This is a genomic window from Bartonella sp. HY038, assembly GCF_014117425.1.
Classification (GTDB): Bacteria; Pseudomonadota; Alphaproteobacteria; order Rhizobiales; family Rhizobiaceae; genus HY038.
Genome location: NZ_CP059725.1, coordinates 3,050,001 through 3,165,343 on the forward strand (window position 1 = coordinate 3,050,001; position 115,343 = coordinate 3,165,343).

The 115,343-nt window shown below is 40.2% G+C and carries 102 protein-coding genes and 1 other RNA gene (2 of these 103 cut by a window edge); 47 read left to right on the forward strand and 56 right to left on the reverse strand.

Features of this window, described 5'->3' with window-relative positions:
• On the forward strand, positions 1 to 213 hold the end of the coding sequence (locus H3299_RS13120) for a disulfide bond formation protein B (protein WP_182418079.1). The gene continues 315 nt to the left of window position 1, outside the view; 213 of the gene's 528 nt are visible here — the last part of the coding sequence; the start codon falls outside the window, past its left edge; it ends in the stop codon at positions 211 to 213.
• Between the two features lie 87 nt (positions 214 to 300).
• On the opposite strand, the gene H3299_RS13125 is transcribed toward H3299_RS13120, so the two are convergent.
• From H3299_RS13125 to H3299_RS13150, 6 genes are all read right to left on the reverse strand, one after another.
• Positions 301 to 1,479 carry a metallophosphoesterase gene (locus tag H3299_RS13125; protein ID WP_182418080.1) on the reverse strand — a complete coding sequence of 393 codons (1,179 nt, stop codon included), beginning with the start codon at positions 1,477 to 1,479 and terminating at the stop codon, positions 301 to 303.
• A 213-nt stretch (positions 1,480 to 1,692) separates the two neighbouring features.
• Complete coding sequence (locus H3299_RS13130; RefSeq protein ID WP_182418081.1) at positions 1,693 to 3,675, reverse strand: bifunctional sugar phosphate isomerase/epimerase/4-hydroxyphenylpyruvate dioxygenase family protein; 1,983 nt, start codon at positions 3,673 to 3,675, stop codon at positions 1,693 to 1,695.
• A gap of 109 nt (positions 3,676 to 3,784) precedes the next feature.
• Complete coding sequence (pcaF, locus tag H3299_RS13135) at positions 3,785 to 4,990, reverse strand: 3-oxoadipyl-CoA thiolase (protein WP_182418082.1); 1,206 nt, start codon at positions 4,988 to 4,990, stop codon at positions 3,785 to 3,787.
• Between the two features lies 1 nt (position 4,991).
• Positions 4,992 to 5,687 (reverse strand): CoA transferase subunit B, encoded by a 696-nt coding sequence (locus tag H3299_RS13140; protein WP_182418083.1) that lies wholly within the window; start codon positions 5,685 to 5,687, stop codon positions 4,992 to 4,994.
• Entirely contained in the window at positions 5,684 to 6,391 is a 708-nt protein-coding gene (locus H3299_RS13145) for a 3-oxoacid CoA-transferase subunit A (RefSeq protein WP_182418084.1), read from the reverse strand. The genes H3299_RS13140 and H3299_RS13145 overlap by 4 nt, the downstream gene beginning before the upstream one ends.
• A gap of 121 nt (positions 6,392 to 6,512) precedes the next feature.
• Positions 6,513 to 7,913, reverse strand: a complete 1,401-nt coding sequence (locus tag H3299_RS13150) for an MFS transporter (protein ID WP_182418085.1) — start codon at positions 7,911 to 7,913, stop codon at positions 6,513 to 6,515.
• Between the two features lie 851 nt (positions 7,914 to 8,764).
• Here H3299_RS13150 and H3299_RS13155 point away from each other — a divergent pair.
• Positions 8,765 to 9,238 carry a MaoC family dehydratase gene (locus tag H3299_RS13155; protein WP_182418086.1) on the forward strand — a complete coding sequence of 158 codons (474 nt, stop codon included), beginning with the start codon at positions 8,765 to 8,767 and terminating at the stop codon, positions 9,236 to 9,238.
• A gap of 96 nt (positions 9,239 to 9,334) precedes the next feature.
• Here H3299_RS13155 and H3299_RS13160 read toward each other — a convergent pair whose 3' ends face one another.
• Positions 9,335 to 10,030, reverse strand: coding sequence for a helix-turn-helix transcriptional regulator (locus H3299_RS13160; RefSeq protein WP_210276110.1), 696 nt, complete (start codon positions 10,028 to 10,030; stop codon positions 9,335 to 9,337).
• Positions 10,031 to 10,185: 155 nt separating this feature from the next.
• Between H3299_RS13160 and H3299_RS13165 the strand changes: the two genes are divergently transcribed.
• Positions 10,186 to 10,854, forward strand: coding sequence for a glutathione S-transferase (locus H3299_RS13165; protein ID WP_182418087.1), 669 nt, complete (start codon positions 10,186 to 10,188; stop codon positions 10,852 to 10,854).
• 283 nt (positions 10,855 to 11,137) lie between these two features.
• Here the strand turns inward: H3299_RS13165 and H3299_RS13170 are convergent, their stop codons facing one another.
• The 4 genes from H3299_RS13170 to typA all read right to left on the reverse strand — a co-directional run bounded on the left by H3299_RS13170 (position 11,138) and on the right by typA (position 14,865).
• Entirely contained in the window at positions 11,138 to 11,395 is a 258-nt protein-coding gene (locus H3299_RS13170; protein WP_182418088.1) for a hypothetical protein, read from the reverse strand.
• A gap of 220 nt (positions 11,396 to 11,615) precedes the next feature.
• Positions 11,616 to 12,041, reverse strand: a complete 426-nt coding sequence (locus tag H3299_RS13175) for a hypothetical protein (RefSeq protein WP_182418089.1) — start codon at positions 12,039 to 12,041, stop codon at positions 11,616 to 11,618.
• 211 nt (positions 12,042 to 12,252) lie between these two features.
• Positions 12,253 to 12,789, reverse strand: coding sequence for an inorganic diphosphatase (gene ppa, locus H3299_RS13180; RefSeq protein ID WP_182418090.1), 537 nt, complete (start codon positions 12,787 to 12,789; stop codon positions 12,253 to 12,255).
• A gap of 261 nt (positions 12,790 to 13,050) precedes the next feature.
• Positions 13,051 to 14,865: a translational GTPase TypA gene (gene typA, locus H3299_RS13185; RefSeq protein WP_182418091.1), complete on the reverse strand. Its 1,815-nt coding sequence runs from the start codon at positions 14,863 to 14,865 to the stop codon at positions 13,051 to 13,053.
• A 401-nt stretch (positions 14,866 to 15,266) separates the two neighbouring features.
• On the opposite strand from typA, the gene selD reads away from it, so the two are divergent.
• On the forward strand, positions 15,267 to 16,313 hold the full coding sequence (gene selD / locus H3299_RS13190; RefSeq protein WP_182418092.1) for a selenide, water dikinase SelD: 1,047 nt from the start codon (positions 15,267 to 15,269) through the stop codon (positions 16,311 to 16,313).
• Between the two features lie 67 nt (positions 16,314 to 16,380).
• Here the strand turns inward: selD and H3299_RS13195 are convergent, their stop codons facing one another.
• Positions 16,381 to 17,202 carry a TIGR00282 family metallophosphoesterase gene (locus tag H3299_RS13195; protein WP_182418093.1) on the reverse strand — a complete coding sequence of 274 codons (822 nt, stop codon included), beginning with the start codon at positions 17,200 to 17,202 and terminating at the stop codon, positions 16,381 to 16,383.
• A 319-nt stretch (positions 17,203 to 17,521) separates the two neighbouring features.
• On the opposite strand from H3299_RS13195, the gene H3299_RS13200 reads away from it, so the two are divergent.
• Complete coding sequence (locus H3299_RS13200) at positions 17,522 to 19,342, forward strand: tetratricopeptide repeat protein (protein ID WP_182418094.1); 1,821 nt, start codon at positions 17,522 to 17,524, stop codon at positions 19,340 to 19,342.
• A 29-nt stretch (positions 19,343 to 19,371) separates the two neighbouring features.
• On the forward strand, positions 19,372 to 20,463 hold the full coding sequence (locus tag H3299_RS13205; protein WP_182418095.1) for a tetratricopeptide repeat protein: 1,092 nt from the start codon (positions 19,372 to 19,374) through the stop codon (positions 20,461 to 20,463).
• Positions 20,464 to 20,468: 5 nt separating this feature from the next.
• Here the strand turns inward: H3299_RS13205 and H3299_RS13210 are convergent, their stop codons facing one another.
• Both H3299_RS13210 and H3299_RS13215 read right to left on the reverse strand, forming a co-directional pair.
• Positions 20,469 to 21,413, reverse strand: a complete 945-nt coding sequence (locus H3299_RS13210; protein ID WP_182418096.1) for a hypothetical protein — start codon at positions 21,411 to 21,413, stop codon at positions 20,469 to 20,471.
• Positions 21,414 to 21,540: 127 nt separating this feature from the next.
• Positions 21,541 to 22,278 (reverse strand): YggS family pyridoxal phosphate-dependent enzyme, encoded by a 738-nt coding sequence (locus tag H3299_RS13215; RefSeq protein WP_182418097.1) that lies wholly within the window; start codon positions 22,276 to 22,278, stop codon positions 21,541 to 21,543.
• 123 nt (positions 22,279 to 22,401) lie between these two features.
• Between H3299_RS13215 and leuS the strand changes: the two genes are divergently transcribed.
• Both leuS and lptE read left to right on the forward strand, forming a co-directional pair.
• Positions 22,402 to 25,011: a leucine--tRNA ligase gene (leuS, locus tag H3299_RS13220; protein WP_182418098.1), complete on the forward strand. Its 2,610-nt coding sequence runs from the start codon at positions 22,402 to 22,404 to the stop codon at positions 25,009 to 25,011.
• Positions 24,998 to 25,570: an LPS assembly lipoprotein LptE gene (lptE, locus tag H3299_RS13225; RefSeq protein ID WP_182418099.1), complete on the forward strand. Its 573-nt coding sequence runs from the start codon at positions 24,998 to 25,000 to the stop codon at positions 25,568 to 25,570. Before leuS ends, lptE begins: the two co-directional genes overlap by 14 nt.
• A 92-nt stretch (positions 25,571 to 25,662) precedes the next feature.
• Here the strand turns inward: lptE and H3299_RS13230 are convergent, their stop codons facing one another.
• Positions 25,663 to 26,391, reverse strand: coding sequence for a DUF3750 domain-containing protein (locus tag H3299_RS13230; protein ID WP_182418100.1), 729 nt, complete (start codon positions 26,389 to 26,391; stop codon positions 25,663 to 25,665).
• A gap of 287 nt (positions 26,392 to 26,678) precedes the next feature.
• On the opposite strand from H3299_RS13230, the gene H3299_RS13235 reads away from it, so the two are divergent.
• The 9 genes from H3299_RS13235 to cobT all read left to right on the forward strand — a co-directional run bounded on the left by H3299_RS13235 (position 26,679) and on the right by cobT (position 36,043).
• Entirely contained in the window at positions 26,679 to 27,410 is a 732-nt protein-coding gene (locus H3299_RS13235; RefSeq protein WP_182418101.1) for a tetratricopeptide repeat protein, read from the forward strand.
• A gap of 95 nt (positions 27,411 to 27,505) precedes the next feature.
• A non-coding RNA gene (gene ssrS / locus H3299_RS13240) (6S RNA) lies at positions 27,506 to 27,662 on the forward strand.
• Positions 27,663 to 27,774: 112 nt separating this feature from the next.
• Positions 27,775 to 28,347, forward strand: coding sequence for a 5-formyltetrahydrofolate cyclo-ligase (locus H3299_RS13245; RefSeq protein ID WP_182418102.1), 573 nt, complete (start codon positions 27,775 to 27,777; stop codon positions 28,345 to 28,347).
• 66 nt (positions 28,348 to 28,413) lie between these two features.
• Positions 28,414 to 28,869 (forward strand): hypothetical protein, encoded by a 456-nt coding sequence (locus H3299_RS13250; protein WP_182418103.1) that lies wholly within the window; start codon positions 28,414 to 28,416, stop codon positions 28,867 to 28,869.
• 801 nt (positions 28,870 to 29,670) lie between these two features.
• Positions 29,671 to 30,045, forward strand: coding sequence for a hypothetical protein (locus H3299_RS13255; RefSeq protein WP_182418104.1), 375 nt, complete (start codon positions 29,671 to 29,673; stop codon positions 30,043 to 30,045).
• Between the two features lie 387 nt (positions 30,046 to 30,432).
• A complete protein-coding gene (locus H3299_RS13260) occupies positions 30,433 to 32,265 on the forward strand; it encodes an SLC13 family permease (protein ID WP_182418105.1) in 1,833 nt (610 codons plus the stop codon).
• 39 nt (positions 32,266 to 32,304) lie between these two features.
• Entirely contained in the window at positions 32,305 to 32,787 is a 483-nt protein-coding gene (locus tag H3299_RS13265; protein WP_182418106.1) for a DUF2247 family protein, read from the forward strand.
• 289 nt (positions 32,788 to 33,076) lie between these two features.
• Positions 33,077 to 34,066: a cobaltochelatase subunit CobS gene (gene cobS / locus H3299_RS13270; RefSeq protein ID WP_182418107.1), complete on the forward strand. Its 990-nt coding sequence runs from the start codon at positions 33,077 to 33,079 to the stop codon at positions 34,064 to 34,066.
• Positions 34,067 to 34,159: 93 nt separating this feature from the next.
• Positions 34,160 to 36,043: a cobaltochelatase subunit CobT gene (gene cobT / locus H3299_RS13275; RefSeq protein WP_182418108.1), complete on the forward strand. Its 1,884-nt coding sequence runs from the start codon at positions 34,160 to 34,162 to the stop codon at positions 36,041 to 36,043.
• Between the two features lie 136 nt (positions 36,044 to 36,179).
• Here cobT and H3299_RS13280 read toward each other — a convergent pair whose 3' ends face one another.
• Positions 36,180 to 36,788: a hypothetical protein gene (locus tag H3299_RS13280; protein ID WP_182418109.1), complete on the reverse strand. Its 609-nt coding sequence runs from the start codon at positions 36,786 to 36,788 to the stop codon at positions 36,180 to 36,182.
• 184 nt (positions 36,789 to 36,972) lie between these two features.
• On the opposite strand from H3299_RS13280, the gene H3299_RS13285 reads away from it, so the two are divergent.
• The gene (locus H3299_RS13285) at positions 36,973 to 37,896 is read left to right on the forward strand and encodes a hypothetical protein (RefSeq protein WP_182418110.1); all 924 of its coding nucleotides are present in this window, start codon (positions 36,973 to 36,975) and stop codon (positions 37,894 to 37,896) included.
• Positions 37,897 to 37,937: 41 nt separating this feature from the next.
• Positions 37,938 to 38,870 (forward strand): hypothetical protein, encoded by a 933-nt coding sequence (locus H3299_RS13290; protein WP_182418111.1) that lies wholly within the window; start codon positions 37,938 to 37,940, stop codon positions 38,868 to 38,870.
• An 89-nt stretch (positions 38,871 to 38,959) separates the two neighbouring features.
• On the opposite strand, the gene H3299_RS13295 is transcribed toward H3299_RS13290, so the two are convergent.
• The 11 genes from H3299_RS13295 to hemE form a co-directional block, all read right to left on the reverse strand.
• Positions 38,960 to 39,841: a ParB/RepB/Spo0J family partition protein gene (locus H3299_RS13295; RefSeq protein ID WP_182418112.1), complete on the reverse strand. Its 882-nt coding sequence runs from the start codon at positions 39,839 to 39,841 to the stop codon at positions 38,960 to 38,962.
• 111 nt (positions 39,842 to 39,952) lie between these two features.
• Positions 39,953 to 40,756, reverse strand: coding sequence for a ParA family protein (locus tag H3299_RS13300; RefSeq protein WP_182418113.1), 804 nt, complete (start codon positions 40,754 to 40,756; stop codon positions 39,953 to 39,955).
• 1 nt (position 40,757) lies between these two features.
• On the reverse strand, positions 40,758 to 41,402 hold the full coding sequence (gene rsmG, locus H3299_RS13305) for a 16S rRNA (guanine(527)-N(7))-methyltransferase RsmG (RefSeq protein ID WP_371739581.1): 645 nt from the start codon (positions 41,400 to 41,402) through the stop codon (positions 40,758 to 40,760).
• Positions 41,402 to 43,273, reverse strand: a complete 1,872-nt coding sequence (gene mnmG / locus H3299_RS13310) for a tRNA uridine-5-carboxymethylaminomethyl(34) synthesis enzyme MnmG (RefSeq protein ID WP_182418114.1) — start codon at positions 43,271 to 43,273, stop codon at positions 41,402 to 41,404. Before mnmG ends, rsmG begins: the two co-directional genes overlap by 1 nt.
• Positions 43,274 to 43,831: 558 nt before the next feature.
• A complete protein-coding gene (gene mnmE / locus H3299_RS13315) occupies positions 43,832 to 45,139 on the reverse strand; it encodes a tRNA uridine-5-carboxymethylaminomethyl(34) synthesis GTPase MnmE (protein WP_182418115.1) in 1,308 nt (435 codons plus the stop codon).
• 231 nt (positions 45,140 to 45,370) lie between these two features.
• Entirely contained in the window at positions 45,371 to 46,636 is a 1,266-nt protein-coding gene (gene rho, locus H3299_RS13320) for a transcription termination factor Rho (RefSeq protein ID WP_182418116.1), read from the reverse strand.
• A 237-nt stretch (positions 46,637 to 46,873) separates the two neighbouring features.
• The gene (locus H3299_RS13325) at positions 46,874 to 47,227 is read right to left on the reverse strand and encodes a helix-turn-helix transcriptional regulator (RefSeq protein ID WP_182418117.1); all 354 of its coding nucleotides are present in this window, start codon (positions 47,225 to 47,227) and stop codon (positions 46,874 to 46,876) included.
• A gap of 271 nt (positions 47,228 to 47,498) precedes the next feature.
• Positions 47,499 to 48,920, reverse strand: coding sequence for an MFS transporter (locus H3299_RS13330; RefSeq protein ID WP_182418118.1), 1,422 nt, complete (start codon positions 48,918 to 48,920; stop codon positions 47,499 to 47,501).
• A 128-nt stretch (positions 48,921 to 49,048) separates the two neighbouring features.
• A complete protein-coding gene (polA, locus tag H3299_RS13335; protein WP_182418119.1) occupies positions 49,049 to 52,018 on the reverse strand; it encodes a DNA polymerase I in 2,970 nt (989 codons plus the stop codon).
• A gap of 463 nt (positions 52,019 to 52,481) precedes the next feature.
• A complete protein-coding gene (gene hemJ / locus H3299_RS13340; protein ID WP_182418120.1) occupies positions 52,482 to 53,027 on the reverse strand; it encodes a protoporphyrinogen oxidase HemJ in 546 nt (181 codons plus the stop codon).
• Between the two features lie 225 nt (positions 53,028 to 53,252).
• Positions 53,253 to 54,278: a uroporphyrinogen decarboxylase gene (gene hemE, locus H3299_RS13345; RefSeq protein ID WP_182418121.1), complete on the reverse strand. Its 1,026-nt coding sequence runs from the start codon at positions 54,276 to 54,278 to the stop codon at positions 53,253 to 53,255.
• Positions 54,279 to 54,688: 410 nt separating this feature from the next.
• Between hemE and H3299_RS13350 the strand changes: the two genes are divergently transcribed.
• Entirely contained in the window at positions 54,689 to 55,504 is an 816-nt protein-coding gene (locus H3299_RS13350; protein WP_182418122.1) for a pyruvate, water dikinase regulatory protein, read from the forward strand.
• 267 nt (positions 55,505 to 55,771) lie between these two features.
• Positions 55,772 to 56,164 (forward strand): hypothetical protein, encoded by a 393-nt coding sequence (locus H3299_RS13355; protein WP_182418123.1) that lies wholly within the window; start codon positions 55,772 to 55,774, stop codon positions 56,162 to 56,164.
• Between the two features lie 403 nt (positions 56,165 to 56,567).
• On the opposite strand, the gene H3299_RS13360 is transcribed toward H3299_RS13355, so the two are convergent.
• Together H3299_RS13360 and H3299_RS13365 are read right to left on the reverse strand one after the other, a co-directional pair.
• Positions 56,568 to 57,707, reverse strand: coding sequence for a GTP-binding protein (locus tag H3299_RS13360; RefSeq protein ID WP_182418124.1), 1,140 nt, complete (start codon positions 57,705 to 57,707; stop codon positions 56,568 to 56,570).
• Positions 57,708 to 57,816: 109 nt separating this feature from the next.
• Positions 57,817 to 58,341, reverse strand: a complete 525-nt coding sequence (locus H3299_RS13365) for an Imm15 family immunity protein (RefSeq protein WP_182418125.1) — start codon at positions 58,339 to 58,341, stop codon at positions 57,817 to 57,819.
• Positions 58,342 to 58,566: 225 nt separating this feature from the next.
• On the opposite strand from H3299_RS13365, the gene H3299_RS13370 reads away from it, so the two are divergent.
• From H3299_RS13370 to H3299_RS13400, 7 genes are all read left to right on the forward strand, one after another.
• Positions 58,567 to 60,198, forward strand: a complete 1,632-nt coding sequence (locus tag H3299_RS13370) for a TIGR04028 family ABC transporter substrate-binding protein (RefSeq protein ID WP_182418126.1) — start codon at positions 58,567 to 58,569, stop codon at positions 60,196 to 60,198.
• Positions 60,199 to 60,297: 99 nt separating this feature from the next.
• A complete protein-coding gene (locus H3299_RS13375; protein WP_182418127.1) occupies positions 60,298 to 61,242 on the forward strand; it encodes an ABC transporter permease in 945 nt (314 codons plus the stop codon).
• Positions 61,239 to 62,066, forward strand: a complete 828-nt coding sequence (locus H3299_RS13380) for an ABC transporter permease (protein WP_182418128.1) — start codon at positions 61,239 to 61,241, stop codon at positions 62,064 to 62,066. The genes H3299_RS13375 and H3299_RS13380 overlap by 4 nt, the downstream gene beginning before the upstream one ends.
• Positions 62,066 to 63,688 (forward strand): ABC transporter ATP-binding protein, encoded by a 1,623-nt coding sequence (locus tag H3299_RS13385; RefSeq protein WP_182419777.1) that lies wholly within the window; start codon positions 62,066 to 62,068, stop codon positions 63,686 to 63,688. The genes H3299_RS13380 and H3299_RS13385 overlap by 1 nt, the downstream gene beginning before the upstream one ends.
• Before the next feature lie 32 nt (positions 63,689 to 63,720).
• Positions 63,721 to 64,743 carry a putative FMN-dependent luciferase-like monooxygenase gene (locus H3299_RS13390; RefSeq protein WP_182418129.1) on the forward strand — a complete coding sequence of 341 codons (1,023 nt, stop codon included), beginning with the start codon at positions 63,721 to 63,723 and terminating at the stop codon, positions 64,741 to 64,743.
• Between the two features lie 70 nt (positions 64,744 to 64,813).
• Complete coding sequence (locus H3299_RS13395; protein ID WP_182418130.1) at positions 64,814 to 65,407, forward strand: CMD domain protein; 594 nt, start codon at positions 64,814 to 64,816, stop codon at positions 65,405 to 65,407.
• Between the two features lie 12 nt (positions 65,408 to 65,419).
• A complete protein-coding gene (locus H3299_RS13400) occupies positions 65,420 to 66,031 on the forward strand; it encodes an alkylhydroperoxidase domain protein (RefSeq protein WP_182419778.1) in 612 nt (203 codons plus the stop codon).
• A 145-nt stretch (positions 66,032 to 66,176) separates the two neighbouring features.
• Here the strand turns inward: H3299_RS13400 and H3299_RS13405 are convergent, their stop codons facing one another.
• The 3 genes from H3299_RS13405 to H3299_RS13415 all read right to left on the reverse strand — a co-directional run bounded on the left by H3299_RS13405 (position 66,177) and on the right by H3299_RS13415 (position 68,645).
• Entirely contained in the window at positions 66,177 to 66,404 is a 228-nt protein-coding gene (locus tag H3299_RS13405) for a DUF4170 domain-containing protein (protein WP_182418131.1), read from the reverse strand.
• 101 nt (positions 66,405 to 66,505) lie between these two features.
• Positions 66,506 to 67,321 (reverse strand): 3'(2'),5'-bisphosphate nucleotidase CysQ, encoded by an 816-nt coding sequence (locus tag H3299_RS13410; protein ID WP_246708083.1) that lies wholly within the window; start codon positions 67,319 to 67,321, stop codon positions 66,506 to 66,508.
• A complete protein-coding gene (locus H3299_RS13415; RefSeq protein ID WP_182418132.1) occupies positions 67,308 to 68,645 on the reverse strand; it encodes a TldD/PmbA family protein in 1,338 nt (445 codons plus the stop codon). Before H3299_RS13415 ends, H3299_RS13410 begins: the two co-directional genes overlap by 14 nt.
• A 292-nt stretch (positions 68,646 to 68,937) precedes the next feature.
• On the opposite strand from H3299_RS13415, the gene H3299_RS13420 reads away from it, so the two are divergent.
• Positions 68,938 to 69,711 carry a hypothetical protein gene (locus H3299_RS13420; protein WP_182418133.1) on the forward strand — a complete coding sequence of 258 codons (774 nt, stop codon included), beginning with the start codon at positions 68,938 to 68,940 and terminating at the stop codon, positions 69,709 to 69,711.
• A 109-nt stretch (positions 69,712 to 69,820) separates the two neighbouring features.
• On the opposite strand, the gene H3299_RS13425 is transcribed toward H3299_RS13420, so the two are convergent.
• Complete coding sequence (locus H3299_RS13425) at positions 69,821 to 72,073, reverse strand: heavy metal translocating P-type ATPase (RefSeq protein WP_182418134.1); 2,253 nt, start codon at positions 72,071 to 72,073, stop codon at positions 69,821 to 69,823.
• 111 nt (positions 72,074 to 72,184) lie between these two features.
• On the opposite strand from H3299_RS13425, the gene H3299_RS13430 reads away from it, so the two are divergent.
• From H3299_RS13430 to H3299_RS13440, 3 genes are all read left to right on the forward strand, one after another.
• Positions 72,185 to 72,613: a helix-turn-helix domain-containing protein gene (locus H3299_RS13430; RefSeq protein WP_182418135.1), complete on the forward strand. Its 429-nt coding sequence runs from the start codon at positions 72,185 to 72,187 to the stop codon at positions 72,611 to 72,613.
• A 196-nt stretch (positions 72,614 to 72,809) separates the two neighbouring features.
• The gene (gene xth, locus H3299_RS13435; RefSeq protein ID WP_182418136.1) at positions 72,810 to 73,613 is read left to right on the forward strand and encodes an exodeoxyribonuclease III; all 804 of its coding nucleotides are present in this window, start codon (positions 72,810 to 72,812) and stop codon (positions 73,611 to 73,613) included.
• Positions 73,614 to 73,883: 270 nt separating this feature from the next.
• The gene (locus tag H3299_RS13440) at positions 73,884 to 74,477 is read left to right on the forward strand and encodes a DUF6101 family protein (RefSeq protein WP_182418137.1); all 594 of its coding nucleotides are present in this window, start codon (positions 73,884 to 73,886) and stop codon (positions 74,475 to 74,477) included.
• Positions 74,478 to 74,479: 2 nt separating this feature from the next.
• Here the strand turns inward: H3299_RS13440 and H3299_RS13445 are convergent, their stop codons facing one another.
• On the reverse strand, positions 74,480 to 75,403 hold the full coding sequence (locus tag H3299_RS13445; RefSeq protein ID WP_182418138.1) for a LysR family transcriptional regulator: 924 nt from the start codon (positions 75,401 to 75,403) through the stop codon (positions 74,480 to 74,482).
• 199 nt (positions 75,404 to 75,602) lie between these two features.
• Here H3299_RS13445 and H3299_RS13450 point away from each other — a divergent pair, with 199 nt between their 5' ends.
• Complete coding sequence (locus H3299_RS13450) at positions 75,603 to 76,310, forward strand: pirin family protein (RefSeq protein ID WP_182418139.1); 708 nt, start codon at positions 75,603 to 75,605, stop codon at positions 76,308 to 76,310.
• Positions 76,311 to 76,460: 150 nt separating this feature from the next.
• Here H3299_RS13450 and H3299_RS13455 read toward each other — a convergent pair whose 3' ends face one another.
• The 6 genes from H3299_RS13455 to H3299_RS13480 all read right to left on the reverse strand — a co-directional run bounded on the left by H3299_RS13455 (position 76,461) and on the right by H3299_RS13480 (position 83,423).
• Complete coding sequence (locus H3299_RS13455) at positions 76,461 to 77,369, reverse strand: hypothetical protein (protein ID WP_182418140.1); 909 nt, start codon at positions 77,367 to 77,369, stop codon at positions 76,461 to 76,463.
• 152 nt (positions 77,370 to 77,521) lie between these two features.
• Positions 77,522 to 78,616, reverse strand: coding sequence for an alpha-hydroxy acid oxidase (locus H3299_RS13460; protein ID WP_182418141.1), 1,095 nt, complete (start codon positions 78,614 to 78,616; stop codon positions 77,522 to 77,524).
• Between the two features lie 20 nt (positions 78,617 to 78,636).
• Positions 78,637 to 79,488 carry a tetratricopeptide repeat protein gene (locus tag H3299_RS13465; RefSeq protein ID WP_182418142.1) on the reverse strand — a complete coding sequence of 284 codons (852 nt, stop codon included), beginning with the start codon at positions 79,486 to 79,488 and terminating at the stop codon, positions 78,637 to 78,639.
• A 72-nt stretch (positions 79,489 to 79,560) separates the two neighbouring features.
• The gene (locus H3299_RS13470; protein ID WP_182418143.1) at positions 79,561 to 80,241 is read right to left on the reverse strand and encodes a Fe2+-dependent dioxygenase; all 681 of its coding nucleotides are present in this window, start codon (positions 80,239 to 80,241) and stop codon (positions 79,561 to 79,563) included.
• Positions 80,242 to 80,510: 269 nt separating this feature from the next.
• Positions 80,511 to 82,829: a TonB-dependent siderophore receptor gene (locus H3299_RS13475; protein WP_182418144.1), complete on the reverse strand. Its 2,319-nt coding sequence runs from the start codon at positions 82,827 to 82,829 to the stop codon at positions 80,511 to 80,513.
• A 369-nt stretch (positions 82,830 to 83,198) separates the two neighbouring features.
• The gene (locus H3299_RS13480; protein WP_182418145.1) at positions 83,199 to 83,423 is read right to left on the reverse strand and encodes a hypothetical protein; all 225 of its coding nucleotides are present in this window, start codon (positions 83,421 to 83,423) and stop codon (positions 83,199 to 83,201) included.
• A gap of 417 nt (positions 83,424 to 83,840) precedes the next feature.
• Between H3299_RS13480 and H3299_RS13485 the strand changes: the two genes are divergently transcribed.
• On the forward strand, positions 83,841 to 84,041 hold the full coding sequence (locus H3299_RS13485; RefSeq protein ID WP_182418146.1) for a SlyX family protein: 201 nt from the start codon (positions 83,841 to 83,843) through the stop codon (positions 84,039 to 84,041).
• Positions 84,042 to 84,049: 8 nt separating this feature from the next.
• Here the strand turns inward: H3299_RS13485 and H3299_RS13490 are convergent, their stop codons facing one another.
• Entirely contained in the window at positions 84,050 to 85,378 is a 1,329-nt protein-coding gene (locus tag H3299_RS13490; protein WP_182418147.1) for an NAD(P)H-dependent oxidoreductase, read from the reverse strand.
• 197 nt (positions 85,379 to 85,575) lie between these two features.
• On the opposite strand from H3299_RS13490, the gene H3299_RS13495 reads away from it, so the two are divergent.
• The gene (locus H3299_RS13495) at positions 85,576 to 86,994 is read left to right on the forward strand and encodes a hypothetical protein (RefSeq protein ID WP_182418148.1); all 1,419 of its coding nucleotides are present in this window, start codon (positions 85,576 to 85,578) and stop codon (positions 86,992 to 86,994) included.
• Positions 86,995 to 87,053: 59 nt separating this feature from the next.
• Here H3299_RS13495 and H3299_RS13500 read toward each other — a convergent pair whose 3' ends face one another.
• Positions 87,054 to 87,425, reverse strand: a complete 372-nt coding sequence (locus tag H3299_RS13500; RefSeq protein WP_182418149.1) for a TIGR02300 family protein — start codon at positions 87,423 to 87,425, stop codon at positions 87,054 to 87,056.
• Positions 87,426 to 87,809: 384 nt separating this feature from the next.
• On the opposite strand from H3299_RS13500, the gene aroA reads away from it, so the two are divergent.
• The 3 genes from aroA (at position 87,810) to rpsA (ending at position 91,678) form a co-directional block, all read left to right on the forward strand.
• Entirely contained in the window at positions 87,810 to 89,153 is a 1,344-nt protein-coding gene (gene aroA, locus H3299_RS13505; RefSeq protein WP_182418150.1) for a 3-phosphoshikimate 1-carboxyvinyltransferase, read from the forward strand.
• Complete coding sequence (cmk, locus tag H3299_RS13510; protein WP_182418151.1) at positions 89,144 to 89,797, forward strand: (d)CMP kinase; 654 nt, start codon at positions 89,144 to 89,146, stop codon at positions 89,795 to 89,797. Before aroA ends, cmk begins: the two co-directional genes overlap by 10 nt.
• 180 nt (positions 89,798 to 89,977) lie before the next feature.
• On the forward strand, positions 89,978 to 91,678 hold the full coding sequence (gene rpsA, locus H3299_RS13515) for a 30S ribosomal protein S1 (protein WP_182418152.1): 1,701 nt from the start codon (positions 89,978 to 89,980) through the stop codon (positions 91,676 to 91,678).
• Positions 91,679 to 91,851: 173 nt separating this feature from the next.
• Here the strand turns inward: rpsA and H3299_RS13520 are convergent, their stop codons facing one another.
• Positions 91,852 to 92,274: a hypothetical protein gene (locus H3299_RS13520; protein ID WP_182418153.1), complete on the reverse strand. Its 423-nt coding sequence runs from the start codon at positions 92,272 to 92,274 to the stop codon at positions 91,852 to 91,854.
• 820 nt (positions 92,275 to 93,094) lie between these two features.
• Between H3299_RS13520 and H3299_RS13525 the strand changes: the two genes are divergently transcribed.
• Entirely contained in the window at positions 93,095 to 93,451 is a 357-nt protein-coding gene (locus tag H3299_RS13525; protein ID WP_182418154.1) for a YbaN family protein, read from the forward strand.
• A 132-nt stretch (positions 93,452 to 93,583) separates the two neighbouring features.
• On the opposite strand, the gene H3299_RS13530 is transcribed toward H3299_RS13525, so the two are convergent.
• Entirely contained in the window at positions 93,584 to 93,781 is a 198-nt protein-coding gene (locus H3299_RS13530) for a CsbD family protein (protein ID WP_182418155.1), read from the reverse strand.
• An 83-nt stretch (positions 93,782 to 93,864) separates the two neighbouring features.
• On the reverse strand, positions 93,865 to 94,257 hold the full coding sequence (locus H3299_RS13535; RefSeq protein ID WP_182418156.1) for a PRC-barrel domain-containing protein: 393 nt from the start codon (positions 94,255 to 94,257) through the stop codon (positions 93,865 to 93,867).
• 306 nt (positions 94,258 to 94,563) lie between these two features.
• Here H3299_RS13535 and H3299_RS13540 point away from each other — a divergent pair, with 306 nt between their 5' ends.
• Positions 94,564 to 95,289, forward strand: coding sequence for a dihydrofolate reductase family protein (locus tag H3299_RS13540; protein WP_182418157.1), 726 nt, complete (start codon positions 94,564 to 94,566; stop codon positions 95,287 to 95,289).
• A 144-nt stretch (positions 95,290 to 95,433) separates the two neighbouring features.
• Here the strand turns inward: H3299_RS13540 and H3299_RS13545 are convergent, their stop codons facing one another.
• The gene (locus tag H3299_RS13545; protein WP_182418158.1) at positions 95,434 to 96,180 is read right to left on the reverse strand and encodes an SDR family NAD(P)-dependent oxidoreductase; all 747 of its coding nucleotides are present in this window, start codon (positions 96,178 to 96,180) and stop codon (positions 95,434 to 95,436) included.
• Positions 96,181 to 96,373: 193 nt separating this feature from the next.
• Here H3299_RS13545 and bluB point away from each other — a divergent pair, with 193 nt between their 5' ends.
• The 3 genes from bluB (at position 96,374) to H3299_RS13560 (ending at position 99,848) form a co-directional block, all read left to right on the forward strand.
• On the forward strand, positions 96,374 to 97,012 hold the full coding sequence (bluB, locus tag H3299_RS13550; protein WP_182418159.1) for a 5,6-dimethylbenzimidazole synthase: 639 nt from the start codon (positions 96,374 to 96,376) through the stop codon (positions 97,010 to 97,012).
• A gap of 80 nt (positions 97,013 to 97,092) precedes the next feature.
• A complete protein-coding gene (locus H3299_RS13555; protein ID WP_182418160.1) occupies positions 97,093 to 98,121 on the forward strand; it encodes a serine hydrolase in 1,029 nt (342 codons plus the stop codon).
• 221 nt (positions 98,122 to 98,342) lie between these two features.
• On the forward strand, positions 98,343 to 99,848 hold the full coding sequence (locus H3299_RS13560) for a DUF4435 domain-containing protein (RefSeq protein WP_371739592.1): 1,506 nt from the start codon (positions 98,343 to 98,345) through the stop codon (positions 99,846 to 99,848).
• A 193-nt stretch (positions 99,849 to 100,041) separates the two neighbouring features.
• Here H3299_RS13560 and thpR read toward each other — a convergent pair whose 3' ends face one another.
• From thpR to H3299_RS13575, 3 genes are all read right to left on the reverse strand, one after another.
• Complete coding sequence (gene thpR, locus H3299_RS13565) at positions 100,042 to 100,611, reverse strand: RNA 2',3'-cyclic phosphodiesterase (protein ID WP_182418162.1); 570 nt, start codon at positions 100,609 to 100,611, stop codon at positions 100,042 to 100,044.
• 381 nt (positions 100,612 to 100,992) lie between these two features.
• Entirely contained in the window at positions 100,993 to 101,607 is a 615-nt protein-coding gene (locus H3299_RS13570) for a hypothetical protein (RefSeq protein ID WP_182418163.1), read from the reverse strand.
• 98 nt (positions 101,608 to 101,705) lie between these two features.
• A complete protein-coding gene (locus tag H3299_RS13575; protein ID WP_182418164.1) occupies positions 101,706 to 102,170 on the reverse strand; it encodes an Lrp/AsnC family transcriptional regulator in 465 nt (154 codons plus the stop codon).
• 201 nt (positions 102,171 to 102,371) lie between these two features.
• Here H3299_RS13575 and alr point away from each other — a divergent pair, with 201 nt between their 5' ends.
• The gene (alr, locus tag H3299_RS13580; RefSeq protein WP_182419780.1) at positions 102,372 to 103,481 is read left to right on the forward strand and encodes an alanine racemase; all 1,110 of its coding nucleotides are present in this window, start codon (positions 102,372 to 102,374) and stop codon (positions 103,479 to 103,481) included.
• Positions 103,482 to 103,603: 122 nt separating this feature from the next.
• Positions 103,604 to 104,857: a D-amino acid dehydrogenase gene (locus H3299_RS13585; protein WP_182418165.1), complete on the forward strand. Its 1,254-nt coding sequence runs from the start codon at positions 103,604 to 103,606 to the stop codon at positions 104,855 to 104,857.
• Between the two features lie 30 nt (positions 104,858 to 104,887).
• Here the strand turns inward: H3299_RS13585 and H3299_RS13590 are convergent, their stop codons facing one another.
• The 3 genes from H3299_RS13590 to H3299_RS13600 all read right to left on the reverse strand — a co-directional run bounded on the left by H3299_RS13590 (position 104,888) and on the right by H3299_RS13600 (position 108,918).
• A complete protein-coding gene (locus H3299_RS13590) occupies positions 104,888 to 105,775 on the reverse strand; it encodes a hemin ABC transporter substrate-binding protein (protein WP_182418166.1) in 888 nt (295 codons plus the stop codon).
• Positions 105,772 to 106,683, reverse strand: a complete 912-nt coding sequence (locus H3299_RS13595; protein ID WP_182418167.1) for a ChuX/HutX family heme-like substrate-binding protein — start codon at positions 106,681 to 106,683, stop codon at positions 105,772 to 105,774. The genes H3299_RS13590 and H3299_RS13595 overlap by 4 nt, the downstream gene beginning before the upstream one ends.
• Before the next feature lie 63 nt (positions 106,684 to 106,746).
• Positions 106,747 to 108,918, reverse strand: a complete 2,172-nt coding sequence (locus H3299_RS13600) for a TonB-dependent hemoglobin/transferrin/lactoferrin family receptor (protein WP_182418168.1) — start codon at positions 108,916 to 108,918, stop codon at positions 106,747 to 106,749.
• An 860-nt stretch (positions 108,919 to 109,778) separates the two neighbouring features.
• On the opposite strand from H3299_RS13600, the gene H3299_RS13605 reads away from it, so the two are divergent.
• Positions 109,779 to 110,084 carry a hypothetical protein gene (locus H3299_RS13605; protein ID WP_182418169.1) on the forward strand — a complete coding sequence of 102 codons (306 nt, stop codon included), beginning with the start codon at positions 109,779 to 109,781 and terminating at the stop codon, positions 110,082 to 110,084.
• Positions 110,085 to 110,155: 71 nt separating this feature from the next.
• Here the strand turns inward: H3299_RS13605 and H3299_RS13610 are convergent, their stop codons facing one another.
• From H3299_RS13610 to H3299_RS13625, 4 genes are all read right to left on the reverse strand, one after another.
• Positions 110,156 to 110,956 carry an ABC transporter permease gene (locus tag H3299_RS13610; RefSeq protein WP_182418170.1) on the reverse strand — a complete coding sequence of 267 codons (801 nt, stop codon included), beginning with the start codon at positions 110,954 to 110,956 and terminating at the stop codon, positions 110,156 to 110,158.
• 2 nt (positions 110,957 to 110,958) lie between these two features.
• Complete coding sequence (locus H3299_RS13615) at positions 110,959 to 111,861, reverse strand: ABC transporter permease (protein ID WP_182418171.1); 903 nt, start codon at positions 111,859 to 111,861, stop codon at positions 110,959 to 110,961.
• 17 nt (positions 111,862 to 111,878) lie between these two features.
• Positions 111,879 to 112,964 (reverse strand): ABC transporter ATP-binding protein, encoded by a 1,086-nt coding sequence (locus H3299_RS13620; protein WP_182418172.1) that lies wholly within the window; start codon positions 112,962 to 112,964, stop codon positions 111,879 to 111,881.
• A gap of 111 nt (positions 112,965 to 113,075) precedes the next feature.
• On the reverse strand, positions 113,076 to 114,179 hold the full coding sequence (locus H3299_RS13625) for a polyamine ABC transporter substrate-binding protein (RefSeq protein ID WP_182418173.1): 1,104 nt from the start codon (positions 114,177 to 114,179) through the stop codon (positions 113,076 to 113,078).
• Between the two features lie 442 nt (positions 114,180 to 114,621).
• On the opposite strand from H3299_RS13625, the gene H3299_RS13630 reads away from it, so the two are divergent.
• Positions 114,622 to 115,343: the 5' portion of a hypothetical protein gene (locus H3299_RS13630; RefSeq protein ID WP_182418174.1), read on the forward strand. It continues 409 nt past the right edge of the window; the window shows 722 of its 1,131 coding nt (coding positions 1–722); it begins with the start codon at positions 114,622 to 114,624; the stop codon falls past the right edge of the window.

Sequence of the window (115,343 nt, forward strand, 5' to 3'; positions counted from 1 at the left end):
TTTTGGCAAGGACCAAGCGATTGCTCAAGCTCACAACTTTCTATTGGCAGCGATGCATCAACATTATTAAGTCGCTTAAATGCAACACGCCCTGTGTCCTGCTCTGACGCAGCCTTTCAAATTTTTGGTATCTCTATGGCAGGCATGAATGCAATCGCGTCACTCTTTTTTGCTTTTCTTGCATTTTTAGGTGCTTTTGCGCGGAAAAAATAAGTTTTTTAAATATGCATTAAAATTAAAAAGGCTATTTCTATAATTGAAATAGCCTTTTATAGGTTGTTATAAAGATTAGTGCGCTTTTTAAAATTCGCGTTTCAATTTTATTGGATCAGCAAGTTGCGGTGGAAAATCAATCTCGAAATCTGAAAAGCTTGGATCTTGACCAAATGTATGTTCACCATCGCGACCAGCATATTTATTCAAAAGAGTTGAATAAGTATAAAAATGGATTTTTTGCCTTTTAGTATCAAATTCAATAAAGCGCATCCAACCCGCACCGCCATTAGCGGTTTCAGGCTTACCATCAAGGCCTACGGTATTGCCTTGATAGTCCTGTACTAATTGATAAACAGGAAAACCAGCTTCATTTTTATCAACGCGCATATTCTGACCATTGGAAACACCTGCTACTGGTGGTGTATAATGGTGACCCGATAGCACCATAAAAATGCGGGAATTCTTACGAATGAACTGATCCCAAATTTCATCCGGCGGTAAGTGGTCTGTTCCTTCAAAATAATTCTTATAATTATTAGAACGATCTGTTTTACCTTTGAAATTCGGTTCTATCCATTCATGAGTAGTGACAATAATCGGCATATCGGGATTAGTATCAACCACCCTTTGTGCCCAATCCAAAACGCGGGCGCTTGGCTCTTGCTCCAAGCCTATATGCAGCATTTTCTTGCCAGCAGCTTCAAAAATCTGAAAGCTATTAAGACCGCCGCCATAAGCACCACCATACCAGTCCTTACCAACAAAGTGGCGCGATTGCGGGCCAAAATAAAGATTAAAGACGGAACCCAGTTTTAGTGGACGGTTTTTACCTGGACTATTAAAACCATCATACCAAGAGTAATTATCATAATCATGATTACCTGGGACAATTGAAAAGGGGATGCCACTTTCTGAAAGAACGGATATGCCAATATTCGCATAATCCCATTCGCTTCTGGTATCCCAATAGGTATATTGGCCAACAATGCCGGTGCGGAATTGCCCATCACCATGTTGAACGACATCACCAATATGGCTAACAAAAACAATATTCTTTTCCTGCTTTTGGTCAGCAATATATTGCATTTGTTGAATAAATGTATTGACACCGCGTGGCTGTGCCATGGTTATATCATTATAATTTTGCGTATCAGAAATAACTCCGATAGTAAATTTTTCAGCCGATGAAGAATTAATCCCTGCTAATGCCGCAAGCCCTAAAGCTAAAATACCAATTGTTTTGAATTGCTTTAATATTTTCATCAAACACCCCGTTTGTACAATTAAATGGAATAGTCTTCACAATAAAACATTAAAGTAGTAAAAATACATTGGATTTGAATATAAGAGCTATATTATGAAAACTATATTTGGAGCAAGTTTAATTGACTAGGATTACAAATCTATGACACAAGGTATTTGAAATTCTCAGATGATAATTTAGCGCAAAGGATCAACTTACTTTTTAAAAATGATTTAATCCTTTGGCGAAGCGGTAATTTTTGGCATCCCACGCGGAGTAATCTGCTTTTTCTGGGCAGAAATTCTAAAAATTGCATTAGCTGCGCCATAGCCATCATAAGGCTTTTTACTGTTTTCACCTTTAGCTTGGCGTTGCACAACTTCAAAAAAGAAACCCTCGCCATAAGTTTCACTATAAAGCTGAAAATAATCGCCGTTTTCATCGCTATCAAACAATATATGATTTTCACGCAATTTTTGGCAAAAAGCCTCATCAAGACCAAATCGTGCTTCAACATCATCAAAATAATTAGGCGATATTTTCAATGTCTTGAAACCATTGTGGCGTAAAGTTTTTGCCGTTTTAAAAATATCATCGGTTAAAAAAGCAATATGCTGAATACCTGCGCCAAATTTATCGGCAATAAAATGCCCCGCTAAAGTATGGCGGTTTTCTGCACCATTAAGGGTAATACGCAAACTCCCTGCCTCATTGGCTATGACTTGGCTGCGAATAATACCTGATGGATCAATAATATCGACGGCGGGCGTTTTTTGCACATCAAAGATGGATGTATAGAACAATACCCAACTCAGCATCTCATCAAAATCAACCGTTTGCGCAATATGGTCGATATGCAAGAGCCCAGCATCAATTAAATTTGCATCAATTATCTCTGCATCTTTTGAACTTGTTCTGGCCGTAGCAACCTTATTATCACTCACCACAGGTTCAAAATCATTGATTGCGAAGTCTTTCAGTCCGGATTTATCATCAATGAAATAGATAATGCCACCGCCAACACCGCGAATAGCTGGAATTTTGGTCTGCCCGTCAGGTACGGCTTGTTCAAATGGCACACTATCCAATGCAACAGCGCGTTTGAACGCCGCCTCTGCGTCATCAACATTTAAGGCAACAGCATAGGCCATAGTGCCATGCATCACAAAAGATAAATTAGAAAATCCATTTTCATCGCGATTAACGATGAGGCGGATATCGCCTTGGGTGAATAAATCAACATTTTTGGTTTTGTGTTGGCCGCTCTTTTTAAAGCCTAATTGGGCAAGCAATGAAAAAAGCGCACTAGCTTGTTTGTTGTCGGTTGAAAACTCAATAAAATCAATACCATTTACCTTAATAGGCGCCGGCATTTTTTTTAAATGTAACGTTTTAGAATGGGTTTGCCGCCGTACGCTATCGGCAAGATTAAGCAATGAACGATGACCATCATGAGCAATCAAAAATGGTGAACCGCCACGAAAGCGATCATTAAATATTTCTAGTGAAAAATAACCATCATAGCCAATGTCAGTTATAGCAGCGGTAAAATCTTTAACCGCTAGATCACCTTCACCCGGCATATTTCTATAATGCCGGCTCCAATAAAGCAGATCCATATCCAAAAGTGGTGCGTCCGCCAATTGCACAAGAAATAGCTTATCTTTATCGATTGATTTTATCGTTTGACTATCAATACCGCGTGACAAACTATGAAAACTATCAAGAATAAGTCCAATATTAGGGTGATCTGCTTGCTGCACTACTTTCCACGCATCGCGGTGGTCATAAATATGCTTGCCCCAAGCCAAGGCTTCAAAACCAATCTTTATGCCTCTTTGTTTGGCTCGTTCACCAAGCTCACGAAAATCATCGGCGGCGCGTTCAATCCCACCAAGACAAACAGCCGAAAGATTGGAGCACACCAATAGCATATCAGCACCCAATTTCTGCATAATATCAAATTTTTTTTCAGCGCGATCAAAGGCACGTTGACGATAAGGATCAGGCATGCCTTCAAAGTCACGAAAAGGCTGGAAGAGCGTAATGGCCAAGCCATGATCGCGCACCATATTGCCTACATCTTCGGGCTTACCATCAAAGGTTAGAAAGTCATTTTCAAATATTTCAACCCCGTCAAAACCTGCTTTGGCAATAGCGGCCAATTTTTCCGGCAGGGTTCCAGAAATGGATACAGTGGCTATGGAAGTCTTCATCACATCACTCCTAAAAACCTGCAAAAGGTGGGATTGCTAAGCTGTTTTAGTTTTGGCAAACAACTTAGCCTAGAATATTATTTTTAAACATTATTTATTGCAAACAAATTTACACTTTTTCAAGCGCGATAGCGATGCCTTGGCCAACCCCGATACACATGGTGGCAAGAGCAAGCTTTTTATTGTTAAGCGCACATTCTAGTGCAGCCGTGCCAGTAATGCGCGCGCCCGACATGCCAAGCGGATGACCAAGGGCGATAGCACCACCATTGGGATTAATGTAATCAGCCTTTTCATCAAGACCCAGTTCACGCAACACCGCAATGCCTTGGCTGGCAAAAGCCTCATTAAGCTCAATAACATCAAAATCTTGCGGCGCGATATTTAAGCGTGCACATAATTTTTGTGTCGCAGGAGCTGGGCCAATGCCCATAATGCGCGGTGGCACGCCAGCCATAGCACCGCCTAAAATGCGCACTAATGGTTTAAGATTATATTTTTTAATCGCAGCTTCTGATGCAATAATTAGTGCTGCCGCACCGTCATTAACGCCCGACGCATTGCCTGCCGTGACTGTAGCGCCTGCCATTTTATTAATGGTTTTTAATTTGGCCAATGCTTCCAATGATGTTGCACGCGGATGTTCATCTTTGCTTACCAAGATCGGTTCTTTTTTACCCTGCGGTACACTTACTGCGATGATTTCCTTGGCAAGGCGACCATTATTTTGAGCAATTGCTGCTTTTTCTTGGCTGCGCATGGCAAAGTGATCCTGATCTTCGCGGGAGATATGATAGTCAATCGCCACATGATCGCCGGTTTCCGGCATTGAATCCACACCATATTGCGCTTTCATCACTGGATTGACAAAACGCCAACCAATAGTTGTATCATGGATTTCCGCCTTACGGGAAAAAGCTGATTCAGCCTTTGGCAAAACAAAAGGCGCGCGTGACATGCTTTCAACGCCGCCCGCAATGATAAGATCAGCTTCACCCGACTTAATCGCGCGGAAAGCCGCAATAATCGCATCCATACCGGAACCACAAAGGCGGTTCATTGTTGTGCCACTGACATTAACTGGCATTCCAGCTAATAAAAGCGACTGACGGGCAATATTGCGGTTATCCTCGCCTGCTTGATTGGCGCCACCGAAAATAACATCATCAACTTCGTCAAAGGCGATTGAGGTTTGTCTTTCCATCAAAGCTTTTAGCACCAGCGCACCAAGATCATCGGGGCGCATAGGGGCAAGAGCACCACCAAAACGGCCAATAGGAGTACGAATATAATCACAAATAAAAGCGTCGCCCATTTTATTCCCCAACCTCTGGTACAATTAATTCTTTAACATCACCATCAAGATGCAACTTAGCACCGGTCATCGCTTGTAAATCATCAACCGACATATTGGCTAGTTTTTCACGCAAAACAAAATGACCATCAACCACATCAACAACCGCGTGGCTGGTATAGATACGGGTAATACATTGCACACCGGTAAGCGGAAAGGTGCAAGCTTCAACCAATTTGGGCTCACCCTTTTTAGTAACATGCTCGGTAATAACAAAAACCTGCTTTGCACCATGAACAAGATCCATAGCACCACCAACTGCCGGCACGCCCTTGCTGCCAACGCGCCAATTAGCAAGATCGCCATTTTGTGCCACCTGATAGGCACCAAGAATAGCAACATCAAGATGGCCGCCACGCACCATGGCAAAGCTATCGGCATGGTGGAAGAAAGAAGCACCCGGCTTTAGCGTCACGGCCTTTTTGCCAGCATTAATCAGATCCCAGTCTTCACTACCCTTTGGTGGCGCTTCACCAAAGTTTAAAACACCATTTTCGGTGTGGAAGATTGCTTGCCGACCGGCTGGCTGATACCGCGCCACCATTTCAGGAAAGCCAATACCAAGATTAACATAAGCACCATCCATAATATCTTGAGCGGCACGCCATGCAATTTGCGCATTGGATAATTTAATTTCATCAAAAACATTAAGGCTCATTGATATACCACTCCTGCTCTGATCAATTCTTCTTCCTGTTGAGGATTGGGCACTTCCACAACAGCATTGACAAATATTCCCGGTGTTATCACATCTTCAGGATCAATTTCGCCAGCAGTTACAATTTGGGATACTTGAACAATGGTATTTTGCGCCGCCATACACATAAGCGGATTAAAATTGCGGGCGGCCTTATTATAGGTAAGATTGCCCTGCTCATCACCAAATTTTGCTTTAATCAGTGCAAAATCAGCTTTTAGCCAACGTTCTTGTACATAAAACCGACCGTCAAACTCAGCAATTGGCTTGCCTTCACTTAATTCCGTGCCATAGGCTGTAGGTGTATAAAAAGCAGGAATACCTGCGCCCCCTGCTCTGATACGTTCAGCTAATGTGCCTTGTGGTACAAGTTCAAGTTCAATATTGCCCGCAAGATAAGCATCGGTAAAGGCACGCGGATCAGACGAGCGCGGAAAAGAACAAATCATTTTTTTGACCATGCCAGCATCAATCATTGCGGCAATTCCAATGCGCCCATTGCCGGCATTATTATTGATAACGGTGAGGTCTTTTGCGCCCTTATCAATCAACGCATGAATAAGTTCAATTGGTGCACCTGAACCGCCAAATCCGCCAATCATTACGGTTGCGCCATCATGGATATTTTTGACAGCATCGGCTAGACTGCCAATTGTTTTATTCATGCCATTTCTCCCATATTTAAAAAAGTTATTTTTTAATCATATGCTGATTCAAACTGAATATTGAGCTTTGTAAGCAAGCATTTCACTTGGTTAATCGAAATGCTTGCTTGATTTTAAGCGATCAGGCTGGTTTAACGATACGTAAAACAGAGCTAGTGCGGGCTTTTTCATATTCTTCCCCATCAACTGGCTGCGCATCAGGATTACCAAGATCTTCACCACGAAGGCGATAGGTTTCACGTGAAACGAAAACCGCAAAGCCAGATAGGCATGTTATACCAAAGCTAAATAGACCAATTGTTAAAGCAATATTTGCAGATCCGGGCGAAGCCACCCAAACAAAAACCGATGCCATGAAAGACGCAGCAGGCACACCAATATTATTGGCAATAGCAACCGCTGAAACACGTACTTCAGGTGGGAAAAGTTCAGGATAATAGCAAGGATAAACCGCATTAAAACCTTGATAGATAAAGCCCCAACCAACCATTGCATAAATGATTGCGGTAAAAAGGTCGCCTTGGCTGATCGCATTCAAGAAAAAATAAGACATAGCGCCAGAGCCAACAATACCAATAATTGCAACGGGGCGGCGGCCGAATTTATCCGATGCCATGCCCATGAAAGGCGTTGCAATAACAGCAACAATATTGGCTAAAAGTGTAACCCAAAGATATGCGTCCTTGGTTATATTAATACCATAAGCAGCTTGCGTTGCATAAGTTGCGCCAAAAACAGCAATGGTAACCGGCACAATATTATTTAACGACATGAAAGTGACTTTAAGCATATCGCGCCAATGATATTTTAATGCCTGCATGACTGGCGCTTTTGGCTTTTTGCCCTGCTTAACTTCATTGGTAAATGTTTTTGTTTCATTAACATGGCGGCGGATCATAATGCCGGCAATGATGACGATGATGGATAGCAAAAATGGCACGCGCCATCCCCACGACATAAACGCTTCATCAGGTAAAAAGTAAGCAAAAGGAATAAAAATACCTGCAGCAAGGAGCTGGCCAAAGCTAATACCTTGCTGGGCAAAGCTACCGTAAAAACCGCGCCGTCCAAGTGGGGCTTGCTCAAGGATCAGCGAACCCGCACCCGACATTTCGCCTGCAACAGCAAACCCTTGCAAGAGACGCAACAACACCAAAAGAATAGGAGCAAGAATACCGACTTGTTCATAGGTTGGCAGCAAACCAACGCCAATTGTCGATATGCCCATTAGAAACATACATAGAATGAGCACGCTTTTACGGCCATGACGATCACCCCAATGACCAAGCGCAATAGCACCAATTGGCCGAGCGACATAACCAACACCATAAGTCGCCAAAGAGGCAATGATACCTATTGTTTGATTGCCAGCGGGAAAGAACAATGTCGGAAATACAAATGATGCCGCCATAGCGTAAATAAAGAAGTCATAATATTCAAGGGTTGACCCAATCCAACCACTCGCCGCAGCCTTGCGCGATTCCTTTGTTTGAGGTGTGGAATTATTTACTGATGTGCCCATTTTGTCTCCTCCTGATGACTATAGAGAATTTTCAAAAAAGATGCCGCACTCTTTCTCCAACAATAAGACCCAAGCGCTTACCAATTTTATGTTTTGAAAAAATCGATAATTTGCTCCTATTGCATTATCTAAAGAGCTCCCCGATGCAAGCTTTTTTAAAAATACATTTTGCGATTTCCAACCAATGGGCAGCACCAACTAAAGTATTGAACTTTAACCTATCTGCAAAGCTGTTTTGAAATCACCGCCATTTATTTTCTTAAAATGAAATGGAATACTCCTCGTCTCCCATTTTTCATTTCTATAACTAATTTAATATTAGAAGTCAAAAAAAATATTGTAATCATAACGACATGGTTATGTTAATCAAATATATAGTTATATTTTTTCTAAACAATATGAGAAACTCTAGTGATAAATTCTCGCATAAATTAATCTATGCCTTTATGCATTTTTAAAAAAAAAGCATTTTTTACAGCTTCTTAACTAACCAAAATCAGCACATAATGCCGAAATCAACAGATAATGATAAAATAATCTCGGTAAATCATATTATTGCTAATATAAAAAGCCAAAATAGTTTTTTTTTTGTCATAAAGCTGCTATGCGATTGCACACAGATCTAGACTTAGCACATGGGCCGCACATATTTATGTAAATGGGTTTTAACGCTGATATTGATAATCTGCACCTTAGAACACCCTCAGCCTATATCCAGGCAGTGGCGTGCGCTAGTTTGTTTATTTATCGCATTTTTACGTCAACAGACGTATATTTTTGCAAAAATGCTCTAAATAAGGTGAAGCAAACCAGAGCGCAGTTGAATAAAGGGTAATTGAATGGAGGCCATTATGGCAAAAAAAGTAACAGTTGCGGATATTCCGCAATCAATTGGCCAAGAAGTAGGCCTATCCGATTGGCGTGTTGTTAGCCAGGATATGATCAACCAATTTGCTGATGCAACTGATGACCATCAATTTATCCACACTGATCCTGAAAAAGCCAAAGAAACACCTTTTGGCGGTACAATTGCGCACGGATTTTTGACACTTTCGCTGTTATCTACCCTAGCCTATGAAGCATTGCCGGAACTCGAAGGCCAAACTTTTGGCATCAATTATGGATTCGACAAGGTACGCTTCATGGCACCAGTCAAAACGGGCAGCAAAGTTAGGGCACGTTTTGTCGTTTCCGATGCAGAAATTCGCCCCTCGGGACGAATTGTTTTCCATTATAATGTAACACTTGAAATTGAAAATAGTAAAAAGCCAGCATTGACAGCCGACTGGATTACCATTGCTATGGTGCCACCAAAAGAAGATTAATTATTGCGATTGTTACATTACAATCGGCACTATTTAACCGCATAAAGCATTTGGGGGATAATTGCTTACCCCCCCAACACTCACAAAAATTTTAGATTATTTTGAAACAACTTCCAATGGACCATGATCATCACAATGATCGCCATGAGGATGGTGTAAACGGCCATCAACCAAATAATCAACATGATCGCCATGCGGTACAGCTTCATGACCGCAATTTGGGCCATGAACATGGGCATGATCATGGCCAAGATGATCAGCAATTGGATGGCAACCATCTGGATTTTCTTGACTTACTTCAATCACATGCTCATCAACATGGCCATTATGGGGATGATGTAAATGACCATCATGCAAAAAATCAATGTGATCGCCGTGCTTTACCGCAGTATGACCGCAATTTTCGCCATGTTCATGATCGTGATTGGCATGCTGGGGATGATTACAAGTACTCATGATAAATTCCTCTTTATTTGCTGTATTATCAGTTAATTGATTATCAATCCGATGTTCACAAGCATGTTCCAACGCATTGCTGACCAATGCAAGAATATGATGATCTGCAATGGAATAAATAACCCTTTGGCCATCTTTGCGTCTTTCCACCAAACGTGCATTTAAAAGCACTTTCAAACGAGCCGATACGGTGCCAATTTTATCACCTTCTATTTGTGATAATTCTCCGACACTACGCTCGTCTTGCGCAAGTAGCATAATGGTCTTGAGCCGCAACGGATCAGCAAGAGCCTTAAACATTTGGGATGCAAGTTCTATCTGATGTTTCGTTACCATATAAATTCCAATATTCTAATGATTGTTAGAATATTGGATAAAATATATTTTGTCAAGACCAATTTAAGCGATTGAAATCAGATCATGTATGGATGACATCTTTTAAACATATAGGCATACTATCAATGCTACCGGAGACTCTATAAGAGGGCAATATGTTAACATTACATTATCTGGAACGGTCTCGCTCTTTTCGCATTATTTGGGCGCTTGAAGAACTACAGAAAAGCTATGAAATCAAGTATTACAAAAGATCCCTTACATTTTCGGCTCCGGCTGAATTGAAAAAGATTCACCCTTTAGGCAAAGCGCCAATTCTACAAGATAATGATAATGTCATTGCTGAGTCTGCGGTCATTTTGGAATATCTTCAAAATAAATATGATCAACAGCATCAGTTCAAACCACAAAAAGATATAGATGTTTTTCAATATTTATATTGGATGCATTATGCTGAAGGTTCATTAATGCCTTTATTAATGTTTCAATTTGTTATGAATAAGGTCAGCGAAAAGGTTCCATTTATAATTCGCCCAATTGTTAATATCATCACAACAGGTATTAAAGCCAATTTTAGCCAACCACGATTAAATGACCACATCACATTTGTTGAGGATCATTTGTCCAAACATGATTACTTTGCCGGCAATTTTAGTTTTGCAGATATCCAAATGAGTTTTGCGTTAGAAGCGCTATCTTCTATAATTCCAGACCAATGTCCACATATTCAAGCATTTTTAAAAAGAACCCAAGAACGCTCAGCCTATAAACAAGCAAAAAGCTATTTAGAAACCTTAAATACCAACGAGCGGCTTGACTTTTAGAGCGCGCCTCGATCTGATTGAATCAGATCGGCGCTCTAATCCATTGTTTGCACCGCGTTTTTTACCCGAAAACCGCTTCACACTTTTCGGAAAACGCTCTAATGGTTGAAAATAGGGTTTGATTTTTGGTCCAGACAGTATGTGAATAAACCTAAAAATCAATTCAAGATGAATCGATGGCCGCATGGGTTCTGCTGAAATCGCCTTTTATGGTGTCTTTACGATTTGCAGCAAAGATAAAGCAACCCTAATCCCAAAATTGAAAATCAACTTGACCGCCGCCTTATAAAGCACAAAGAATAAACCAATCATCTTCAAGATCATCCCAACCCTGCTGTTTGGCGTAAGCGGCAGCTTTAACACAAATTGTGCCATCCATATCACTTACTGCATCAGCATAAGTTTCAAACATCTGGTGCTGCGGTCCTTCGCCAAAGGTCATTTCATCCCTTGCGGCAATGGCAAGATCAAGAGAGCGCCTAAAATCAATATCTTGCCATACGTTCTTATCAAAATAATAAGGCAAATACAGGCAAGGCAAAATCAAACCCTACAATTTTGACAATGGCTTTATAACGATAAAAACTGGCAGCTTTAACACGCGGTCAAAATATCGATCACTTTTAAAATAAAAGACATCAAGCTCAGACAAATTATAACTACCATAAAACAATAAAACTGTTAAAAATAGATAATTAGGACAGCCTATCTAACTCAAGCCTAAGAAGCGATGTTACTTGAAATTATTGTTCTATTTTGGCTTACTTGATTTTTTGGCGAATAACTGTTGTTCCCCATGGCACCTCCAACCATTCCTTCGCTGCTGGTGTGCAACTATAAAATTGCGGAACATTATCTTTTATTTCTACATGGCAACGATCTTCGCCCAAGTCTTCGTCATACCTCCCCAACAAATAAATTTTGTTGCCATTTGTGTACCAATTTTCCCAGCCCATATCTCTACCCATTCCAACCCCCATATAAAACTCGTAAATACCCATATGGATATCATCTTGGTGAAAGCAAATGTCCTTTTCGTATAAAGTTATCGCATTCGTAAAATATTTATACTTCCAGCACTGACCAACAAGTCTATTCTTAACCTCATTATCAGCATTTTTAGCAGAGTAACAAAATCCCGAGTAAATAAAAAACGGCAAAAAAACCAAAATCCGTAAAAAATGCATTTTACCCCCAACACCAAATACTAGGCCAAGTGATTTTAAGCAAAAAAAATTACTCCATATTTTAGCGGCATAGGTACTATATTAATTAACATAGCAGAATACATTTAGTTGAGCTCGCCTATATCCCTTATCTTTAGAATGCCCACAAAGGCAATAAAAAAAGCAGAGCGCTTGTGGCACTCCGCTTTATAAACAAATTGGTGACTAAAAATTATTTACCTGCAGCTTTTGCGCGTTCAATGGCTTGCACAACCAATTCACGAGCAAAATCTTCATCACGCCAACCTTCAATTTTAACCCATTTATTAGGTTCTAGATCTTTATAATGGGCAAAGAAATGTTCAATCTGCTTTAAAAAGATTTCAGGCAAATCGGAATAATCATGAACATCAACATAGCGTTGGGTCATTTTAGGAGTTGGAACAGCAATAATTTTTTCATCCTTGCCGCCATCATCTTCCATAATTAATGCGCCAATTGGGCGTACATTGATGACACAACCGGGAACTAAGGGCCGAGTATTACACACAAGCACATCAATTGGATCGCCATCTTCTGATAAGGTATGCGGTACAAAACCATAATTGCCAGGATAGGTCATTGGCGTATAAAGGAAACGGTCAACAAAAAGTGCTCCTGACTCTTTGTCCATTTCGTATTTTATTGGTTGGCCACCAACTGGCACCTCAATGATAACATTCACATCTTCAGGAGGATTTTTACCAATAGAGATAGCATCAATCTTCATCTCATTGCCCTTTCATTGTACCATGGATAACCGTAACGGCTCAATATTTGTTGGTATGACATTTTTTAATAGCTGTGTTTTGAACCAAGAAAAGTCCTTTTGCAAGGATATATTTTTTTAAAACGGGTTAAAACAGTGATCTTTTATGCACAAATTCGTTATTTTGTACCTTTAAGGGAGCGCTAATATCAATTTTCATTTTATGTAAAAGCAAAATAAAAAGCGGAAAATAAATCCCGCTTTTAAATCTTATTAATCAGTTTATCCGCGGCTTTTGCCAAAACGCTTGCGTTCATTTGGATCAAGATAAAGCTTGCGCAAACGAATAGATTTTGGTGTTACCTCAACCAATTCATCATCTTGAATCCATGATAAAGCGCGTTCTAGCGTCATACGGATTGGTGGTGTAAGCTTAACAGCTTCATCTTTACCAGCTGCACGAATATTGGTAAGTTTTTTGCCCTTAAGGACATTAACTTCCAAATCATTGTCGCGCGAGTGGATACCGATGATCATGCCTTGATAGACTTTTACGCCTGCATCAATAACCATAGGGCCGCGATCTTCAAGGTTGAACAGTGCATAGGCAACCGATTCACCATTATCATTGGAGATGAGAACGCCATTATTACGACCAGAAATATCACCCTTAAATGGTTGATAATCATGGAACAAACGGTTCATAATCGCCGTACCGCGTGTATCGGTTAAAAGCTCTGATTGATAGCCGATAAGCCCGCGTGTTGGTGCATAAAATACCATACGAACGCGATTACCACCCGATGGGCGCAATTCAACCATTTCGGCTTTGCGTTCAGACATTTTTTGCACAACAGTGCCTGAATATTCTTCATCAACGTCGATAACAACTTCTTCGATTGGCTCAAGAACATTGCCATTTTCGTCTTCTTGCATAACAACGCGTGGACGCGAAATGCTAAGCTCAAAACCTTCACGGCGCATGTTTTCAATCAAAACAGCAAGCTGCAATTCGCCGCGTCCTGAAACATAGAAAGAATCCTTATCGTTGGATTCTTCAATCTTTAACGCAACATTGCCTTCTGCTTCTTTAAGCAAGCGGTCACGAATAACACGGCTCGTTACCTTGTCACCTTCAGTACCAGCAAGCGGACTATCATTAACGATAAAGCTCATAGTAACAGTTGGTGGATCGATTGGCTGTGCGGTTAATGGCTCAGTTACAGCAGCATCACAGAACGTATCTGCAACCGTACCTTTTTGAAGACCTGCAATTGCGACGATATCGCCGGCAACACCTTCTTCAATTGGTTGGCGCTCAAGACCACGGAAAGCAAGGATACGTGAAATACGGCCAGTTTCAACAAGTGCACCAGTTTGTGACAAAACTTTGATGTTTTGGTTTGGCTTAATGCTGCCTGAATGGATACGACCAGTGATAATACGACCAAGGAATGGATCTGCTTCCAAAAGCGTACCGATCATACGGAATGGGCCTTCACCAGTGTTGGGTTCAGGAACATGGCGTAAAACAAGGTCAAATAATGGGCCAAGACCTTCATCTTTTGGACCTTCTGGACTTTCAGCCATCCAACCATCGCGGCCTGAACCGTAAAGAACAGGGAAATCAAGCTGTTCATCCGTTGCGTCAAGGGCTGCAAAAAGGTCAAATACTTCGTTGATCACTTCTTCTGCGCGCGCATCTGGACGGTCGATTTTATTAATAGCAACGATAGGACGTAAGCCAACTTTCAATGCTTTACCAACCACAAATTTGGTTTGTGGCATTGGGCCTTCAGCAGCATCGACAAGAACGATAGCGCCGTCAACCATGTTCAAAATACGCTCAACTTCACCACCAAAATCGGCGTGGCCTGGCGTATCAACGATGTTAATACGGGTATCTTTCCAAACAACGGAAGTTGCCTTGGCAAGAATGGTAATGCCGCGCTCCCGTTCAATGTCGTTAGAGTCCATCATACGCTCTGTTGTGCGCTGATTGTCACGGAACACACCGGACTGTTTTAAAAGCTCGTCAACCAGTGTAGTTTTGCCATGGTCAACGTGAGCGATAATCGCGATATTGCGCAATTTCATATGATAATTCTTCTTTTTGTTCGTGGGATTGGAGAAAATAACCGTTAATTCGGTTAACGTTCGAACATAAGCGCAATACAGCTTTTTTTTCTTAAAAGAAAGAGGGCGAGCGCCGCTTAAGATTCATAAACGAATTCATCCCAGAAAAGAATTATATTGGCTTGGGTGCTTCCATACATCATTTTATGCTTGTAATAAAGCAATTTTTTTCAATACTTGTTGTTAATCTATAATTTTAAGTCATTTTTCATGCGTTTATCAATATTTACATCTTTTAATAAGGTGAAATTGAGCCTATGTTTTAAACAAAAATAGCAAATATCATGTATGGTAAAATATATTGCCTTTTGCATTTATTCGCCAAAACTTTGTCAAATCTAGCTATAAATGGGAGCGGCGTGATGAGTAATCAAACAGTAAGCCTAACCAAACTTGCCCATGGTGGTGGTTGTGGTTGTAAATTGGCGCCGGCGGTTTTACAAAAAATGCTAACCAATCAACCCAAATTTGGGCCGTTTAATGATCTTGTGCTTGGCAACGAAGCAAGTGATGATGCGGCTGTCTATGCGCTTGATGACAATAATCTTATCATTGCGACAACTGATTTTTTCATGCCAATGGTTGATGATCCCATTATGTTTGGACGCATTGCTGGTGCCAATGCCATATCAGATATTTATGCCATGGGCGGGCGACCACTCATGGCGCTTGCTATCCTTGGCATGCCAATTGATAAATTATCGCCTGATATAATTGCCAAGATTTTGCAAGGCGGGCAAGAAATCGCCGCAGAAGCTGGTATTGCTGTTGCAGGTGGCCACTCTATTGATTGTCCAGAGCCAGTTTATGGGCTTGCCGTGATTGGTAGTGCAACGCCTAAAACCTTGCGTCGCAATGATACGGCTAAAGCTTGCGACACATTGCTTTTATTAAAGGGCTTAGGGGTTGGCATTTATTCGGCAGCCTTTAAAAAAGGTGCGTTGAGTGATGGCAATTATAATGAGATGGTCGCATCCATGACCAAGCTTAATATAATTGGTATGGAGCTTGCAAAAATGGATAGCGTGCATGCAATGACCGATGTGACCGGCTTTGGTATTCTTGGTCATGCTCTTGAGATGGCACGTGGCTCTAACCTTGAATTGCGTTTGCACTTTGATAGGCTACCCTTTTTAAGCGATGCGTTAAAGCTTGCAGGTGAAGGCTATATTACCGGCGCATCAAAGCGCAATTTTGATAGTTATGGCGATGCTATCCGTTTTGAAAAAGCCTTGAGCGATCATCAAAAAGCGCTGCTCACAGACCCGCAAACCTCTGGCGGTCTGTTGGTTGCTGTAGCTCCTGAAAATGCCAAGGATGTTATGGCATTGGCTTTGTCTAACGGTTATGAGCGCGCTAGTATCATTGGTGAAGTGGTAGAAGGCAAGCAACAGATCGTTGTTTTATAAATATGTTCCACTCTTCATCACATCATTGGTGATGAAGAGTAGAATTAATGGGTCTTGATCCTAGAATTTACCAAAAATCGGGCAAGGATTCTTGCAAACGTGGGCCAATGCGCACGGCAGCGATTTTTTCTGCTAAACCAGTGCGGTCAGATATTTCAACGGCTAAACCGCAAATCGTTGCAGGACCAGAGGCAGGCTCATAGCGCCCACGCGGCAATTTGGTTAAAAAGCGGTTTAACGGTTCTTCCTTATCCATACCAAGCGACGAGTCATAATCGCCGCACATACCAGCATCCGACATATAGGCAGTGCCGCCATTTAAAATTTGCATATCAGCGGTTGGCACATGAGTATGAGTACCAACAACAACGCTGGCACGCCCATCAAGAAAATGACCAAAACATTGTTTTTCGCTGGTTACTTCGGCATGGAAGTCAAAAATAATAGCATCAGCCTGTTCGCCAAGCGGGCAAGCGGAAACAATTTCTTCAGCTGATTTAAAAGGATCGTCAAGTTCTGGATGCATGAAAACGCGGCCCATAACATTGGAAACCAATACGCGTGCGCCATTTTTGGCAATGAATAGGCCTGAACCTTTGCCAGCTGTACCGCGTGGATAATTAGCTGGGCGCAAAAATCGCTCCGAGCGATTGGCGTAAACAAGGGTTTCCTTTTGGTCAAAAGCATGATTGCCGGTTGTGACCACATCGGCACCCGCTTCAAGGGTTTCGAGGTAAATTTTTTCGGTAATACCAAAACCAGAGGCGGCATTTTCGCCATTTACGACAACAAAATCGAGCTTATAATCTGAAATTAAACCAGGAAGGCGCTCATAAACAGCAGTGCGACCACACCGCCCCACCATGTCGCCCAAAAATAAAAATCGCATAGATACGCTTTCAAAGATAATTAAAGCATTTCCAGCAAAGGTTGTTTTAACTTTTGCGTTTGGACAATGCGCCAAAATAAAGAATTTAGAGCACGACATTGCTTTGACAATAAAAAAACGCGTTCTAAAATGCTTGGACATCTCTATAACTTATATTTTAGCTTTTTAAAAGTGTATCCATAAAGATGCACGACCAAAATCATTATGTAATAATGTAAATTTATTCGTGTATTTCCATCAAATATCCATATTTGAAATGACAGTCTATTATAGAAATTTGTATAAATATTTTTAATATTTATTTGATTGGGGCTATTTGATGATTAAAGGTTGGGCGTTAGATATTAATTTTGCCAAAAAGGCGCTTTTTACAACAGGCCTATTGCTTTCTTTATATAATATTGCAGTGGCACAAACGCCCCGCGATAATTGCCAAGAGCAATGTCATCAGTCCAATCAAAGGCATGAGCTTATAAAAAAACTTCGCATTGAAGCAGAGCGAGGCGATGCGAAGGCACAATTTGACCTTGCAAGCATTTATGATAATCGCACTGATCTCATTCAAAAATGCGATGAAGTGTTAAAATGGTATGGTAAGGCTGCCGAACAAAATTTAGTTATTGCTCAATATGCACTTGGCAATGTTTATAGTGATGGATGGTGCACGGATCGAAATTTTGTTGAAGCAAAAAAATGGTATCAAAAAGCTGCCAACCAAGGCCATATTGATGCACAATATCTTTTAGGAATGCAATATAAAAGCGGTAAAGGCACCAAACAAAACTATAGTGAGGCTTTAAAATGGCTGAGAAAATCAGCAGAAAGCGGCCATGCCAAGGCACAAAATGCTCTTGGGCGCATGTATGATGATGGTCGCGGCACCAAGCAAAATTATGAAGAAGCAATAAAATGGTATTTAAAAGCAGCCAAGCAAAACAACATAAATGCCCAAATTAATTTGGGATATTTATATTTAAACGGTCAAGGTGTGAGACAGGATTATAAAGAGGCAAAAAGCTGGTTTGAATTAGCAGCCAAGCAAGGCGATAAAATAGCGCAATATTATTTGGCGACCATGTACCAAGATGGCTTGGGTGTACCCAAAAATGATGTTGAAGCTTTTAAATTATATGGCCAAGCGGCGGAACAAGGTGACAAAGATGCTCAGTTGAATTTAGGCTTATTATATGAGATGGGTAAGGGTACCAAGCAAGATTATCAAAAGGCCATGCGTTGGTACTCAAACGCCGCTGAGCAAAAACAAGTAAATGCGCAACTAAACTTAGCCTCATTATATAAACGCGGTCTTGGCGATAAACAAAATTATGATCTGGCACTATATTGGTATGAGCAAGCCGCTAGACAAAGCAATATCGTGGCATATTTGAATTTGGGCATTGCATATGAAAAAGGCGAAGGTGTTAAGCAAAACTATAGGGAGGCAGCAAGATGGTATCGCAAAGCTGCAATCCAAGATAATGCCGATGCACAAAATAATCTTGGCCTTTTGTACCAAGCTGGATTGGGTGTCAAACAAGACGCTAAACAAGCAATGAATTGGTTTCGCATAGCTGCCGGTCAAGGCCATGGTTTTGCGCAAGCAAACATAGGTGATCTTTATAAAGATGGCATTGGTGTCAAAAAAAATTATGGAGAAGCAGTCCACTGGTATCACAAAGCTGCAGTGCAAAAAAATATTTTGGGGCAGTATAACCTTGCTGGTATGTATCTAGAAGGATTAGGCGTTAAAAAAAATTATAATGAAGCTTTGAACCTTTACCGCTTGGTCGCAGCCCAAGGCAGCACTGGTGCGCAAGTTATGTTAGGCATCATGTATGAAAGAGGTTTAGGGGTCAAAAAAGATTATGGGGAAGCTGTAAAATTATATTATCAAGCTGCAATCCAAGGGAATGCCTATGGACAAAATAATATCAGTAACATGTATTTTAATAGTTGGGGCGTAAAAAAAGATTATGAAATAGCCTATATGTGGGCAAGTTTAGCTGCTTCAAATGATAATACATTTTTAGATGCAAAAAATAAATTTGCCAAAAAATTATCAGCTGAGCAAATTGACAAGGTAAAAATTGCCGTCAAACGATGTAAAGACACCAATTATAAAACCTGTGCAATCAATTAATTTTAAGCAAAATATATTCGGGGATTTTGATGAAAAATTTAGCAATTAAAAGCTTTAATTATATTATCTATATGCTCGTTATAGGCGGTTTTGCGTTCTCTTTACAAAGTCCTGTTGCCGCCCAAGGATTTTCATGTAAAAATTTTCAAAAAAATCAAAATATTGACGCATTAAAGCAAGATGCAATTAACCAATATCGCTTAAGTGCCGAGCAAGGCGATGCAAAGGCACAATTTAATCTTGCAAGGCAATATGATTTTGGCAATCGATGGCAAGCTAACCTTACTGAAGCATTTAAATGGTATCAAAAATCTGCCGAGCAAGGTCATGTTAACGCGCAATTGCACCTTGCTGAATTTTATGAAAAAGGCGAGAGAATAGGATTGGAAATAGAAAAAGATGATGCGCTTGCCTTTAGCTGGTATAAAAAAGCAGCAGATCAAAATAATGCGCAAGCTCAATTGAAACTTGGGGACATGTATCGATTTGGACGCGGCACTAAATCAAACAAGCAGCAAGCTTTATATTGGTACCAAAGAGCTGCCGAACACGAAGACCCAGCGGTTGACTATGAACTCTCTAGAATTTATGAAAATGATATTAGCTATAACAATTTTATAGATTTAGATAAAGCATTATTTTTATTGAAAAAATCTGCAAACAATGGATATGCAACGGCTCAAGCTCAGCTTGGTTATGAATATCAAACGGGTAAACGTGTTGAACAAAATTATCAGCAAGCATTAAATTGGTATTTTAAAGCTGCCGGACAAAATAATTCATTTGCACAATATCATATCGGCGAAATGTATGACCTCGGCTTAGGTGTTCATAAGGATTTGGCGAAGGCCGCAATATGGTACCAAAAATCGGCTAAAAGCGGTGACGTTGGCGCATTTTATGCGCAGTCGATGTTAATTGGCATGTATGAAAAAGGACTTGGCGTAAAAAAGGATTATACCAAAGCCTATATTTGGAGCCATATTATATCCTTGGTTGAGAGTAAATATCCATCAGCAAAGGATGTTCTAGCATCCAAGCTTTCTAAAAAGCAGGTGCGGCAAGCGGAATTAGCAGCCCAAAGATGTATTTGTACAGGCTATAAGGATTGCCCATTATAGAGGCGTTACCATCGCCGCCATTCACTGGTAATATCTTCATTTTCTTCAATGAGAAAGCCCGTTTGCGCAACAACCTTATCAATAAAGATGCTTAGTTCATCACGCTCCAAAGTTTCGACCAAACCATTGCGGTCGTTAATGTCATTGACGTTTACAACAAGAATTTCGACCGCCTTATAGATTGCTTCTGCATCAGCTTTTTGGGTAGCAGCCTTGACGTTATCAATAAAAATATTAAGCTGTTCTTCTACCGCACGAATATCTTGCTCATTATACCCCTTATCCAAGCCAATCAGTTTACGCCAACGCTTGGTTGGAAATCTCTGACGATATATTTCTAATCCTGCGCTTGCTTCAGGGTTAATGATATAATTCTTCACATTTTGTTGTCGTTCGCGCGCACGTATATCGGCGCGATCTAGCAACGCAATAGTGAGACGTATCAATTTTTCTTCGCCCGTATAAGTTGCAATAACATTTAGATTTCCAACCCTATACGATATACTATATTTTTCATCGCTAACACCTGGCAGCATAACGCTTTTTAGTTGCATTCGCGGTTTGGTATTAAGTTTTTGGGCGACATTTTGCGGTGTATCGCCAAATTTTAAGCCGAAGGGAAGTGGATGCTTATATGGTCTTTGCCTGGGTATTAGACTATCACTGTCGCTAAAGCTTATATGCAAAACAATTTTCTCATCATCATTCGTGCTAAATCTGGACTTTGGCTCACCATGTGAATAATTGAATAAACGATATTCTTCCATCGAAACATTAAAACCACTATAAAAATCTTCTGTTTCCCAGCGAGTGGCATTCGCTGGCAAGGGTTGTAATGGATAAAGTTTGCGTTGCTGTTCCATATAAGTTTTAAAAACGGGATCTTCTGCGCTGCGTCCTAACATATCTTGGTGATCGCCTGATAATTGTGAAAACGAAGTTGAAACCATAATATGTCAATCCCTATTTGATCTAATCATACAAACAAAACTGGCAACCATTAAAGCATTTTTGCAAAATGTAACCAATGCTTGCAAAAATGCTCATTCATTTATCTTATGCAGTCTTTATTCTCGACTACTCCTCAATTGAGGCATCATCGTCGTTCTTCATCGGGCGGTAGCCAAATATTGCCGAGCCGACCCGCACACTTGTTGCACCAAACTTAATCGCTAGTTCAAAATCACCTGACATGCCCATGGATAATTTGTGCAAGCCTGCTTGTTTGCCGAGTTTTTCAAGCAATGCAAAATGGGGACCCGGATTTTCATCAGCTGGCGGTATGCACATTAAACCAATAATATTAAGACCATGGATATTTTGGCAGCGTTTGACAAAATCAAGCGTATCTTGTGGGGCAATGCCTGCCTTTTGCGGCTCTAAACCCGTATTAACTTGAACATAGCATGGTAAATTGCGTGCCTGCTTGTTCATTTCCGCGCTTAAGGTCGCGGCAATTTTTTCGCGGTCAACACTTTCAATTACGTCAAAAAGTGCAACCGCTTCCGCCGCCTTGTTGGATTGCAGTGGCCCAATGAGATGTAATTCTATACCCGAAAATTCATCGCGCAATTGCGGCCATTTGCTTTGTGCTTCTTGAACGCGGTTTTCACCAAATTGCCGCTGCCCTTCTTGAAGCACGGGACGAATGTCATTGGCATCAAATGTTTTTGAAACAGCAATAAGATCAATATCGCTAGCTGATCGTTTGGCTTCACTGGCGCTTGCCGAAATTTCTGCCCGCACATTATTTAGTGCCGCACAAACATCGTGGGCTTCCTGCACTGAAGTCTGATTATCTAGCTTGTCATTCATCGAGATATCCTTTATTGCCTATATATTCAAAATACTATCGCCAGTTGACGCCTTACACAATGTGTGTTGAAGCTCCATTGACAGATTTTTAAACTAGTTAATCTTCGCAAGAGAATAAAAGCAATGGCAACCGAACGTTATAATCCACGCGCTACCGAAAAAAAATGGCAATCGGCTTGGGACATTCAAGATGTTTTCAAGACTGATAATGATGATAGCCGTGAAAAATATTATGTTTTAGAAATGTTTCCCTATCCATCAGGCCGTATCCATATGGGCCATGTGCGCAATTATGCCATGGGTGATGTGGTAGCGCGCTATAAGCGGGCAAAGGGGTTTAATGTCCTGCACCCAATGGGATGGGATGCTTTTGGTATGCCGGCTGAAAATGCGGCAATGAAAAATAAGGTTCATCCTAAAGAATGGACTTATGAAAATATTGCCACCATGCGTTCGCAATTAAAATCCATGGGCCTATCATTGGATTGGTCGCGTGAATTTGCCACTTGTGATGTTGAATATTATCATCGCCAACAAATGATCTTCCAAGATATGGTGGAAAAAGGGCTTGTTACCCGTAAAAGCGCCAAGGTTAATTGGGATCCAGTTGATATGACAGTGCTTGCTAATGAGCAAGTGGTTGATGGTAAGGGCTGGCGTTCGGGTGCCTTGGTTGAGCAGCGCGAATTGACCCAATGGTTCTTCAAAATTACCGATTATAGCGAAGACCTATTGCAAGGTTTAGATCAGCTTGAGGAATGGCCTGATAAAGTTCGCCTTATGCAAAAGAACTGGATTGGTAAATCACAAGGCTTGGCGTTGCGTTGGCAAATTGCCCAAAATGCGCCAGCTGGCTTTGATACAATTGAAGTTTATACAACTCGCCCCGATACGATTTTTGGTGCGTCCTTCATTGCCATTGCTGCTGACCACCCTTTAGCCAAGCAAATTGCCGAAAACAACTTGACATTGCAAAGCTTCATTGAAGAATGTAAGCGCATTGGCACATCAGTTGCCGCGATTGAAACGGCTGAAAAGCAAGGCTTTGATACTGGCGTTACCGTTGCCCATCCTTTTGATGAAAATTGGCAATTGCCGGTTTATGTCGCCAATTTCGTATTGATGGAATATGGTACTGGTGCGGTTTTTGGCTGTCCTGCCCATGATCAGCGCGATCTTGATTTTGCTAATAAATATGAATTGCCAGTGCGCCCTGTGGTGCTGCCAGAGGGACAAGATCCATCTAGCTTTATTGTGACCGAGACAGCACACACCGAAGATGGCGTGATGATCAATTCAAGCTTTCTTGACGGTTTAACGCCAACACAAGCTTTTGATGAGGTGGCAAACCGTTTAGAGAGCACAATGCTTAATGGTAAACCACAGGCCGAACGCCGCGTACAATATAGGTTGCGTGATTGGGGTATTTCCCGACAACGCTATTGGGGCTGCCCAATTCCAATGATCCATTGTGTGGAATGTGGGGTGGTGCCAGTACCGCGCAAGGATTTGCCCGTGCGTTTGCCTGACGATGTTACCTTTGAAAAGCCAGGTAATCCGCTTGATCATCACCCAACTTGGAAAAATGTTGATTGTCCAAATTGTGGTAAACCCGCACGGCGCGAAACCGATACCATGGATACATTTGTTGATTCATCATGGTATTATATCCGCTTTACTGATCCAAATGCTGATGAACCAACAGAGCGAGCTATGGCTGATAGTTGGTTGCCAGTTGATCAATATATTGGCGGTATTGAACATGCTATTTTGCATCTTTTATATTCGCGCTTCTTTACCCGTGCGATGAAAAAAGTTGGCTATGTAGGGGTTGAAGAGCCGTTTAAAGGTCTATTCACCCAAGGCATGGTGACGCATGAATCTTACCGTGATGAAACGGGCTATGTCTTCCCATCTGATATTAAGATTGAAGAAAAAGATGGTAAGCGTGCAGCTTTCCGTTTATCCGATGGTGCGCCGGTTGAAATTGGGCCAATCGAAAAAATGTCGAAGTCAAAATTTAACATTGTCGATCCTGATGATATTTTAGCATCCTATGGTGCTGATACGGCACGCTGGTTCATGCTTTCTGATTCGCCGCCAGAGCGCGATGTTATCTGGTCTGAATCTGGTGTTGAAGGTGCATTCCGTTTTGTGCAGCGCGTTTGGCGCATGGTGGCACTTGCTGAAGAACATTTGCAAGGTGTTGAAGGCAAAGCTGCGCAGGACGGCGTTGCCCTTGATATTTCCAAGGCTGCCCACCGCACCTTGAAAGCGGTTGCTGATGATATTGAAAAGCTTGCCTTTAATCGTGCCGTTGCCCGTCTTTATGAGTTGCTAAATATTTTGTCGCCGGTTGCGCAAAATATTGAAACGGCTGATAATGATACCAAGGCTGCACTAAAGCAGGCATTTGATTTCTTCATTGCCATGATTGCACCGATGATGCCGCATCTTGCTGAAGAGTGCCACGCCGCTTTGGGTGGTGATAAAATGGTGGCAACTTTGCTTTGGCCGCAATATGATGAAGCTTTGACCGTTGATAATGATGTTACAATGCCTGTGCAAATTAATGGTAAAAAGCGTGGTGATTTGACAATTAGCCGTGATGCGGACAAGAATGCCGTTGAAGCTGCTGTGTTGCAATTGCCTTTTGTTCAAAAAGCTCTTGATGGCAAGGCACCTAAAAAGTTGGTTGTTGTACCGCAAAGGATTATTAATGTTGTTATCTAAACCAATTATAGCATTAAAAAGCATTACTCTGGCGGCGCTTATGGTGTCTGCTATCACAATAAGTGGTTGCACAGTGCAACCGCTTTATCAGGGCAGCAATAGCGATGGCAGCCCTATGCTTAATGCAAGTTCACCAATGCGGGCAAAACTTAAGTCTATTGAGATTAGCGAAGCCGGTGACCGCACAACTCAAATTGTGCGCAACCGTTTGATTTATCTGTTTAATGGTGGTGCTGGTGAAAGCGGGGCGCCGCAATATAAGCTAGCATTAAATGTCAGCACGACTGTGTTGGCTGCAGTGCGGGTTAATGTTGGTGACCGTACCGATCGTACTGGTCGTGCGTCAGCTGGTACTGCACGCGCAACAGGTACTTATACAATTAGTGATATGGATGGTAAGATTGTTGCCAAGCGTAGCCGTTCGGTTGATGCTTCTTTTGATCGTCCACGGCAAGAATATGCTAATCTTGCTGCCGAAAAAGATGCGATTGAACGTGCAGCCAACGAACTTGCCGAACAATTATATTTATCCGTTGCACAAGATATGTCTAAAAAATAATTTAGCCCTATCGGTTAATTAAAAAAACGCCTTTGAACTTATTCAAAGGCGTTTTTTTAAAAGCTAATTTATATTCTTGTAAAATAGTTTTACTAAAAGCCAACTCTGCCAATACCGGGGATTTTTACGCCAAGACTTTTGATATCTATGCCTAAAACAAAGCCACCAATATCCAATTCAAGCCCACTTTTTCCGCCAATCGCCAAGCCACCAAAGCCATGATAATTTATGATGAGGTCGCTATTATCCTTATCGTAAAAATACCATTTATTGTTGGGTAAAAAATTACGCCCTACAGCAAGCGGTGGCAATGCCACATTGATTTCCGGCACGTCACGCAAAATATTACCGACAAAACTATTCGAATTTGGCCCGGGCCAGATAATATATTGACCACTCCCACCATAGGAATAGCGCTTTATAGCCGCTTCAACCTTTTCAATCAACGCATCATTATTATGGGATTCATAAATAATAAATGGCGCATTAGAATACCATTTGGCATCGGCCGCATAGGCATTGTGGCGCAGTGCTTTACCCCAACCGACAACATCATAGCGGTTATACTGGCTTTCATCAGCTTTCTTAAAGACGATCCAAGTGTGAAGTGAAATTGCCCCCTTCATGCCGCCGGTTCTTGCGCCCATAATATAAAGGCTAGAGCCTTGCGCTTGCGGTTTTGGTAAGAAATTTGCGCTTGTCCAATCAGCAACGCGGTAGCTTTGTGGGCGATCTAATTGCCACCACCAAAGGGCACTTGCACCAATGGGTAATAAATAGCAAATTAACAAAAATAAGATCAACCTTTTTAGCCACTTCATTATGATTATCTCCCCTTTAAGCTTAGAGCGCATTTCGATCTAATTGGATCAGATCCGCGCCCTAATACATTGTTTACAGCGCGTTTTTTGTCCGAAAACCGCTTCACACTTTTCGGAAAACGCTCTAAAGTTTCGCGTGCTTCACATTTTGGTGAACCTAAAAAGCATTTATGGCTAAATTATAGTTTTGGCGGGGTTACTTTTAATAGCAATATGCCATTTTACTGCCTTTTAATTGATCTTAAACTAAGCCATATTAAAATAGAATTTTAATCAATGGTTAGAACGTGGAAAAGAAGTTGAAATATCGAGATCTTATATTTGCTTGCTGTGCTGTTTTATTGACTGCGCCGACTTTATCAGCGGTGATGATTTCATTTAGCCAAGCGCAAGAAGCACCGCAATTTCCACCAGAGCATGAACCACTTGAATCGCCGCTTGAGCCCGATGATGTTGTGCCTTTGCGCCCTAATATTAAACCCGATCAAACTATTGAAAACCCAAATAAATCTAAAAATCTATTGCCATTAGTTAAAAAGACTGATGAATTAAACACACTTTTTACCAGTTTGAAGCGCAGCGCTGATGTAAAAGAAGCTCAAAAAATTAGTCAACAAATACAGGGGCTTTGGTCTCAATCGGGTAGTGCAACAATAGATTTGTTGATGGGCTGGGCAGAAGATGCGGCGCGAAACCAAGATTATGCACAAGCGATGGATTTTTTGGACAATGTTGTAGCGCTTGATCCTAATTATGCTGAAGGTTGGATGCGGCGCGCATCCATTCATATCCAGATGAATGATATTTCCCTTGCCGTTCTTGAATTAAATAGGGTACTACAAATTGAACCGCGTCATTTTAATGCGCTGATGCAGCTTGGTGCTATTTTTGAAATGACCAACCGTGAACCAATGGCGATTGATATTTATAATAAAGCGCTTGATATTTATCCGCAAATGGTCAAGGTGCAAAAGCGCATGGCTGATTTATTAGAAAAATCAACCGATAGAGCCATTTAGCTATTTTCTTAGATATGGCTCAACCATTAAAGCTGCCTTTAAAATAATATAAATGCTATTGGCATTTTGTAAAACATTGGTTTATAGTGGTTAGTGGCGTTCTGCGCTTCGCGACAGGATAACAGCATCCCTAGGGCCTTAATGATCTTAAAGGGAGCCGTCCCTGATGAGGCCCGTGGGCTTCGTCATATGGCGCCCACCTACTATGTAGGTTCCTAGGATCAAAAATTCCATCGGTTGTCGTGGACGCCACTTCTTTACCGCCCTTCGTGGCACTTATCCAATAAATAATTTTGTTAAAATTGGTTTTTTCCCATCATAAAAGTGTTTATGCTGATAGTAACATTTCTTGACGGATAATAGAATGACAAAACAGCAACAACGCCATGAAGCATTAGCCAAGCGTGATCGTTTGGCGCTAGATTTACGCCGACAAGCTGCTGAACAATTAGCAAATGAAGCAAATGCGCTTTTGTCACTTATTGATGCAAGCATTGTCGCCGGCTTTTGGCCAATTGGCAGTGAAATCGACCCAAGACCCTTATTGTTGGTGCTTAAAGAGAAGGGTAAAACCATTTGCCTGCCGGCTATAATCGATAGCAAAGCCCGTAAAATGCAATTTCGCCAATTTAGTTGTAAAGATGAATTAATTCCGATGGGCTTTGGCACTATGGGCCCACCTGCAAGCGCCGCTATTCTTGATCCCGATTTGATTTTGCTACCGCTTGCGGCATTTGATGCTATCGGCAACCGCATTGGTTATGGTGGTGGTTTTTATGACCGGATCATTGCTGACATGAGATCACGGCAGAAACAACCATTTTTGGTGGGGCTTGCCTTTGATTGCCAAGAGGTGAACTTCATAGCAGCGGAAGACCATGACATTCCTTTACAAGCACTTTTAACAGAAAAAGGCTTGCGATTATTTAAACAATGATAGTAAACTATATTATATTTATACTTTATGAAAACCTTGATATCATTTTTTTCAATTGGAAATTGTATGGCAACGCTCATTATTAAACGCAACTCAAGTATTAATCTAGCGGCGAGCCGTTTTAACATCTATCTTGATGATAAAGTTGTTGGAAAAATCGGCAATGGTAAAACGGTGGAGCTAGAAGTTGCCGATGGTGATTATGCGTTAAAAATTGGCTTAAATCCTAAATCGAACTGTAGCAATAGCATTGCAATAACCTTAAAAAGTGATGAGACACGATCCTTTGAAGTGGGCTATCCTAAGGGCATTTTTGCAAAACAGATGCTTAGTTTGCTCTTCCTAATGTTGATTATCTTGCCTGGGGCCATAAGTTTTAGCATGCCTCATAAGCCAGCCGGCGCAGGAATTGTGTCGGCGCTAATCGCTATTGTTGGGGTGATTGGCTATTTCTGGATGCAAAAGAAGCAAAAGGGCATTAAACAAAAATCAGGACTACACCTTAATGAAATGGTTCCTTAATGACCTAAGGTTTAGGTAAGAATTTATCTGCTACATAATTTTTCATCGCTCGATATATAGCAGGTAGCACAAAATCAGCCGTGAGCTTCAATGGCGTATTATTTAAAAGCAGAAAATATTTTATTGATTTCTATTACTATATTTGAGCAACATTATAATTGAACATAAAAACATCAAATATTATATTAATAACTATTTTTCATAATAATAGGTGAATATTTTTTTTAGAAAGAAAAAATCAATGTATTATGCTTTAAATATTTTGTTTTTTCCTTTTATCTTTTTGATAAATATTCCTACTCTATTATTATTTCCTGATGAATTCCTGACCATAAATAAATATCAATTTTTCTATTTTTTCATTGGTAATATTGTTAGTTTTTATTTTTATTATAAAAGATATAAAATAATACAAAATCGCATAGGTGACTTTGGTGAGTTTACTGGATTAATAGATGGTTTATCATTCATTTTAAGTATTTTTTTAGTCGCAATTTTAAGTTATATTCTTCTAAATCTATTTATCAATGGTAAAACACTTGATGGCTATTATGCGTTCCTTTTTGTTTGGTCAATAATAGGCGGACTATTAGGGTTAATATTATTGTTTATGTTCTATATATGGGCTTTCATACCTGTTTTTAGAAAAAATCCGCTTTTAAGAATTATAATATCAATCATCATAGTCGTTTCATTCGGGATATATCTCTTCATAAATTAAGTTGTTTCAAGCGTCTTAATTTGCAGTCAATATAATCTGCTTTGGTTGACTTAATTATTGGAAATATCAAGGAGATAAGGATGAGGTTTGGCATTTGTGTCATTATGTCGGTGTTGGTTAACTTGGTTTTGTTGCAAAATTCGCAATCAAAAGAAAGTATCGACTATGTTATTCATTCCCATACTATCCATACGTGCCAAACCACCAAGGACGGCAGCATTCAAATAAAAAATAGCACTATAGCTATTAGGTTTTTATTGGAAAGCATAAGAAGCGAAACAGCGGTTGATTGCGCTTGTACTTCGGCACTGCTTAAAGTGTCGATAAAAAACGCAGTCAATGACGAACTCATTGCGACGCAGATTATTACAAATGAAACAAAATATAATACGATAGAAATTAAAGATCGAGGATATAAGCGCCTCCAGCTAAATATATCCTGTCATGTTAATTAAATATATATTGGATAGGGTAATTTTGCTGTTTGTTTGTGTTTAGCTATTGTGGGGTAAAATGCAATTTTTACGAATTTTAGTTTTTTACTATATCTTATAATGAGAGATTTTGCTTTTCATCTAGGGCAAGACTTTAAAATCTTATTTAAAGTAAGCGGCGAGTTGATGGATTTAAATGAAATAAACCGTTAAAACACTGATAAGACATTTAACAATTGCCGGTTGAACTATGTTTATAATCTAATTGGCAGTATAAAAATTGATCCTATCAATTTATTATTAAATATTTTGAAATATAAAATTAAGCTATATATCTAAGATGGCACAAAATTTATTTTGGCTTCATTTTAAAAGGTACTTTTGTCCAACAACATCAAGGCTGAGATTATGAGCCAAGATTTAAGCATTGTTCTTATATTATTGGCTCTTGCAGTTGTTATGTTTGCGCTTAATAAGCCACGCATGGATGCTGTTGCGCTTATTATGATTGGCGCCTTGCCATTAAGTGGCATTTTAACCGTCAACGAGGCGCTATCAGGCTTTTCAGATCCCGCCGTTATTCTTATTGCCTTGCTTTTTGTGATTGGTGAAGCATTAGCGCGCACGGGCATAGTGCAATATATTGGCGATTGGTTGCTGAAGAAATCAAACTCCAATGAAAATCAATTGCTAATATTTTTAATGGTGGCTGTGGCAGGTGTTGGCGCTTTTATGAGCTCAACTGGTGTTGTTGCCATTTTTATTCCGGTTGTTTTGCGTATTGCTAAACAAACCCATATAGCCGCTGGCCGCTTGATGATGCCGCTAAGCTATGCAGCTTTATTAAGCGGTATGCTCACCCTTGTTGCCACACCACCTAATCTTGTCGTCCAAAGCGAACTTGTTCGCCATAACCTTCCTACTTTTAGTTTCTTTTCTTTTACGCCTTTTGGCTTGCCGCTTTTAATCCTTGCCATTTTATATATGTTTGTTATCCGTAAATTTTTAGGAACAGAGCAAAAGCCAAAATCAACCTATCAACGCCCGCATATTGCTGATTGGGTTGAGGAGTATCAGCTTTATCAACGTGAAGCACGTATAAAAATTTTAAAAAACTCGCCACTTATTCGTAAAACATTGGAAGAGCTCGATTTACGCCAAGCCAATGGTGTTAATATTTTGGCAATTGAACGCACCTCCGGTCTTACCAAAAAACTAGTAACACCGCGCCCAGATACGCTTTTATTACAAGATGATATTTTGCTGCTTGATGTGGTCAATATGCCGGAAAGTGAAACGGTAGCCAGTCTTTGTGGTGCCTATAAGCTTGAACAAATGCGTCTTGCTAGTGGTTATTTTGCCGATAGTACCCAACAACTTGGCATGGCGCAAATTATGATACCAGCAAGCTCGGCTTTAATCAATGAAACTGCAGCCAGCGTTAAATTTAGAAAGCGTTTTGATCTTTCCATTGTTGGCATGAAACGCGCCAACAAAGCTGTAAGTGATAGTGTTGCCGATATGCCGTTTAAAATGGGCGATATTTTATTAGTTATCGGACCATGGCGCAATATTCGCCGCCTTGCGAATTACGGCAATGATATTGTTGTTTTGGATTTACCTGAAGAAATTGATGATGCAACCCCAGCACCTACCCGTGCGCCTTATGCGCTTATCGGTCTTGGTGTGATGATTGTTTTAATGGTTAGCGGTATTATCCCCAATGTGTTGGCAGCCTTATTGGTTTGTCTATTTTTGGGGTTAACACGGTGTATTGATTTTGATGCCGCCTATCGCTCAATTCACTGGCAAAGTCTTGTTTTAATTGCAGGCATGTTGCCTTTCTCACTCGCTTTACAAAAAACTGGCGGTATTACTTTAGCAACCGATTTTGTGCTTTCTCTTGCCGGGCAAAGCGAACCAAGGGTGTTACTAGCAAGCTTATTTATTGTTACAGCTATATTGGGGCTGTTTATATCGAATACAGCAACCGCCGTTCTTATGGCACCTGTTGCCATTAGCCTTGCTCAGCAAATGGGTGTGTCGCCCTTGCCCTTTGCTATGACGGTTGCTCTTGCTGCTTCCACCGCCTTTATAACGCCCGTATCATCACCAGTAAATGCTTTGGTGCAAGGGCCAGGTAATTTCCGCTTTATTGACTTTGTAAAATTTGGCGTGCCTTTTTCATTATTAACAATGTTGGTAACCCTTATCCTTGTGCCAATATTATTGCCATTTTAGCCAAAATTTTAGCTCTATGCAAAAAGACAAGAGTAAACCATGCATTGGACGATAAGCCGCAAAGACCTATACGATATTGATGATAGCCTTGATTTGGGTGCCCTTTATTTTGGATTACAAAACGGCTTTATTGGGGTTAAAGACCTAAGGGCTTATATTATTCAAAGCCTTAATGAAAAAAGTGAAAATATACTTTACGATCTCATAGCGCAAGATCATGATTTTAATTTTGTTGCTAGTCTCAAAAAGCTAATACCCAATTATAATGAACTACTAGCAAAAAAATGTTGGATATATATTTTTCTAAAATACTTATTGAAATATGAGACGATGTTTGATGATCCTTATCAAGAAATAGAAAGCTTTTCCGCCAATTTAGATTATCCGCAAATATTAAGTCCGCTCATCCGCTATACGCCATTGCCAGAAGGTGCGATTGGCGGCATTGAAGAAATGAAGAAATATTGGCAAAACCTTATCTGCGAGCTTGAAGATCAAAACTTTAACCTGACGCGCATATAGTGACAAAATGGGTTTAAACCAACAACACTCAAAATTGTAACAAATCCGGCATTTTCTGCGTTGTGTTTATGTCTTGCTCTGATATAACCAATTCATCGGTATAGCAGCCTATCAACAGAATATGATGGGGCTTTCGCTTTGTTTTCTTAAATTTTTTCTTGAAACAAAGCATTTTAAAAGGCAAATTATTGCAATATTTTTGCAGATGAAACTAAATATAGTTTTAAAAAACACTATATTTATCATAAAGCGGAAAAATCATTTTTCGCCCAAGGAGGCATTAAAGAGAATGAAAGAGGATAATCAATCGACCATGCACTTGCCTGACATTACTGTGTCTGCCCGTGATGTATTCGGCATTGATACAGATATGCAAGTGCCAGCATTTTCACAAGGCAATGATTATGTGCCACAGAGTGATCCTGATTATCTTTTCGATCGCCAAACAACTCTTGCCATTCTAGCCGGTTTTGCCTTTAATCGCCGTGTTATGGTTTCTGGCTATCACGGTACTGGTAAATCCACCCATATTGAGCAAGTTGCTGCCCGCCTTAATTGGCCCTGCGTGCGTATTAATCTAGATAGCCATGTCAGCCGTATTGACCTTGTTGGTAAGGATGCCATTGTTGTTAAAGATGGCAAACAAATAACCGAGTTTAAAGATGGCATCTTACCTTGGGCATACCAGCATAATGTTGCCTTGGTTTTTGATGAATATGATGCAGGTCGCCCTGATGTGATGTTTGTTATCCAACGTGTGCTTGAATCCTCTGGCCGCTTGACCTTGCTTGATCAAAGCCGCGTCATTGCCCCTCATCCAGCATTTCGACTTTTTGCAACGGCAAATACTGTTGGGCTTGGCGATACAACCGGTCTTTATCACGGTACGCAGCAAATCAATCAGGCGCAAATGGATCGTTGGTCAATCGTCACCACCTTGAATTATTTGCCCCATGATAATGAAGTGGCAATTGTTCTTGCAAAGGCGAAACATTTCAAAACCCAAGCCGATGGCCGCGATATTATCAGCCGCATGGTGCGCGTTGCTGATCTCACCCGCCAAGCCTTTATTAATGGCGATTTATCAACAGTAATGAGCCCAAGAACGGTTATTACTTGGGCAGAAAACGCTGAAATTTTCAAAGATATTGGTTTTGCTTTCCGCCTTACCTTCTTAAATAAATGTGATGAACTTGAACGCTCAATTGTTGCAGAGTTCTATCAACGTGCCTTTGGCGAAGATCTTCCAGACTCGATCGTCAATACCGTTTTTGCATAAAACAGTGACAGGCAAAGGGGCTTGTTAAATCAAGCTCCTTAAGATTTTTAGCTTTATAAGCCTTTGTTTAAGAATAGAGAAAAGCGCAGAACCATGGCAGCACAACCGGGAGATAATAGCCGCGACAATAGGACAAAACCTGTTGATAGTGAGCCATTCAAGCGTGCGATTAGCGCAACAATGCGTGCTGTTGCCGCCGACCGTGAACTTAATGTGACCTTCACCAATGATCGCCCTTCATTAAGTGGCGACACTGCGCGGCTGCCAGATTTATCCCGCCGCCCAACAATGCGTGATATTGCCGTTACACGTGGCCTTGGTGACTCTATGTCCTTGCGCAAAGCTTGGCATAATGCTTCCATTCATGCAAAATTAGCCCCTGAAGGTAATGATGCTCGCGCTATTTATGACGCGGTTGAACAAGCCCGTATTGAATCCATCGGCGCGCGAATGATGGATGGCATGGCAGATAATCTTGATGCTATGCTTGGCGAGCGTTATGCGCGGGCTAATTACAAAGATATTGAATCCCAAGATGATGCGCCGCTTGCTGAAGCGCTTTCTTTGATGGTGCGTGAAAAATTAACTGGTCGCAAAGCCCCTGTTGAAGCTGGCTCATTGGTTGATCTATGGCGCGACTGGGTGGAGGCGCGTGCCGGTAAAAACCTTGAAAATTTAACCGATAAGCTCAACGATCAAAATGCTTTTGCGCGTGCTATCCGTGATATGCTAACCGCAATGGAGCTTGGTGAAGAATTACGCGATGATCCAAATCCTGAAGAAGATGGCGATGAGGAAGATCAAAGCCAATCAGACGAGAATCAAGAAGGCGAAGCCGATAATCCTGAAAATGCCGAAAGTGGTGAAAGCGAAAATGCCGAACAAGGCTCGGAAGAGACCGAAGACGGCGAAATGGAAGCTGCTGATTATTCTGATGAACAAGCATCGGAAACTGAAGATCTTGATTCTGAAATGCAACCAGGTGAAACAAGGCGTCCACAAAATGCTTTGGCTGATCTTGAGCATTTGGGCGATTATAAGGTTTTCACGCGCGAATTTGATGAAACGGTGGAAGCCAATGAGCTTTGCGATGAGGAAGAGCTTGATAAGTTACGCGCCCATTTAGACAAGCAATTGGCCAATTTGCAAGGGGTGGTTGGCAGACTTGCCAACCGCTTGCAACGGCGCTTAATGGCCGCACAAAACCGTTCATGGGATTTTGATCTTGAAGAAGGTTATCTTGATACAGCACGCTTGACCCGCTTGGTTATTGATCCTGCCCAACCGCTTTCTTTCAAGCGTGAGCGTGATACAGAGTTTCGCGATACGGTTGTCACCCTGCTCTTGGATAATTCTGGTTCCATGCGCGGTCGTCCAATTACGGTTGCTGCAACCTGTACGGATATTCTTGCTCGCACCTTAGAGCGGTGCGGCGTTAAAGTTGAAATATTGGGCTTTACCACCAAAGCATGGCGTGGCGGCCAGTCACGCGAAGCATGGTTACAACGCGGCAAGCCAGCAAATCCGGGTCGCTTAAATGATTTGCGCCACATCATCTATAAAAGCGCTGATACACCTTGGCGCCGTGCAAGGCGCAATCTCGGCTTGATGATGCGTGAAGGCTTGCTCAAAGAAAATATTGATGGTGAAGCACTTGTTTGGGCGCATCAACGTTTATTGGCACGCAGTGAACATAGACGCATTTTAATGATGATTTCTGATGGTGCACCTGTTGACGATTCAACCCTTTCGGTTAATCCGGGTAATTTTTTAGAAAAACATTTGCGCGGTGTGATTGAAGAGATTGAAACACGCTCGCCTATCGAGCTTATCGCCATTGGTATCGGACATGATGTGACGCGTTACTATCGCCGTGCTGTTACTATTGTTGATGCAGAAGAGCTTGCTGGTGCAATTACCGAGCAATTAGCAGCATTATTTGATGAAAATGGCGATAAAAAACGTAGCAAACGCTAATAGCAATTGATCTTTATAAACCAGTACTAACCTAAGAATAATGCTAAAACATCTGAAGGTTTATATTTTATATATTTAAAATATAGATTAAGCAGATGTTTGGCATCATATCTAAAATAAAGCATTTATAAGATCACTAAATCTCACCAGCTTTATAGCGATAATAGGTCGCAAATTCCTCATCACTAATATCTATATGCATATTAAAAGCCATAGATTTTTCCTCCGCTGCATCTGAATATTCTTCAGCCCATAAAACTTCGCCCTCAACAACCCCTTCAATAAAGCAAGAAAGTGTAATAGCTGCATTTTTAAAATAAATTTGCTGATCATCAATATAAGGAAATTCACCCAGTTCTTTTATTAATCTATCTACAACATTTTTAGGATCATCTTTAAAAATATTGATGTCTTTATAATAAATATCAATAGATTTATCATTAGCGCCAATTTCGACTAACTTATTATCTTTATAGCAAGCAAAAATGCAGTTACCGTAATAATAAGTGATTAAAGTATAATCAAAGTTCTTCATTGCAACTAATATGCTCTCATAACGTTTCCTTTGATCCAAATCTTTTGCTTTTTTTATTTGTTCTTCCCAATAAGAACGATCACCCGTTCGATCAATACTGCGAAAACTACCATAGACCTCTTGTAAGGCAAAATTATCTTCCGAAGCGCTATTAAACCTTAAAGATCCCAAGCCTATCAGGGGTTGAATCGTATAATCATGTTTTGACATTCACCATCTCCCGCAAAACCAATTTTGTCTGATTCCAACAACTATATAATGTTAGGTAAAAATTATATCAAAATCATAATATTTCAAAGTTGAAGTTATATAAATATGATAATAATCTAGTATTCGTACAAATTTTATTGTTATCTAAAATATTAGCAAAAATTTTTAAATTTAAGGAAGTCTTATGCGGAAAAATTTTAATAGTTTTAATGTCTTTTTTACATCATTAATATTTATGCTTGCTATCATAATTTTCAATGATTTTTCGACATTGTTTTATTCTTATTATAGTGGTGGCACGGATGGCTTTAGGCAATTGATAGAAACAATAGCTGCGTTTGTGGTGGCAATAGCCATTATATCCGGCTCAGCTGCACTTTCTTTCAAGAAATTTAAATTAATTAAAATAACATACGTCATCATTGGCTTTATGATCCAATTCGCTTTAATTTTAGCCATTGCCAAGTTAGGACTAATCCACGTCACAACTCCGCCAGAGGCCATGACTTTTGGCACAATTGAAACCCCAATGTCATTTTTTTTGAAATGCCAGCGTAATGTACTTATAGCAACGATTGCGGTGATAATTATTTTGAAATGGCTGTTTGATAAGGATTTTAAAAAATTATTTATTATTGATAAAGAAAAAGCAGATTTTGTTTATTATGCACTATTTTTCTTTCTTTTTATTATTGTCAATGCCTGTTTCAGCTTTGCAACCCAAATGCTATCTCACATAGCTTATAATCAGATAGGATATATGCGTATTCAGGATTTATCGATTAAAGTTCTCATTGACACATTAAGTGATATGAGTGTTATATTTATCGGTTTGGCAGTTATCTTTATTTTAAATTATAAAAAGCAATTGTCATTTAAAAACTTTATGTATTTGGCTACTTTGGTTAACTTGGTCACGATAATTTGGCTTTTTGTTTCTTATTTAGGTCATAACCCAAATGCGGTAATGGATGTAGTTTATGCTCTATCAACCATCATTCACGTGGCAGCTGTTACTTTTATTTATACGTCAAGCCAACTGCTTTGCCTTTGGATCGTAATTAATATTTTGAATAAATATTATCCAAAAATAGGCCATTTGGATTAAAATTCAATGATGTAGCAGCTGCAAATCGGGGTATCTTAAAGATGAGATCAACCTTACAAAAAATTCAAATCACATTGGTTATCAGCGCAAGTCTTTTAACCATTATCGGTCTAGTGATAAAAAGTAATTTTGGACAAGAAAGACCTCATCAAATTGCTTTTGATTATGATAAGCAGTCAACACCGCGATCAGATCGTCTCTTTCGTGATTATGGTGAGCCCGTCTATCATTTGGCGCAAAAAATAGAACGTGAACAAACAATTAACCAAAGTGATCTGGCGGCGCTTCCACCCAACGGAATAAATCAACGTTATGGAGATGAAACCACATTGCTTTTTCATGCCATGGCACAACATAACGTTCAAGCAATTGACTTACTTATCGGCAATGGCGCTGATTATACCATGGCGAAAAGACCGCTATTAAATAGTGAACCGGAATTTATTAGTGCTTTGGACTCATTTGGCGGCAATGACCAAGCTGCAGATCGTATATACCGAACCAAACTTATTGAAATTTACTTAAAACATGGTGGCGATCCTAACTTTAGATTTAGACAGGCTAATGATAGACCATTGGTGATGATGGTTGCCCTTGCGCAGAATTATGATGGTGTTCACATTTTAGTGGAAGCTGGTGCGAATATCTGGGCTCGCAATGATAGAGGCATAAATCTCGTTGGGCAGTTAGGTCTATCAATAACTGGTTACGAAGAATTATCTAAGCTCATTGACGAAGGATATTTAGACAATATTCAAATGAATGATATTGTCGACGCAATGGCTTATATTTCAGCATATAAACAGCGCGGTGATGAACAAAGTAAAAATAGGCAAATATTAGCTATGAAGATATTGAAGCGCTATCCACAATATGAGGCAGACGAAAATACACAAGACATATTTGGTGGACCAATCCCTTGGGAGCAGATCAATAACCTATCTATACCAAAAAATCAGCAAACGAATAAGTGAACGCACATAGCAATTATGCTATTAAGTGGAAAGTTAAAGCCCGGCAGATAACTTATCTGCCGGGCCTAAAATTATTAAATCATTGAAAATCAAGCAATTTGTGCGCCTAATCGCTGGCAAAGATCATCGAGCTGCTCAAGCGTTTTATAAGAAATACGGATATCTCCACCTTTCTTATTATATTTAATATCCACCTTAAGCCCAAGACAGTCACCAATACGCCGCTCTAATGCCTTGGTGTCAGCATCTTTTTCAACCGGTATTTTAGCTGGCTTTTCTTCTTCTGGGCCTTTTGCTGCTAAAGCCTCCGCTTGACGCACTGATAAGCCTTCAGCAATAATCTTTTGTGCAAGGCTCAATGGATCAGATGCAGTAATAAGGCAACGTGCATGCCCAGCCGAAAGTAACCCATCATTAACCATTTGTTGTACTTCAGGTGGCAGTTTTAAAAGCCGCAAAGTATTGGCAACATGGCTGCGGCTTTTACCAATCACTTGGGCAAGATCAGCTTGAGTATAATCATGTTCGTCAATCAGTTGCTGATAACCCAGAGCTTCTTCCACTGGATTAAGGTCACTGCGCTGAACATTTTCAATAATAGCAAGCTCTAAAGCAGTGCGATCATCAACATCACGGACAATAACCGGCACACGTACAAGACCAGCACGCTGCGCTGCCCGCCAACGCCGTTCACCAGCAATCAATTCAAAATAATCGCCGCCTAATGGGCGCACAACAAGCGGCTGCACAATACCATGCTCACGAATAGATTGCGCGAGATCATCTAACTCGGCTTCAACAAATGTTCGGCGGGGATTACGGGGATTGCGCGATACCAATTCAATTGGCACCTGCTTTTCTGATGCAATCTGCGTAACCACTACTTCGGGCGAAGCCTGCGGGGCTTCAATATCGCCAATTAGCGCAGCAAGCCCACGCCCTAATCTTTTTTTTGATTTATCTTCACTCATATTAATTCCGTTTTCCGCAAGCTTATCTAAACTTAGAAAATAGTTTGCCAAATAATTACAATAATACTAAATGGCAAAAACCAATGTTCCATAAATTATAAATCACGCGATTTATGCATTTTCGTAACGCAAACGCCGTTCTCGTTGAATAACTTCTGACGCCAATTGCAAATAGGCTTGGCTACCCGCACATTTCAAATCATATAGCAGCGCCGGCTTACCAAAGCTTGGTGCTTCAGATACGCGCACATTACGAGGAATGACAGTACGATATACCTTTTCACCCATAAAAGAACGTACATCGTCCACAACTTGATTAGCAAGATTATTACGCCCATCATACATGGTAAGGACAATACCTTGTATAGTAAGATGCGGATTAAGGCTTGAACGAACCTGCTTAATTGTTTCTAACAACTGGCTTAAACCTTCCAATGCCAAAAACTCACATTGCAGTGGTACAAGAACAGAATCCGAAGCACCCATGGCATTTAAAGTTAAAAGATTGAAAGATGGCGGGCAATCAATAAGAATGTAAGAAAACTTATGTTTAACTCTTGGGTCATCACGTAAAGCCAAACGTAAACGATGAGAACGGTCCGCGCGCGCTGCTATTTCCATTTCAACCCCTAGCAAATCAAGGGTCGATGGCACGATGGAAAGGTTTGGAACATCGGTAGCAAGCGCAGCATCAACGACTGAAACACCCTCAATCACCACATCATAAGACGACAAGCGACGGTTATTACGGTCAATACCAAGTCCGGTACTCGCATTTCCTTGTGGATCAATGTCCAATACTAAGACTTTTTCGCCGATAGCAGCCAAAGCAGTAGCAAGGTTAATCGCTGTGGTTGTTTTACCAACGCCACCCTTTTGGTTAGCTATTGCAATAATACGTACCTGATCACTCATGTTACGCTTCCTTTGTTAACGGAAAAAGATTGGAGATCTTCAAAATAACCGAATCCTTATCGATTACACTTTGGAAAACCTCAACATCGAAAGACCATAAAAGCTGCGCTTCTAAGATCTCATCCTTATAATTTTTACCCTTTTGAAAAAGAGCATAAGTACTAGCTTTAGCAAGCCAGTTTTGACATAGACCAAATAATTCGGTCAGCGAAGCTAAAGCGCGCGCCGAAATAATATCTGGTGCTTGTTGAACTAAGCTACTATTTTCAATGCGATCATTATATACTTTGGCAGGCAGATCGAGATGCGCAATTGCGGTATTTAAAAATGCGCATTTTTTACTATTACTCTCGATAAGGCAGATTTCGCCTTGCCCTTGCTGTTTCATCAATATTGCAAGAATGATGCCGGGAAAGCCGCCGCCAGATCCTATATCAAACCATTGATTGGCGCCAAGCCCATATTGGTAAAGCTGAACACTATCAAGTATATGGCGCTGCCAAAGTTCACCAATTGCATTGTTTGCCACCAAATTTATTTTGGCTTGCCACTTCAAAACTAACTCTTCAAAAGCAATCAAATCATCAAATGTTTCACGTGAAACATCTGGTGATATCGCTTTCAATTGATCAAATTTATCTACCATTATGCTACATCCTTTTGGCTGCGACGCTGCCTTTGGATATGGGTAATAATTAAAGATAAAGCGGCAGGTGTAATACCATCAATACGCTGCGCTTCAGCGATTGTGCGTGGTGCACGAGCGGCGATCTTAATCTTCAGCTCATTTGATAGGCCAGATATCGAATTAAGATCAAGGTCTTCAGGAATAAATAGCTTTTCATCGCGACGCAGCGCAGCCATGTCTTGCTCTTGACGCTCCATATATACAGCATATTGAGCTTCAATCTCCATCAACTCAATTGTTTTAGCATCTACGCCATTAAGTTCTGGCCAAATATTAGTAAGGCTAGCAATGGAAATATCATTATAAGACAAAAGATCATAGGCTGTGCGCCGTTGCCCATCACGATTAATCTGTAAGCCATGTTGGGCGGCTTCATTGGGCGTAAGGTTGACGGATTTTAGTAGAGCGCGCAAGGCATCCAATTTGCCTTCGCGTTCCTCATAGGCGGCAATGCGCTCTGATCCGCAAAGACCTAGTTCAATAGCTAATGGTGTCAAACGCTCATCCGCATTATCAGCACGCAAAGACAAGCGGAATTCAGCTCGCGATGTAAACATGCGATAAGGCTCACTGACGCCGCGCGACACAAGATCATCGATCATCACACCAATATATGAATCGCTGCGCTGCATAATGATTGGTTCTTGCCCTGCTGCAAAACGCGCTGCATTTAACCCGGCAATCAAGCCTTGTGCGCCGGCCTCTTCATATCCAGTAGTACCATTGATTTGGCCTGCAAGATATAGGCCAGTCACTGCTTTTAATTGTAATGAACGATGGAGTTGACGAGGATCAACAAAATCATATTCAATTGCATAACCCGGCTGCAAAATACGAACATTTTGCAAACCATCAATCGAATGAATGAGCGCATCTTGCGCGTCTTCAGGTAGCGAGGTTGAAATACCGTTAGGATAGACTGTATTATCATCTAAACCCTCAGGCTCTAAGAATATTTGATGACCATCGCGATCGCCGAATTTTACAATTTTATCCTCAATAGATGGGCAGTAGCGCGGGCCAATCCCCTCAATAGCACCGGAATACATTGCAGAGCGATGAATATTTTCACGGATAATAGCATGGGTGCGCTCATTGGTGCGCGTAATAGCGCAATCAATTTGCGGGGTCTTAATGCTATCGGTAAGGCTAGAAAATGGTACTAAAACATCATCTGGCGACTGCTTATCCAATCGATCCCATTCAATTGTTTCACGATCCAAACGCGCCGGCGTTCCCGTTTTTAAGCGACTAAGGACAATGCCATGCCCGTTCAAGCGCTCTGCCAACTTAACAGCCGGTGCTTCACCCATACGCCCAGCAGGCCAATTTTTATCGCCAATATGGATTAGTCCACGTAAAAAGGTTCCCGTTGTTAATACCACTGATGGTGCATTGAGTTGCTGCCCATCTGCAAGCACTACACCTTTGACAACTCCGTCGACAATTAAGATGTCAACAGCTTCGCCTGCTACCACCGTAAGATTTTGTTGGTTTGCTATAAGATCTTGCACGGCCAACCGATATAGTTTTCTGTCGGCTTGGGTACGGGGACCCCGAACTGCCGGCCCCTTACGCCGATTTAATAGACGGAACTGAATTCCACCACGATCCGCAGCACGCGCCATAATGCCATCTAACGCATCGATCTCACGAACCAAATGGCCTTTACCCAAACCACCAATGGCTGGATTACATGACATAACACCGATTGTTTCAAATGAAAATGTTACTAAAGCGGTTTTCGCACCAAGCCGTGCCGAGGCTGCTGCAGCTTCAGTACCGGCATGCCCTCCACCAATAACAATAACATCATAATTCATTGACATAATATTTCACCTTGGCCAATTCATCGCGTGGCCTCGCGTCGGTCCAATTTTACACTCTGCATTGCATAAAAAGATAGGATGGCAGTTGAAGATAAACCAAATGACACATCATAGTGTTTCAGAATGCCATTTTTTATCAGATATCTGATTTAGTCTTTACCGCATAATATAGTGAATGCAAAGATACTTCTCAAGATTTGCGTTGAAATGCTGTCATTTACAGCAAAATAGCGGTGGAAATCTTTTTCCATCAATCGAATTTAGTAATTTAATTTGCTTAGAAATTTTGTTTCACGTGAAACAAATAGCGCAATGGCTTCCAACTATTTAAATGTTTCACGTGAAACATCACAAGATAAGTTTGGTTAATAGGTTATTAATATAGCGATAAACCTAACCGCAGGCGGTGGAAACTTAGCTATAATGTTGCTGCGACTAAGATCACGTCAGGAGAATAGCCATATTAGCTGATATCTAGGAGCAGTACAACGCTCACGATGATCGGCTTAGCGAAGCAACCATTCCATCACTTATGCATTATGACACGAATATCGACCTTTATTTGCCAATGCAAAATTCGGAAAAGATAACATCCAAAAGATCTTCAACATCAACATCGCCAGTAATTCGCCCAATTGCATTAGCCGCTAAACGCAAATGCTCAGCGCGTAACTCTAGGTCAATATCGTGTTTTTCTAGCGAATATTCTAGTTCTTGTATACCGCTAGCCAAAAGGCTAACTTGCCTTTTTCGTGCCGGCACTAGCTTACTTACATCGCCGGCCCGCGCACTGCAAAACGCTTCGAGTCGATCAATAAATTCTTGCCAATTCTCACCGGTTGCGGCTGAAATTTGTAGGGGCCAACGCGCAGCCTCCCCTTGCCCATAATCCAGCTTATTGCCAATATGCCAAATATTGGCCTCTGTCTTTGGCAAATCAATCGGCGTTGGATTTTGCATATCTTCGAGCATAAGAACAAGATCAGCAGTTAGGATGTGTTCTTCAGCAATTTCAATGCCAGCCTTTTCAATGTGATTATCGGTCTTACGCAGTCCAGCGGTGTCGGTAATTAAAACAGGCACTCCTGAAATCACAAGGCGTACTTCCAACGCATCTCTTGTGGTGCCAGCCTCATTAGTAACAATAGCAACTTTACGCCCAGCTAAACGATTAATCAAACTTGATTTGCCGGCATTAGGAGCACCTGCAATAACAATGCGTAAACCATCGCGCATAATATTTGCGCGTTTACCATCCTCAATATGTTGTTCTATAGACTGCTTTAATGCACTCACTCTTTGCCAAACTTCATCAGATACTGAACCTGGAACATCACTCTCATCGGCAAAATCAAGTTCAGCCTCGATCATGGCGCGGCAAAATATCAATTCCTTTCGCCAATTGCGATAAAGCTCTGCCAAGGCACCGCTTGCACCCATAAGTGCCAATTTGCGTTGGCTTTCAGTTTCCGCTTCAATAAGATCGGCTAAGCCTTCTGCTTCAGTTAGATCTAACTTGCCTTCAGCAAAAGCACGGCGGGCAAACTCCCCTGCTTCTGCTTGACGACAATTGGGGAACGCACCAAGCACATCCAACAGTTTTTGTACCACTGCACGTCCACCATGGATATGGAGTTCTGCACAATCTTCACCTGTGAAGCTTTGCGGCCCTTTAAAGAACACCACCAAACCATTATCAATAATATCACCACACCCATCTTTTAGTGTACGGTAATGCATCACACGCGGTTTTAATATGCCTTCACAAAGCGCTGATAAAATTGCGCTAGTTTCAGTGCCTGAAATCCTAATCACCGCTACACCAGAAGGTAAGGCACCACTTGATAGCGCGAAAATCGTTTCCATATCAAACCTCAATAATGACTTCTTGCACAAAACATATGTGTCAATGTTTATTCAAACTAATTATGATAGTTAAATTTATGCTCACATATTACAAGCATCTAATTTCAAAAACTAACCCTGTTTTATAGATCAAATTTCTAAATAGATTATACAAGGTAAACCATATATTCAACAAAAATGCCGACCCAAAGGTCGGCATTATAAAGTTTAGAAATGATAGGAATTTTTAAATTACGTATTCATTGAATCAAAAAATTCGTCGTTATTCTTGGTTTGCTTCAACTTATCAATCAAGAATTCGATAGCATCGGTAGTGCCCATTGATGAAAGAATACGGCGCAGAACGAAGATCTTTTGAAGGTCTTGACGGGTTACAAGCAAGTCTTCTTTACGAGTACCAGATTTAAGAATATCCATGGCGGGGAAGATACGCTTATCAGCAACCTTACGATCAAGCACAATTTCTGAGTTGCCGGTACCTTTAAATTCTTCAAAGATAACTTCATCCATACGGCTACCGGTATCAATAAGCGCCGTTGCAATAATGGTGAGGGAACCACCTTCTTCAATATTACGTGCTGCACCAAAGAAGCGCTTTGGCCGTTGTAATGCGTTCGCATCCACACCACCGGTCAAAACCTTACCTGATGAAGGAATAACCGTATTATACGCGCGGCCAAGACGCGTAATCGAATCAAGAAGAATAACCACATCGCGACCATGTTCAACCAAGCGCTTAGCCTTTTCAATGACCATTTCAGCGACTTGAACGTGACGGGTTGCTGGTTCGTCAAAAGTTGAAGATACAACTTCACCCTTAACCGAGCGCTGCATATCCGTCACTTCTTCAGGACGCTCATCAATCAATAAAACGATGAGATAGCATTCAGGATGGTTTTCGGTAATAGCATGGGCAATATTTTGTAAAAGAACGGTTTTACCAGTACGCGGAGGCGCAACGATAAGACCGCGCTGCCCCTTACCCAAGGGTGCAACAAGATCGATTACCCGTGGTGACATATCCTTTTGGGTTGGATTATCGGTTTCCATCCGTAAACGCTCATTTGGATAAAGCGGCGTTAAATTATCAAAATGGGTCTTGTGACGGATTTTGTCAGGATCTTCAAAATTAATTAGATTAATTTTAAGAAGGGCAAAATAACGCTCACCTTCTTTAGGGCCGCGAATTGGGCCTTCAACCGTATCGCCTGTTTTTAAAGAAAAACGACGAATTTGCGATGGTGAAAGATAAATATCGTCCGGGCCTGGCAAATAATTGGCATCAGCTGAACGCAAGAAACCAAAGCCATCTTGCAATACTTCAACAACACCTTCACCAATAATTTCAACATCTTGTAGAGCCAATTTTTTCAAAATTGCAAACATTAATTCTTGTTTGCGCATTGCATTGGCGTTTTCAACCTCAAGCGTTTCGGCGAGTGCAAGCAACTCCACCGGTGTTTTGCTCTTCAGTTCTTGAAGCTTCATTTCTTGCATAAAAATCTCATATAATAATAATGGAAAAACTTGTCGCCAACATGTCGCTAGAGATAGCAGATTAAATGATGATGGAAGACAAAAAGGAGGGATTGCTATTATATAAGTGGAGGAAGGTAAAAAAGCAAGAAGAATTTCCAAATCAGAAGGGAATTGCCAAGAAAAATTATTATTGTTAGTAAAAAATAACGAATGCCAGAATCTAAAACTGTAAATAAATTTGTACAATAAAGTCCTTTATCCATTTTTATGAATGCCAGTCACTTTGGAAAGTGGCTGATCTTTCTGGGATATGGCTGTTTCAATAAGAATATCTAATAAACCGGGAAATCTAGCATTAAGATCATCGCGCCTTAGCGAAAGTAAATTTTCTCTGCCTGAAGGACGTTGAAATATAACACCACTATCTCTTAGAATTCGCCAATGGTGCGTCAAGGTACTTTTCGCAATATCTAAATCAAGAACAGCACCACAAGCATGTTCTTGATCATCGGATAGAGCTGCCAATATGCGTAAACGAATGGGATTTCCTAACGCAGACAAAACATTTTCTATCATTATTTCATCACGATTAGGGTGTCTTGGTATCATCTCAATTATTCTTCCTTTGTTAGTTTAGAAGCTATAATAATAATTGGAGAAGCTGCAATTTACAAGCTTCCTCAATTTTAACAGTTATAAAAAACTAACTTTATTAAAACAATAATGAGTATAAAAGCATTTTAGTTAAAAGTTTAATCGATTTGCTCCGCTATACGCCAAAATGTAAAATTTACGGCACGTTACGGCTTTAATACTAAAAGCATGCAAAGTTTATCCATGAACAGGGATATTGCATAGTTTAATTATAAATTGTTTTATGCTATGAGATACTATTTTTTTTGGGTACAAAAATACTGATTAAAACCACAATCATAATCCCAATTGCTGTAATAAAAAATGCATTCTGAATGTTTTTTGCCAGTTGCTCTGTCTCGCTAAATTGGAGATTTGAAATATAATCAACCAATGCAATCAAAATAGCAAGACCAACAGCATTCCCTATATTAAGTGAAGTAGAAGCCATACCCGAAGCAATTCCTTGATCTTGTGGTCTGATGCCAGTTGCTGCTAAAATCCACATAGCTGTCCAAACAATACCTTGGCCTATCCCTGAAACAACCAGTCCTGGCGCAATTATCCAGTAACTTGCGCCAATGAATAAAGCAGGTAGCATTATTAATATTCCAAAAGATCCTATTAATGCACCAATCATCAACACAATTTGATGCGAACATCGGTTGCATAAACTCGCTCCCACTTGAGTTCCTAAAAAAATTGAAATAGAAGGAACAATAAAGGCGAGACCAGTTTCAAAAGCTGTATAGTCATTAATTTTTTGAAAAAAAATCGTTTCAAAATACGGCAAAGCACCGAACGTCCCCATATAAACAAAGGTTATAATAACACCACATACAAGACTTCTATGCCTAAGAAGATGTAGATTCATCAATGGATTATCGACTTTATTCTCAATAATAACAAAAATTATTATCAATAAAAAGGCACTGCACACGCTTATTATTGTAATAGCAGACGTCCAACCTAATTCAGGGCCTTCAACTAGAGCGAAAACCAGTGTGGTAATACCTAATGTTGCAGAAACAGCCCCTAAAAAATCAAATTTTTTCGCACCACCATTGTCAGCTTTTTTTGGACTAACATCATTGGGTAATAAATAAAATGAAGAAAAAATCGCGACAACAGCTAATATTACATTAACGAAAAAAACAGACGGCCAACCGAAATATTGGGTTAAAATACCACCAGCTAAAGATCCAATTGTTAAACCGCTGGCTCCTGCCCCACCCCAAATAGCTAAAGCGCGATTTCTGGCTGCACCTTCATAAAATAATCTATTTATTAAAGATAAAGTTGCAGGAAAAAGCATTGCTCCCCCGATACCTTGTAGAGCTCTTGCTATAATAATTATGATTGGATTCCATGCTAAACCACCTAAAAGCGAAGATAACGCATAAATCCATAAAGCAATTATAAACATGCGTCGTTGCCCTAAAAGATCAGCACAACGTCCACCAAGTAACAGAAAACCACCACAAAAAACCGTATATGCACTTACAACCCATTGTAAATTCTGATCAGAAAAATTTAACGCTAATCCAATTTGTGGAAGGGCAACAAAAACAATATTTATATCTAATGAAATAATGAGTTGTGCAAAAGCTAACAGACTTAAACTCCAACCTAATTTATAAGCGGTTTGGCCTGAGTGTTCATTTCCCATGACTATCTCCATTATAACTATATTACGATAATTATCGTACTATAGTTATAATGGAATAAAGGTCAATAAGATCCAAAAATTTTAACAAGTGTTTTTTTAAATATTACGCCTCTTGGGAAAAAAACGCCTTAATGCGCTTCATCCCAATTTTTAGCGGTACGAGCATCAACTTGCAATGGAACAGAAAGATTAACCGCAGGCATAGCGGCATTTTCCATTATATCTTTAACGACTTTAATCGTCTTATCGCTTTCATCAATAGGCAATTCGAAAATCAATTCGTCATGAACTTGCAATAACATTTTTGCACTTAAGTCATTATTAAACAATGCATCATCCATGCGGATCATCGCACGGCGGATAATATCAGCAGCAGCCCCTTGAATAGGCGCATTAATTGCAGCACGCTCGTTAAATGCTCTAATTTGTGCCTTAGACGATTTAATTTCTGGAAAATGGGCACGGCGGCCAAAAATATCTTCGACATAACCATGATTGCGAGCAAATTCCTTAGTATCTTCCATATAATCACGAATACCTGGAAAGCGCTCAAAATAAGTTTTAATATATTGCGAGGCTTCTTCTCGAGAGATGCCAAGCTGATTTGCCAAGCCAAAAGCGGATATGCCGTAAATAATGCCAAAATTAATTGCTTTGGCGCGTCTTCTCGTTTCTGAAGGCATACCATCAATAGGCACCCCAAACATTTCACTTGCTGTCATGGCATGGATATCCAAACCATCGGCAAAAGCTTTTTTCAATTGGGGAATATCAGCAACATGGGCAAGAACACGCAGTTCAATCTGGCTATAATCAGCAGAAAGCAAAACATTGCCCTCCCCTGCAATAAACGCGGTTCTAATTTGCCGACCTTCTTTGGTACGGACCGGAATATTTTGCAAATTGGGTTCTGATGATGATAACCGCCCTGTTGAGGTTGCTGCCATTGCGTAATTTGTATGGACACGCCCCGTTTTTTTATTAATGAAGTTGGGCAATGCGTCAGTATAGGTAGATTGCAATTTGCTTAATTGCCGCCATTCAACAATTTTGCTCGGTAATTCATGGCCCGATAAAGCCAATTCATCTAAAACTTGCACCGAAGTAGACCATTGACCGGTTTTTGTTTTAGCGCCGCCTGGTAAGCCCATTTTATCAAAAAGAATATCACCCAATTGTTTAGGCGAACCAATATTGAATTTTTCACCAGCAAGCTTATAAATTTCGTCTTCAATTCCTGCAGCCTTTTGAGAAAATTCGCCAGAAAGCCGCGATAGAATTTGCCTATCAACCAATATGCCACGTTCTTCCATCTTGGCAAGAACGGTCACAAGCGGTTGTTCTAAACGCTGATAAACACGGGCAAGAGCATTTGCATCAACTTGCGGTTTTAAAACCTGCCAAAGGCGCAATGTAATATCGCTATCTTCGGCCGCATATTGGCTTGCTTTTTCAATATCAACTTCCGCAAAGGAAATAGCAGTTTTGCCACTACCGGTAACGTCTTTGTAGCTGATTGGTTTATGCCCAAGCCAACGCTCGGACAAAGCATCCATACCGTGAGAAAAAGCACCAGAATCAACTACATAGGATAATAGCATTGTGTCATCAAAAGCGGTAATATCAATGCCATGTTGATGCATAACCAACCAGTCATATTTCATATTTTGCGCAATTTTTAAGACAGAACTATCTTCAAGCACAGGTTTTAACAAAGCCAAAGCAATATTTTGATCAAGCTGATTTTCAACCACACCACTATTTAAAAGATCTTTTTTGCCGCTAATATGGTTTAGCGGCACATAAGCAGATTTATTGGGCGCGAGCGCAATAGAAAACCCAACAAGCTCTGCCACCATTGGATCAAGAGCTGTTGTCTCGGTATCAAACGCCATAAAACCTTGTTCTATCGCCTGATCTAACCATTGTTTTAAAACAGCTTCATCGCGAATTGTCGTATAATCTTCATAGATAATTTTTGATGAAGCTGCCTCAAGACGTGTTTCTTCAGCCAACTGCGCGAAACTAAAAATGGGATCGCCATTCGCATTTATTGTTGTTTCAACTGGCGTTTTAGCTATTGGGTCACCAAAAAGATCGCCCTGCCCTGCACTTTTACCGTCTGTTTCATCAACATCCAAATCAGGCCCATGCGCTTTACTGCCCCATTCAATATCAAGCGTTGCAGGACTTATGGCGCTTGCATCACAATTGGTGGCTTCGGCAACACGGCGGGTTAGCGTGTTAATCTCCAAGGCTTTTAAAAACGCAATGAGTCTAGGACCATTTTCTGCCTCTAAAAACAAACCATCAAGGTCAATATCAAGCGGAACAGTATCGCATAATTTTACCAATTCGCGCGATAAACGCGCTTGATTAGCAAATTCAATGATATTTTCACGCCGTTTTTTTTGCGGAATTTCATCAGCTTTTGCCAATAAATTATCAAGATCACCAAATTGTTCGATCAGTTGCGCCGCAGTCTTGGGCCCAATACCGGGAATACCGGGAACATTGTCGGTTGAATCGCCCATCATGGCCTGCAAATCAACCATTTTTTCAGGGCCAACACCCCATTTTTCAATAACCGCAGCCACGTCAATATGGCGATCTTTCATGCCATCATAAAGACCGACATGGTCATTAACCAGCTGCATCAAATCCTTATCTGAAGATACGATTGTAACTCGCGCACCTACGTCGCTAGCTTGTTTTGCATAAGTTGCGATAATATCATCAGCTTCAAAGCCTTCTTTTTCAATGCAAGGCAAATTAAATGCCTGGGTTGCTTGCCTAATTAACCCAAATTGTGGAATTAGCTCTTCAGGTGGCGCTGAACGATTAGCCTTATATTCTGGATAAATTTCCTTGCGAAAAGTTGCCGATGAATAATCAAAAATAACCGCAAAATGTGTTGGTGCATCACCAACCGATGTTTCACGTGAGTCACGCACTAATTTCCATAGCATATTGCAAAAACCAGCAACTGCACCAACCGGCAAACCATCACTTTTACGCGTCAGAGGCGGCAGCGCATGAAATGCGCGAAATATATATCCCGACCCATCAACGAGAAAAAGATGGCTATTTTTATCCATTATGATATCCGAAAATAGTAATTACAACGCGCATTTTTAAAGCTTTAACCTCTTTCATAGCTTAAAAACTGCCATAAAAAAACCGATTCGCTTAAGCTAATTCAAAAATATTTTTTAACCCATTGATAATAAATATTTTTTTATTTTTTTAACAAAATTCTTAAAACTGTTCTACTCAACAATCCCAGCGAACTTACTCACTAAAATGTTACGAATTATTAATTTTAATGCCTTTGAAATGCCACTTTTGAATTATTAAATAAAACCTATCAACCAATTAAGTTGGTATCTGGATTTTTAAGATTATTTCTTTATTTCCAGATATAGTAGAAACCGATCCCCTCTCCGGAAATCTACTATTAAAGTGCACAGATAGACCGTTGTGGTTCCCCTCACCACGACGGTCTTATTTTTTTTTAAAACTATACTTTTATAATATTAATATATAAATTTCAAAACGAAATTATAAAGTATAACGTAGTACAACTACTGAAATAACGATAATAATCATTAAAATTGTTGGAACTTCATTTAAAATTCGCCATGTTTTTTCAGACCAAACATTTTTGTCTTGGCCAAAAAGACGAACACCACGCGATAAAACGCCATGAAATGCGGAAAGCAAAATAACCGCCGTAAATTTCAAATGGAACCAACCATCATGAAATGCGCCAATCGTTAAGGCAAGCCAAAGCCCTGTAATCCAAGTAACAATCATCGCTGGATTGATGATGTAGCGCAAAAGGCGCTTTTCCATGCCTTTAAAAACTTCAGATGTTTCAGAACCAATTTTTACGCGGCAATGATTGACAAATAAACGCGGCAAATAAAGCATTCCCGCCATCCAACTAATAACAGCGATAATGTGGACAGCCTTAAACCAGAGCTGAGCCATTGGGCTTTCAATTTTTAGCAAAAGAAATAAACCTATAATAACAATCAGTAATGAAACAATTGCCCTTATCCAAATAGTTGTTTTGCTCATTGAGCCTGATTTTTCATTTTGCATTTTTTTGCCTAATTTTGAAATACACATAGTTTTACTGGCTTATAAATTCTAAAAAATTGCTGAAAAAGCAAAGGAATCTAGAATAATTCTTGAGATTATAGCGAAGAAATTAGAAAATATGCAAAAATAATTCGTGACAATTCGACACAACAAAAAAAGCCAAGGAAAAATCCTCAGCTTTTTTAAAATAATATTTTAAATCAATATCTTAATATACTTACAAATTTATGATTTAAAATTGCGAACGCGAGAAATCATCTGTTCAACATGGGTAATTGGCGTATTAGGTGTAATGCCATGACCAAGATTGAAAACCAATGGACCGTTACCAAGGGTTTTTAAAATTGCATCAACACCATCATCAAGGGCTTTGCCACCACAAACAAGGCGAAGTGGATCAAGATTACCTTGCACAGCGGTTGTTTTTTGCAGTTTTTTTGCAAAAGATAAAGGTACACTCCAATCAAGCCCCAAGGCAGAAACCCCAGTTTTTTCAGCAAAATTTTCATAAAGTGCGCCGGCGCCACGCGGAAAACCAATAATTGGCACTTCTGGATAAACGGCTCTAATTTTTTCAACCATCAATAAAATTGGTTTTACGCACCATGCTTCAAAAGATTGCTCGTCTAAAATTCCCGCCCAAGAGTCAAAAATTTGCACCACATCCGCACCAGCAGCAATTTGATTAATCAAATATTGAGCAGAAACATCGGCAAGAATTGTCAATAGTTCTTGCATTTCTTGCGGGTTTTGATAGCCAAATTGCCGTGCAGGCGCCTGATCTGGCGTACCATGACCGGCAATCATATAGGTTGCAACGGTAAAAGGTGCTCCACAAAAACCAATAAGTGCAGTTTGATCGTTAAGTTTTTGTTTAACAAGCTTAATCGTTTCAAAAGAAGGCGCTAAGCGTGCCTGCGCTTCATCTTTTTCAAGAGCCTTTATGCCATTAAGATCAATTGGTTCAAGAATAGGACCACGTCCTTCTTCAAATCTTAAATTTCTACCAAGGGCATGGGGAACAACTAGAATATCTGAAAAAAGAATAGCTGCATCAAATTGAAAGCGTTCAATTGGTTGTAATGTTACTTCTGCAGCAAGTTCTGGTTGGTAGCACAAATCTAGAAATGAACCCGCTTTTTTTCGTAATTCCCTATATTCAGGAAGATAACGTCCTGCCTGACGCATCATCCATAAAGGCGGTACGCTAAATGTTTCACCTTTGAGCACGCTTACCATTTTTTTTGTCATCAGGTTTTTTCCGTTTTTTTATTTTCTTAAATAAAGAATCTTTCTTAAAAGAGGATTCTTATTATTATAGTCTGTGAGTAGTGTGGATTATCAAAAACAAGTCATTTTTCCACAGTTCGAACTTTCAATAGGGCTATATGTACAAATTAATCCATGCCTGTGTATATAGCTAAAAAAAAATGAAAAAAAGCTTATGAATCCAAAATATTGAGTATAGGCGCGTTTATGTGGAAATCTTGTGTCATTTTTTTGAAAAATGCACTATAATCCACGTAAAATTAGCTAGGTGGAAAAGCTTTCAAACAGGTGATGCTATTGTGGATGAAACTGTTGGTTATCCCCAACACGATAAGGAGTCCTCTACGGTCATCCTCGACTCTAACATTTATCAACAGCAGGGGCATTTTTCTGTGGCTAAATCAATTTCTTACTTTCACCTTCATATGATTTCAGACGCAACAGGGGAAACTTTATTGTCTGCTGGCCGCGCAGTTTCGGCCCAATATCCCAGCCACAGGGCGATAGAGCATATTTATCCGCTTATTCGTAGCGAGTCGCAGCTGCGTGGCGTGATGAGTGAAATTAATGCAGAACCTGGAATTGTGCTTTATACGGTTGTTGATGAAATGATTGCCGATGAGATTAATAAGGCCTGCCAAAAAATGGGTGTTCCTTGTGCATCCGTTTTAGATCCGGTCATTTCAACCTTTCAATCCTATTTGGGGCAGGTAAAAATGCGCCGTGCTAGCGCGCAACATGTGTTGAATGCCGATTATTTTCACCGAATTGATGCATTAAATTTCACAATGGAGCATGATGATGGTCAAATGCTTGAAAATATTGATGAAGCAGACATTATTCTTGTTGGAATTTCGCGCACGTCAAAAACACCAACTAGCATTTATCTTGCCAATCGCGGTATTAAAACTGCTAATATTCCCTTGGTTCCGCAATTTGAAGTGCCGATACAATTATTAAAAGCCAAAAATCCGTTAATTGTAGGTTTAGTGGCATCAGTTGATCGGGTGGCAACAGTGCGCAGCGCAAGAGATCTTGATGGCGGTATCAATACGCAAGCCTATATTGATCGAATTGAAATTGCTGAAGAATTAAATTATGCGCGGCGTATTTGTAATCGGCAAAATTGGCCGCTTATTGATGTCACCCGCCGTTCAATTGAAGAAACAGCTGCTGCAATTATGGCTTTAAGACCGCGCTATAAATAACTATTTGACATTTAGGTATTGTCGCAAACTTTTTTGCGCAAGGACATATCTATTTATTGTTGACGTAATATCGTTTTAATTCTTTATTTTGTCGCATTATTAAAAGAGTAGTATTGCCCAAAGCTAAAATATTATTTTAAACTTTCGTATTCTCGAAAAGTTTATGACAAGCTCTTTAAAAAAATATACCTGCTTTAGTATGAGGAATATTATTTGATTATAATCCGAAATTATCTTGGAATGCTAAGTTAATTTAAGGGAAATTATATGACTGGGAATAGAAAATTTACATACATATTAAATACAGTTTTGATATATTTACTGTCTTTTATAGCGCAAATCATTGTTACATATATATTATTTTCTTTAATCAATAGATATTTAATAAAGCTTGGTGAATTTAATATTTTTTATATTTTTATAATAATATTTATACCTATATTTTTTATAATAATTATTAATATTAAAATAATTTCAATTATTTCTTTTTTATTTTATTTTAGTGTATTTATATATTTTTTATTTTTTAAAAAAAGTATTTACGCTTCAGAAATGGGTTATGAATTATATTTTACTATCATAGATATTTCAAATGGGTTTGTTTCTGGAATTATTGCATTATATTTTTTTTGTTATTTGTTTTTAAATAAACGCGAATGATTTTTAAAACCCGTGTCGCAAATATCATTGGTAATCTATGTTGATATAAAAATTGAGACTATGCATGCGAGTTTTAAGGAGCATAAAAGTGAGCATCGTTAAATTGGCTCATAAGGCTTTGAATAAATTCAGCAATGATCACCAATGTGTTTTAAATATTATATTGCGATATTTAACAGACATCTAAGTTTTAATACGCCAGTGCAAAATTTAACAGATTGTATTGCCTTGATCCTTTGACGCATAGCTTTATGCCAGCACCAGGCAGAACTTTCCGCTTAGGGGTAAATGCCAAGTTTTAAATGCTTTTGCATAAAAGTGCTCAATACATTTAAAAAAGCCCTAGTCATCAATTGTGACTAGGATTTTTTTTATCAATGATAAAAAAGTATCAGTTAAGTTTTTAGAACTTATAACCTGGGATACTCAACGGGTTATCACTTAATGCTTGTCTATCTGCTGTATCAATTGCGGGTCGGTTTAAAAATGCATCAAAAAGCCCGCGCACATAGGTTTCATCCAAACCATCACCAATAATCACAAGACGTGTTTCTGCCTTTTCATCAGGCCAGCTATCAAGGCGTTTTGGCGGATGAAACATGCCTTGCACACCATGAATAATTAAGGGTTGGTCTGGGCGTTTAATGGTTTGGACAATGCCCTTCATACGTAAAATACGATCGCCTTGTGATGCACGCATTAAATCAACAAAGGCTTCAATTGCTGCATAATCGACCGGTTGATTATGGGTAAGACTAAAAGAGCGGATTTTGTCGCTATGCCGGTTTACATCATGATGATGACTGTGGTCATGGTGATTATGCGCGTGGTTATGTTCGTGATTATGGGCATTATGATGGTCGTGTTGGTCTTCATCGGCAAGCCAGCGTTTGACATCAGCAGTTTTATTATCAATATCATAAATACCACTGCGGAATAAGTCACCAATATGCTGTTCAATATCGCTGCTTAAATAAATCTCGGCGCGTGGATTGATGCTGGCGATTTTGCTTCGTAAAGCCTCTAATTGGTTTTTTCCTTCAACCATATCAGCCTTGGTTATAATAACCCTATCAGCAACGGCCAATTGCTTGACGGCTTCTTGATAATTTTCCAAGGTTTTAACCCCATTTACCGCGTCAAGGGTGGTAATAACACCATCAAGCTGTAACGCTTCAATAATGATCGGATGAGCAAGCAATATTTGTAATATCGGCGCAGGATCAGCAAGACCGGTTGTTTCAATGATGATGCGGGTTAAATGATTAATTTCACCCATTTGTAATTTATCAATTAATTCTGCTAGCGTATCAACAAGATCACCCCGAATAGTGCAGCATAGACAACCATCAGAAAGGGAAATTATCCCTTCATCTGCCTTTTCAACCAAAAGATGATCAATGCCCACTTCACCAAATTCATTGATAATGACAGCGCTGTCTTTAAGCATATTATCGCGCAATAAGGTGTTTAAAAGGGTGGTTTTACCAGATCCTAGAAAACCAGTAAGGATGGTTACAGGAATATTGCGCTTTAATTGCATGGGTCTATCCTTTTAAACGGCGACTATTTTGGGTGGTTGAACTTAGCAGATTTTTAAAAATCCGCAAATCTAACCCTCTTTCTATTTTTTCGATTATTGATCTAAAAAATTATGGCTTGTGATGATAAATGGGTAGGCAATAAAGGCGATTTAAATCAGGATCATCATTTTTTGATATAAAATATCGAAATGAATTGATGATATTTAACTGCGCAAATATTGGATAAAAATAATTTTGAGACGAAAGTGAGATTTTATTATCGTTTAAAGACTTAAATAACTGCTTTTTTCTAGAAACAAGGAAATGCGGAATATAAGAATATTCTTTCTCTCTAATGTAAAAAAATGTTAGGCAGCAAAAAAAGTTGTCATAGTCTTCGGGGTTAAGATTTTCTTTGGCATGGCAATTTATTTTATCAATATAAAGGCATGAAAATTTAATCAAAGCAGTTTCGACATCGATTTTATTTTCATTCCTTGCGCCGATGTTTATACGTTTTTTTAAGGCGGCTAGATGTGTATAGCGCGATATTAATGGAAATTCTTCAAAGCTTTCATAATCATCAATAAATATTGCAAGCTCATCAAGCTTTTCGCGCTTTAGTAATTTTTCAAAAGCATCACGCTGCACCATAAATTTTTTCCAATTAAAAATAGTGAAATCTCATAGTAGCTATGGAAGGTGGAATAATTTCATAAACTGCAAACCAATGAAAATTTTAAATATTAGAATTTTTTTTTAAAACATTGCAAAAATTTAAAATCAAACACTAAAAATTCTATAATTTCATCATGAATGTGCGTTTAAAAATAACGGGGCTTGTTTATCCTTGCAAGTATCAACTTTGAGAGGATTATTATGGTCAAGCCGTCTTTGAAATCCATTTTTTTAGCAGCAAGCCTTGCGACAACATTTGCCTTGGCATCATTTAGTGCCAAAGCCGAGCAGCCAAGTCAAGGCGGTGTTCTTGTTTATTTAGATAAGCAAACCCATCATAATCTTTATCCGCCCTTGGGCGGAAATTATACCAATGGGGGTATTCTTAACCAGATTACCGATCGTTTAACCTGGCAAAATCCACAAACATTAGAAATTGAACCATGGCTGGCAAAATCATGGGAAGTAAATGACGATGCCACCATTTATACGTTTCATCTGCGTGATGGGGTGACATTTTCTGATAAAACACCCGTTGATGCCGCAGCTATTGCCAAAAATTTCGATACTTACGGCCTTGGCAATAAGGACTTAAAACTATCTGTTTCGGAAGTGATTAATAATTATGATCGCAGCGAAGTGATTGATCCTTTAACGGTGCGTTTTTATTTTAAAAAACCATCGCCGGGCTTTTTACAAGGCACTTCAGTGATAGGTTCGGGCATTGTTTCACCTAAAACATTAAGTCTATCGCTTGATCAATTAGGTGATGCGACTAAAATTATTGGCTCTGGCCCATTTTTTGTCTCACGTGAAACATTAGGCAAAGAACTGGTTCTTAAAGTGCGTGAAGATTATAATTGGGCGCCAGAAAAATTTGCTCATCAAGGCCGAGCCTATCTTGATGAATTAAAATATCTTACCATTCCAGAAGATAATGTTCGTATTGGTGCGCTTATTGCCAAGCAGGCCAATTTTGTTAGACAATTGCAAGCCTATGATGAAGATCGCGTCAGTAAAGCGGGTAATATTGTTTATTCAGCAGGTACGCGCGGGGTTAACAACTCGCTTACATTTCGCCCTGATAATCCCATTGTTGCCGATATAAAGGTGCGTGAAGCCTTGCGTTTTGCTACTAATCGCGAAGAAATTGTCAAAAACCTCTATTCTAAAAATTATCCTCTTGCTACTTCATTGGTCGCCCATGATGCCTTTGGCTATTCCGATCAAAGTGCAAAGCTTAAATATGACAGCGCCCGCGCTGCCGCCCTGCTAGATGAAGCCGGTTGGAAGCTTGGTAGTGATGGCATTCGTAGCAAGGATGGTGAGCAACTTATTTTAACCGCTTCTGAAGCCTTGCAGCAACCGCAAAGTAAAGCGATGTTGCAGCTTATTGCCCAGCAATGGCGTAAGATTGGTGTTATTTTAAATATTAAGAATTACGATGGTTCATCAACATTGATCGATAATCTTAATCCAGAAAAAACTCCGGTGATCCCTCATATGGTTGGCCGCGCCGATGCCGATGTGGTTAAAAGCCTGTTTTATCCACTTAACCGCGATGCACTTTTGCAAAAAGGTGGTTTGAGCGACAAGGTTAAGAGCTTCCGCGATGACAAGCTTAATACTTATCTTGAAGATGTTGCAACACAAAGTGACCCGCAAAAGCGTAATGCCTTATTAATCGAGGCGACCGATTACATTATTGATCAAGCCTATGCTATCCCAATTTTTGAAGAACCACAGGTTTATGGTGGTGCTCCAAACGTTAAAGGTATCGCGTTTGAAGCGGTTGGTCGCCCGTATTTTTATAATACATGGATTGAAAAATAAATTAGAAATATGAAGCGGTTCAATAGCTTATTACCTTATCTATAATAAAACCGCTTCTCTTTTTACAAAATGCTGTTGCCAGTTCAAGGAAAGAATATCATGCTGCGTTATAGTCTTAATCGGCTGGGTCAGGCACTCATTGTTTTATGGGCTGCATTTACCGCATCTTTTATCCTTTTGCAGGTTATGCCGGGCGATGCAGCATTGCTTAAATTTTTAAATCCTGAATATGGGTTAAACGCACAGCAGATTGAAGAATTGCGCGGCCGTTATGGCTTTGATCAGCCAGTCTTTTTGCAATATTTAAAAAGTCTTAGTAATTTTCTTCATGGCGATCTTGGTTTTTCCATTCAAGCTGGTGTGCCAGTTACAGAGCAATTGGTCGTTAATTTGCCGCCAACATTGCAATTGGCTGGCTTTGCTTTTCTTGCGGCAATTATATTGGCATTTTTGCTCACTCTTTTATCGAGCTTCTCTCCATTTGCGTGGTTAAAGAATTTATTTCTATCATTGCCAAGCCTTTTTCTTGCGGTTCCGCTTTTTTGGATTGGCATTATCATGGTGCAGGTTTTTTCCTTTGAATTAGGCTGGATTTCGGTTATTGCCCCCGGGCCAATTGAAGGGTTGATTTTACCAATTGCAACGCTTGCCATTCCCATTTCTGCCCCGATGGCGCAAATATTAATGCGCGCTATGGATGAAATTGAAACCCGTCCCTTTATTATGGTTTTACAAGCGAAGGGGGCAAGCAAATGGCGAATTTTTTGGCAGCATGGTTTGCGCAATGCCGCTTTGCCAACCTTAACTGTTGCTGGCTTGCTGTTTGGTGAATTAATCAGCGGTGCGGTCGTAACTGAAACAGTTTTTGGCCTAAGTGGAATTGGCAAAATGACAGAACAGGCGGTGCGCTCGCAAGATGTTACTGTCTTGCAAGCAATTGTTGTTATTTCCGCACTTGCTTTTGTAACGATCAATTTATTGATTGACCTATCATTCCCGTTCATTGATCCGCGCCTTAAAAAAAGTAAAGGAAAAGCCGCATGAGTGGTCAAGATAAAGTTTTAAAGCTGTCATTTTTGCGCCAGCCCATTGGTTTATTGCTAGCCATTCTTATTCTTGTTTTGGCTTTGGCTTTTATTGTTTTTCCCTCGCTCTTTACTGGCTATAATCCAATTGTTGAAAGTGGCCCACAACTTGCACCCCCAAGCGCCGATCATTGGTTTGGTACCGATGATTTAAGCCGTGATTTATATGCACGTATTATTTATGGGGCGGTCTATTCCATTTCAGGCGCTTTGGCAGCGGTCGCTTTTGGTTTTGTTATTGGTGGTTTGCTTGGTCTTATATCAGGCTCGGTAGGTGGTAAAACAGACACTATTATTATGCGGTTTATTGATGTTTTATTAGCAATTCCATCACTGCTATTATCGCTTAGTCTCATTACTTTAATGGGCTTTGGTACGCTGCAAGTGGCGATTGCCGTTGGTGTTACATCGGTTGCTGGTTTCGCCCGCCTTAGCCGTGCCGAGGTTTCGCGTATTCGTCATGCCGAATATGTGGAAGCTGCCTTTGGTTCTGGTGGTAAATTTTTGCAGGTGATTTATCGTCATATTTTGCCCAATGCGCTTTATACGGTGGTTGGCTATGCGGCGTTGCAGTTTGGTCATGCTTTGCTGCAAATCGCAACCCTTGGCTTTCTTGGTTATAGCGTGCAATCACCGACGCCTGAATGGGGATTGATTATTGCTGAGGGTAGAAATTATGTTGCGACCGCATGGTGGCTTACCATCATTCCCGGGCTATTTATTATTGCGGTGGTTTTGGCCGCCAACCGCGTTAGCCGCGCCCTTACCCAGTGGAGGCCATGATGAGCAACTTGCTTCTTGATGTGCAAAATCTTTCCATCGCCTATCGTGATAAAAACAACTGGCGCCGCGTTACCCATGATGTATCCTTTAGTATGAAGGCAGGCGAATCCTTGGTTCTTGTTGGGGAATCAGGTTCAGGTAAAACCACAACCGCCCAAGCAATTTTAGGTCTATTGCCTAATAATGCTCGTATTGATCATGGGTCAATTACACTTAACAATGCGCAAATTAGCGATTGGTCAGCGCAGCGATTGCGTAATCTGCACGGGAAGGTGATTAGCTTAATTCCGCAAGATCCGTCTTCGTCACTTGATCCATTAATGACGATTGGTCAGCAAATTGGTGAAATATTTAAAATTCATAAAGCGGTCGCCAAAGCAGAAATCAAAGAAAGAGTAATTGATTTACTACATCAGGTTGGGCTTAGCGAACCGCAACGGCGATTTGATCAATATCCGCATGAATTATCAGGCGGCATGCGTCAGCGTGTGTTGATTGCTATTGCTATCGCATTAAAACCACAGCTTATTATTGCTGATGAGCCGACATCAGCGCTTGATGTTACGGTGCAAAGACGCATTCTTGATTTGATTGATGATATTCGCCAAGATTTTGGCTCAAGTTTGTTAATGGTAACCCATGATCTTGGTGTTGCAAGCGACCGTGCTGATCGCATTATCGTCATGCAAAATGGTGCCATTCAAGAAAGTGGTGATAGCCGCGCGATTTTATCCAATCCGCAATCAAGTTACACCAAAAAACTGGTTGCCAATGATCCGTCTTTAACCGTGCCGCCGATCCGCCAACTCGATTTGGTTGATCGTGATATATTGGTTGAGCTGCGTCATATTGATATTGATTATGGTGGACGGCAAACCTATCGCGCTATTGATGATCTCTCATTTAGTGTGCAGCGCGGTACAACCCATGCAATTGTTGGTGAATCTGGTTCGGGTAAAACCAGCACTATTCGTGCTTTATGTGGATTTTTAAAACCAACAAGCGGCGAAATTATTATTGATGGCACCGATATGACGGGCTTAAAAAGCGAAGAATTACGCCAATTTCGCCGTCGTATTCAACTTGTTTATCAAAATCCCTATGGCTCGCTTGATCCGCAATATACGATTGGCAAAATTATTGAAGAGCCTTTGCTTAATTTTCTACTTGTGAGTAAAGCAGAACGGCGAGCGCGCGTGTTGGATTTGTTGGCTGAGGTGGAGTTACCACAAGATTTTATTGATCGCCGTCCCCATGCGCTTTCTGGCGGACAGCGCCAAAGAGTAGCAATTGCCCGCGCGCTTATTTTAAGACCAGATATTTTGGTTTTAGATGAAGCCGTTTCAGCCCTTGATGTTACGGTGCAAGCACAAATATTGACCCTGCTTGAGCGGCTTCAAAAAGAAGCAAATTTGACCTATATTTTTGTAAGCCATGATCTTTCAGTTGTGCGTAAAATATCTGATACAGTTACCGTTTTGCAAAATGGACGTGTCGTTGAAAGTGGCTGTGTTGAAGATATTTTCACTCACCCTTCGCAAAATTATACCAAAGAGCTTATTGCAGCAATTCCGGGCAAGGCTAATGCTTTGCATAAATCGGTGCTTTCTGCCCAATTATAAATGACATAGATTTTGAAATTTAAAGGTTTGCTATGACAAATGTAAATGATTTTTTTAAAAACCGAAAACTTGGCTTTTTTACCCGTTTATTAGATGATGTTGACGCAAAACAACGCTATGCCTTGGCGCAACAACAAATTATTCATGCTGAAAAATTTGGCTTTCACACTGCTTGGGTGGCGCAGCACCATTTTCATCCCGATGAAGGTGGCTTGCCCTCCCCTGTTGCTTTCTTGGCGAATTTAGCCGCTAAAACTAATAAAATTCGCCTTGGCACAGGTGTTATCACCTTGCCGATGGAAAATCCGATAAGAGTTGCAGAAGATACTGCCGTTTTGGATTTATTATCTGATGGGCGCTTAGAGCTTGGCTTTGGCACTGGTGGCACGCGCGAGTCTTTTGAAGCCTTTGGCGTTGATCCGGATAATCGCGGCGAAGTATATGCAAATCACCTTAAAGTTTTACGCGCTGCCTTTAACGGTGGAGATCTTTACAAAGGCAATCATCTTTATCCAACTGCACCGCATTTATTAAATCGTTTTTGGATGGCGACATTTTCAAGCTTTGGCGGTAAACTTGCCGGTGAAGCAGGCGATGGGTTGATGTTATCACGCACCCAACCACGCCCAAAAGACAATAGTGATGCGAGCCTTGATGCCTTGCAAAACCCGATTATTGATGCCTATTTGGCTGCATTGCCAAAGGGTAAAATACCGCGCATTATGGCATCGCGCAGCCTTTTTGTATCAACGGATCGCCAACGAGCATTAAGCCTTGCTGAAGTTGGTCTACGTCGTGCGGCTGAGCGTTTTGAAAAAGCAGGGCAACCAGCTCGCGGACATAGCCTTGAAGAATTGATAGCTTCTTTTGATTTGCATGTCGGCACGCCTGACGAGGTGATTGCATCTTTGCAAAAGGATACAACTTTGTTGCGGGCAACAGATGTCGTCTTCCAAGTCCATTCGGTAGAGCCACCGCATGAAGATATTTTAAAATCGATTGAGCTTACCGCCCAAGAGGTTGCACCGGCGCTTGGCCTTTCACTTAATCATTAATTTTTGCATTAAAAATGCGAAATTGATTAGGTTTTTTATTTCAATATGTTTTCGATAAAGGGTTGATTTGATGGCTGATAGTGATGTTATTGATAAAATGGTTGGGCAAAAACTTGCGCTGCGGCAACGCCGACCAATTACGGTTACTCAAACCCAAAAAAGCTATGAAGCTTTGTTTGAAAATAAAGATAATGCTAGTTTTTCTATAGCCGATCGTTTTGCTGTAGCAGCTTTTATTGCACTTTTACACCAAGTGGATGAAGCTGCTCAGTTTTACCTTGAACAATTATTAAAAATTGATGCGAAAAAGGCAGATTTTGTTCAACAAGCGTCAAAAACCGGCTTAACTACGGGTCCTTATGGGCATTATCCTGTTGGTCCTTTAAGTCGTGAAGATGAAGATGGGTTTTTATGGCGGGCTGATGATAGTTTGCGGAGGTCTCTTGGTGATAAGTTAATTGCCGGATTTGAGCATGGTCATTTATTGGTCTTTCATCCGCGTGATAGTGCGAAAAATGATATTGATAAGCTTGTTAACGCTGGTTGGTCTAATGATGATATTGTGACGCTTTCCCAGCTTATTGCTTTTCTTAGCTATCAAATTCGCCTTGTCGTTGGTTTGAAAGTTTTAGCCAATAAACCGCAATCCGTGCAAAAGCCATAAGGGAGGCATATGATGAGCAATAACACTGCTAATAACGCATTACAAAATAATGCGCCAAATGTTTTTTCTCGCGATTTTTTTGATTGGCTACCTTGGTTGTCACCTATTCTTGAGGCTGAACTGAGCGAGCGGCAAAGAACAGCTCTTGTTGATAGTGCAAGGGCAAAATCTCAATATTTTACCCTTTTAGCGCGTGATCCAGATATTTTAGAAGCACGCACCTTAGCAGATAAGGACATTTTTTATAATACTAAGGATGGATTACCAAGGGCAGAACGTGAATTGGCCGCCACCGCAACATCACGTTTTAATGGCTGTATTTATTGTGCCTCAGTTCATGCCCGCCATGCTGCACAATATTCCAAACGTGTTGATGATGTTGATAATTTGTTAAAAAATGGTGTTAATGTAGATTTGCAACCGCGTTGGAATGCTATTACTGCAGCAGCTATTGCCCTTACCCAGACACCGCCACATTTTAATCAAAGCCATGTTGATGCTTTGCATGATGCTGGGCTTAATGATGATGAAATTGGTGATGTTATTCATGCCGCTAGTTTTTTTAATTGGGCAAATCGTTTGATGCTATCGCTTGGTGAACCGCAAATCAACAAGGCAGAGTAATTGCGCCATGATCTAAAAATTGCTGCATAATTTGTTTATGCACTAACAAACAAAATTGGGCATTTGGCAATTCATAAAAAACCAAAAATGCCCAATTAAAAATAAAGGTTTTAACCTAGAAGACTAAACCTATGCGCCTTCATCTTCAGGGATTTAACAAGCGGTGAAGATGCACAACATAATAGCGTTGCAATGCATTATCAACTGTGGCTTGTGCTTTGGCTTTCCATGCCACTTGTGCTGAAGCATAATCTGGGTAAATGCCGACAATATCAAGCTTATCAAGATCGCGGAATTCGCTACTGTCAACACTCTTTAACTCGCCACCAAAAACAAGGTGTAGAAGCTGTTTTTTTTCAGCTGTTGCGGGCATTATAGTCTCCTTGGATTTTAATAATTTTAAAGTGCAATAACATTGGGTAAAACTACTTTAAAACCGCTTTATTTCGTATATTTGAATTATAATAATGATGATTAATCTTTTAACGCTTTATGTACAATATCTAAAGCTATTTTAAAATTTTTTGCTGATGCGGCAATCAAAATACCGTGACAAAATGGCTCTTTTCCATAGATGAGTGGCTTTTGCTGCCTGTTAAGCAAAGCACCGCCTGCACATTCAACAATGATATCGGCAGCAGCAATATCCCAATCATGGGCATTGGGGCGCACCAAAACCATATCAACCTTGCCACTAGCAAAAAGGGCTAATCTATAGGCAAGTGACGACACATTGGCTTTAAAAATATAATCTTGGTGCAGTTCTGGTGTAATCTTTTTCATCCATGAACCAGCGCATGAAATAACAGGGCGGCGCAAATACTCATCATTGGCAATGGCTAAAACCATATCATTATTATACGCTTTGCCATTAATGGGTGCGATAAAATGCTCGCCAGTTACCGGGCAATGCAGGACGCCGCAAATTGGGCGCCCATTTTCAATAATCGCAATAGAAATGCACCAGTTATTTTGGCCTTCGATAAAACCACGCGTGCCATCAATGGGATCAACCACAAAGAAACGTTGATATTGCTGGGCGGGGCGTTCATCGGTTGTTTCTTCAGATATCCAACCATATTGCGGACGCGCTTTTAGCAAAGCCTCTTTCAAATAGCGATCAACCGCAAAATCAGCTTCTGTTACTGGAGAGTTACCCTCCTTATGCCAAATTTGGGGATTTTGTTTAAAAAAGCTCATAGCGATGTGACCAGCTTGACGCGCCGCATCGCTTATCAGCCTTAAATCATCGCTTATTGCTTGATGTCTTAAGCTATTACTTTCCGGCAAGAGTCATTCCTTCAATCAATAGGCTTGGAGATGCAATGCCATAACGGCGGTCAAGATCGTCTGCCGCTTGCATATGAGCAAACATATGTAAAAGGTTGGAGCCCAAAGTTACTTCACTTACTGGATAGGTAATCTCACCATTTTCAATCCAAAAGCCCGATGCACCGCGGCTATATTGGCCTGTTACCAGATCGACACCATGACCAACCAATTCGGTGACGTAAAAACCGCTTTTAAGTGACTTTATCATATCTTCGCGGCTGATATTACCGCTTTCAATGGTAAAGTTAGTGGATGCCGGCGCGACGCTATTGGATGAGCGTACGCCATGGCCATTGGTTGTTAAGCCAAGCTCCATTGCGGCAGAGGTGGATAAGAGCCAATTTTGCAAAACACCATCTTTAACGATTTCCAGCATTTGTCCTTCAACGCCTTCCCCATCAAACGGGCGGGACGAGCTGCCCCGCACTTTGAGTGGATTATCAGTGATAGTGATGCCTTGCGGCATGATGGCTTGCCCCATTTTCTCACGCAATAGGCTGGTTTTTCTAGCAACTGATGCACCATTAACTGCACTAGCAATATGGGCGGCAATACCGCGCGCCATGCGTGGATCAAAAATCACATCGACTGTGCCAGTCTTTGCCCGTTGCGCGCCAAGGCGGGCAACGGTACGCTCACCTGCTCTTTGTCCGATATGATGGCTATGATCAAGGTCTGCAAAGTGCAGTGCTGTACTATAATCATAATCGCGTTCCATTGCTGTGCCAGTGCCGGCAACAACGCTGCAAGAGCGCGAAAATCGCGAACTCATATAATGGCCGCAAAAACCATCACTTGTCACCAATACCATGCCGCCTGCGCCACATGCTGCCCCTGCACCGCCAGAATTGCTGACGCCCTTTACAGCTAATGCCGCTTCTTCCATTGCAAGCGCTTCATGGGTTAAAGCTGCACTATCTAAATCTGTTGCATCAAATAAATCAAGATCACGTGGCTTATGCTGTAAAAGTTTAGGATCAGCCAAACCTTCAAAAGGGTTTTCAGGAGATACTTTTGCCATAGCAACGGCGCGAATTGCCAAAGCTTGAGGATCGGATTGAGAATTAGCCGAAATAGTTGCAACTTTTTTGCCTAAAAAAACGCGTAATGAGAAATCATCACTCTCTGAACTATCGGTCGATTCAACTTTGCCAAGCCGCACACTAACTTGCCGTGAGCGTGAGCGGATAACCACAGCATCAGCCGCATCGGCACCAGCCTTTTTTGCTGCCTCAACCAAGGCGGATGCCTTATCGATTAAACCTTGTGCATCACCACTCATAAAAGCTCTCCATCATTTAATCTTTATTACCCTATTCTATTAGAGCAATTCGCAAATTGTGTGAAGCACCTTTTTTGGTTAATCTGGTATCGGTAAAACAACCTATTAGGTATATTTTATTGTTTTTGAGGTGTGGGTAGAGATAAATATTCTACTAAATCCGCTATTAATAGCTAAATTAACACGCTAAATTAAACTGTCTATATATTTTTTTATAAGATAGTCTAATCTTCTTATTTGAAACTAGAACTTAATATGTTTTGGATGTATCTGAAATTAAGGCGGGATATTGATGGAAGAGCGGTTTTCTGAAGAAGTGTGTTTAAAAGTAGGTAATTATGTTTATCGGCTTATTGATCCAAGAAATGGTGAAACTTTTTACGTAGGCAAAGGTAAAAATAACCGCGTTTTTGATCATGCAAGAGGTGTTGTGTTTGATAGTGCGGACAACACTGAATTGATGGATATTAAATTGGATAGGATCAAAGCTATTCAAGGAGCTGGGTTAAAAGTTCTATATGTCATCCATCGTCACGAAATACACGTTGACGCAATTTTTGAAGTGGAAGCTGCGCTAATTGATGCCTATCCAGGTTTAACCAATATTCAAGGTGGACATGGTAGCAGTGATCGTGGTCCGATGAATCATTTGGAAATTATTGACAAATATAATTTACCAGAGTTTCCTTCTTCACCAACTGACGCTTTATTATTAATTAATATTGCTAAACTGGAAGATAAATTTGATCAAGACGTAATTTATGATCTTGTTCGTTATTGTTGGCGGCTTAATGTTGAAAGAGCACGAAAAGCCAAATATGTTGTGGCTGTTTGTCGCGGTGTTGCTGTTGGTGTGTTTACAGCTGAAAAATGGATGAGTGCAACTCCAGAGAACTTTCCAGATATACCATTTGCCAAAGTTAAAGATGAAAGTCAGCGTTTTGGTTTTGAAGGTCATAAAGCACCAAAGGAAATCTGGGATATTTATGTGGGCAAACGGGGCAGACAGATAATAGAACAAAAATTAAAGCATGTTCAAAATCCAATTAGGTTTTATAATTGCTAGCAATTTATATAGGTTTGGGCATCAGATTTAATAAATTGATAAATCCGATGCCCTAAATAAATTTGGGTTAAAATAAATGGTGATGCTTAATCAACGCTTGACCTTAGCTTTAATCTTTTTTCCAAGCTAAGAGCCGCAGCGCATTTAAGGTTACTAGCAAAGTTGCACCGGTGTCAGCAAAAATGGCTAGCCATAAATCGGTAAACCAGAATAAAGTAGCAAGCAAAAATACAATTTTTAACCCCAGCGCAATGGCAACATTTTGGTGAATGTTACGCATCGTAGCTTTGGCCATTTTTATTAAGGTTACAACATCGCTAACACGGTTGCGTAAAATAGCAGCGTCTGCCGTTTCTAGTGCAACATCGGTGCCAGAGCCCATGGCAATACCAGTATCAGCCAAGGCAAGCGCTGGTGCATCATTAATGCCATCGCCCACCATTGCAGTTAAACCTTTGGTTTTTAAATCGGCAATAATTTTCGATTTCGTTTCCGGTAGCAACTCGCTATAGGCTTCCATCCCAAGCTCTTGGCTAATAGCATTTGCTGTCCGGCTATTGTCACCGGTTAGCATAAGTGGCTTTATCTTCAGCTGTTTTAAGGCGGTCATTGCCGATTTTGCGTCTTTTCTTGGTTCATCTCGCATTGCAATAATGCCAATGACTGCACTTTGTTCAACAAGTACGATTGTTGTATTGCCATTTTCCTCTAGCTTGGTAATTTCAGCTTCAACCAATGGCGTTAGGGTGGCATAATCCTTGGCAAAGCGTGGTGCGCCAAGAAACAGTGTTTTACCTTTATAATCGGCAGTTAAGCCCTTGCCTTGCAATGTGCTTACATTGCTTAAATCACATGGCTTTATATCATGCTCTGCTGCATAAGTGACAATGGCTTGTGCAAGCGGGTGGCTTGATATGCTTTCCATGGCGCTTGCTATACTAACTATATTGCCCACGTTTCCATCAAGCGCATTATTATTGATTGCAAATACTTTACTAATGATTGGCATGCCATTGGTGAGCGTACCAGTTTTATCAAAGGCAATAATGCTTGTTTTGGCAAGCGTTTCTAACACTTGCCCGCCTTTAATCAATAATCCGCGTTTGGTACCGCTTGCTAAAGCCGATGCAATCGAGGCTGGAACGGAAATAACCAAAGCGCATGGGCAACCAATCAATAAGAGAGCAAGCGCTTTATAAATCCATATTTGCCAATCACCATCAAACAATAGCGGTGGTATCAATGCTGTGAGTAAGGCGATGCCAACGATAATCGGCATATAATAGCGGGCAAAATTATCAATAAAGCGCTCGGTTGGAGCTTTCGCTTCTTGGGCATTTTCAACCAGTTCAATAATGCGGGCAATGGTATTATCGCTAGCATTTTTTAGCACTTTGATTCTTAAGGCGTCACCAAGATTAATCGAGCCGGCAAAAACACTATCGCCTTGCTCTTTGGTCTTTGGCATTGATTCACCGGTTATCGGTGCTTCATTTACGCTTGATATACCATCAAGAACCACGCCATCGGCAGCAATCCTATCACCAGTGCGGGCAATAATAATATCGTTAATTTTCAAAGCATCAACGGATGTTTCGATAAGCCCTTCTTTTGTTTCAATAAACGCAGTTTTAGGAGCAAGTTCATGCAATGCTTTGATGCCCGCGCGGGCACGCCCTGCCGCAACCCCTTCTAATAATTCGCCAATCAAAAAAAGTACAATGACAATGGCGGCTTCCTCCGCAGCATTGATAAAAATTGCGCCAATAGCGGCGATGGTAATCAACATCTCAATGGTGAAAAAACTACCTGTGCGTATGGCGGCAAAGGCGCGGCTAGCAACTGGATAAAGGGCAATTAGGCTTGCAGCCATGAAAGCTGGCGCAGCCCATTGCGGTTTAATAAAACTAATAATATAGGCAAGAATAACAAGGCTAATTGCTGAAAACACCATGCGTGCTTTAGCTGTTTGCCACCAAACAACGTCATCTGTTATATTTGGTTGCTTTTGGTCATTTAGCGGCTTTGCACTATAACCAAGGCTAGCAATTGTCTTTTCGATTTGTTGTGGGGTGGTTTTGCTTTCATCTATTTGCAAAGATAAGGTTTCGCGCATTAATGATACACGGACATTATCAACGCCTTGCATATTTTTCATTGCATTGGTGATTTTTACTGTGCAGGCAGCGCAATCCATACCTTTAATCGCCCAAACTATATCACCTTGTTGAGGTATATTTTCGTCACCTTCAATAAGCGCGATCTCTTGGTCATGGTGATGATTATGATCGTGGTGATGATTATGGTCATGCTTTTGATCGTCTACACTTTGCCCTTTTTGCGTAAATTCATTGTTTGACATGGTATAAGCTCCAATTTTTTAGCCTTTCATTGCAACTAAAGGCTGGTATTTTATTCCTGTCTTTCTTATGTAATCCCTGTAGTAACTACAGGTTCAAGAGGAAAAATGACCATGCGGCAAAATTCTATTGGCGAACTGGCAAAACGCACTGGCTGCAATATCGAAACCATTCGCTATTATGAAAAAATTGGTCTTTTAGATGAGGCAGAACGCACCAGCGGCAATCAACGCCGCTATGACGAAAAGCATTACAACCGCCTGCTTTTCATCCTTCATGCGCGTGAGCTTGGCTTTTCGATAGAAGCAATAAGGCAGTTGATTAAATTGTCAAAACATCCAGAGCAACCCTGCGGCGAAGCCGATCACATTGCTGTGACCCAATTGCAAGCGGTGCGTCAACGCATTGAACGGTTAAAATTATTGGAAAAAGAACTGGTTCGCATGACTGAAAAATGTGAAAATCACACCATTCATGATTGCCGCGTTATTGAAACCCTTGCCGCTTGTGGTGATTGTTTTGGCGATCATCACCGAAAATAAAAACGCAAATAAAAATATATAAAGCATCTTATTGTAACGAGTTGTGAAGAGCTTGAATGGACATTATGCTTGTATTTATATAGTTTTGCGCTATTTTACCGATTTTATAATATAATAGGTTCTAACCCTAAAAAAACTATCAATAAAACAGTATTTTTCTGCCCTACTGATACTTGCAAGGAACGTTCTAAACCCCATGACCTTATCTATTACCACTTGGAATATTAATTCGGTGCGGTTGCGCGAAAATATCGTGCTTGATTTTTTAAACCAAGAAAAACCCGATATTTTATGCTTGCAGGAAACAAAATGTCCTGATGATGCCTTTCCGTCTAAAAATTTTAGGGCTGCCGGCTATGAATATATGGCAATTAGTGGCCAAAAAGGTTATCATGGTGTCGCAATTCTATCACGCTTACCATTGAGTGATATGAAAACAATGCTTTTCTGTACTATTGATGATCGCCGTTATGTATCGGTGGTTTTTGAAGTAGGTAATAAGAAAATTCGGCTGCATAATTTTTATGTACCTGCTGGTGGCGACGAACCTGATCCTGAAATTAACCCCAAATTTGCTCATAAGCTTGCTTTTTTAGAAGAAATGTTGGCGATCCGCGCTGATGAAAATGATGGTATATCTTCCATTTTAGTGGGTGATTTGAATATTGCTCCCCTTGAAAACGATGTTTGGTCGCATAAGCAATTGTTAAAAATTGTTAGCCATACGCCGATCGAGGTTGAAGGGCTGAATAAAGTGCTTCATCAAGGTGCTTGGGTCGATTTAATGCGTGAAATCATTCCGCCTGAAGATAAGCTTTACACTTGGTGGAGCTATCGCGCTAAAGATTGGCAAGCTGCTAATCGAGGCCGCCGTCTTGACCACATTTGGGGTTCAAAAGATCTGGTTAGCCATTTAAAGGCTATAGATATTAAAAAAGAAGCACGCGGCTGGGAAAAACCATCTGACCATGTTCCGGTAACCGCGCGTTTTGACATTTAGTCTTTTCGTTCTTTCAACGTTAAAGGGGCCGTAACAACGGCTCTTTTTTATGTTTCAAAACTGATTTTTTAACATAGTATAAAATTAGCTTTTTGCTAACCAAACATTTATTTAAATTAAAAACATAATTGATTAACCTTAGCCATTAAGTTTCCTGATAATATTTATCTTTATAAGCTTTAATACATACCCTGTTGGGGAGGGTATTTGAGCCATTTCAATTTACAAAGTTGAAATGTGCTATTTTTTGTTGAAGTAATGAGGGTTATAATGGCAGGACGTTGGGCAGATTGCTGGAATGAACAAAGTGAGCATATGCATGAATTGCGATTGGATCCTTGCCATTTGCCACAAAAAATTGCCTTTCACGGTCAAAATACCGTATTTTGTGGCACATTGACCGAAAATACTATTATTGTGCAGCAAGATAACAGTGCAGCTAATAGCGCTTTACCACAAGATAGCAATGTCATTAAAATTATTCCGCTATCCTCCTATTACGGTGTGAGCGCCCATCGTTTAAAGGGCGGTAAAAATGATAATTTATTAGCATTGATGCTGGTGCATAAAGACCCTAGCCTTTCTATTCCTTTGTTGATTTCTGATAATTATGATGATGTGCTATTGGATTGGCGGCTATGGGCTGATCTTTATAATTTACCAATGATGGTGATTGACGAATTTGATGAATTACGCCCAGTTCGTGAATGTGCGCCGCTTGATTATTTTTTGCGTGAATATGCACCTTTGCAATCTTTGTTAACAGACAAAACAACAATTGGCAAAAAGCGCTTTCAATTGCGGTTACCTAATAGGCGGTTGAAATTACGCTTGAAACTTTCTAACCGGCTTATTCTCGTTTAATTTTATGCTTTTGCATGAACCCAAGGCTGTTTGGTTAGTGTTTGGGCAATATGGTCAATAAGGGCTTGCACCCGATGTGGTCTTTTACGCCCTGGCGGTGTCACAATATGCAGCATTAATGGCTTGATGTGCCAATCATCCAATGCTGTTTGTAAGCTACCATTTTGCAACTCATCCCAAACTAGAAATTCTGGTTGGAGTGCAACACCCAATCCAGCAAGTAAAGCAGGAGTTAAAGCTTCAGCATTATTAGCTTGCATTTGCGCCTTGGTTATTTGGGTAAATTCACCATGCTCTTTATGAACAAAACTCCAACCTTTTTTACCAAAATTATAGGCATATTTAAATGTCTTATGGTTGGCAAGATCACGCGGATGCTCGAGCTTACCATGATTGGCAAAATAACTTGGTGAACCAACAAGAAGAATGCGCACGGAACAAAGACTGCGAATAATAAGGCTTGAATCAACCATATTGGCAATCCGTAAAGAAAGGTCGATTTTATCCTCAATAAGATCAATCTGCTTATCGGAATAATCCGCGTCAATTTCAACATCTTGGTGTTGCATCAAAAAATCGGCAAGGATGGGTGCTACATATTTAACCCCAAAGGAAATTGGCAACGAAATACGTATGCGGCCACGTAAACTTGTTGCTTGCTCGCTTATTTCTTCTTCAACTGCATGACCATTTTCAAGAATAGCGATGGCACGCTCTAATGCGGCATATCCAGCCTCGGTTAAAGAAATTGCCCGTGATGTGCGTTGCACCAACATGACATTTAACCGCGTTTCTAAACGGGAAACTGCCTTGGAAACCGTTGCTTGCGAAAGGTTAAGCTCGGAGGCTGCCTTAGCAAAAGATCCCATTTCCGCAACTTTGGCAAATATTGCCCATCCTTCTAAATCGGGTAATATTGTTGCCATGCCTTTGATCCCATGCCTTTGATCCCATGCCTATCAATGCTGTTTTAAGCTCAACATACATGCATAAAGCATCTTTGAATATTTGCAAATGAGATATCAAAATTGGAAAGTTTGTTATTCCGCTTTGCTCATTCTCAACTAGGAGGCCATAGCTTATATTCTTGATTCATTAAAATAGAAATTATCAAGGAACGAGACAATGATTGAACATAGACCTTTTAAAGACCTTGGCGCCGCAAATCATGGTTGGCTTAATGCCAAGCATCATTTTTCATTTGCCAATTATCATGACCGTAATCGCATGCATTGGGGCAAATTAAGGGTATGGAATGATGATATAATTGCGGCTGGAACTGGTTTTCCAACCCATCCCCATAATGATATGGAAATTATCACCTATGTGCGTGAAGGGGCAATTTCTCACGAAGATAGCCTTGGCAATAAAGGTCGCACTGTTGCAGGCGATGTGCAAGTGATGAGTGCTGGAACGGGTATCCAACATTCAGAATATAATAGCGAACATGAAGATACAAAAATATTTCAGATCTGGATTTTCCCCGACAAGAAAGGTGAAAAACCCTCTTGGGGCACGAAGCCTTTTCCAAAGGGCGAGCGTTCAGGACAATTTGTGGTGTTAGCAAGTGGCTTTGATAGTGATAGCGATGCTTTGCCTATTCGTACCAATGGCCGCGTATTGGGAGCAACATTAAAAAAGGGCGAAAGCGTTGACTATCACTTTGCTGATAATAGCCGCTTTGGCTATCTAGTTCCAGCCAAGGGCAAAGTGGAAATTAACACGATTGCAATCAATACCGGTGATGGCGCCGCAATTAGCAATGAAGACACAATTAGGGTCACAGCCTTGGAAGATGCAGAGCTTGTTTTAGTCGATGCCGGTACTATGTAAGCCTTTAAAGCCAAAGCCATTTGGATAAAATTTTGGTGCAGTTGCTATGCTTAATAACAACTACACCAAAAAGGTACGACCATTTGCATGCTAGTTTTTTAAGATACTCGTAGTGTCCGATCTTGAAGCATTTTAAATTGAATAAAATACTTAACGACCCAATTTGCTTTTCATTTCATTTATTTCTTTGGTCAGTTTTTCCATGACAGAATTAATCCGGTTATCGTCGGCTAATGTGTTCAAATAGGGCTTATGAAAGCGCCAAGACGTTCCATCGCCAGTGACTTTTAGGCGATTCCATTTGCTTAAAAGCTCATTTGCTTCCGATTTTAACTTGGCAAAATTACTTGTACAAATATCATCACGCATCAAATTATACATCGCCCCTTTATTCGCATCAATTTTACGATATTCGTCGCTCAAAGCTTTGTGTTCATTACAAGTGGCTCGTAATTGCGGTAAGCGTGTATCGAGTGAAGTTACAAAGGCCGCATATTGATCGCGCGCTTGTTTTAATTCGGCAATTGCTTTTTGCTTAGCTTCATTTTCCGCTGCAAGTTGGCGCTGCTTTTCGATTTCGCGCTTTCTTTCTTGTTCTTGCCGTTCTTTTTCGCTCTGTTCTTCGCGCTTTTTGTTTTGTTCAACTCGGTATTGCTCTGAGGCAGCAATACTAACTCCATGAAGCTTATAGACACGTTCTGTCAATTCCTTGCTTTCAAAATCCTTCATTTTAAAACCAATGACATTGATGTCTTTATCATTCACCAAGCCTAATAGAAATCCTTGACAATCTACACGCATCATATCAGCCCATTCTTTTGGTGGTTTTTCAAAGCCATCAAAACTTGCATTGGATAAAATGGCAAGGCATTCTACTGTTGACATTGGTATCACCGGAGGCCCACCAAATCTTCCATTCATGCCCATTGGATTATGAGAAAAAAACTCGATAAGCTGCTCATCTGTGGCTTCTGGTAAAGAATTACAACCGTATAATGCAAAGGGCAACAAGGTAACAATGATAGATTTCTTAAGAAATTTACTATTTATTTTAATCATTACTTATATCCCACATAAAAACATAATTCTAATGAATTTTAAATTATTTATTACAAAAAATAAAGATTAAATATTATTTTATATTTACGTTATAGAATATATAATCTAAAATTATAAATTCATGTAAAACTATATATTTTTAGCTTTAAAAATCAATATATATTGGGGGAGCAATAAATAATATCACGGCTAATATCGCTAAGACTTGCGCAACCGCAAAGCGCCATGGCTATTTCAAGTTCGGTTTGTAATAGAGTTAGCACATGCACAACTCCCACCATGCCGGCAACGCCAAGACCATATAATATTGGCCGACCAAGTAGCACTGCATTTGCACCAAGCGCCAGCGCTTTAACAATATCGCTGCCACGGCGGATAGAACCATCAAGCAAAATCGGTACTTGTCCTGCTACTTGCTTGGCAATTAATGGCAAAACGGTAATTGTGGCCGGTACACTATCAAGCGCACGCCCCCCGTGATTGGAAACAATAATGCCACGACACCCAGCATCAATTGCCATTTGTGCGTCTTGCGGGTGTAAAATTCCTTTAACATAAACAGGTATTTGGGCATGATTGCATAGCATTTGCAAAAACTCCCAATCGGCTGCATCATCGAGCATGCCTTGAAAAACTGGACTTCCTGCGTTTATTGCAATGAATTCTTCCTCGCCATAGGGCGCAAGATTTACCGATTTTATATGTTTGGGCAATTGAAACCCCGCACGCATTTCGCAATTGCGCACCCCGCTCACTGGCGTATCAACGGTTAAAACAATAGCTTTATAACCAGCATTTTGAGCGCGATCAACAAGGTCGAGATTGTCATTGATATTTTTGCGCTTATAAAGCTGAAAAAAATATAAATTAGGCGCACTTGCCGCCACGCTTTCTAAGCTGCAACTTGCTTGTGTGCTGACACAAAATGGCGTTTTGGTTAAAGAAGCAGCTTGAGCCGTTGCAATTTCGCCATTAATATCAACTAATTGATGATGGGCCATAGGAGCAATAATAACGGGTGATGATAGTGAAAAACCACCAAATACACAATTGGTATTGGCATTTTTTAAGCTTTTTAACACACGCGGCCAAAGCGAAAGCTTATCAAAAGCATGACGATTATTGTGATAGGTAATGCCATCAGCGCCATAGCCATTAATATAGCCAAGAATATCGGCAGGCATTTTTTCACAAAAATAACGCTCATAGTCATAAAGAGAAACTGCGTCATGAGGAATGACTGTCATTTTTATTAGCTTCCTATTACTTATTTTTCAATTTGGCTATTAGCAATTAGCGCGGCAGCCTTTTGCGCAATGGCCCGTAACTGCGAATTGCTATGATGGCCAAAGAGCTTTACCAAGGTTTGACAATAATCGTCATTTTGATGATTTAACGATGTTTCAAGCCAAGAAAAAGCCTCATCAGGTTGGTTGTTGGCTAAAAGCATGCGGGCATGGTTAAAACAGCCCCAACAATCGCCGTGTTCTGCCCCCTGGCGAAAGTAATTGCTAGCAACATTGATATCTTGGGGAATGATCGCGCCTTCTTCATAAAAAAGGCCAAGCATATTAAAAGATTTTGGGTTTTTCTTTAGCGCTGCTTGGCTATAGAGTTCAAAAGCCTTTTGTTCATCTTTTTGAACGCCGTCACCACGGCGATAAAGATCAGCTAAATTAAACATCGCCCAATCATCACCAAGAGTGGCCGCTTTTGAAAAATAATGGGCAGCTTGGTTAAAATTTTGGTCAATGCCCCAACCATGTTCAAAGCAGCGCCCTAACATATTGATGGCTTCTATATTACCTTGGGCGGCAGCTTTGCCAAACCATGCAAAGGCTTCCGTTTGATTTTTTTCAACACCAAGACCTAATAGTAAAATACGGGCAAATTGAACTTGCGCTTTTGCTTTGCCTTGTTCAGCAAGACGCATGGCATGAAGAGCTGCTTCATTGGTCTTTAACTGCGCTTCCCAGTCGCTAATTTTTAGTAAGGGTTGGCGTAATAAAAAAATATGAGCATCAGGAAGAGGTGCGCTAGCTTGATTGCTCGTATTCACCCCCTGCGGCAAAAGCATTTTATTAAGCAGTTTTGCAGGCCATTGGCGAATGGGCGACATGAAATTGCACCTTTAATTTAAATTGGTGTAACTATGCCAGCCTTGATTTAAAAGCCAAGGCTGGCATTATTGTTAAAGATCTGAATTTTGGCGCAAAAGGTTGTGATAAATATTCACAAGGCGCAAAATATCGGCATGGTCATCAGGCAAAATAGCGCGTAAATTGCGAATACTCATATCTAATTCATGCAATGTATCGCGCATGAATACATCACGAATTAAGGATTGTGTCCAGAAAAATGATGCCCAGCGCGATCCCTTGGTTACTTCTTCAACGCGGTGCAAGCTAATGGTTGGATAAACGATTGCATAGCCAGCAGGCAGTTTAATATGGCTTTCATTATGGCCATCAATAATCACCAATTCGCCGCCCTCATATTCTTCAGGCTCGGTTAGGAAAATTGTTGTTGAAACATCTTGCCTTATGCGTGCGCCACTAGCGACGGATCGAAATGCGCCATCCACATGTTCGCCATAACGCATGCCAACATCATATCGATTGAACAATGGTGGAAAGACATGTTTTGGCATGGCTACTGAGTTAAAAATTGGATCACGGGCAAGAGCATTTAGAATAATATCGCCTAGTTCTTTTGACTCATTGGAGCCTTGTGGTATTTGCAGATTGAACTTAACCTTTTTAGCTTGCTCGCCTGCGCTTGCTGCACCGTCAACCCATTGCGAGGCTTCCAATTTTTCGCGGCATAGCTTCACTTCTTCAGGAGTTAAAATATTGGGTATTTGTACAATCATATTACACCTTTTTCTCTCTTGGTTATATTTCAACTATGATGCTTTTTAATATGTAGGCTCAGTAGAATTATTGTTTTTAGACAGCACAAAACCCACAAGGCCTTTACGGTCTTGCGGGGAGCATTACTATATAAGCCCAGCATAGATTTATGCCGAGACTTGATTTTAAGGTTGAATAGTCAAGCAGCCCTATTTTATCGGAGCTGCTTATTGTTCATAGTGCTCAAGTGGCCCATGGCGTTGGAAAGCCTTTGACCAAAATCACATGATTAGAACTTGGCAGCAACACTCAAAGTGAATGAACGGCCAGATGAAGGGATAGTCCGTGCAACCGATGCAATACGACCTTCAAAGAAGTTATCATAATTTATACGATTGGTAAGATTGTAGGCATTGGCGCTGATTTTCCATTTTTCATTTTCATAGGAAACAAGTGCATCCAATGTAAAGCTATGGGGAACGCGAGCCATACCATCGCTACGAATTGCCATAGCATCGCGATAGGTCATACCGCCACCAACGAGCAATTTGCCGTCAAGATTTGCGATATGAGGTGCTAGATCATAAGTTGTCCAGATACTTGCAGCATTTTTTGCAACTTTACCAACGCTATTGCCAATAGTTTCAGTTTCCTCGGCATCAAGAACACGGCTCCACAAATAGGTATAAGAACCATAAACATTCCATTGCTCGGTAATATTGCCAGTTAAACCAGCTTCAAAACCGCGAACGCGTTCTTTGTCACCTGAGAAGGTAAGTTCACCATCAGGATCTGAATGGATAGAATTATCCTTAGTTACCTGGAAAACAGCAGCGGTTAGACCAAGATTGCCATCAAAAAGATCAAGTTTGCCACCAACTTCCCAAAGCTCGCTTTTTTCAGGCTTCCAATCTGCCATGCCGCTTGAAACAGGGTTCACGTCAGAGGTAATATACTGCCCAGCTGGCAAATTCTTAGAAACCGAATAGGTTACGTAATAATTTTGGCTTTTGGTTGGTTCCCAAATAAGTGAAACTTTAGGACTGGCATAATCTGCACTAGCAGACGTAGATGTGATACCATTTGCCCCGGTCAAATCGTAATTGGTCTTTTGATGATCCCAACGAACACCGCCCAAAATCGATAGCTGTTCAGTGAACCAAACACGGTCGCTTAAGAAAACAGCGAATGATCGTGAATTAGCATCCTTGTAATTGGCAGCATTTGGAACAAGCTGATAATAGCTTGAGTCAAAATTTTCGGTCCAAAGGGTTGGCGCATGGGTTGCTTTGCTGCCAATGTAGCGATAGCCCTGACGCTCATCTTTTTGATACATCATATCAAGACCAAGCACTGCTTCATGACGAAGTGCACCTGTTTCAAATTTGGCGATTGCTGTCGTTACATTTTGGATGCCCCAGCTTGTTTGATCATAGCTTACACCGCCACCAGCACCAATAGCGAGTGTTGGATTGCCACCTGCACCAAAGAGGGCTGCTGTACAACCGGCTGTTAGCCCACCAGAAGTGCCACAATTAGCAGGTGTTGTTGAAAACCAACGTGAGAAATGTGTATAGCGTGTATCATTTTTGATTGTTAACCAATCATTGATTTCATTGCTATAATTTGAGGTAACCATATGGATGTCAGACTTGTCTTGATCGCTATGCTTACCATAAAAATTCTTGCGTGGCACACCATATTCAGTCACAGGATAGAAGTAGCCGTTAGGCGTTTTAACGAATGGCACACCATAATCAGGGGTACGGTCATTATGTTGGAAGTAATAGTTTAAATGCCATGTCTGATTTGTACCAAGACCAAAACCAACTGATGCAGCTGCGCCCCAACGATCAGATGTGTTCTGATTGCGGTCAACAATATTCTGCCAATTGCCCATTAAATTAAAACGAACAGCGGTTGTATCATTGATTTGCTTGTTATAGTCGATTGTGCTGCGATAAAGTGGGCCATTGCCAACTGTACCTTCAACTTTACCAAAAGTACCAAGGCGAGCCTTTTTAGAAACAGTATTGATCGCACCACCGGTTGTACCGACGCCAAAATTCTCGCCGTTAGGGCCTTTGAATACCTGAACTTGCTCCATGTTAAAGCTGTCACGGACATAAACACCGAAATCGCGCAAGCCGTCCTGATAAGTATCACCCAAGGTTTCAAAACCACGGATACTAAAACGGTCACCATTCATACCGCCATTGCCTTCACCAGTGGTGACGGTGATGCCGGGAACATTACGCAAAGCTTGCTCAAGGGTTGTTACATTTTGCTCTTGCATAATGCGTTCTGGAACAGTGTTAACTGTTTGCGGAACTTCGCGAACGCTTCCTGGCATACGTGAAGAACCAGTTTGTGCATTATTGGTGTTAATACTGCCAGTGTCGCTGGTGATGGTTACTGTTTCAAGAACGGTAGAACCATTATTGGCGCCAACATTAGTATTGTTACTATTTGCATTGGTTGCGTTAGTATTTTGTGCTTGCGCTACTAGCGGTAAGGACGTTAGCGTTGCTGCCAATCCTAGGCGCACAGCCATATTATTCACCAGTCGCGACTGGGCATAATCCTTTTTCTTCGGCATTATAGTCATAGTTATTTCCCCTGAGCTAATTCATTTATCTATTTGCTAGCGATTCATGAGACTATATGTCAAGATTAATTGTGGCGGGCTTGTAGCAAAATTATGACGGTTTCATTCAACTGTTGCGTAAATGAGACAATGTAAAACTGATAAGATGAAATTATCTGTTGATGACAATGATAATGCGGTCAATATGCGCTAAATATTTAAACGTTGTCTTTTAGAACATATTGATAAATTTAGAAAAAATAATTTGGAAAATTGTAATAATGATTTTGTAAAACACCAATATAGGTCCATATAAATTATAATAGTGGGGCGTTTTTTAATTTTTAAAAAAGGCATTTCACGCTCTTAGAGCGTTCGTTTAATTTGAATTTATATTATTCGTTCGCGTCCCTTTACGCAGCTATATTCGTCTTCAGTTAGGAATAAAAATGCGTCTTCATAGCAATTAAATATTCTGTCAGCTTTAGGAGACTTTAATAAATCATAAATAATATATTCATCAATATTTTTTGTTTTTGTTAATAGTAGAATATAAGGTGGCATAAGTCCGTCATCGAACCATACTTCAAACCATTCGATATTTTTAACTGGCACGAACTTTTCCGTGTTTATCATGGTAAAAACTCTCGCTTATTTAAAACTATGTAAGCTCACCACATTCTAAATTGATATCAATAAAAACACTTTTATGCTGGTAGATGCAAGACAGAGAATTGGGGTAGGTCTATTCATTGAAAGAGAAAAGCACAATAAACTGCGAAATATACACACTGGAAAGCTAAAAATTGGGGTTTACAGGATTGAGCGTTAAGCCGTTGTTTTGGTGTTCTGTTCAAGGTGCACGTAAATTTTCATGATAATTTTGTCAAAGTGTCTTCAAAAACTTCATATTTCTTGGTGCCTCCTCTTCTCCCGCCCACAAAATCTTTTTATAAGATTTCGTTGAAATTAATTGGTCCTGCCTCTAGTTTGCTTTATTGACATAAGACTACACTTATTATGGAACACGTCATGGAAAAAGAAATAATTGCCTTGCAATGCCGCATTACTGAGCAGGAAAAAATGATTGATGATTTATCAACTACATTGACCGAGCAATGGAAAATTATTGATGCCATGCAAAGAAAGCTCGATCGTTTAACCGAGCGTTTTTTAAATGTTGAAGAGCAAATACAGCCCTCTATTCCTATTACACGGCCGCCGCATTACTAGTTTTTATATTAAGTTAAAGCACCACTTTTTAAAAGATCATCTTGGCGTTTGCGTAATTTGGCAATCCACTGATCTTCGCGTATCGTTGCGTTTTTATGGGTTATCAATTCACCTTGTTTAATTGGTGCAGTGACGCTCGCGCCTTCTAATAGACCGCAAGGAATTGCATCGTTTTTCTTGGCATCATCCATGGTCATAATATAAGCGCGATAGGTATAAAGACCAATAAAATCAAGCTTGTCGCCCGGCATAAGGTCTTTTTTGGCGACAGCACAAACTTCAGCAACTGGGCGCGGTAAAGGCACCATATCGGCTTTGCCATAAAGCATGACGCGGGCGCAAGTAAGGGGCACTTCCATAGCGGTTAAATGATAGGGGCGATGAAAAGTAAAATAAGGTCCCTCGCCCACTTTTAAATCTCGCAAGCGTTCATGAATACGTGGATGGTCCATTTTAGCCACCACAAAAACCCCAGGTGAAACGCCTTGGCCAATACTATAATCAACCACACCGCTTTTTTGTAAAATACCGCCATCGCTTTTTGGAATAAGCACGTTGCTTAATTCCTTTACGCTGGCTTTGGGGCCGTGCATGCCCGCACAATCAGGCACAAGGCCAGTTGCATTGGCAATGGCTGCCATTTCCACCATGGTTTTAGAACCATCGATAAATTCAACTAGCATGCGCACATTCATATCACGACGAGAAGCTTCTTCTTCATAATCATCGGGAACAGCATCAAATTTTAATGGATTATTTTTGCCCTTACCTGCAGCGACAATTGGATGACCAAGGGCGGACACAAATTCAATGAGCTCCATACAAGATGATGGCTCATCACCAGCGCCCAAACTATAAATTAAGCCACGCTTATCGGCTTCATATTTCAAATAGGGGCCAATTGTTACATCCGCTTCAACATTCATCATCACAAGATGCTTGTTGTTTTCAAGGGTTTTAATGCCAATTTCTGCGCCCGCTTCTGGATAACCGGTAGCATCAACAACGATATCAATAAGCTCGTTATTCAGCATTAAATCAAGATCACCGGTCGCTGCGGTAAGTCCAGCTTCAATGGCAGCGCTCATGGCAGTGTTATTTTCAACTTCCTTCGCGTGGCCCTTTTCTTGCCAAGCAATTTCAGCTGCTTGTATAACCTTTGATGGTGTGCGCGTTGCAACAGCTGCTACTTCAATACCATCCATTTGCGCGACGCCTGCTAAAAGATCGGTGCCCATTTCTCCACAACCAACAAGACCAATGCGGATAGGCTTGCCCGTTTTGGCGTGTTCTTTAAGATCACGGGCAAGACCGGTTAAGGCAACATTGCTGGTCATTTTTTAACTCCATGCGCTTTATTATATTTATAGAGGCGAACTTTGGCGGCCAATAATTTTCAACTAACCCTTATTAGCACTATTATGGCAATATTAAACAAAGAAATGCATAAGTTATAGCGATTTTTATTCCCATATATCTTTGACATGACGTATAAAATGTGCAGCATCAAATATGTTAACGCGGGGGGAGTAGATTGGATCAGCTGCAAAAATCCTTTATGCCAATTTTAGCAATAGTTTTAGGCGTATTTTTGTTTCATAACTATTTAGCAATATTTGGAAGTCTTGCAGATAATAAGCATGTATTTTCTATCCCCCTTGATATAGAAATATGGCAAATTCCAGCGCCGCTTTTCTTTGTTGTTACACTTATGGGTGCTGTTGTTTTTGCGTCTATCTCTGATTACTATTACCGCAAAGCTATATTAGTTTTTAATGCATTTTTTTTGCTATTAATGTCACTAGTTATTTTTGTAATAGTGGAAGGATTGGTGCCGTTAACCATTGCATCAATCATTATCAATTTAGCGAAAATCACTATTTTTGCATTTTATTGTGCCGAGCTTGCAGTTTCTTTATCTTATCTCATTGAAACTAGTGATAAGGGATATCGCGCTTTTAGTGTAAGTTTCATCCTAACCGCCATTTATTTAAATTTTTTTCAATTTTTGTTACTCCTATTACTCATCATATCGCTTTTGGGGGTACGTCTCGTATTTAATCGCTATGCTATCAATTTGCATAAATTTCAATTAAAGCGGGTTTTATGTTTTAATCTTCTGCTTGATATTATTTATGCTTTACTATTTTTAGGCATTCCAATTTATTCACAAAAAATTATTACAATAATTTTTGAAGATGTTTCCATTTGGCTTTTCTGTGTAATTTTATCAGCTATCTTGGTTGTTCTACGCATATTCTGCTTAAAAAAGCCAGATAGGGTCAAAAAAAGCAATCTTATCTCTTTGGATAGAATTGCGCCCATAGATTTAACTAAAAAAATAAAGCGCACCTTGGCATTTATCGGTCTTGCCCAATTTTTATTTCTATTACCTTTGGTTAGTTTGATAGTTTTATTTTATATTTTCAATAAATTCCAAAGTCCTATGGCAGATCGTTCCATGAATATGACAAATGTGATTTTTCTACTTTCAGCCCTTGGCTTTGCAAGACTATCTGATAATATTGGTCGCAAACCAGTTTTGACTTATAGCTTTTGGGTGAGTTTAAGTTTTATTGCCGTAGGATTCATTCTGTTCTTAGCAATTTCGATTGATGATTATTATTTCATTGCTATTATGCTATTTTGGGCGTGGGTTATTTTAGCCGGTTCTGCGCTATATGTGGTTTCGCCGGTACTATTAGCGGAAAATTGTTCAGCTCAACAGCGTGGGTTGATATTATCACTGATGATGGCGTTTTTTATATGCAGTGAATATTTACCCAACTGGATAAGTTTTGGCGAAGTTTTAGGTGATTTTATCAACTTGGCTTATTGGGCATGGCTCTGTTTTTCAGCCGTTTTTTTATTAAGTACGATAATAGGCTTTATTTCTACTTCAAAATTGCGCGAATATGCTTTTACAAAAACGCAAAATCTTGGCAAGATATAAAAATGCCCAGCTATAAAATATAGCTGGGCATTTTAAATTAAATAGCTAATTGACCTATCTTAGATGTCGTCTTCATCATTAACGCCGCCAACAATAATGCCAGCAACATCATCATCTTCGTCATCATCGTCATCGGCCAAGAATGTGTCATCGTCATCGCCAAGATCAACATCATCATCGCCAAGATCTGGCAGATCGTCATCTTTGTCATCATCATCAAGTGAGATGAATTCTGGCTTTTCGAGAGCTGTATCAAGGCCTTCTTCTTCAGCTTCTTCTTCTTCGCCCTTAGCTTCAGCTGATGCTTCAAAATAAGAAAGGGGATAAGAAATTCCGGTATAAGGCGAAACAATAGGATCACGATTAAGATCGTAAAATTTCTTGCCTGTTTCAGGATCGATGCGTTTGGTGCCTAATTCAGGTTTTGCCATAAGCAAGCCTCTTAAAAGTTAAAGGGAACAATTTGTGTTGTATTTAGTGTATCACAAGCACAAAAAAACCCAGACTGCAATAATTTTACCAAAGCTTGTTTGTTTTTTTCAAATAAGCCCAATTGATTTTGCCTTTTGGCAAAGAGTTGGCTGTTGGTTAAGCGCAATTTTGATAATTTGTCAAAGATAAAAAATGATATTTTTATTATTCACAACAATGTTGGCAATCCTTATTGGATAAACTAACGCTTTTAATGGCAGATTGCCTATAAATGCCTATCGCTTTTTAATTGATGAACGTCTTTTTAAGCATTGCACTCAGCAGTTAAAATAGCTAACTTGCGCATTATTCTGTTTTCACTTCAATATAAAGCTTAAAACATCATGTCTTCAGATCTTAAACCCGTGCCAATGGTTTCCAATCAATGTCGTGCCCTGAAGGGTGAAGTGCATATTCCTGGCGATAAATCCATTTCGCATCGCTCTTTTATGTTTGGCGCGCTTGCTAGCGGCGAAACGCGTATTACTGGGCTTTTGGAAGGCGAAGATGTTTTAAATACTGGTAAAGCCTTTGCTGCTATGGGGGCACAAATTAGGCGTGAAGGCGATGAATGGATTATTCACGGTACTGGCAATGGCGCATTATTAGAGCCGCAACAAGCATTAGATTTTGGCAATGCCGGTACTGGCGCCCGTCTTACCATGGGCTTGGTTGGCACTTATGACATGAAAACAAGTTTTATTGGCGATGCTTCTTTAAGTCGCCGGCCAATGGGACGTGTGCTTGATCCGCTACGCCTCATGGGGGTGCAAGTGGAAGCAAGTGAAGGCGATAAAATGCCTTTAACATTGATTGGCCCTAAAACGGCTAATCCTATTACCTATACAGTGCCCATGGCATCGGCGCAGGTTAAATCAGCTGTTCTTCTTGCTGGGCTTAATACTCCGGGCATTACAACGGTGATTGAGCCGGTGATGACCCGCGACCATACGGAAAAAATGCTGCTCGGTTTTGGTGCTGATCTTGAGGTGGAAATTGGCAATAATGGCGAGCGGATTATTCGCTTAGCAGGGCAAGGCAAATTAACCGGCCAAACCATAAAAGTACCGGGCGACCCCTCTTCGGCAGCTTTTCCCATTGTCGCGGCATTAATTGTTCCGGGTTCTGATATTATTATTCGCAATGTTTTGATGAATCCAACGCGAACTGGACTTATCACCACATTGTTGGAAATGGGCGCTAATATTGAATTAATGAATGAACGGCAAACCGGTGGCGAAGATGTTGCAGATTTGCGTGTGCGCTCGTCTGATTTGCGCGGCGTTACGGTTCCAGCTGAACGCGCACCATCGATGATTGACGAATATCCAGTTTTAAGCGTTGCAGCTTCCTTTGCGCAAGGGCGCACAATTATGCCGGGCTTGGAAGAATTGCGGGTTAAGGAATCTGATCGCCTTGCGGCCGTTGCAGCTGGTCTAAAAGCCAATAATGTTGTTTGCGAAGAGGGTGAAGATTACCTAATTGTTGAGGGCGTACCAGAAGGCAAAGGTCTTGGCGGCGGCAAAGTTGCAACTCATCTTGACCACCGTATTGCCATGAGCTTTCTTGTAATGGGTTGTGCGAGCCAAAAGCCGGTAAGTGTTGATGATAGCACAATGATTGCCACAAGTTTCCCTGAATTTATCACACTTATGGGCAATCTTGGAGCGGATTTAGAATGTCAGTAAATAACAATACAGAGAAAGAAGCTTTGATCATTGCCATTGATGGACCGGCTGCTTCTGGTAAGGGAACGCTGGCGCGAATGATTGCCGAGCATTATCACTTGCCGCATTTGGATACGGGGCTTACCTATCGCGCCGTTGCCCATAAAATGCTGGAAGATAATTTACCCCTTGATGATGAAGAAACGGTGATTAAGACTGCTGAAAGCGTTGACTTTTCAAAAATGGATAGGGCTATTTTATCGAATCACTTGATCGGTGAAGCTGCATCAAAAATAGCGGTTTTTCCAAAATTACGCCGTGCTTTGGTTAATGCACAGCGTCAATTTGCAAAAAATGGTGCGGGTGCTGTACTTGATGGCCGTGATATTGGCACTGTAGTTTGTCCTGATGCAACGGTCAAATTTTTTGTAACTGCTTTGGTTGAAGTGCGAGCAAAGCGGCGTTTTGACGAGATAGTTGCGCGTGGTAGCAGCGCAGATTTGAACCAAATTGAAGCGGATCTTATTGAGCGTGATGCCCGTGATAGCAATAGAGCTGAGGGACCGCTTAAACAAGCGCAAGATGCCCACTTGCTAGATACAACAAAATTGAGTATAGAAACAGCGTTTGTAACAGCATGCCAAGTGATTGATACATCATTATAGTTATTTCTTTTAAAGAAAGATTTTAAGATGTTTTATCTGGCTCGCTCATACACAAATTTTCCATGGTAGATCCTGCGCCGGTATCCATTTTATGGATCAAAGGATTTTTGCCATATTTGTTCAACACCAACCCCCGGCGCCTTGTGCTTTGAAATATCTAAAGCACATTCAGGAGTTTTTATGTCACTATCCAATCCAAGCACCGAAGATTTTGAAGCCCTATTAGCTGAATCTTTCCAGAAACAAGACCTTGCAGAAGGTAATGTTGTTAAGGGCCGCATCATCGCCATTGAAAAAGATATGGCTATCATTGATGCAGGTCTTAAAGTTGAAGGCCGTATTCCTTTGAAGGAATTTGGTTTAAAAGCTAAAGATGGCTCATTAAAGCCAGGCGATGAAGTAGAAGTTTACGTTGAGCGTATTGAAAACGCCATGGGTGAAGCTGTTCTTTCGCGCGAAAAAGCGCGCCGTGAAGAAAGCTGGATCCGTTTGGAAGAAAAATTCAATGCTGGTCAGCGCGTTGATGGTACAATCTTCAGTCAAGTTAAGGGTGGTTTCACCGTTGATCTTGATGGTGCGGTTGCCTTCTTGCCACGCAGCCAAGTTGACATTCGCCCAATCCGCGATGTTACACCTTTGATGCACAACCCACAGCCATTTGAAATCTTGAAAATGGACCGTCGTCGCGGCAATATCGTCGTGTCACGCCGTACCGTTCTTGAAGAAAGCCGTGCAGAACAACGCTCTGAAATCGTTCAGAACCTTGAAGAAGGTCAGGTTGTTGATGGTGTTGTCAAGAATATCACCGATTACGGTGCATTCGTTGATCTAGGTGGCATTGATGGCTTGTTGCATGTGACCGACATGGCATGGCGCCGTGTTAACCATCCTTCAGAAATCCTCACCATTGGCCAAACTGTTAAGGTACAGATTATCCGTATCAACCAAGATACTCATCGTATTTCACTCGGCATGAAGCAGCTTGAAAGCGATCCTTGGGATGGCATTGGTGCAAAATATCCAGTTGGCAAAAAGATCTCTGGCGCTGTTACCAACATCACTGATTACGGTGCATTTGTTGAAATCGAACCAGGTATTGAAGGTCTTATCCACGTTTCAGAAATGAGCTGGACCAAGAAAAACGTACATCCAGGTAAAATCCTTTCAACTTCGCAGGAAGTTGAAGTGGTTGTGTTGGAAGTTGATCCTGTTAAGCGTCGTATTTCACTTGGCCTCAAGCAAACTCTTGAAAACCCATGGAACGCATTTGCTGACAAATTCCCTGTTGGTACAATCGTTGAAGGCGAAGTTAAGAACAAGACTGAATTTGGTCTTTTCATCGGCCTTGAAGGCGATGTTGATGGCATGGTTCACCTTTCTGATCTTGATTGGAACCGTCCAGGCGAACAAGTTATCGAAGAATTCTCAAAGGGTGACACTGTAAAGGCTGTTGTTCTTGATGTTGATGTTGAGAAAGAACGTATTTCTCTTGGCATTAAACAGCTTTCTGAAGATAAAGTTGGCGAAGCTGCTGCTTCTGGCGATCTTCGTAAGAATGCCGTTGTAACTTGTGAAGTTACTGGCGTTCAAGAAACTGGTCTTGATGTGAAGCTTGTTGATCATGATCTTGATGCTTTCATTCGTCGTGCAGACCTTGCTCGTGACCGTGAAGAACAACGCCCAGAACGCTTCAGCGTTGGTCAGAAAATCGATGCTCGTGTAACAGCATTTGATAAGAAGACCCGTAAGATTTCAGTATCTATCAAGGCTCTTGAAATTGCTGAAGAAAAAGAAGCTGTTGCTCAATATGGTTCAGCAGATTCTGGTGCTTCTCTTGGCGATATTCTTGGCGCAGCTCTTAAGAAGCAAGACCAAGATTAATCCTTGCCTTACATAAATATAAGAAAACCCGCTTTTTAGCGGGTTTTTTTGTGACGTTTTATTTGAAGTTTGTGTCGTAACGGCAGGTCGGTTCAAAGCGTTTTGTGAAAAGTGTGAAGCGGTTTTCGGACAAAAAACGCGGTGTAAACAATGGATTAGAGCGGCGCTCTAAGCTATGCTTGTATTTCGAGTGCTTCTGGAAATATATCGCCCAGCATAATCTCATACATTTGATCAATGTTTCTTGGTCCAATTGACCATTTATCCTCATCATCAAATTCAAATAACATTTGAAGACTACCATCATTCCTAATGACAGCTTTACACTTAAGCCATTGCTTATCACCTTCGACTTGCGTCAAGGCTCGAAATTGTCGCCAAAGATTTGAGATTTCGAGTTGGTAATCTCTAAAGCCGTAACTATAAAGAACTCTATTTTTATATAAAAAAGCTGCTCCACCGCCTTCTTCAAAAATAGCGCCTGCATAATCCCAATTATCAAAATTTCCCAGTTCTTCAGACGCGTATTCCCCTGCGCATCGAAACAAAATTTTTCCTATTTCAATTACCGTTTGTTCAGATGTCATTTCAGTCATTGTTTCCCTCGATTATAGGTAAAACTTACCATATGAATATTGTTTAAATAGATCTACATATAACAGGTGAAATTTTCTATTTAAAACTTTGATATTAAGCAATATTAAAGTCTTTTGTCCAAAACTAGTAAGATTTCATCCATTTACGGTAGAAATAGAGGTGTTTTAGTGGAATATAGGGATTTTTTGAAGGTGAGTTAATTAGATATCGAGATATTGTATCGTCTATTAGGATGATTACAGCACGATATGAAATGAAGTGCTAGCAATTAATATTAAGTATAAATGGAAAGTCTTTTGAAGAAAGTCAGATATTATTTGATGAATTAAGCAAATATGTGAGAGTTTTGTCAATGGCAACCTATCCATATGAATTTCCATTAAATGATAGGCTTCTAAATTTGGTTTATCATCTTGACCGCGATGACCTTGCATGGCGTAAATATTGGTATGAAAAATTTCATTCAGGACTAGCTTGGCCGCAATGGGGAGTTTTTTATAAAATTGATACTACCTCGACTATGTTTATTATTTTTAAAAAGTTAAGGTTCATTATAGAAATAATAATAGTCTTTTGGACCCTACCTTTAAAATCACAATTTCTAATGTAAAAATTAATTTTAAGTGAAGTTTACTTAATACTCAAAATGAAATGCATTGCTATTGTGTTTTGGTCATGTTCTAAATTTTATATGGTTGCCAATTTAAAACAATAATGCGGCGGGGTTGTTTTAGTGGTTTTATTAAGGTTTAAAGCTGTTATGTTTCGTAAACATGCTTTTAAATAGCGTTATTTAAGAAACAATATAGGAGCGCTTCTATGCGCTATGTTTATTTAACCATTGGTTTTATATTTGTTGCATTGGGGTTTATTGGCGTTTGGCTTCCTGTTATGCCAACGGTGCCATTTTTAATCGTTGCAGCTTGGTGCTTTTCACGCTCATCACCACGTTTTAGCCGCTGGCTTTACAACCAACCTGTGTTTGGCCCCATGATTCGTGATTGGGAAGAGCGTGGTGCGATCAATCCAAAAGCTAAAATTATAGCCGCAGTGAGCATGGTGGTTGGCTTTGGCATGTTTTATTTTTTAGTAAAACCAGATTTACTTTGGCTAATTATTGTCGCAGTTATTTTTATCGCAAGCGCGGCTTTCGTTTTGTCGCGGCCAAATCGTTAAAACTACTACTTTAGATTTTGGTATTTCAAGCAATTATATCTGCAAATAAAAACGAAGCAGACTAGAATAGCTGCTTCGCAATTAAAAAGAACAAATTATCAAAATACTCGATTAAATACAAAAATATTACAACTATTGATTATTGTACCAATCATCAATGTCTTTTTTAGCTTGATCTTTGGCAATGCCATAACGTTCTTGGATTATGCCTTCAAGCTGATCTCTTTTGCCATTGATTTTATCAAGATCATCATCGGTCAAGTCGCCCCACTTTTCTTTGGCCTTACCTTTAAATTGTTTCCAATTGCCTTCGATACGGTTCCAATCCATTTGGGTTTCCTTTAAATTAAAATTGACTGTGAAATAAGAAACTAAATACAAAACGCTTTGCGTGATTTGTACGTTAATAAATCTTACTTGCCCCAACGACCTTCATATTTAAATTCTGGTGCTTTTTCCAAAAGCTCTTTGGTAGTATCCATTTTTGCCCACCACTTTTTGTCGCTTTCTGAATAGGTAATTTTAACCGACAATGGTGATACGATAACATATTTTTCGCCAACGCCGAGGAAACCACCGACCGAGACGATATAACCGGTAAGAACATCATCATTAATAATAACGTCTTCTATCTTACCGATATTTTCATCCTTATGATTGGTAATATCTAAGCCTAAAATATTACTGGTGATAATACTGGTAGGATTTGCTGTGACGAAAACTTCCTGCACAATAGGTGCACTATGCACCAAAGCAACGGAACTCAATAGGGTGGTGCCTGCAGCAACTAGTGTAAATAGACGCATAATAGTACTCCATTTTATTAAATTCTTGACTACATTAGGTAAAACTAATTTAAGGGCTATTTGGTTCCAATATAAATTAAAAATTTGAAGAAAATTGCATTTTGCGTCATATTACTGTTTTAATTATTAATAATTTCAGTGAGTTGTAGACCATTTGGGTAAGCTGTTTAAAATACCGTTGGTTCATTTTTAAGCTATATTGCGGCTGTAAAATGCGATAATTAAAACTTATAATAAGGTAATTTGAAGTTATGATTTTTTTTAATGCATTTCTTAATGAAGTGCCTGTTGGGTGGGAGAATTTATATGCGTCCTAAAATTATTTGTCATATGGTGAGTTCCATTGATGGTCGGTTGCAAACCGATTATTATTCTAAGACTAAAGAGCCAATGGATGTGCCAGAATTATTGCGTATTTATCATGATGTAGGGCATAAATTTCATGCCGACGGCTTTATCATGGGACGCGCTACCACCGAGGAAATGTTGGGTGATGGCATTAAAATGGCGGTTCCTACCGATATAACCGCCAAAGCGAATGAAGATTTTTATGTGCCGCGTGATGGTTCACCATTGATGATTATTGTCGATCGCCACGGCAAAGTGCATTATCCAAGTAATAAAATTGAAGGCGCACAAGTTGTAACAATTATTGCTGAGGGCGCAGATATTAATTATCTTGCCGCTTTGCAGCAACTCAATATTTCTTATATTTTTGCGGGAAAAGATGGTAATGATGTTAATCTTGCTTTGCAAAAAATTAAACGCTATTTCAATGTGCGTAGCCTACTTCTTGAAGGGGGCGCCGTGCTTAATGGCGGCTTTTTTGGAGCAGATGCAATTGATGCTTATAGCATTATGGTTTATCCTGCTATCTACGGTAAATCGGGCGCTCCATCAATTATGGAGTATATGGGCGATGATATTGCCAAAATTAACCAAGGCTTTTACCTACAATTAAGCCATGTTGAGCAAATTGAACGTGATTTCGTTTGGCTTTGCTATGATGTTATTCGTGATGAAAAATCATAGTAGTTACGCTATTTTTTTTAAACTACCAGTTTTAGCGTAAATAGAAGCGTGTTTAGCATGGTTAAATGTTTCACATGAAACAAATAAAAAATCCCGAAGATGGTTAGCTTCGGGATTTTCAATATTTTTAAAGATATGAAATTATTATACGTGCTGGCCGCCATTAACGTGGATTTCTGACCCCGTTACATAGGAAGCTTCACTGCCGCATAAATAATAAATGGTATCAGCAACTTCCGCAGGAAGCCCCAAACGGCGCATAGGCAATTGTTCCACCAGCTTTTCAGTACCCGGTGACAAGATAGATGTATCAATTTCACCCGGCGCAATGGCATTAACCCTTATGCCATGGGGGCCAAAATCAGATGCCATTTCACGGGTAAGGCCAGCAAGGGCTGCTTTAGAAGTTGCATAGGCGGTACCAGCAAAAGGGTGCACTCGGCTACCAGCGATTGAAGTTACATTGACAATTGCACCCTTGGCGGCCTTTAATTCATTGAAAAGACCGCGTGCTAGCATAATTGGCGCATAAAAATTAACTTGGAAGACGGCACGCCAAATTTGCATATTGGTTTCAATAGAATTGAGGCGTTTACCACCCTCCCCCTTGGGAGAAATGCCAGCATTATTAACCAAAGCATGCAACACGCTGCCTTCTGCTTCTAAACGGCGGCGGATTTCTGAAATAGCACGCCCAACATCTTCAGCATCGGCAAGGTTTACCTTGATATGATCTTCTGGCCCAGCTGGCCAAGGGCAATTATCGGCAAAATCTTGCCGTGAGCAGGTGATAACCCGCCAACCGGCATGGGAAAAACGCTTGACCGTGGCATGACCAATGCCGCGACTTGCACCAGTTAAAACAAGAGTTTTTCGTGCTGAATTTTCCATATATTCCTCAATTTACGCTAAATAGCGATAATAATTCTATTGCACCAATATTTTTTGGTTGGTAGTTGATGCTAACTTCTTTAAAACAAGTTATAGCGAAAATGGTTGCGCTGCAATCGAATTATAATTGGCTGCGACAATATGAAAACTTGCTTATTTCATGCGCTAACTGAAAAAGATTTGGACAAATAACATGATGGATAAACAAGCCATTTATCGTGTAATGGCAGCGCGGCGCGATGTACGCGATGAATTTTTGCCAAAGCCGATCGATGATGCAACCTTGATGCGGATTTTATCTGCAGCCCATCTTGCGCCATCAGTGGGCTTTCAGCAACCGTGGAACTTTTTGCTTATCCGCGACCTTGCCCGCCGACAAGCTGTCCAAAATATTTTTAAATTAGCCAATGAAGAAGAAGCTGAAGTTTTTAGCGGTGAACGGCAAAGCCTTTATCGGCAATTGAAACTTGAAGGCATTGTCAAAGCGCCGCTTAATATTTGCGTTACTTGCGATACTAAGCGCGATGGGACAAGCGGCATTGGCCGATATCATAACCCGCAAATGTCGCAATTTAGCACCGTTTGCGCCGTGCAAAACCTTTGGCTTGCAGCACGCGCCGAAAATATTGGCGTTGGCTGGGTATCAATTTATCATGAAGCGAAGTTACGGCAATTATTGAAAATTCCTGAAAATATCGAAATTATCGCTTATCTTTGTCTTGGCTATGTGGAATTTTTCTATGAAGAGCCAGAATTGCAATGTAAAGGTTGGCGTGATCGCTTGCCCTTGGAGGATCTAATTTTTAATGAGCAATGGGGCGATAAAAGCTAAATATAAGCCTTAAAATAGCCCTATGCATTATTTATGCAATGCTTTAACAATAAATATGAGCGATAATTTAAGGGGGGTAGATGAAACCACTTCATCGGCGCGGCTTTATAACTGGCCTTGCAAGTTCATCATTGATTTTGAGCGGTGTTCACAGTTTTTCACAAAATACATTAACCTATAAAAAAGAAAAGCTTAGTCAAATAATCAAGGACTATTCTAAACTTCAATCTATCCGAACTATAGTAATTTATGAACAAGGTTCTAGTATTTATGAGGCGAGTTTTAATGGCGCGAGTGTCAATAAACCAACCAATATAAAATCGGCTTCAAAGTCGGTTGTCTCAGCTCTTATTGGTATGGCAATTGATAAGAATATTATTCATAACACCGACCAGAAAATTGCCGATTTTTTGGAAAACAAGTTTCCTAGGAATGCCAATCGTCAGCTTTATAATATAACTATCGGTGATTTATTATCGATGCAATCTGGACTTGCGCCGCTATCTGGCCCTAAATATGGGCAATTTGCCAAGGCTCGTGATAAGGTTGCTTTTATCCTTGCGCAACCCTTTATTGGCCGTCCGGGTGACGGCATGCTTTATTCAACTGGTTCCACCCATCTTTTATCAGCGATACTGATGAAGGCAAGCGGCACACCTACTGACGTGCTTGCAGCAAAATGGTTTTCCCCCTGCCGCGAATTTAAAATCACCAATTGGCAAAAGGACCAACAAGGCATTGCTATTGGCGGCAATGAAATGGCTATGACACCGCACTCAATGGCTGCCTTTGGTGAGATTTATCGCAATAAAGGAAGGCTTAGCGATGGAACGCAATTAATAAGCGCAGATTGGATAACGCAATCATGGGTGAAGCGCACCAACTCGATTTTTACTGGTCATGGCTATGGTTATTGTTGGTTTATTTCCGGTGCTGGTGGTGTACCGATTTATTATGCATGGGGCTATGGCGGACAAATGATTTTTGTCGTGCCTAATAAGGCACTAACGGTGGTTGTAACCTCTGATCCTAATCGCTCGGTTCTTGATAATGCCTATGCGCTGCATTTACAGGCGCTTATTACCCGTGTTGTGATTAATGCTGGTTGAGGTATAGTACTAAGTATAAATTGGCAATTTGCTTAAATTTTTCCCGTTGATACAATTTTATTGCTAAAATTGTATTTGGGCACAACAATAGGGGGAATAATATGCATAGTTTTACGATATCGGTTTTTGATTACCAAAATAATACAACTGAAAGAAATTTCATTGTTGAGGCGGGAAAACCAATTATTTTTGTTGGCGCAAATGGTAGCGGCAAAACTAGATTGGCGTTAAAAATTGAGCGTTTATTGGAGTTGACAGCTCATCGAATACCAGGCCATAGAGCGTTAAATTTAAATCCCCAAGTGAATAGAATTGGTGAGGACGCAGCTAAAAACCGTCTTTTTTGGGGTGATGAAAATCGAATGAATCTTGTCAAACTTAACCTAGGGAACCAAAGTGTAAATGTATTAAAAGATGATTTTGAACAATTGTTGCAATATCTTTTTGCAGAGCAGTTAAATATCGCTATGACGATGTTAAATCAGCATTATGAAAAAACTAAGGTAGAATTTAATATTACTAAACTTCAACGTTTAACGGAGATTTGGTCGCGTCTATTGCCTAACAGTAAGCTTTCTATTTCAGCCGAGGATATTCTAGTTCATAAAGTTGATGCAACACCATATAGCGCCTCAGAAATGAGTGATGGCGAACGGTCTTTATTTTACTTAATTGGACAGGTTCTTGCTGTTGAAAGTGGCCAACTTATTATTATTGATGAGCCTGAATTGCATATTCATCCATCGATCATGTCTAAATTATGGGATGAGTTGGAAGCACAGCGCCCAGATTGCGCCTTTTTATTCATTACCCATGATTTAACATTTGCCAAGCGGCAACATGCGCAAAAATATGTTCTTCGTGAATTTAGGGCTGAGCCACAACCAGCGTGGATGATTGAGGATGTACCGCAAAATAGTGAATTTAGTGAAGATTTAGCGACTTTAATTTTGGGCAGTAGGCACCCTATTCTTTTTGTTGAGGGTACCGATGATAGTCTCGATGTTGCTTTTTATCGGTGTTGTTATCCTGATTGGACAGTTATTCCAGCGGGGTCTTGCGGTGAAGTTATTCGTGCTGTTAAAACCTTGCAGAATAATAGCAGTTTTACTCGTATTACATGCGCAGGGATAGTGGATAATGATCACCGTAAAGACAAAGATATCGAGGCACTATTAAAAAAGAATATCCACGTTCTTCCGGTAAATGAAATTGAAAATATTATCTTGTTGCCAACTGTGAGCAAAGCAATATTGGAATCCGAATTAAAATCTGAAAATTACATTTCGCCGCAACTTGAAGAAAAATTAGCCGAAATTAAAATGGGTTTATTAAAACACATTAGTTGCGAAAGAAATATTAAGGCAGCTACCGACAGAGTTTTAAAACGGTTTTTACATAGTAAGTTAGCATCTATCGCTCGTGATAAAACAACAAAAGATCTATCAATTGCAGATAGTATTAAAGAGCAAATCAATGATTTAAACATTGATGAAATAGTGGAGAGCTTTGAATACGGGCTTATAAAAGCAATTGAGGAAGAAAATTTGCCTTTGATATTAAAAATGTATGATGATAAAAAAATGCTTGCTGTAGCTTCGCAAATTTTAATGAATACCAATCCTAAAAGTTTAGTTGCGCGGATTAAACAAAATCTGATGGAGCAACCTAATTCGGCTATTGCAAAAGCAATTAAAGAAAACTTGCCTATTATTACTCAAAAATAGAGCTTTTTGATTTGCTCAATTTTAAGCTAATAGGCAAGGGATTAAAATTGTTGTGCGCTGTAGTGTTAGTGAACATCATCGCCATTACAGGCGCTTATTACCCGCATTGTTATTAGCCAATAACAAAATAGAAAAGCACCAATCAATAAAGATTGGCGTTATTTGGTTAAAAATTGGCATCAAATTTTAGCGTTTAAAACGCAGTAGCCGTTTTTGTCGCTGGAACACTTTGGTGTAATGGCCAGCTTTCTTCAATAATATATGGGCCACCACCCACCAGTTCTCGTGATGACATTAACACAAAGCGCTTTGCTTCAAATGTGTCGGTTAAAAAGCCACCGCGCTCGGTCAAATATTTAATAAGATCATCAATTTTGCTTTGCCGCACATGGGCAAGGGTAATATGGGGAGTAAAACTGCGCTTATTGCGCTCCAACGGCAGATGACGCAATTTTCGTCCTATAGTTTCGTGCAAGGTCATCAAAGCAGGGTTCGCTTCAATCCCCGCATAAAGTGTACTTGGTTTCTTGCGGGTAAATACATCAAGTCCGCGTAAGCGAAGGTTAAAACGTGGCAATTCTACCCGATCAAGGGCGTGAACAATTTCATCGGCTATATGCGCTTCAACATCGCCAAAGAAATTTAAAGTGATATGAAGGTCGCCATTTTCAAGCCAGCGCGCACCGGGCAAACCACCACGCACAAGCGATAAAGAAGAAGCAATATTATGGGGAACTTCAAGTGCTGTAAAAAGACGTGGCATTGTCATCTCCTTATCACAAATCCAAAGAGTTGAAGACCGAGTTTTTTGATACTTGGTATGACATTTTTGGTCAACATTTGGATCGGCAATCGGGTTTTCAAATCGGATGGCTTAAAATTGCGCATCAATATGACAAAATAAAGTATGGCTGTGGATAAGATAGTCAATATAGAAGGTATCATATAGATTAAAGGCGCAGCCTTATCATATTTTACAATGAAAATGCTGTCTAACAGTTTGATGTTATATATATGTATATAAATCGCCGTCACTCATCATTTGGTGGGCGCATAAAGAAAGATAGCATAAAAAATAGCGGTAAAACATGTCATTTTTTTGTTCAATATGGGCGTATTAGCTGCAATATTGCTTTGATAAAAGCTAGTTAAATTTGCGCATTGTTAATTTTTGCTCTGCAAGGGCTGCTAAACGATAATCATTAATTAAGTCATTTAATTTATCGCGCCCCATATCAAGGCGAAAATTAAGACCTGAAACTTTAAGCATTTTACGCTTTTCATCATAATAGGACGCAGGGCGGCATTTTTCATTTAAAGCGGGCAAATATTTCTCATCAATGTCAAACTCCATAACCACAGTAATATTAAAGGCATTGGATTTTGTCGCATTAATTTGAAAATCTGTTATACCACGCCATGGCAAGGGTGTTTGAAAAACACTTGTTTCAAGCCCTTGCGGGGTAAGAACGAAAAAAGGCGTGCGGCGGCGTAATAATGCGCGGGTAAACAAGGTAAATAGCACAATAGCAAAGCCTACCAAAAAAATGACGCTTAAAACCTTGCCGATTAAAAATTCTTGTATGGCGAGCGATATAATAGCGATGCCAAACATCAAAAATGCCGCAGGAATCATAACACCACCTTCATTGATGGTAACGGTCTGGTTGGCCTTTTTGATCATATCCTGTAGCTTGCGCTTGTCGTTGGGGACCTTAAGGTCTGACAGTTTATTAGATGGTTTAAATGTATCGCTCATGAGATGTCGTTCCGCAAAGGCTTTAAAGATCTATCAGTCAGTACCCCAAATGCGCGCAAATTACTATCACCTCTATTGACGCAGCCTATAGTTTTTACTCAATATTGGGATGATTGTCTTTGTGTCAAAACCGATCTTATCGAAAAACTAGATTGAATGTGCATAACCCCAGGCAAGCGTGACAATATTTGCTTATGGATGATTTCATAGGCGGCGGCATTTTCCGCCTCTGCCCGTAACCAATAATCGGCGCTACCTGCCATAAGGTAGCATTCCTTTATTTCTGGATGGCGGCGCACTGCATTTTCAAACTTTTGCAAGAATTCTTCACTTTGGCGCTCTAGAGTAATTTGAACAATAATATTAAGGCCTTCGTCATTGCCAACTTCACCAATAATGGCGGTATAGCCGCGTATAACTCCCGTTTCTTCTAATATTTGCACGCGCCGCAAACAGGCTGACGCCGACAAGCCAACCTCTTGGGCAATACGGGCATTGGTCATGCGCCCATCTCGCCTTAATGCTCTAATTATATTACGATCAATGGCGTCGAGATGAAACATAGCAATTATCTTTTTGTTTTTCGCAGTTTCTAATAATATTGATGCATAATTCGTATAATATTTTATATTTAAACACAACATTCGAATAAAATTGGGCTATTATTAGTTTAGGGCGTGGTGCTCATGAAAATAATAGTCTGTCACGGGTCAGGCAGGATAGTTATGGGCACAGAATTAGAATTCGATCAATCAGCGGCAGATATGGATGAGTTGATGGAACTCTCTGCGGGGGGAGTTTTGACCATTGATCTCAATGCGCTGGTTCATAACTACCGAATTTTGGTCCGGCAAGCTTACCCGGCCAAAGTTTCGGCAGTTGTGAAAGCCAATGCCTATGGTATTGGTGTTGATATTATTGCCCCGCCGCTTTACCGGGCTGGGGCGCGTATGTTTTTTGTAGCGCAAGCCAATGAAGCTATTGAATTGCAAACGATTTTGCCAAGCGATGCCCAGATTGCCGTCCTTAATGACATTCAACCAGGTTTTGCCCCTATAGCTGCGGAACGCGGAATTCTTCCAGTTTTAAATTCGCTTGATTCTATTTTAGAATGGCAAGCACTTTGTAAGAAGTTAGATAAAAAATTACCGGCATTATTACAGCTTGATACTGGCATGAGTAGGCTTGGGCTTGATGAGCTAGAATTTGAAATTTTGGCGGATAATCCTGAAATATTTGAATATGCTGATATAAAATTCATAATAAGCCATTTGGCTTGCGCTGATGAACCTGAAAACCTTGCTAATTTTGATCAATTAAACCGTATGAAGGCAATGCTAGAGCGTTTGCCGAAAACTCCTGTTGCTTTGGCTAATTCTGGCGGTGTTTTTTTAGGGCCAGATTTTCGCTTTCAACTGGTGCGGCCTGGCCTTGCATTATATGGCATTGACCCAATGGGCGAAACCGGTAAATTTTTGCGCCCTGTGGTTAGTCTTGAAGCCTGCGTTATTCAACAACGCTTGGTAGGGGAAGGTGTGCGGGTTGGTTACGGCGGCACTTATGTCACCAAACGTCCAAGCCGCTTAGCAACAATTGCTGTTGGTTATGCTGATGGCTGGCATCGTTGTCTTGGCGACAAGAGTGCTGCCTATTTTAGCGGTATTCGTTTGCCAATCATTGGCCGTGTTTCAATGGATTCAATGACCATTGATATAACTGATTTGCCAGAGGGTAAGTTAAAACGTGGCGATTATGTCGAACTTATTGGTAAACATCAAACTATAGACGAAGTGGCAAAGGATGCTGGAACCATTCCATATGAAATATTGACGTCACTTGGACGGCGTTATGAGCGGCGTTATATTTCAAATTAGGAGGCATTAAAAATAACGCCAGCCAATTGCGCAAAGCGCCTTGGGTTTCGTTCTATAAATCATAAAACTTATTTTGACTGTCATAGTTATAAATGCAGCAATATATAAAAGGGGAAATGATTATGAAAGTTCTTATTTTGGGAAGTGGCGTTATTGGTGTTAGCTCAGCTTGGTATCTTAGCAAGCTTGGCCATGAGGTCACCATTATTGACCGTGAAAGCGCACCGGCAGAAGAAACAAGTTTTGCCAATGCAGGTCAAGTGTCTTTTGGCTACACAACGCCATGGGCAGCCCCCGGTTTGCCGCTTAAAGCAATGAAATGGATGTTTCGCAAAAACTCGCCATTGATTATTCATCCGCGTCCTAATCTTGATATGGTTCGCTGGTTGTTTGCTATGCTTAGTAATTGTAGCGAAGACAAGTATAAAAAAAATAAAGCTTTAATGATCCGCGTTTCTGATTATAGCGCGCAATGCCTTAAAGAATTGCGCGAAGAAACCAATATCCATTATGATGAACGTATGCGTGGGACGATACAGCTTTTTCGTGATCCTCATCAATTAGAGGCAGTGCAAAAGGATATTGATGTTTTGCGTGCTGATGGCGTCAATTTTGAAATGTTGGATGCCAAAGGTTGTATCGCCATTGAACCAGGTTTAGCAGATCTTGGCGATAAAATTGTTGGTGGCTTACGTACGCCCGATGACGAAACTGGCGATTGCAAAATTTTCACTGAAAAATTAGCGAAACTCTGCCAAGAAAAAGGCGTCGAGTTTTTATTTAATACCGATATTCACTCCCTATTGCGTGATGGTGATAGAGTGATTGGCGCCCAAACATCCAAGGGGCGTTTTACGGCTGATGCGGTTTTGGTGGCCCTTGGCTCCTTTACGCCGTTTTTGTTAAAGCCGCTTGGTCTTTATGCGCCAATTTATCCAGTAAAAGGCTATTCGATTACCGTGCCAATTATTGACGAAGCAAAGGCACCAGTATCAACGGTTATTGACGATATTTACAAGGTGGCCGTTACTCGGCTTGGGGATCGCATTCGCGTTGGCGGTATGGCAGAGGTTTCTGGCTATAATCTCACCTATAAAGAGGCGCGGCGTAATACATTGCAAGAAGCCCTGCATTTAATGTTTCCAGGTGCTGGCGATTCATCGCAAAGCGAATTATGGTCGGGTCGTCGTCCAGTTACGCCCGATAGTGTGCCAATCCTTGGTGCAACGCCATTTAAAGGACTTTATTTAAATTCCGGCCATGGCACGTTAGGTTGGACAATGTCAACAGGCAGCGGTAAATTCCTTGCCGATATTATTAGTGGCAATCGCCCCGACATTGACCCAAGTGGGCTTGATATTTCTCGTTATGCTTAAAATGTAAACTTAGATTAATTGGCTTTGACGTTATTGATATAGGTGTTTTGCTAGTTCAAGAGCTGCTTTTGCAGTTCTTGGGCCAAAATTCATCAAATAAAGAGCTTCCATGCTAAAAAAAGCTTGGTTTTTGCCGGCTGGAGTTGAGCGCAGTGCAGGCACAGATAATATTTCTTCACTTGTTACCGCCATGCCATTATAATTCATTGTTAAAATAACATCAGGAGCAAGCTCAATAATTGCTTCATCATTAATCAATTTATAGCCGTCATATTGCACAGGATTTATACCACCGGCTAAATTGATCATGCCATTTGCGCCGGTGTTTTGTCCAGCTGCCATGATCCGGCCATTGCGAACAGACATTATAAACAATACACGTTTTTTTTGTTCAATTTTATTGACGTAATTCGTTAATTCATCAAACTGACGGTTAACACTTTCTGCAAGTGCCTTGGCCTCATTCTGTCTGTTTAAGTATTGTCCGAGTTCTTGAATTTTTTGCATAACGCTTTTTTGCGAAAATTCCTCGTCAATAATGATGAGTGGAACCGATGATTTTTTTAAAAGTTCAATTGATGTCGCTGGCCCACTTCCCTTGGACATAATAATTTTTTGCGGATTGAGTGATAAGATGCTTTCTGGTGACAAGGCGCGCATAAAGCCAATATCAGCAATCGCTTTTGCTTGTTCTGGATAGGTTGAAGCGGTATCACGACCAATAATTTCATCGCCAGCGCCCAAGGCAAAAATTGTCTCAATAAGGCCTGAACCAATAACCACGAGCCTTTCATTTACTGGTTTTTCATTTATTAGGGTTTCGCTTAACTGATCAGGTTCGGCACTGTTTGCCAAATTGACCTGAAAAGTTAAAAAAGCCGATAGCAGTAAAACAATGCGCAATAAATATTTTATCATTGTTTGCTTATCCCATATTGGTTGGTAATCTCATCAAAATAGTCTTCGACCGATACGTCAGCCAAATCCAAGCTTATTTCACAAGCTTCGCGATTATCGCTGCTTTTTGCATTTAAGAATAATCTCTTATTATCTTTTTTAACACTTAATTGGCATTGGCTGATATCTAGATGAAGGTTAAAACTGCCATCCATAATGTTAAACCATGTTTTTATAATTTTAAAATTATGGATGATACCGCTAAAGCTCTGACAGCAGCTTTGATTGCATATTTTGCAATGAAATATAAGCCCTTTTTGAATTGAAAATTCTATTAAAGATTTTAAAAATTCATGAGTGACCTGTTTGTCTTCTATTGTTGGTTTTGGTTGACTATTGCTTATTTCATCGACTGACGGATTGTTTGGCAAGGTCTTATTGCTTCGTAAAGACTCAATCAAATCTTGCCATGCTTGATGATTGGAATTTGGTTGTTCAAATAATTTTAATACCGCAATCCCTAGATTATCAAATATGGCTAAACAAGAATAGCTTTGCCCATCGATGATTTTGGTTTTAAAAAACATACGATGACATTGATTTTTTGAAAGTGATAAATTTATATCGCCGAAGGTTGTGATAATCCCTTGCTGATCATCAAAGCCGTCAAAACAACCACGCAATTGGTGGACTGCATAATCATTGCGCGTGATAATCATGATCGACCCCAATTGGTTGAGCATGGAGAGAAGCAAACCAAGATTGGGGACGAATTCTTCAAATTGAGAGATAATGCTATAGGCGGTAAAAATATCTGCTTCGGTTATACCATTTTGTTTGGCAAAATCGCGCTCACGAATAAAGCCCTTTGATGTTACAACTGAAGCTTCAAAGCGTGAAATCAGCGCTTGTGCTGTTTTTTGATTCATAATTTGGTTTTGCCTAACTTTGATGAAAACAAATATTTTTAGCCTTAGTCAATTCTTGTAAAATTAAAATTCTTGTACAAAAGAAATTTTAAAGTTACGGCCTGGCTCGCTATAATAGTCTTTCTTAAAGTTTGAAAGGGCGGGCATTTCCACACTATTCCAATAGGTTTTATCAAAAATATTATAGATTCCAGCTTGTAATCTTGGACCCTTTTCACCAATTGGACGCCACCATGCTGTCACATCAAAGACAGCAAATCCGGGTACAACTGCATATTGTGAATTAGCGGCGACCTTGTCGCGTTTTGCAGCTGCAGTCATAAATAATTCTGCGCCCCAATTCTCTTGTTGATATGCAATACTGGAAACGGCTTTAAATGGTGGAATAGAATTTAGATATTCGCCGGTTTCTGTATCTTTACCTTCCATATAAGTAAGAGCAATATTTGCCTGCCAATTATGGGTGATCTGCCATTGGCCTTTTGCTTCAATGCCGGAAATTTTTACCCGTGATTTATTAATATAAGCACGTTGCCCACGAATATATTCACGCGTTGGCGCCAACTCTATATAATCAATAAAATTCTTATAGCGATTGGTGAATAAACCAAGGGAGCCATTTAGAGTTTCATTGCCGTATTTTAATCCAATATCATAGCCATTGCCTGTTTCTGCTTTTAGGGCAGAATTACCGATAACGTGATAAATTCCAGGATTGGTATAATCAAGATAGAGTTCTGTTACACTTGGCGCACGAAAACTTTGTGCCCATTGTGCATAAAACATCAAATCATTATTGGCTTGCCACTCAGCCCGAAGCTTTGGTGAGAACCGTGATGCGTTATTTTTTTCAGGATAGCCTTTAAAGGATGGATTAACTTCAAAGCTGGCCGTTTTTTGCGGATTATGCTCATACCAGTCAAAGCGTCCACCGGGGGTAAGCCGTAACCGATTATCAAAAAAGCCGATTTCATCTTCTATAGAAAAGCCAAAGCTTTTGCTTTTGGTGTCGGGTGCATCGGATTGGTTGGTGTGGAGCATCCGACATTGTAAATAAATACCAGTGTGGGGTGGTGGTGGACAACTATCACTTCCGCTAGCATATTGTTGGAATTTTGATGATGAACCATCGGCCAAAAAGCGGAAATTATGGCTTATTGTGCCGGTTTCAATCTTCTTTTCGCCCCTTAAAGTAAAGCCGTAATTTTCATCTTTGATTTCATTATTTCGCCTAAAATCTCCCTTCGGCACCACAAGGCGTTGAGCATGAGATTCAATATTGTTTTCTTGGTTTTGCCAATAGAAAACCGTTGCAAAGCGGTCAAGAAATTGTTGACCATCACCATAATAATCATAAGATAAAGAAAAACGATCACGACGATTTTTCTGTTCTTGCTCGGCAGTACCAGCCTGATAGGTGACAGTTGATTGGTTGTAAACATCAATATTACGATCTGATCTGAAGCGCTCAGCAGTAAAACCAATTTTATGATTAGGATTAATATAGTGATTAAGCTTAAATAGAAGATTATTTTGATCGTAATTTTCGGGATTTTCAAAAACGCGTGCCGTGCCATAGCCACCGCCTTCGCCATTATTGCGGCGCTGCTTACCGTCAACATATCCGCCTTGCAACATAACATATGTATTTTGCGCCTTAACTGCAAAGGCTTGGTTTATATGCCAGCTATTATCCGATGAGTCATAAGACCCCTTGGTGATGGAACCCCAGTTCTTATTATTTTTAATAAGATCTTCGGGATTGATGGTTTGCAGCATGACAATGCCGCCTAAAACACCCGAGCCATAAAGACTTGAATCAGAACCGCGACCAATATCAAGCGAGGTTAATGCACCAAAGTCAAAGGACGATGGGCCACCTTTAACACCGCGTGAAATGTCGTTTAACCACGGCATTGGAATACCATCGATAGTGGTTAAAACGCGGTTACTATCAAGGCCACGAATGTTAAAACTATTATTTTGACGGTTGTAATTAATCAACGGGTCCAAGCGAGAAATATCACGGACATTGTCCACCTGTTTGGCGCTTATCTCTTTGGCTGAAATCTTGTCAACCAATATATCCTTATTATTAGGATTATTATCAGCCTGAATTACAACCGTATCTAACTGTTCATGTTCTAAGCTTTGCGCATTCGCCGCGGTGTAATGAAGGCAAAAAACAGTTGAAGTTAACATTAAAGTTCTTAAAATCTGATTTTTACTTTTCATCTGGAATGTCCATTCTCTTGTGCATTTATACATCAATAATATTGGATATATTTTTTCTTACATAAATTTTTTTTATATTAAAATAAGCTTAAATTCTATTTTGAATTTTTTTATTATAATATATGAATGTAAGTAGATTTATATCTCGCTAACAAACATGAGTTTGTATGTCAAGTTATTAATAACGTAAATTTGATTAAAAGACCGCATCTTTGCACAAAGAAAAATTTTCTTCGTGGCGCAACATGGCTGTTAGGTGTAGTTAAAATGGATTGGTAATTTGAAACCATAAACGTAGCAATTTAAGGTTAAACGTCTATCGGGTTAGAGGCAGGCGTTTATTGACCATGAGTTTAAACTCAAGTGCCTGTTTTAGTTTTTCCACTATAATTATCCCGCATTAACTCAAATATCTTGGATTATCAATTATTCAAAAATACCGCTTGCTTTTTTCGCAAAAATGAACGATGTTCAATTAAAGGGGTAAAGATTTTTTGCTAATGGTCGTTCAAATAAGTTTTAACTTAATTTTAAAAAGCTAGCTTAAATGATTTTAAAAAATGCCTTTCTAAAAAATTGGGAAGCATCCATGAAACTCATTTTTTTGCTGCGGCGTTGCAATTGTATAAGGTACTAACATCTTAAATTGGTTAAGCTTTATAGGCAAAGTCTTATCCGGTTGAACTTCAGTTTAAATCATTAGGATTTAATCAACGCTAGAGCATTCTTGTTTTGAATGAGGTTTCGTCGCTTTTCCTTGCGACGAGATTGCATTTGTTTCGAGGGTTTTAACTAAATGCAAAAAAACTGTATTTTTTTGTAAATTTTATGAACATTGTTCAATTAAAAGGGGTAATTCAATGATCAAATTTTTTAAAATAGCAATTAGCATATTGCTTATATCATCGCTATTAGCAGCATGCACTAAAAAGCCCGAATATTATCAGGCTGCATATAGCGGTGAGAAGCATGATAGTAAGCCTAAATTAAATCCAAATAATTTAAACAATCGACAAAAACAAAAAGAAACGGAAAAAGCGCAGCCTCGAAGCGAAAGTTCGCGGCAATCGAGACCCATGAGCACCTTTGAGCTTATACTTTTAACTCCCGTTTTTTTAATCGCAGTTTTAATCGGAGAGTTGTCAAAACCCAGTCCACGTTATTGAAGGTATAAAGAGCCATCAGCCTTGAAAGCTGACGGCTTTTTATCAAATCTTTACACCATGATAGCGCATCATCATATAGTTGCGGCAGCAGCGGCGGATTTTGAATTACGCGTTAATAATCGCGCAATGATTAGGCCACTTGCCACAACCCCAAGAATAATGGTTGAAATCGCATTAATTTCTGGCGTCAGACCGAATTTAATTTGCGAATAAATATTCATTGGCAGGGTTGATGCGCCCGGCCCTGTGGTAAAGCTCGCAATAACCAAATCATCAAGTGAAAGCGTAAAAGACAATAACCAAGCCGATATTAAAGCGGTGGCAAGGTTGGGTAACGCCACTTTGACAAAAGCACTAAAAGGCGTGCAGCCAAGATCGCGGGCGGCTTCCTCTAGTGATGGGTCAAGCTCGCTCAACCGCGATTGAATAACCACAAAAGCAAAACACATGGTAAAAGTAATATGAGCGATAATGATGGTAATTGGTCCGCGATCAATACCAAGCGCCACAAACATCAAAAGCATAGATATGCCCAAAACCACTTCGGGCATAATCATTGGCGACAATAACATTGCATTAAAGACGCTACGACCACGAAATCTTTTAAAGCGGTTAAGAACAATAGCGGATAAGGTACCTAAAAATGTTGCACCTGTTGCTGAACAAGCGGCAACAATAAAGCTGATTTTTGCTCCGGTTAACAAGGAGTGATTGTTAAAAACTGCGCTATACCATTGGGTAGAAAATCCGCCCCAAACTGATACTAAGCGGTTAGCATTAAAGCTGTAAAAAACTAGAACAAAAATGGGTAGATAGATAAAAAATAATCCTAACCCAATGGATAAATAATTGAACCAAGTTGCGCGATGCATAATTATTTCCCCCCATTTGCTGATTGTCGTGAACGTAGCATTTGCATGATGCTTATCGGAATAATAAGCACACCGAGCAACACAACCGTAACCGCAGCAGTTAGCGGCCAATCGCGATTGTTAAAGAACTCGATCCAGATAGCGCGACCAATCATATTAGTATCAGCTCCGCCCAAAAGATCAGGGATTACAAATTCACCAATAGCTGGAATAAAGACAAGGGCACAGCCAGCAATAATACCAGGCATGCTTAATGGCACGGTTATACGCCAAAAGGCTTTAATGCGCGAACAACCAAGATCTTGAGCTGCCTCAATCAAGGTGCGGTCACTTACTGAAAGGGTTGAATAAAGCGGCAATACCATGAATGGTAAATAAGTATAGACTATACCAATAAACACAGCGATTTCGGTATTTAAAATCACCAAAGGTTCTTTGATAAGACCAAGATTCATTAAGAAAATATTTAATAGGCCGTCATTGCGCAATATTGCAATCCACGAATAGACGCGGATAAGCATCGAGCTCCAAAATGGGATAATAATCAAAAAAACCAAAAAGTTGCGATAGCGCCGATCAACTGATGCAATACCATAAGCAAGCGGATAGGCAATGAGCAAGGTAATTACTGTAGAAATGGCGGCAATGCGGATACTTGTCCAAGCGGCAAGAAGATATGTGTCGCTTGAGAAAATATAAAGGAAATTTTCAAGATTGAGGGTAATAGAGACAATTTCGTCTTTTACCGCGACCAAAAAATCATAAGGGGGTATGCCAATGCGGGCGGTTGAAAAACTAATCGCCACCACCATGGCAAAAGGGGCAAGAAAAAATAGAAATAGCCAAAGCCCCGGTATGCCGATGAGCAGCCTTGCTCCCCAACTTTTTTTATCAGGATTTATCATAAGCAAAGGCCTCCTACCTAATCTGCCAATAACAAGGCAGCATCTGGTTGCCAATGGACAATAACATTATCGCCAATTTCAAAATCATCTTCAATGCCTTGGTTGACACGGATGGCATCGATTATTTTGCCGGTTGAAAGACGCATGCGATAGTTACGTTTAATACCAGTATAGGTGATTGCATCGATAACAGCATTCAAACCTTCAACGCCTTGAGTACCAACTTTAGCAATTTCAATCCGCTCTGGTCTAATAGATAACCAAAACTTCTCACTTAAAGACACACGATCTGAATAAGCTGCCTTGATTGTTCCACCAACTTCCGCACTTTCAATGATCAGATTATTACCATCTTCGTCTTCTTCGGCTGAATCTGCCGTGATAATATTGGTTTCACCCAAAAATTTTGCCACATAGCGCGTGAGTGGCTTTTCATAAATTTCGCTTGGTGTACCAATTTGGATAATTTCGCCCTTTTCCAAAATAGCAATACGCGATGAAACAGTCATCGCTTCATCTTGATCATGAGTGACGATGATAAAAGTAATACCAAGTTCCTTTTGTAGTCGCATTAATTCCAATTGCGTTTGGGTGCGCAAATTCTTATCCAATGCACCCAAAGGCTCATCTAGCAACAAAACTTTTGGCCGCTTGACTAGCGCCCGTGCCAATGCCACACGCTGTTTTTGCCCACCAGATAGGCTTGATGGTTTGCGGTCCATAAATTCGGTTAGTTTTAATTTCTCACCAACTTCTTTTATTCGTAAATTAATTTCAGCTTTGGACAGCTTTTCTTGTTCCAAACCGAACGCAATATTCTTGGCAACAGTAAGATGGGGAAAAAGTGCATAAGACTGAAACATCATATTGGTTGGCCGCTTATTAGGCTCAACCTCGGTCATGTTTTTTCCAGCAATGGATATTGTGCCGGCTGTTGGCACTTCAAATCCAGCAATCATGCGCAGAAGGGTTGATTTTCCACAGCCAGATGGCCCGAGCAGGGAAAAAAATTCACCTTCGCCAATATCAAGATTGATACTATTAACGGCAGTAAAGGAACCAAAAATCTTGGTTACATTTTTAATCGAAACACATGGAGTCATGGTTAACTATCCCCATAAATCATCAGGCTAAAATAACGGAAAGACACAAATCACATATCGCACAATATGGTAAGAAAAGGGCAGCCGTTGTGAAACCACCCTTTGTATAGCTTATTTTCCTGCTCTAAAAGCAGTCCATAAACGTGTGCGTTCACGCGCATCACGTGGCGACAATAATTTATCAACAAAAAGCTTTTTGCGTAATTCTTCAGGTGGATAAAGATTGGGATTGTCACGAATATCAGAGGCAACAAACGGTGTTGCCGCCGTGTTTGGATTAGGAAAGAACACTGCATTGGTAATATCAGCGGTTACCTTTGGTTCCATGATATAATCGATGAATTTCAAAGCTTCTTCAGGATCTGGCGCATCTACAGGGATAACCATATTATCAAGAGTTATACTGGTGCCTTCTTTTGGTAAGCGATAAATCACTTCAACTCCAGCATTGGCTTCTTTAGCGCGCTGGGCACCAATATTTGCATCGCCATTCCACATTAATGCAAGGCAAAGTTCGCCTGATGCCATATCATCAAGTAATTGTCCTGTCCGCATGTGGCGAATATAGGGACGCAATTTCATTAAAAGGTCTTTTGCCTTGGCAAGATCTTCCTTGTTGGTAGAGTAAGGATCAAGTCCAAGATAGTTCAAGGCAATAGGAATAATTTCATTTGGCGAATCATTGATGCCAATACCGCAATTGGTAAATTTTTCTGCAATTTCTGGCTTGAAGAACATATCAAGACTATCAACGGGTGCATCAGGCATCCGCTCATTAATTTTCTTAACATTATAAGCAATGCCGGTCGTGGTGATCATATAAGGCACCATATATTCATTGCCTGGATCAAATGTGCTGATCATTTCTAAATAGAATGGATCAATATTGCCATAATTTTTCAGTTTCGATTTATCAAGCTTTTGCAAAGCATTGGCTGGAATAAGCCGGCTTGCCACTGGAGAGCTAGCAAAAGCAACATCATAGCCACTACCGCCAGTAATAAGTCGTGTTTCCAACATTTCATGGGTATCAAAATAGTCAAGCTTGGTATCAATACCGCTTTGTTTGATAAAATTAGAAATTGTATCATCGGCAAAATAGTTGGAGAAGTTAAAAATAAACAGCTTCTTGTTTTGCGCTTCTGCTGCACCAAGGGTCACTAAAGCGCTGGCTGCAGTAATAAGGCAGGTTTTAAAAATTTTCTTAACAGACATTATGTTCACCCTAAATCTTATGTTTGTTAAAATTATATTCTTTTGCCGCGTTTTTAAAACAACAGCATAAAAAACAGTTATAAATCTTGCACAAACAGTGCAGGAATTTGCCAGGCTTGTAAACCTTAGCTTTTCGTATTGCATGTAAACTGTGCAGATTATAACAAACAAATTTTACTGGTAGATTACCTCCCTGACCAGTATCCCATTTTTTATCACGATCCTGTTATTTTGATGAAGCAGTTTGATACTGCATTTTATGGATCATGTTTATTTTGATCAAATTACGATATATTATGATCAAATGCAAGTAAACAAAAAATTACAAAAAAGAAAAAAATTAGTAATGTTTTGTTTTTATTAGCTATAATAGTGAATTATTGCCTTTTTAAAGCTGCTATTTTTGTAAATACTAAAAAATTATCAAAGGGGGGGTATCGTTTTGAAAAAAACATGGTGGGGTATAATTTTTAGTTTGTTAGCTTTTGGTATTATTGGAGCAGTCTTGCTTTTAAGCGCCAAGGAGGCTGTCAAAGATCCTACTTGCTCCTATGAGCAAATTTTTTCAGACCTAGATGATAGCCATCTTATGCATGATGAAAGAATATTTAAAACCTATGAGGAACAGTTGCATTATTATGATGGTGTTACCATCGACGTAAAACAAAAATTAGCTAAGGTTTTTAGCTTAAATCGTGACGAATTATTTAAAATACTGTCTAAAGTAGATAGTAAAAATTCATCTTGTAAAGATACTATCATGCGTCATAGCTGGATATATTTCTTTCGCGGAGAATATCAACAACAGCTAATCCAAAAATTAATAAGTAATGATTTTTACAAATTTTATGAGGATAATTCCTATATCAGTTACATAGGATTATTAACCGATAGTTATCCAGAAATTGAAAAAATATTAGGCTCAAAGATTGATCAATTAGATGAATACGCAATCAATGAGTTACAATCAGGTTATATTGACACGATCGGCAAAAATAATTTAGCAACCTACTACCGTTATGCACTTCATATGGGATATGTTGATGATTACCGCAAATATATGAATATGCCGGAGGCAAAAGGTGATAGATGGCAAGAACAAAGCCAGCTATTTATTGATATTGGCAGTGTAGCATTGATCGTAGATCAAGATCGCGATTATCT

Excerpts from the sequence above, each read along its gene's own strand:
- H3299_RS13125 (WP_182418080.1), bottom strand. The coding sequence starts at position 1,479 with ATGAAAATATTAAAGCAATTCAAAACAATTGGTATTTTAGCTTTAGGG.
- H3299_RS13130 (WP_182418081.1), bottom strand. The coding sequence starts at position 3,675 with ATGAAGACTTCCATAGCCACTGTATCCATTTCTGGAACCCTGCCGGAA.
- pcaF (WP_182418082.1), bottom strand. The coding sequence starts at position 4,990 with ATGGGCGACGCTTTTATTTGTGATTATATTCGTACTCCTATTGGCCGT.
- H3299_RS13140 (WP_182418083.1), bottom strand. The coding sequence starts at position 5,687 with ATGAGCCTTAATGTTTTTGATGAAATTAAATTATCCAATGCGCAAATT.
- H3299_RS13145 (WP_182418084.1), bottom strand. The coding sequence starts at position 6,391 with ATGAATAAAACAATTGGCAGTCTAGCCGATGCTGTCAAAAATATCCAT.
- H3299_RS13150 (WP_182418085.1), bottom strand. The coding sequence starts at position 7,913 with ATGGGCACATCAGTAAATAATTCCACACCTCAAACAAAGGAATCGCGC.
- H3299_RS13155 (WP_182418086.1), top strand. The coding sequence starts at position 8,765 with ATGGCAAAAAAAGTAACAGTTGCGGATATTCCGCAATCAATTGGCCAA.
- H3299_RS13160 (WP_210276110.1), bottom strand. The coding sequence starts at position 10,030 with ATGGTAACGAAACATCAGATAGAACTTGCATCCCAAATGTTTAAGGCT.
- H3299_RS13165 (WP_182418087.1), top strand. The coding sequence starts at position 10,186 with ATGTTAACATTACATTATCTGGAACGGTCTCGCTCTTTTCGCATTATT.
- H3299_RS13175 (WP_182418089.1), bottom strand. The coding sequence starts at position 12,041 with ATGCATTTTTTACGGATTTTGGTTTTTTTGCCGTTTTTTATTTACTCG.
- ppa (WP_182418090.1), bottom strand. The coding sequence starts at position 12,789 with ATGAAGATTGATGCTATCTCTATTGGTAAAAATCCTCCTGAAGATGTG.
- typA (WP_182418091.1), bottom strand. The coding sequence starts at position 14,865 with ATGAAATTGCGCAATATCGCGATTATCGCTCACGTTGACCATGGCAAA.
- selD (WP_182418092.1), top strand. The coding sequence starts at position 15,267 with ATGAGTAATCAAACAGTAAGCCTAACCAAACTTGCCCATGGTGGTGGT.
- H3299_RS13195 (WP_182418093.1), bottom strand. The coding sequence starts at position 17,202 with ATGCGATTTTTATTTTTGGGCGACATGGTGGGGCGGTGTGGTCGCACT.
- H3299_RS13200 (WP_182418094.1), top strand. The coding sequence starts at position 17,522 with ATGATTAAAGGTTGGGCGTTAGATATTAATTTTGCCAAAAAGGCGCTT.
- H3299_RS13205 (WP_182418095.1), top strand. The coding sequence starts at position 19,372 with ATGAAAAATTTAGCAATTAAAAGCTTTAATTATATTATCTATATGCTC.
- H3299_RS13210 (WP_182418096.1), bottom strand. The coding sequence starts at position 21,413 with ATGGTTTCAACTTCGTTTTCACAATTATCAGGCGATCACCAAGATATG.
- H3299_RS13215 (WP_182418097.1), bottom strand. The coding sequence starts at position 22,278 with ATGAATGACAAGCTAGATAATCAGACTTCAGTGCAGGAAGCCCACGAT.
- leuS (WP_182418098.1), top strand. The coding sequence starts at position 22,402 with ATGGCAACCGAACGTTATAATCCACGCGCTACCGAAAAAAAATGGCAA.
- lptE (WP_182418099.1), top strand. The coding sequence starts at position 24,998 with ATGTTGTTATCTAAACCAATTATAGCATTAAAAAGCATTACTCTGGCG.
- H3299_RS13230 (WP_182418100.1), bottom strand. The coding sequence starts at position 26,391 with ATGAAGTGGCTAAAAAGGTTGATCTTATTTTTGTTAATTTGCTATTTA.
- H3299_RS13245 (WP_182418102.1), top strand. The coding sequence starts at position 27,775 with ATGACAAAACAGCAACAACGCCATGAAGCATTAGCCAAGCGTGATCGT.
- H3299_RS13250 (WP_182418103.1), top strand. The coding sequence starts at position 28,414 with ATGGCAACGCTCATTATTAAACGCAACTCAAGTATTAATCTAGCGGCG.
- H3299_RS13255 (WP_182418104.1), top strand. The coding sequence starts at position 29,671 with ATGAGGTTTGGCATTTGTGTCATTATGTCGGTGTTGGTTAACTTGGTT.
- H3299_RS13260 (WP_182418105.1), top strand. The coding sequence starts at position 30,433 with ATGAGCCAAGATTTAAGCATTGTTCTTATATTATTGGCTCTTGCAGTT.
- H3299_RS13265 (WP_182418106.1), top strand. The coding sequence starts at position 32,305 with ATGCATTGGACGATAAGCCGCAAAGACCTATACGATATTGATGATAGC.
- cobS (WP_182418107.1), top strand. The coding sequence starts at position 33,077 with ATGAAAGAGGATAATCAATCGACCATGCACTTGCCTGACATTACTGTG.
- cobT (WP_182418108.1), top strand. The coding sequence starts at position 34,160 with ATGGCAGCACAACCGGGAGATAATAGCCGCGACAATAGGACAAAACCT.
- H3299_RS13280 (WP_182418109.1), bottom strand. The coding sequence starts at position 36,788 with ATGTCAAAACATGATTATACGATTCAACCCCTGATAGGCTTGGGATCT.
- H3299_RS13285 (WP_182418110.1), top strand. The coding sequence starts at position 36,973 with ATGCGGAAAAATTTTAATAGTTTTAATGTCTTTTTTACATCATTAATA.
- H3299_RS13290 (WP_182418111.1), top strand. The coding sequence starts at position 37,938 with ATGAGATCAACCTTACAAAAAATTCAAATCACATTGGTTATCAGCGCA.
- H3299_RS13295 (WP_182418112.1), bottom strand. The coding sequence starts at position 39,841 with ATGAGTGAAGATAAATCAAAAAAAAGATTAGGGCGTGGGCTTGCTGCG.
- H3299_RS13300 (WP_182418113.1), bottom strand. The coding sequence starts at position 40,756 with ATGAGTGATCAGGTACGTATTATTGCAATAGCTAACCAAAAGGGTGGC.
- rsmG (WP_371739581.1), bottom strand. The coding sequence starts at position 41,402 with ATGGTAGATAAATTTGATCAATTGAAAGCGATATCACCAGATGTTTCA.
- mnmG (WP_182418114.1), bottom strand. The coding sequence starts at position 43,273 with ATGTCAATGAATTATGATGTTATTGTTATTGGTGGAGGGCATGCCGGT.
- mnmE (WP_182418115.1), bottom strand. The coding sequence starts at position 45,139 with ATGGAAACGATTTTCGCGCTATCAAGTGGTGCCTTACCTTCTGGTGTA.
- rho (WP_182418116.1), bottom strand. The coding sequence starts at position 46,636 with ATGCAAGAAATGAAGCTTCAAGAACTGAAGAGCAAAACACCGGTGGAG.
- H3299_RS13325 (WP_182418117.1), bottom strand. The coding sequence starts at position 47,227 with ATGATACCAAGACACCCTAATCGTGATGAAATAATGATAGAAAATGTT.
- H3299_RS13330 (WP_182418118.1), bottom strand. The coding sequence starts at position 48,920 with ATGGGAAATGAACACTCAGGCCAAACCGCTTATAAATTAGGTTGGAGT.
- polA (WP_182418119.1), bottom strand. The coding sequence starts at position 52,018 with ATGGATAAAAATAGCCATCTTTTTCTCGTTGATGGGTCGGGATATATA.
- hemJ (WP_182418120.1), bottom strand. The coding sequence starts at position 53,027 with ATGCAAAATGAAAAATCAGGCTCAATGAGCAAAACAACTATTTGGATA.
- hemE (WP_182418121.1), bottom strand. The coding sequence starts at position 54,278 with ATGACAAAAAAAATGGTAAGCGTGCTCAAAGGTGAAACATTTAGCGTA.
- H3299_RS13355 (WP_182418123.1), top strand. The coding sequence starts at position 55,772 with ATGACTGGGAATAGAAAATTTACATACATATTAAATACAGTTTTGATA.
- H3299_RS13360 (WP_182418124.1), bottom strand. The coding sequence starts at position 57,707 with ATGCAATTAAAGCGCAATATTCCTGTAACCATCCTTACTGGTTTTCTA.
- H3299_RS13365 (WP_182418125.1), bottom strand. The coding sequence starts at position 58,341 with ATGGTGCAGCGTGATGCTTTTGAAAAATTACTAAAGCGCGAAAAGCTT.
- H3299_RS13370 (WP_182418126.1), top strand. The coding sequence starts at position 58,567 with ATGGTCAAGCCGTCTTTGAAATCCATTTTTTTAGCAGCAAGCCTTGCG.
- H3299_RS13375 (WP_182418127.1), top strand. The coding sequence starts at position 60,298 with ATGCTGCGTTATAGTCTTAATCGGCTGGGTCAGGCACTCATTGTTTTA.
- H3299_RS13380 (WP_182418128.1), top strand. The coding sequence starts at position 61,239 with ATGAGTGGTCAAGATAAAGTTTTAAAGCTGTCATTTTTGCGCCAGCCC.
- H3299_RS13385 (WP_182419777.1), top strand. The coding sequence starts at position 62,066 with ATGAGCAACTTGCTTCTTGATGTGCAAAATCTTTCCATCGCCTATCGT.
- H3299_RS13390 (WP_182418129.1), top strand. The coding sequence starts at position 63,721 with ATGACAAATGTAAATGATTTTTTTAAAAACCGAAAACTTGGCTTTTTT.
- H3299_RS13395 (WP_182418130.1), top strand. The coding sequence starts at position 64,814 with ATGGCTGATAGTGATGTTATTGATAAAATGGTTGGGCAAAAACTTGCG.
- H3299_RS13400 (WP_182419778.1), top strand. The coding sequence starts at position 65,420 with ATGAGCAATAACACTGCTAATAACGCATTACAAAATAATGCGCCAAAT.
- H3299_RS13405 (WP_182418131.1), bottom strand. The coding sequence starts at position 66,404 with ATGCCCGCAACAGCTGAAAAAAAACAGCTTCTACACCTTGTTTTTGGT.
- H3299_RS13415 (WP_182418132.1), bottom strand. The coding sequence starts at position 68,645 with ATGAGTGGTGATGCACAAGGTTTAATCGATAAGGCATCCGCCTTGGTT.
- H3299_RS13420 (WP_182418133.1), top strand. The coding sequence starts at position 68,938 with ATGGAAGAGCGGTTTTCTGAAGAAGTGTGTTTAAAAGTAGGTAATTAT.
- H3299_RS13425 (WP_182418134.1), bottom strand. The coding sequence starts at position 72,073 with ATGTCAAACAATGAATTTACGCAAAAAGGGCAAAGTGTAGACGATCAA.
- H3299_RS13430 (WP_182418135.1), top strand. The coding sequence starts at position 72,185 with ATGCGGCAAAATTCTATTGGCGAACTGGCAAAACGCACTGGCTGCAAT.
- xth (WP_182418136.1), top strand. The coding sequence starts at position 72,810 with ATGACCTTATCTATTACCACTTGGAATATTAATTCGGTGCGGTTGCGC.
- H3299_RS13440 (WP_182418137.1), top strand. The coding sequence starts at position 73,884 with ATGGCAGGACGTTGGGCAGATTGCTGGAATGAACAAAGTGAGCATATG.
- H3299_RS13445 (WP_182418138.1), bottom strand. The coding sequence starts at position 75,403 with ATGGCAACAATATTACCCGATTTAGAAGGATGGGCAATATTTGCCAAA.
- H3299_RS13450 (WP_182418139.1), top strand. The coding sequence starts at position 75,603 with ATGATTGAACATAGACCTTTTAAAGACCTTGGCGCCGCAAATCATGGT.
- H3299_RS13455 (WP_182418140.1), bottom strand. The coding sequence starts at position 77,369 with ATGATTAAAATAAATAGTAAATTTCTTAAGAAATCTATCATTGTTACC.
- H3299_RS13460 (WP_182418141.1), bottom strand. The coding sequence starts at position 78,616 with ATGACAGTCATTCCTCATGACGCAGTTTCTCTTTATGACTATGAGCGT.
- H3299_RS13465 (WP_182418142.1), bottom strand. The coding sequence starts at position 79,488 with ATGTCGCCCATTCGCCAATGGCCTGCAAAACTGCTTAATAAAATGCTT.
- H3299_RS13470 (WP_182418143.1), bottom strand. The coding sequence starts at position 80,241 with ATGATTGTACAAATACCCAATATTTTAACTCCTGAAGAAGTGAAGCTA.
- H3299_RS13475 (WP_182418144.1), bottom strand. The coding sequence starts at position 82,829 with ATGACTATAATGCCGAAGAAAAAGGATTATGCCCAGTCGCGACTGGTG.
- H3299_RS13485 (WP_182418146.1), top strand. The coding sequence starts at position 83,841 with ATGGAAAAAGAAATAATTGCCTTGCAATGCCGCATTACTGAGCAGGAA.
- H3299_RS13490 (WP_182418147.1), bottom strand. The coding sequence starts at position 85,378 with ATGACCAGCAATGTTGCCTTAACCGGTCTTGCCCGTGATCTTAAAGAA.
- H3299_RS13500 (WP_182418149.1), bottom strand. The coding sequence starts at position 87,425 with ATGGCAAAACCTGAATTAGGCACCAAACGCATCGATCCTGAAACAGGC.
- aroA (WP_182418150.1), top strand. The coding sequence starts at position 87,810 with ATGTCTTCAGATCTTAAACCCGTGCCAATGGTTTCCAATCAATGTCGT.
- cmk (WP_182418151.1), top strand. The coding sequence starts at position 89,144 with ATGTCAGTAAATAACAATACAGAGAAAGAAGCTTTGATCATTGCCATT.
- rpsA (WP_182418152.1), top strand. The coding sequence starts at position 89,978 with ATGTCACTATCCAATCCAAGCACCGAAGATTTTGAAGCCCTATTAGCT.
- H3299_RS13520 (WP_182418153.1), bottom strand. The coding sequence starts at position 92,274 with ATGACTGAAATGACATCTGAACAAACGGTAATTGAAATAGGAAAAATT.
- H3299_RS13525 (WP_182418154.1), top strand. The coding sequence starts at position 93,095 with ATGCGCTATGTTTATTTAACCATTGGTTTTATATTTGTTGCATTGGGG.
- H3299_RS13530 (WP_182418155.1), bottom strand. The coding sequence starts at position 93,781 with ATGGATTGGAACCGTATCGAAGGCAATTGGAAACAATTTAAAGGTAAG.
- H3299_RS13535 (WP_182418156.1), bottom strand. The coding sequence starts at position 94,257 with ATGCGTCTATTTACACTAGTTGCTGCAGGCACCACCCTATTGAGTTCC.
- H3299_RS13540 (WP_182418157.1), top strand. The coding sequence starts at position 94,564 with ATGCGTCCTAAAATTATTTGTCATATGGTGAGTTCCATTGATGGTCGG.
- H3299_RS13545 (WP_182418158.1), bottom strand. The coding sequence starts at position 96,180 with ATGGAAAATTCAGCACGAAAAACTCTTGTTTTAACTGGTGCAAGTCGC.
- bluB (WP_182418159.1), top strand. The coding sequence starts at position 96,374 with ATGATGGATAAACAAGCCATTTATCGTGTAATGGCAGCGCGGCGCGAT.
- H3299_RS13555 (WP_182418160.1), top strand. The coding sequence starts at position 97,093 with ATGAAACCACTTCATCGGCGCGGCTTTATAACTGGCCTTGCAAGTTCA.
- thpR (WP_182418162.1), bottom strand. The coding sequence starts at position 100,611 with ATGCCACGTCTTTTTACAGCACTTGAAGTTCCCCATAATATTGCTTCT.
- H3299_RS13570 (WP_182418163.1), bottom strand. The coding sequence starts at position 101,607 with ATGAGCGATACATTTAAACCATCTAATAAACTGTCAGACCTTAAGGTC.
- H3299_RS13575 (WP_182418164.1), bottom strand. The coding sequence starts at position 102,170 with ATGTTTCATCTCGACGCCATTGATCGTAATATAATTAGAGCATTAAGG.
- alr (WP_182419780.1), top strand. The coding sequence starts at position 102,372 with ATGGATGAGTTGATGGAACTCTCTGCGGGGGGAGTTTTGACCATTGAT.
- H3299_RS13585 (WP_182418165.1), top strand. The coding sequence starts at position 103,604 with ATGAAAGTTCTTATTTTGGGAAGTGGCGTTATTGGTGTTAGCTCAGCT.
- H3299_RS13590 (WP_182418166.1), bottom strand. The coding sequence starts at position 105,775 with ATGATAAAATATTTATTGCGCATTGTTTTACTGCTATCGGCTTTTTTA.
- H3299_RS13595 (WP_182418167.1), bottom strand. The coding sequence starts at position 106,683 with ATGAATCAAAAAACAGCACAAGCGCTGATTTCACGCTTTGAAGCTTCA.
- H3299_RS13600 (WP_182418168.1), bottom strand. The coding sequence starts at position 108,918 with ATGAAAAGTAAAAATCAGATTTTAAGAACTTTAATGTTAACTTCAACT.
- H3299_RS13605 (WP_182418169.1), top strand. The coding sequence starts at position 109,779 with ATGATCAAATTTTTTAAAATAGCAATTAGCATATTGCTTATATCATCG.
- H3299_RS13610 (WP_182418170.1), bottom strand. The coding sequence starts at position 110,956 with ATGCATCGCGCAACTTGGTTCAATTATTTATCCATTGGGTTAGGATTA.
- H3299_RS13615 (WP_182418171.1), bottom strand. The coding sequence starts at position 111,861 with ATGATAAATCCTGATAAAAAAAGTTGGGGAGCAAGGCTGCTCATCGGC.
- H3299_RS13620 (WP_182418172.1), bottom strand. The coding sequence starts at position 112,964 with ATGACTCCATGTGTTTCGATTAAAAATGTAACCAAGATTTTTGGTTCC.
- H3299_RS13625 (WP_182418173.1), bottom strand. The coding sequence starts at position 114,179 with ATGTCTGTTAAGAAAATTTTTAAAACCTGCCTTATTACTGCAGCCAGC.